The sequence below is a fragment of the Pandoraea vervacti genome, from assembly GCF_000934605.2.
Lineage (GTDB): Bacteria > Pseudomonadota > Gammaproteobacteria > Burkholderiales > Burkholderiaceae > Pandoraea > Pandoraea vervacti.
The window spans coordinates 2,877,224-2,992,566 of sequence record NZ_CP010897.2 but is presented as its reverse complement, the minus strand read 5'-3'; the positions used below and the strand labels follow the sequence as shown (position 1 = coordinate 2,992,566).

Genomic DNA, 115,343 nt, shown 5'->3' with positions numbered 1-115,343 from the left:
CTGGGCGTGTTCTTTATCGCGATGGTGCCGACACGCCACTACCTGCGTCGCCGCGAGTGGCGCCTGTCGTTGTGGCAGTTGGCACTCGTGGGCGCTCTCATCGGTTTTCTGACCGGCATCGTGCTCTCGACCGGGCCGCTGAGCGTACCCGCTTTCGCGGCGTATGGCCTGTCGGGCGGGGCGTTCCTCGGCGCGGAGTCCGCGAGTTCGGTTTTCATCTACGTCGCCAAGGTCGCGATGTTTTCGGGACTAGGCGCACTGCCGCCACAGGCGTGGGCCAATGGCCTGATCGTCGGCATGACGCTCATGTTGGGCACGATGCTCGGCAAGCGCTTCGTGCTCGGCATGCGCCCGAGCGTCTTTCAGCGCTTGCTCGACACGATGCTGATCGTCTCGGGTGGTGTCATGCTGAGTGCGGCGTGGCGATGATGCCGACGCACCCGATGCCACCGATGCCACCGGCGCACGCTCAGTTCGCTGGCGCTTCATTCCCGTGCGCCTGGCCCAGCAGCCACTCGGCAAACACCCGAATTGGCCCCTGACTCAGTGTCATGGGCTCGGGCAGTACGAGGCAGAAGTTTTTCGACACCGCCGTATCTTCCGGCCATGGCGCGACCAGCCGACCGTCCTGCAGTTCCGTGCCGACGTAAAGGCGCGGCACGAGCGCGACCCCCAGTCCGGCCAGTGCCGCTTCGATCAGCATGCCGTGAAGGTCATACCGCGCACCGATAGCCGAATTGGTCAGCGCGATACCGACGGCCTGCGCATAGGTCTGCCAGGCGTCCGGGTTTTGGCGCCGGTGCAGGCGCGGCAGATCGTCCAGAGACGGGTTCGTCCCGGCCTGCGCCAATAGCGACGGACTACAGACGGGAATCAGGACTTCTTCGAGCAACGGATGCAAATGCATGCCTGTCCATGCCGGGTGCTCGAAATGAATGGCCGCGTCGAACCCGCTTCCCGCCAGCAGGAACGGTTCCATGCACTGCGCGATATGCACCGTGATATTCGGATGCCGGTCCTGAAAGTGCTTCAGGCGCGGAATCAGCCAGCGCGTGGCGAACGTCGGCGTTGCGGCGATATCGAGGCTGGCGCCCTCGGCGGGTTGCCCCATCAGGTACAGGCTGTCTCGTTCCAGGCGGTCCAGAATCTCTCGGACCTGCACGGCGTATCGCGCGCCGTTGGGCAATAGCCGGACCCGGTTGCCCACCCGTTCGAAAAGCACGACGCCCAGAAATGCCTCAAGTCTGCCGATTTGCCGACTCACGGCCCCTTCGGTGCGGGCCAGTTCATCTGCTGCGCGCGCGAAGCTGCCGTGTCTGGCGGCAGCTTCGAAAGCGAGCAGAGCGGAGTGACTGGGAATCTTGCGTCGTATTGACATAGCGTCGCGCGTGGAGTCCTCCACGTTAGCTTGAGTAAATGTCACTGATGGGTGCCATTTATTCGTTATGAAGGCGGAAATTCGAAGATTAGCATTACGTTACTGCAATGAAAACGCGAATGCGCATCTCCTGAGAACGACGAATGCCAATGATCTACACCGTGGAATGCAGCTTTGCCGACCCTGCGAGCGAAGCGCAATGGAACGACTTCTACAGCCTTGAAAAGCTGCCGGCCCTGATTTCCGTGACGGGTTTTTACACATCGCAACGCTTTCGGGCTGTCACGCGAGGGTGTCCTGAGTATCTGGCGATCCATACGATCGAGGCACTGGCGGTGCTGACTGGGGACGAATATCGCCGCAAGGGCGGTGGCAACTTCGCCCGGTGGCAGCAACACATCACGGACTGGCATCGGAATCTTTACAGCGATATCGGCCTTGCCCCGGCAGTCCGTGCCGGGGAGCGGCTCGCGCTGTGTTCCGAAGGCCCCGAACCGCTCGTCGAGATGGGGCTGGCGCCCATTGCCATGCAGGCGGTCGCGTTGGAGAAGTCTCCGGAACAGCGGTGGCTGGCGGTGCTGCCCGAGCGCGATGTCCACCGGTTTGCGCATCCGCCGCAAGGCGTTCATTGCTATGCGCCGATGGGCGAGCAACTGACTAACGCCATCGTCCGACATGTCGGTGTCACGGCGCGTATCCGGTGTTTCGGTTACGACGCGTCGCATATTTACGCGCGTCACTAGCGGCAACGCATCAGGAGTTGGACGGTGTCAGAACTTAAGTTTCCTACGCGGCAAGTCGGCGACTTCACGGTCACGGCAATCAGCGATGGCTATCTCGCGGCCAGCCTCGACCTGTTGTCGAACATCGACACGGCCGACGCCGATCGCATGCAGCGCAGCGCCGGCGAACACACGCCGGCCGCCATTCACATCAATTGCTATGTGCTGCAAGGCGGGGGCCGCACGATACTCATCGATAGCGGTGCGGGCGGTATCCGGCAATGGGGCGGACACCTGCGCGCCAATCTGGCGCTCGCCGGTATTGCGCCGCAGACCGTCGATACCGTGTTGCTCACGCACGCGCATCCCGATCACGTCGGCGGGTTGATGACGCCTCAGGGGGAGGCGGCCTTTCCGAATGCCGAGCTTGTCGTCGATCAGCGCGAATTACGCTTCTGGCGGGACGATGCGAATCTGGCGCGTGCGAGCGAACGCGCACGTGGCAACTTCCAGATTGCGCGGGCGGCGTTCGACGGTTATCGGGACAAGCTGCGACCGTTCGCGGCGGGCGAGGTGCTGCCCGGCGTTCAAGCCGTTTCGCTGCCTGGGCACACCGAAGGGCACACGGGTTATCTGGTCGAATCGAACGAGTCCGCAGCATCGGGCAACGCGGGTTTGCTCGTCTGGGGCGACATCGTGCATTTTCCTCACATCCAGATTCAGCGGCCGGACGTATCGATTGCCTTCGATCAGGACTCGTCCGTGGCCGCCAACACGCGCGCGCGTTTGCTCGACCGTGTGAGTGCAGACCGGCTGCTGATCGCCGGGATGCATCTGGGCGAGCTCGGATTCGCGAGCATCCGAAAGACGAACGGCGGTTACGGCGTCGAGTACGAGAACAACCGCTGATGTCGGGCGCGGTCCATGCGCGATGCGACGATGTTCACGCAAAGTGCAATTGCCATGGCTGCGCCGCCCACCATGAACAGCAGCGCATAGTTGCCGGACGTGGCGGCAAACAGGAACGGCCGCGCAGGCGCCCGAGTGACAGCACGGCAAGCGTACCCCTAAAGCGGCTTTGCGGCGACAATGGCGTATCCAGGCCCGATGAGCGAAATGCCATGAAAACACTGCTTGCTTCGTTGCTCGCCGTTGCCGCCGCGCTGGCGAGCGCCCCGTTCGCCAACGCTGCCGAAGGCATGGCGCCATTGCCCGGCTCTGCGATCTCGGCGGCGGCGACCGACGGACTCGGCGCGTCGGCCAGTTCGGCGCCCGTCGTGCCCGGTTCGCAGCTCGCCGCGAACAAGCAGGCGGTTCTGGCGTTTTATGAGGCGGGACTCAATCGCAAGGACTTTGCGGCGGCGCGCCAGTATCTGGGCGATAAGTACATTCAGCACAATCCAAACGCCGCCGATGGCATCGAAGGCTTCGGCAAGTTTCTGGACTTTCTGCGCAAGAATCAGCCGGCGTCGCATAGCGAGATCGTGCGCGCTTTCGCGGAGGGTGACTTCGTGATTCTGCATGTGCGCAAGGTGCCGCATCCGGGCGATCTGCCGATCGCCATCGTGGACATCTTCCGGCTGGAGAAGGGCAAGATCGTCGAGCACTGGGATGTGTCTCAGCAGACGCCGACGAAGACCGTCAGCGGCAATTCGATGTTCTGAGCCGCTGGCGGCACGTCGGGGCGTCAGCCCGACGAGCAGCCCGGCGATGTCGTCGATCTTCGCGTGACTTGTCTTGCCGTTGCTCTTGCGCGCCTTGGCTTTGTCGAGGTCGCGTCCGCGAGCGGACCAAGATTGCCGGTGTGGCAGTCGCCGCAAATCCAGATCGCGGGGCCCTGCGGGAGATTGACGTCAGCGTCGTCCGATTCCTGTGAGCGCGGTATGTCGATGACACGGCAACCCATCAGGCGGCAATACGTCAATACGGGGCAGTGACCACCACGAACTGTGTGCCCTGCGGTTGATACCAGGTATTGCCGCAGTGCTGGTACACCATGCCGCGATAGTTCACCGGCACGCAATCCGGCGGCACCGACCGGACGATCGATCCCACGACGGCGCTCGTCACCGCCACGGTGGCCGTCACTGCGGCGGCGGTCGCCACCGGATGGTAATCGTTGTCCCATCCGCCGTAATACCCGCCGTGGTTGTCGACGTTGACGTTCACGTTGCGGTTCACATTGACGTTGCGATTCACGTTGACGTTATTCACGTTGTTGACATTGTTCACGCTGGTATTGCGAACGTTGTTGGTGCGCGCATCCGGCTGGCGATGGTTTGCGTTGGGCGGCGGACGTGTCGCGTTGCGTTGCACGCCACCACCGCCGCTGCCCACGCGGCCGCCGACAGCCTGCGCTGCCGGCGCCGGGACAAGCGTCATCGACAGGATCGCCGCCAGTGCCCATACCGGCGTGCGCGGGGAAAGTCGCTTCGTCATGTCGTCACCCCTTGTTTGCCGGAAGTTGAACGGCTTCGATCTTTTTCGCGCCATCGGGTGGCCGGAAATCGAATGTCGATGCCTTGAACGACGCGTCGGGGCGCCATGTCAGGATCGATACCGACTGCGGACGCGCCTCGTCATCCGTGCGCGTGACCACGATCTTGCGGGGCAGCGGTTTGCCTGAACCGGCAATCCAGATCTGCCAGTCGATCCCCGCCTGACGGTAGGCGTAGTGATCGCAAAGATCGTTGCCGATGTAGTCCTGTCCCGCGTACATCGCCGATTCGAATTGCTGCGTCTGCGCCTGCGGCGTTCCCCAGACGAATAGGTCGGCCAGCGGCAGATCCACGCCGTAGCGTGCGCGCAGTTCATCCACCAGTTGTGACAGCGTGCCGGTGTAGGGAACGGTGGCGTAGTACTTCTGTGCCGGGGAGTACAGCGTTGCGGTCTTGCCGTTGTAGATGATTTCACGCTCACTGCGCGCGCTCGTCATGACTGCCCGAATGTGATACGGGCGATCGATGTCGAGCACCGCACGTGCGTTGTGCTGGAGCTTCTGACCATCGCTTAGCACGCGCTCGCCGGTGACGTCGGTCGTCACCTGAAACCGCTTGAGGGATTGCAGATAGGCGCCCATCGTTTGCAATGCCTGCACGGCTTCGGGATCTACCGGCTGGGCCTGTGGGGCGGCGGGCGGACTTGCGGGGGCGGCAGGCGTCGTCTGCGCCCATCCGGGGGACACCGCAACCGTGGTGAGCAGCGTCAGGAATGCCATTGCCTGTCTTCTCATGGCTGTGCCTCGATTCGGGAGATGTGCGTGGCAGTCGGGCGCGCCGGTGCCCGTTGGCGGAGGTTCGCCTTCGGGGGCCGGCATCCTGACGTCAATGTAGTGTGCCCGACTATCCATGCCTAGACGGTTGCCCGAAATTGCCCCATGGGGCAATGTTATTGCCCGAAATGCCGATGGCGATGGCAATCGTTTTCTGCTAAGAATGTCGGATCCCGAACCTGCTCGGCTTAACACGACGTCAAGGATGCGCATCGCGATTCGGAAAATTCGACGCCGTGCCGCGAACGTGCCTCATGGGCACCTCGGCCACCCCGGCCACGCCGACCATTCCGGCCTTCCCAGCCTTCCCGGTCATCCCGCCCATTCGCGTCGTCGCGGCCGCCTTGCCGCCTTGCTCGTTGTCGGCGCCTGCCTCGCCGGCGGGGCATCGTCCGTGCACGCGCAGCAGGCGCCGTTGCGTGTCGGCACCAACGTCAGAAGTCATGCCAACAGTGTGCTGGCCGTCATGAGCTACACGACGGTACCGGACGTGACGACAAGCTCGCTGTCCATCAACAATGGCACGACGGGCGATCCTGGCTTCTGGCAGACGCAGCTCGGCGGTGGTTTTACGTTGAGCCGGTCGTTTCCGCTCTACCTCGAAGGCACGCTGGCCTACAGCCGCTACGATCCAACGTTCGTCGCGTCCGATGGCACCGAATCGCGCACGCTTCCCGTGCGCTGGAACACGCTGAGTACGACGCTTGGCGTGGGTTGGGACTTCCGGCTGGGCGACGAACTGGTGCTGCGGCCGATTCTGAACGGCAGTCTCGGGCGTGTCGTCAGCGATCTTCGCGCCGGGCAAACGCTCGTCAACCATGTGGCCGATCTCGATCTCGATTTTCTCAAGAACGGCGCGCTCAACGCCTATGGGGTCGGCGGTTCACTGATGCTCGATTTCGAGCACTATCGGGAAAGCTACGAAATCGATGTCGAACTGCGCGCGACCGACATCCACTTGCGCAGCTTCGGCAGCACGTCGGCGGGCATGCAGGGTAGCGCGAACGCCCAGCAACTGAGCCTGTGGTCGCGCTGGCGTGCGCCGACGGGTTGGCGCGCGCTCGCCAGACCCGTGCGCTACGTGCTCGAAGCGGCGTACTCGCAGTATTTCGGCGACAGCGCAGGCGTACTGGGATTCAACAATCTGACGTCGCTGGGCGTAGGGCTCGAACTCGACAGCAGCAAGTATCCGGTCGTGGTGACCCGTACGCGTTTGATGGCACGGTATGTCTTCGGGCGCGACGTGCAGGGGGTGTCGTTCGGCTTTGCCATGAGTTTCTGAGGGGCAATGCGCGCGAGTGCCGTGCGCCGCGGCAATAGCAGAAATAACGGTAATGGCGCTATGCGGCGTCGACGCACACGTCTGCAATCTGCGCTCGCAACCACCGGTGTGCCGGGTCCACTTCGCGTCGTGCATGCCAGGCGGCCTGAAATTTGAACGGCGGTATCGGAAATGGCGGGGCGAACTGGCGTAGCTGCGGTTCGTGGCGCAACTGACGCATATGGCGTGAATGCAATAGCGAACGTTGCGCGACGGTCAGCACGAGGTCGGTGCCCCTCACCAATTCCGGTGCAATGCTCCAGTGCGGCAATGTGACGGCAACGCGTCGTGTGTGACCCAACTCGGCGAGCGCACGATCGATCTCGTTGTCGGCGCCGGGCCGCATTGCGACCAGCAAGTGAGGCCGCGCGAGCCAGTCCGCCATCGTCAAACCACCGCGTGCGGGCAAGGTTGCCCGATCGGCCACGCACACGAACGACTCCTCGAAGAGCGTCTGCGTCTCCAACTCGCCCGGAAATTCGGGAAACACGCCCAGCGCGAGATCGATTTCACCATCGAGCAGCTGCGTGAGCATCGCTTCACGGCTGGCTTGCGTGGCGGCGAGGTCGATGCCCGGCGCGTGCTCGCGAAGTCGGCGAGTCAGCGCGGGCAGGACCACGCGCGACCCGTAATCCGATAACGCAACGCGAAACGTACGCCTTGCCCGCCCCGGGTCGAATGTCGGGGCGTGCAACAACCCCTGCAACTGATCCAGCGCGTCTTCGAGCGGACGCTGCAATTCCAGCGCTCGCGCCGTCAACGCGAGCGCGCCATCGCGACGCACAAGCAGCGGATCGTCGAAGAGCCTGCGAAGCTGCGCCAGCGCGTGACTCACTGCCGGCTGGCTGCGGTGCAGACGCAAGGCAGCGCGCGAGACATGACGCTCCGCGAGCAGCGCGTGCAGGGTCAGCAACAGATTCAGATCGATTCGGCGCAAATCATCCATATGGCGAATACTTCGTGTGATGAATTCGAATTTCCATTATTGAAATGGATGGTGGATGCTGGTGGCAAGCGATATTTCCGAATGAGAGGTCACCTCATGAATGCATCCCTAAGTCCCCAAATGTCGGCTTCCGTGCTGTTGCCGTTGTTCATCGCGATGGTCGCCGGCGCGGCCGTACCGTTTCAGGCGGGCAGTAATGCGGCACTCGGGCGAACGCTCGGCCATCCTTTATGGGCGACGGTGGCGTCGTTGCTGGTAAGCCTGATCGTCGTCGTGCCGGTGCTGGTCGGTATGCGCGCCGGATGGCCGAACCTTGCGGCGGCCGCGCGCGGGCCGTGGTGGCTGTGGATCGGTGGCGTTGCAGGCGTGGCGTACATGACGGCGGCGCTGGTGCTCACGCCGAGATTGGGCGCGGCAAGCTTCATCGTCTGCGTGATCGCCGGACAAGTCGTCGCGTCGCTGATCATCGACCACTTTGGTCTGATGGGCCTGATGACGAAGCCCGTGAACCTCACGCGTGTGGCGGGCGTGGCGCTTATCGTCGCGGGCATGCTGGTCGTGCAATGGGGGACGAAGGCCGCGGCCACTAGTGCTGCGGCGGCGCGCGCCGTGGGCACCTGAACGTCGCTCGCCTGTGGGTCGGCAGTGTCTTATCGCCGACACCCTGTCGGCATTGCGCTCAACGTCGATGCAATGCTGTCGCTGATATACGTAATTTGTGTCGCTCCAGGTGGGAAGCGGCAGGCCTGCCCATCGGTGGAAGGCCTTGTCCGGTGGGCGTTAGCGCGCAGGTGAGCGATTTTGTCGTCGTGAAGCTCAAGTTTTCGTCGAAAGGACTCGTTAAGTCTCGTCAGAGGGACCGAGAGACAGTCGCCTGTGCCGTACGCGGGCGCAGGTCGAACCGAACGGGGGTGGCTTGCAAGACGCATCGTTCACCCACCGCATAACGATTACTTAAAGCGCGCAAGGCAATGTTCAAGAATCTGAGTATCAGCAAGCGGCTGGCCGCCGCCTTTTCCATCAATGTGATCATGCTGCTGGTCGTGGCCGTGGTTGCCGTGACCAAGATGGCGACGATGGACGCGAACACCCAACTCATCGTCTCCGATCTGAACAACAAGATTCTCGAGTTTCACAACCTGAAGGACCGCGCAGCCCATGTGGCCGTGCTCATGCGCGACATCGCCATGTCGGAAGACGCCTCGCAGCTAGACGCGCGTCTGTCGAAGATCGACGAACTGCGTCAGGCGAATCTCAAGGGCATCGAGGGCATGGCGACGATGTTCTATACGGAAAAGGGCAAGGCGCTATATGCCACGCTCGTGCAGGCGAGCGCCGAATACGGCAAGCAACTCGATGCCTTCAAACCGCTTGTGCGTAGCGGCAACTATGCGCAGGCCAGGACCGAACTGCTCGGACCGCTGCAAAAGGCGCAACTGGCGCTTTTTTCACCGCTCGACGATCTGATGCTGGTGGGCAAGGCGGTGAGCGCCAAGGAGGCGGACGAAGCCAATGCCGCTTATCTGTCTGCACGCCTTTGGCTGCTCGTGGCCCTGCTGGTGTCGATCGTCGTGTCGGTTGTGTCCGGCGTGGCGATCGTGCGCTCGGTGACGCGACCGGTGCGGGCCACGGCCGAGGGCGCCGCAGCGCTGGCGAGCGGCGATCTGACGCATCGCGTGCATGTCGACTCGACGGATGAAATCGGCAAGATGGCCAGCGCGCTCGATAGCGCCATCGATCAGCTGTCCCATCTCGTTCGCAATATCCAGAGCGCGTCGGGCGCGATCGATACGGCAGCGCGCGAGATTGCGCAGGGCAATACCGATCTGTCGCAGCGCACCGAGGAACAGGCGGCATCGCTGGAGCAGACGGCAGCGTCGATGGAGGAGCTGACCTCGACCGTGCGTCAGAACGTGGAGCATGCGCTGGAAGCGAAGCGCCTGTCGCAAGAAGCCACCGGTGTGGCCGACGCCGGCGCGCACAGCGTTCGCGCCGTTGTCGAGACCATGCAGGCAATGGCCAGCGCTTCGGCGCGCATGAGCGAGATGATTTCCGCCATCGAAGGGATCGCATTCCAAACCAACATTCTGGCGCTCAATGCAGCGGTCGAAGCCGCGCGTGCGGGCGAGCAGGGCCGCGGCTTTGCCGTGGTGGCAGGGGAAGTCCGCACGCTGGCGCAACGTTCGGCAGGCACGGCAAAGGACATTCGCGAGCTGATCGCAACGTCGGTGCAGCAGGTGCAGGACGGCTCGTCTCGCGTGGAAGTCGCCGGACGCACGATGGACCAGATCGTGATCTCCGTGCGCCGTGTCAGCGAACTCATCACCGAAATCGCGGCGGCCAGCGATGAGCAGGCGCGCGGTATCGAGCAGGTCAACCAGGCCGTCACCCAGATGGATCAGGTCACGCAGCAGAACGCCGCGCTCGTCGAAGAAGCGGCTGCCGCGGCCGAGCATATGCGTGCGCAGGCCGCGGATCTGGTGAGCGAAGCGTCGAAGTTCCGCGTCAATCGCGACGCAATCGGTGGTTTCGACGGTGGCGCACAAGCGCGCATCGCTTCGGGCGCGTCGTTTGCCACCTCGGCGCTGCGGGCCGCGGCGCCAGACGACGCGCCGCTGCGCGCCGTCGCCTGACGCGCGACACGTCGACAATTAGGCGATTAGGCGATTAGGCGATTGCGGCCGAGGCGGCCCGTCGGTCAGGCCGCTTTTTCGACGTCTGTCGCCTCGGCCGCGCGGGTAGCCTTTGTCCCCTTTGCTCCGTGCGAGGACGCGGCGCAGAACGCGGCGTCGATCGCTGCCACGGCGTCGACCAGCTGCTGCGCCAGCGCGGGCGATGCGCTCGTCATCGGCGCGCGCAGCACGTCTTCGAGCAAGCCTTCACGGGCAAGCCAGGCCTTCAGCGGTCCGGGGTTCGGCTCCGCGAAGAGCCGCTTCACCACCGGCATGACGGCGTGGAACAAGACGCGCGCCACCTCCAGCTGCTGCGATTGCACGGCGCGATAGAGCGCCGCGAAATGTGCCGGTCGGCAGTGCGACGACGCGATGATGGCGCCATGGCCGCCCATCGCCAGTGTCGGCAGTAGTTGATGATCTTCTCCCGCGAGCACCGAAAGACGCCCGTCGGCGATCAGCGCCTGCGTCGTGTGGGCATTGCCGCCGCAGTCCTTGATGCCGCGAATGTTGGCGTGCTCCGCGAGCGTGAGCAACGTCTCGAGCGTGAGCGTCGCGCCCGTGCGGTAGGGAATGTCGTAAAGCACGAGCGGTGCGGCCGAGCCATCCGCCAACGTCCGGAACCAATCCACCAGCCCTGCCTGCGAAGGGCGGATGTAATACGGCGCCGGCGCGAGAACACCCGCGAGCGGCAAGGTGTTGAAGGTCTCCAGACGCGCGAGCGTGTGGCCGAGGTGGTTGCCCGCAAGCCCGGCGATCACCGGCAGGCCGTCCGCGTGCGCGAGTACGGTCTCCAGCACGGCGCGCTGTTCGGCATCGTCCAGCGCTGCCGCCTCGCCCGTGGTACCGCAGATCACGAAGCCTGCGATGCCCGAATGACGGTAATGTGCCACGAGCTTTCGCAGGGCGGCATGGTCCACGGGCGCCTGCGCGCCGTGGCGTGTGAACGGCGTGACGAGCGGCAACCAGATGCCGCGAAATGCCGGTGCAGTGCTCGAGGTCGGCGAACGTGAAGCGTGCGAAGTCATGTGCGTGGGTGCGTCTTGCATGGCGTCTCCCTGGACGATACGAATGCGATGAACGTGGGGTGACCTTTACGGAAACCGTTCAGCAGGGCGACGCAGAGATCGAGACGCGTGGGAGAGTGCGGGGCAGTCTGGCCGGTATTGCTGGGATGCTACCAGGGGGTTACTGGTGTGCGCGAGGCACGAAGCGGGACTGCCGGGTCCACGTGGCTATTCCGTCGCTCAACTGACGGAACAGCACGCTCCGGTCAGTTGAGCGACTGTTTTTTGCTTTTGACGAACGCACCCGTCTGCCCCTTGAGGACAGCGCGCAAAGCCTGCGAGTGGTGAGTGCGGAAATTCGTCATGAAGCGACTGTAAACGCTGCGCTCGGGTTACGTCAAGCGCGTCGACGCGAAACGTGTCGCCGAACCTACCGGGCGTGTCGCGCTGCCGAGCGTGTCACGTGACGGCGCGTGATGGTGCCCGACGGTACGTGAGCATTGCGTGAGCGTTGTTACGTCCGGAGTCCGACCACCGACGGCGCGAACTTGCCAGAATTGGAAAATTCTCCTCGTCGGCCGACCGGCCGATCAAAGGACGGCGCCGACATCGCGGAGGTCGGCGGGTGGCACGTGACTTGCACGTCATATCGTCTGGTGCCGATGCGGCTGCACAGACGCCGTTGCTTCTGGGCCGATGGCACCGCTTAACAGGAGAACCATCATGCAACGACGATACGCAACGCGTGATCCTGAACGTAACGAACGGCAATTCCAGGGCGGCGGGCAGCGCGGCCAATACCGTCGCGATGACGACGACGAGGCGATGCAGCGCGACATCTCGGCATACGGTCAGGACGACGAATACGGCTCGCAGCCGTCGCGCGAGCGTGGACAATGGCGGGCCGACTGGAGCGAGGCGGGGCGCCCGCGCGGCGACGAATCGCCTTATGCGCGTCATGCGGGTCATGCGCCTTACGAGCGGCACGAGCGGTACGGTAGTGACCGTGATCTACGTGATGCCGCTGACCGCTCGCGGGGCGGCGGAAACCGCGATGCCTACGGGGCCCGCAGTGGCATGAGCGGGATGCGTGGCGAATGGGGTGAACGCGATGCAGGCGGCTCGGCCAACCGCAAGGGCAGTTACGCGCAGCGGTACGGCAACGATTACGGCAACGACTACGGTCGCGATTACGAGGATCATTACTTCGGCGACTTTGGCGGTGATTTCGGTGGCGCATACGGTACTTACGGCGCTTACGGCGGTGATTACGGGGGTGGCTACGGCGGCGATCTCGGACCGGTATATGGCCGCGACTATGGACGTGACGACATGCGTGACTATGACCGGGACTATGGCAGCCGGGTCCGAGGCGCCGGGCAGACGTACGGCTACGCAGGCGGCCGTCGCGAGCAGGGACAAGGCCGTGGGCCAGGCCGCCAGAGCACGAACCCGGGCGGGTACGGGAACCAGACGACGGACATGCGTCATCGCCAGGGGCCGAAGGGCTACAGCCGCACCGACGAGCGCATTCGGGAGGACGTCTGCGAACGACTTTGCATGGCGCACGAGCTTGAGGTGAAGGACGTGAGCGTACAAGTCAGGGACGGACGTGTCGAATTGCAAGGCAGCGTGCCGCAGCGGTGGATGAAACACGCCATCGAGGACGTTGCCGATCAATGTTTCGGCGTACAGGATGTAGAGAACCGCATTCATACGCAGTCGCAGTACGCGCAGGGCGAGCCTTCGCGTGGCGGCACCGGCGTCGGCACGGGATCGTCACCGCGCGCATCGCAACCGACCGGCACCGTGGGCACCGCAGGTTCGAACACGGTCTCCAGCGCCGCAGGCTCGACCGGGTCATCGTCAGGGATGTCGGGCGCATCGGGCACATCGGGTTCTGTCGGCGATGGCGGTAAGCATCACTGAGCGCGGAGCCGTCGCGCTGCCTGAGGCGGCCTAACGTTCCCCGATGGGTTCCCCAATGGTTCCCCAATGCTCCCAATGCGGTCGCCGCGCGGAACGCACCTCGCGCAGGCGGCCGCGCGTACGACGCGCTCAGCACGCCTAGCGTTAGGTCGGCGTTGTCGTCGACAAGAAACAGCGTGCCGCCATGCGCGGCTTCGAAATACCCACGACGCCGCTCGACCGCGCCCGTGAAACTGCCTCGTTCATGTCCGAACCATTGTGATTCGGCGAGGTCCATGGGCATCGCCCCGCAGGGCACCGCAACGAATATCCCCGCGAAGCGCGATTTCGACATTGAGATTCTGTAAGCGATAAGGACTACGCATAGGAAGTTTCGATGACGTTGCGCCGAACGGCATCGCAGATCGCGTAGTCGAACGGGCATCTGCCGTCGTCTGGAGGATACATGTCTACCCGTTCGGACGTGTTGCAACATGGGCGCCACGGGCACCACGGATGCGACCGGTCGCCCATTTTGCTGGTTGGTGCGGACGCTGTAACGCGCATCGCGCCGCAGGTGCTCGGTGCACTGCGCAAACATGATTGGCCAGGCAACGTTCGCGAGTTGCGCAACTTCGTGCAGCGCGCGCGAATCCTCAGTCGCACCGCCGTCATCGACGCGCTGCCCGCGCCGATCTTCGACGCCCTTGCGCAATTTCCGGTGCGCGACGACCGGATGACCATCGCACTGGATGCGCCGCTCGCCGAGCTCGATCGCCAGGTCATCCTGAGCGCGCTGGCGCAGTGTGGCGGCGTCAAGGCACGTGCCGCGCGCCAGCTCGGCATCAGTCTGAAAACACTGTATGCCCGACTGGCGCAAATGTCGCGGACATCGAAAACGTCGACGCACAGAACCGGGTAGTCGAGACAGCGAGCGTCGGTCGCATTGCGCAGACGACAGGCTTTTCATCCAATACCAATGCACATTCCGGGAGGGCAATATGCATACACCAATCGTTTCCGTGCGCAGCATGGGCGCGCTGTGCGCGGCATTGCTTGTCGCGCCGTGGACCCTTGCGCAAGAGTTACCGAAAGGGGTGCCGGGCCAGGGCGGCGGCACGGACCAGGCCACGATTTCCGCCGGTGAAGATGTGACGCGCGCAGGGCCGAAGGCGGTCCGAACAGCGCAGCCCACCGCGGGTATCGACGTGGAGTTCGTGGACAAAGCCCAGAAGGCAGGCAAAGCGGAAGTGCAAGCCAGCCAACTGGCGGTCCAGCGCTCGAACAATCCATCCGTCAAACGGTTTGCACAGCAAATGGTCGCCGACCACAGCAAAGCCAATGAAGCCTTGCGTCAGTTGGCGGCGAAGAAGGGCGTGGCCGTGCCCAACGATCCCGGGGTGAACCCGGACGTCGAGGCGCTCAAAGGCAAGAAGGGGCGAGAGTTCGACGTTGCCTATCTGAACCTTGCCGGGCCCGACGCGCACGAGCAGGCGGTCACACTTTTCCAGACCGAGGCAGAGAAGGGCCAGGACCCGGATCTGAAAGCCTTTGCGCAGCGCACGCTGCCGACCTTGCGACATCATCTGAGCGAAGCGCGTGAAGTCTCCGCCAAGGTCGAGATGGGGAAGTAAGTGCGGGATCCCGGATCGGGGCATGTACCGGATAACGTACTGGATAACGAATCCGAGAACGTGCCCGAGCAGACAGCGACGCTGCTCAAGGAGGGACGGAACTGCTGGCGGATCGCGCCCGCGGCGCGCATGCGCATGCTGGTGGACGGCGACGCATACTTCAGTGCACTTCGCGAAGCCTTGCGCTCGGCACGCCATACCGTGTTCATCCTGGGCTGGGACATCGACAGCCGCATGCGGCTCACGCCCAACGGCCCGGACGACGGTTTGCCGCCCGGTCTGCGCGATTTTCTCGATGCGCTGGTCCGACGCCGCAAAACGCTGCGGATCTACTGCCTGAGCTGGGACTTCGCGATGCTCTACGCACTCGAGCGCGAATGGTTGCCCTCGGTGAAGCTCGACTGGAAGACGCACCGGCGCCTGTGTTTCCGGCTCGATGGCCGTCATCCGACCGGGGCGTCTCATCATCAGAAGGTTGTTGTCATCGATCAGCGGCTGGCGTTCGTGGGAGGGCTTGATCTCACGCGCAACCGCTGGGACACATCGGCCCACGCCCCCGATGAGCCCGCGCGACGCGACCCCTCGGGGCATGTCTACGCGCCATTCCACGACGTGCAGGCCCTGGTCGACGGCCAGGCTGCGCAGGCGCTGGCTGAAATGGCCGAGGACCGTTGGCATCGCGCGACGGGCATGCATGTCGCCCTGCGCCTGCGCAGCGAGCGCGACGCGCCTTACGCGCCGCTGGACCCCTGGCCCGTTTCGGTTGCCCCCGATATGACGGACATCGACGTGGCCATTTCGCGTACCGCGCCGGCATTCGAAGGGCGCCCGGCGGTGCAGGAAATCGAGGCGCTTTACCTCGACGCGATTGCCAGCGCCCGCCACCGGCTCTATTTCGAAAATCAGTACTTCACTGCCAAGTGCATTGGCGACGCGCTGGCCCAGCGCCTGACGTCACAGGATTGCCCGGATATCGCCGTGGTGTCGCGTCGCGCGGAGTCCGGCTGGTTGCAGGAGCAGAGCATGGGGGTGCTGCGCGCGCGGCTATATCGTCGCTTGCGCGAAGTGGACCCGCGCGCGCGCTTCCGACTGTACTGCCCGGAAGTGCCGGGCGTGGCGCCCGCTTGCGTGAACGTCCACAGCAAGGTGATGGTCGTGGACGATGCCTTGCTCGTCATCGGTTCGGCGAACCTCAACAATCGCTCGATGGCGCTCGATACCGAGTGCAACCTCGCCGTTGCCGCGAACGGCGACGCGCGCATCGCGGCGGGTATCGCCCGCGCTCGCAACCGCTTGCTGGCGGAGCATCTCGACGTGACCGATGCGGCTGTCGCGTCGGCGTTGTCGCGCGACATGGGGCTGCATGACGCGATCGGCACATTGCGCCGCGACGGCGAGAGAACCCTCACTGCCTTCACCCCGGAGCTCAAGGACGCGGATGACGCTGCGTCGCCCGGCGCCGTGGTGCTCGACCCGATGGAGCCGATCGATTTCGAGAACGTGATGGGAACGTTCATCGAGACGGAAGCGCGACCGCTTCTGGCCGGACGCATTATCGCGCTCGTGTCGTTGCTCCTCGTTCTGGCAGGGATGGCGCTGGCATGGCGTTACACGCCGCTGCGCGAGTGGGCCGACTTGCCTCGTGTTATGCGCGCCGTCGAGCGCATTCGGCTGATGCCGCTCGCGCCGCTGATGATCATGGCGGTGTATGTGGCGGGAACGCTGGTCATGGTGCCGGTAACGGTGCTGATCGTTGTCACTGTTGTGGTGTTCGGTCCCGTCGCGGGCGCCGCCTATGCGCTGGCGGGCACGTCGCTTGGCGCGATCACGGGCTATGGCGTTGGGCGAACCCTGGGGCGCGACGCGGTGCAGCGTTTCGGCGGGCAACGGCTCAATGCCCTGAGCCGGCAGATCGGCAACCACGGCTTGCTTGCGATGATCGTGTTGCGCCTGATGCCCATTGCGCCATTCACGCTGGTGAATCTTGTCGTGGGCGCGTCACGCATTCGTTTGCGGGACTGCCTGCTGGGCACGTTCATCGGCATGTTGCCCGGCATTCTGATTGCCGCCGCGCTGGTGGACCGGGTCGCGGCGCTCGCGCAGCGGCCGAGCGGATTGACCGTAGCACTGCTGGGCGCCGTGCTCGTGTTGCCGGGCATGGGCGTGGTCGCATTGCGACGCCGGATACGACGCATGGACGACGAGGATGCTTCACGCGATTCATCGAAAGGGCAGGCGCCGGCAGACGCTGTCATGACGCATGAGGAAGTCGTCAGCCGTGAGCTCACGGTTGCCAGTTACAACGTGCATGGTTGCGTCGGGACGGATGGCCAGCATTCGCCGGATCGCATTGCGCGCGTGCTGGACGAGATCGACGCCGATATCGTCGCTTTGCAGGAAATCGAAGCGAGCGATGCGGACGTCGGCACGCTTGCCCGAATGGCGACGGCGCGCGACATGCACTTCATTCCGGGGCCCACGCTCAAACGCGGCGACGTCGATTACGGCAACGCCATCATGACGCGTTTTGCGCCGGTGGCGTTGCGTCATATCGACCTGAGCGTGCCGGGTCGCGAGCCCCGTGCGGCCATCGATGCGACACTCGCATGGCAGGACGCCCATGGCCGCGACGTGCAGTTGCGGGTGATCGCAACGCATCTGGGGCTGCGTCCCCGAGAGCGGCGTGAGCAGGTGCAACGCCTGCTGGAGTGTCTGGCGAATCAACCGGGTGCGGCCACGGTGTTGATGGGCGACGTCAACGAGTGGTGTTTGTGGGGCCGCCCGCTGCGCTGGCTGCATCGATTCTTCGAGCGGGCGCCGCATGTGGCGACGTTCCCATCGCGCTGGCCGCTGTTGGCGCTCGACCGGATCTGGACTTCGCCCAGAGCGCACCTCGGTACAGTGCGTGCGCACGCGACGCCGCTGGCGCGACGCGCGTCCGACCATCTGCCGCTGGTCTCGGTGCTGCGCACGACGGTGCCGGTACAGCGCGCGTCAGGCACCGCGGGCAACCCCGTCAGCGCTTCGAGCGATAAGGAAGCGGTGGCGCCAGGGCGTTGCGTCGACCGTCTCGGATAACGGCGTCGGTATTAACCGGCCGCGGCGCGATCCAGCGCGGCGATGTCGATCTTGCGCATCGTCATCATGGCTTCCATGACGCGACGCGCTCGGGCGACGTCGGGGTCGGCCATGAGGTCGAGCAAGCGCTTCGGCGTGATCTGCCAGGAAAAGCCCCACCGGTCCTTGCACCAGCCGCAGGCGGATTCTTTGCCGCCGTTGCCGAGAATCGCGTTCCAGTAGCGGTCCGTTTCTTCCTGATCCTTCGTCACCACCATAAAGCTCACGGCTTCGTTGGGCTGAAATTCGGGACCGCCGTTAAGTCCCACGAACGGTTGACCGAGCACCGTGAACTCGACCGTCAGTTCCTCGCCCGCACCCACGCCCGGAATCGGCGAGACGTGGCGGGCCTGAACATGACTGTCGGGGAAGGTTGCTGCATAGAACTCGGCGGCCTGGCGGGCGTCGCCGTTGAACCAGACGCAGGTGACTAGCTGGGTCATGAGGGTCTCCTGGAGGGTGAGTCGCCCGCCGCGAGGGCGAGTGCTCCAGATTACTACACCTGCTCGTTGCGAAAGTCCGGCAACCGATTTCCGACGTAAAGCGGCGATGCTGCCCGCGAGTACGCCGACGCCAGCTGGAATGCGGTGAGATCGTCCAGCGTATTGGCGATGATCTGCATGCCGATCGGCATGTGGCCGGGCCCCAGACCGGCAGGCACGCTGACGACCGGGTAGAGCCCCAGCATGTTCCATACCCACGTCAGCGCGAACTTCAGGCCGGTGACCTGTTGGTCGCCGATCTTGGCCGAGTCGATGTCTGGCTGCATGCCGTGTTCGGCGGGAACGAGCGGCGTGCCCAACGTCGGCGTGAGCAGCGCCCGATAGCCTTTGAGGAAGACGGTTTCCTGCACCCGGCGCTGATATTCGTTGAGCAATTCCTCGGTGTGCACCAGCGCTTCCGGCCCCGCTTTGCCCTGCATTTTTTCGAATACGGCCCGCGTGTACGGCATGAGTTGCTCGGGGTGCTTCATCGCCTCGGTCATCATGCCGCCCATGCTTGTCGACATCAGGCCGGCCATGTAGGTGTCGAGGTCGTCGGCATTGAAGCCGACATCCACGGTGTCGACCGTCACACCGGCCTGTCGCAGCGCGGCAATCGCCTGCGCCATTGCGCGGGTGACGGTAGGGTCGAGCGCCGTCATATGCGGCATCGGGTCGTAGGCAACCTTCCAGCCCGACACGCTTTCGTATCGCGCCGGATAACGCAGGCGAGGGCGCACCGAACTATGCACGAGCGGGTGCGGGCCGACCATGACATCGGTGAGCAGATTCATGTCGTCGAAGGTGCGCGCCATCGGCCCGTCTGTCTCATAGGGCACTTCGCTCGTCGGGATTCTGCCAAAGGGCGGCTTGAAGCCGTAAAGGCCGCATTGCGACGCCGGCACGCGGATCGATCCCCCCATGTCGGAGCCGAGCGCCAGCGTCGTGAATCCCGCTGCCAGCGCCGCGCCCGAGCCGCCGGAAGAGCCGCCCGGCGTGTACGCCAGATTCCATGGGTTGCGCGTCACACCCCACAGCCGGGTGGCGGTCGTCATCCATACGTAGAATTCCGGCACCGTGGTCTGAATGTGGAAGATCGCGCCGGCGGCGCGCAGCCGCGCGGCGATCGGCCCGTCGTCCTGGGCGGGCGGCACGTCCTTGAGCAAGGTCGAGCCCATGGTCGTGCGCCAGCCGTTCACCGCATATTCGTCCTTGACGGCCACCGTGAGCCCTTCGAGCGGGCGGGCGTTGCCGCGGCGATAACGCGCCGCCGCGTCATGGGCTGCCGCGCGTGCGTCTTCGTAGTGCTTCACCGTGATGCAGTTGACTTTGTCGTTCAATGTCTCGATACGCCGGATCTGGGCGTCGAGCACGTCGACGGGCGAGAGCTGCCCGCGACGGAATTGAGCGACCAGTGCCGTCGCGCTCAGATAGGACGGATCGGCCGCCGCATGCGCACGAAGCGCTGTGCCGGTCAGCATCGCCGTGCCTGCGAGGTGTCCGGAAATTCGAAGAAATTCTCGTCGGTCGACCATGAATCGTTCTCCTGAATGTCAGGCATTGCGTTGAGCGACAACTATATCCCAATCACTCGTACCTATTGACGAATCATTTGCTTAGTTATCCGATGTAACGTGCGTAATAAAAAAACCTTCACGTACTCCGGCGCACGGAGATAAGCGCGTTGCCAGATCAATGCGAAAACCAGCGAGAAACTCGCGAAAACCAGCGAAAAGCGGCAAAATCCAACAAAATTCGACGAAAACGACGGGGCGATCCGGCGAAGGCATCACATGGCGATATCCCCGTGGCGTGCCCGCCACGCAAGCGTTTCGGCGGTTGCTTATTTGAATTTCCCAAGTGACAATCGTCAAAACCCGGCGCGTGGAGCGAGCGGCGCGCGGGGCCGGCAAAAACGACTATCGATCGGGACAAGATGGCTGCCAAAGTGGTGAAGTATTCGCGCGATGGCGTAATTTATTACGAAATTCGGGGCGCTTTGCCCGACGGCACGCGATACGTCGATCGGGTGGGATTTAGCGAACGTGAGTTGGCATTCCGCCATCTCGTTGCGGCGCGAATCAAGTTGCTGCGGCACGAGTACGAGCAGGTGTGCCGTCGCGCTCGTGCGGAATGCGTCGCCGGGATCGCTGCGCCGCACTGCGTAAAACATCTGATTTTCTAGACGGCAACTTTGGCGCATGCCGTCCACGCCCGGCGCGCCAAAGCTGGCCGACGCGACGTGCCAACGCGCGCGGTGAGTGCCGCAATGCAAAGCGTTGCGTTGTCATAGCGGTGAAATATTCACATCTTGAGATGGTTTTATACGGGCTGAGCGCTTGATGGCCGTTCGAAATCAATGGAATTCGTAACAAAAGAGGTCCTGGCCAGTTGCATGGAGTTGCTGCTGGACGCCGTATTTCTCGTCAATCGGGGCGGCACGCTTGTGTATGTGAGTCCGGCCTGTGAGGCGATTCTCGGGTATTCGTCGCAAGAGTTGATGGGCCGCTCGATGATCGATTTCGTGGCGAAGGAAGACCGAGAACGCACCATCGAAGAATCGAAGCTCGTCATGGCGGGGCGCGCTCGAATCGGCTTTGAGAACCGATACATCCACAAGGACGGGCACTACGTCCATATCATGTGGTCGGCCCGCTGGTCCGAGGAGCACGGCCTGCGTATCGGCGTCGCGCGCGACGTCTCGGCCCGAAAACGCGCCGAAGCGCTCCAGCGCGCCACTTATTCCATCTCCGAAGCGGCACACGACGCTGCCGACATCCGCTCGCTTTGCAAGGCCGTTCACGATACGTTGGGTTCGCTGTTTCCCATCGAGGCCATCGTCGTGGCGACGTGCGATGCCGATGTGCGGGCCTGGGACAAGGCATATCAGTATCGCGAGAGTGCCGAGGTGCCGTTGGTCGACTGGGCGCAGGCAGCACAACTGTCGACGCAGGCCACGGATGCACAGGTGCCGCTCTGGCGCTTGATCGACACCGTGCCGGGCGACACCTCGGCGAACGCGCCTGCACGCATACATGCGGTGCCGCTTTCGCTGGACGGTCACGTCGAGGCGGCAAGGCATGCGCTTGCCATATTGCCGATGCACACCGCGCGGCGTGCCGTGGGCACGCTCATGATCTACGGTCCGGTCAGGGCATTGCAGGCCGAGGCCGCGCAACGGTTGCTGGCGTTCGTGTGCGATCAGACCGCGCTGGCCATCGAGCGCAAGCAACTGATCGACGACCTCTACAACGCGGCCCGTTTCGATGAGCTCACGGGATTGCCGAATCGCCGCACCTTCAGCGAATATGCGGGCGACGTCGTGCGTCGCGCACAGCGCACCAATGGCAAGCTGGCCTTGCTCTTTGCCGACGTCGACGGCTTCAAGGACGTGAACGACAGTCTGGGACACGCCGCCGGCGACATGGTGCTCAAGGAAATCGGACGTCGGATGCAGGTCGGTGTGACCGACTGCGGTTTTGCGGCGCGCCACGCCGGCGACGAATTCGTCGCCATCGTTCAGGACGCGGAGATGGTCGATCGGATCGACTTTGCGCTCACGCGTCTTCGCGCGGAAATCGAGCAAGTCATCGCCGTCGACGGCGCTCAGGTGGCCGTGCGAGTGAGTTTCGGTGTGGCGGTGTTTCCGGACGACGGCGAATCGATGAGTGAGCTCATTCGCGTTGCCGATCAACGCATGTACGCTAACAAGGCCGCGCGCAAGTCCGGTGGCGCGAGCTTTCTGGAGCGACTTCTGTAACGCGCACTTCGCGGAGGATGCAGAGTACGCGGCGTCCCCGCGGCGTTCAGCCCAGCGTCTGCGTCGGCCAGACCATTTCGATTTCCACGGCAATCGAGCGCGCCAGTCCGTCGAGATCGGGGAACAGCGAAGCATTCGTGACGTTCATCCGGTAAAGCCATTTCATGGCATCGGCGCGCAGCGCGACCGGCAGGACGATTTTGCGCAGCAACGGTTCATCGCTCTCGTAGCCGTCGAGAATCCGATGCATTGGCCGGTCGATAACGCCGGGCACAACGAACGTCCCCGATTGTGCGATCAGGCGACCGTCCATTTCTTCGGGCTCGCCAAACCACACCACCTCGTTGTCGTTGCCGAGGAAGTACTTTTCCATATTTCCCTTGACCCGCGGATCGATCGTATCGCGCGTGAGCCATGGGGCATGACGCGGCCGCGCGCGGTCGTCGTAGAGCGCCGGGGTGTTGAGCGCGAAGATGGCGGAGTCGGACGTGGCGCGTTCCAGAGCGAAGAACGCGGCGACGAAAGGCGACTTCGTGAAGTCGAGCAACCGTGTCGGGGCGCCGTGGTGCTGCATCAGTCCGAGACAACGCAGGTCGTCATGCAGCAATTTGGGCCAGGGCACGTGGTTGTGAGCCTTGCGCCGAAAAATGCGGATCGCGCGCGCTTCGCGGCTGCGCCACTGGTCCTTGTCGGACACGTAGGCGTGAAGGTAGCGCGACAGGGAGCTTTGGAGATGCCAACGGGCATCCTGCTGCCCGCGAAAGGCCCAACCTTCGAAGCGAGAGGACAATTCCATGAAATCCTTCCAGCTCTCGACGACGGTGGTGTCCATAGTGGGCGAAATCCTTGATTTTATGAGGACGCCACGGCGCGGCAATCACGCGATGGCGTCGGCCACTATAGTACGGCGTCCGTGACAGCTCAAGCGCGCCGCGCAGGATTAGGCAGTGCGTCGTGCCATTCACCGGGCCATTCACCGGTCAATCGGCAGCGCAATTCCCACAGCGATCCGCAGCGCATTTCGCCGAACAAGGCGCGAAGACACGGCGGCTGCGCGTTATCCGTTTGTCGACATGACGAGAGCGCGTACGAGCCACGCGCCGGCGTACAGGCCGACACCGAACACGCTGTGCGTCATCAGACTGCGCAGTCTTGCCTGTGTCGGATTCGGCGTTCTTGACGCGGCAACGCCTGCGCCGAGGGCGGGCTGCATGACGAAGAACGGCATCACGACGGTGACGACACCGAAGGCGAGCGCCGGCAGAAGTGTCGGCGATGCCAGCCACGCCGGACCGGCGAGTCCGACCCAACCGGCGGCGAAGGCCACCCCGATCGCGTAGTGGGCGAACCATCCAAGGGCGCGCTCGCCGCGCACCGGGGTTGCGCGCCCGATGCCAGCGTGAGTGAAGCGCCCGGCAGGCATGTGCCCGAGCCAGCGTCCGACCATGGCGAAGTCGAGCGGCACGATGCCGAAGACACGGCGCAGCAGGACGGCCCAGACGTCCATCGCAACGGTGGCCAATACGCCGATGGCCAGAATGTGTGCCACAAGACCGAGCGCTCCCATTTCCCTCTCCTGAATCTGCAAAGTCGTCAATGTTGTCAACGTTCTCGAAAGGGTCACGACGTGACGCCATGACCGCGATTGGGGCACTATACGAATTCAAGTCAACTTGAGGTCAAGCGGGGGCGACATGGCATTGGACATTGGCGAAGTGGTGGCACGGGCGGGCGTGCCGCCGTCCACGTTGCGGTATTACGAGCAAAAGGGATTGATTGCCGCGACGGGGCGACGCGGTTTGCGTCGTCAGTTCGACGACTCGGTGTTGCAGACGTTGTCGCTGATCGCGCTGGGACGCACTGCCGGCTTCTCGCTCGACGACATTGCCGGCATGCTGCTTCCGCGTGGGAAGGCAAACATCGACCGTGCGCGTCTGGCAGCAAGGGCCGACGACATCGACAAGACGATCCGCCAGCTCAGCGCGCTACGCGACGGGCTTCGTCACGCGGCGGTGTGTCCCGCACCGGAACACCTGGCGTGCCCGCAGTTTCAGCGGTTGATGCGGCTTGCGAGTGCGAAGCACGCCAGGGCGTCGGTGCGCGATACGCCGTCGCTTCGTGTGGGGACCGCCAGGGCGAAGCCGCGCACGGCGGCGTAGCGCGGCGGTTCAGGCCGCGCGAGCCGGGAAGAGACGGGCCGTGAGGCTGGAAAGCGCTTCATCGGTCGTGAGGTCGGACGTGTCGAGCGTCATATCGGCCAGACGGTAGAGGGACTCGCGAGCGTCGAGCATCCGGTGAATGTGTTCGAGCGCTTCGCCGCGCAACGCTTCGGTGGCAATGCGCGCGTCGTTCTGCTGCATCACCCGCTGAAAGTGGACGTCGGGCCGGGCGCGCAGCCACACGGTACGGAAGGCGCGAAGCACCCGTTCGTAAGTCGCTGCCTCCGATACGATACCGCCGCCCGTCGCCAGCACGACATTCTCATGCTCGGCAATGATTCGCTCGATGCACTGCCGCTCGATGCGGCGCATGGCCGCCTGTCCGTAGAGCGTAATGACTTCGCCGATGGCGATGCCGGCTTCACGCTCGACTTCCTTGTCCAGTTCGATGAACGGCGCACCAATGGCCTGCGCCAGACGTGGGCCGAGCGTCGACTTGCCCGCGCCGCGAAGCCCGATCAGCGCAATGCGTTGCCCGGTATGGCGGCCCTGCGTTGCGTTGGCGACCACGATCTGGCGGCGCAGGCGGGACAGCACATCGGCGGGCTGCTGACGGAGGTACTCGATCAGAATGAGCAGATCGCCGTTGTCCGCCGTGCGCTCGGCCACCAATGTCTCGACCCCTACGTTAAGGGCCTCGGCCAGCTTGTGCAGCACGGCAAGCGATACGTTGCCGGCGCCTGCCTCCACGCGTGCGAGATAGGGCAGTGAAACGCCCGACTGCGCGGCCAACTGCTTGCGTGTCATGCCTCGCTGCGCGCGCAATGTTCGGACCTGACGCGCCAGCGACGCCAGACGCGACGATATGCCGACGTGATCAATCCGGTCGGCGATCCGGTCATCGGACGGGTCGGCGGGGTCGTCCAGGTCGTCGGGGATGTCGGCGGGCGGCTGCGTCATGAGTCAGCGAATTCGTCGGGATGAGCGGTAAATATACTATGAGATATCACCTCGTCACCACGCGTGCGCGGCGCATTCCGATCTTTGTGGCTTAAACATGCACTAAAGTGCATTTACGCAAAATCATCCCTGTTAACCCTGAACTGCATTGCACAACGCCCTCAGCGTGAAAAATATCTTATAAGATACTTTTCACGATTTGGAGCGAATGCAGATAATGACCTATCCCCACTTGCGCGTACGCGTCGAAGACGCCATCGCTTTCGTGACCCTCGAGCGCGCCGAGAAGCGCAACGCGTTGTGCGATGCGGCCATCGACTCGCTCGAAGCGGTGTTCCGTGATTTCGACGATAGCGTGCGCGCTGTCGTCCTGAGCGGCGCCGGCGAGCACTTCTGCGCGGGGCTCGATCTCGCCGAGAACAGCACGCGCGATCCGATCGATGTGCTGCGCGTCTCCCAGCGCTGGCACAAGGTCTTCCATGACATTCAGTTTGGCGGGCGGCCCGTCGTTGCGGTCTTGCAGGGCGCCGTCATCGGCGGAGGCCTTGAACTGGCGCTGGCGGCGCATGTGCGAGTGATCGAGCGCAATGCGTTCTTTCAACTGCCCGAGGGCAAGCGCGGCATCTTTGTCGGGGGCGGCGCATCGGTACGCGTGGCGCGCATTCTCGGCCCGGATCGCATGACCGAGATGATGCTCACGGGCCGACGTTACGACGCCATCGAAGGCGAGCGTCTTGGCCTGGGCCACTACCTGAGCGACGTCGGCGAGGGGCTTGCGCTCGCGACAAAGTTGGCGCGCGATACGGCAGCGAACAGTCCGCTCTCGAACTGGGCCACGATCCACGCGCTGTCCCGCATTCACGATATGTCGATGGCCGACGGCCTGTTCACCGAATCGGTGACGAGCGCGCTGATGCTGGCCACGCCCGAAGCGCGCGAGCGCATGGACAGTTTTCTCGGCCGAACGACACGCTGAGCCGCCAGGGCGCCGCGCGTGCAGGCCTTCTCCACGGAGACGAACGTGAAATACGACAACATCGAACAAATTGCGGTCATCGGCACGGGCGTCATCGGTGCGAGCTGGGCCGCGTACTTCCTCGCGCGTGGTCTGCGTGTGCGCGCGTGGGACCCGGCGCCGGGCGCGCGCGAACGCCTGCGTGACGCCGTCGACGCGCACTGGCCGACACTCGTGCGCATTGGCCTCACGCCGGGTGCGACACGCGAGTCGCTGACGTTCCACGACACCCTTGACGCGGCGCTCGAAGGCGCGGACTTCGTACAGGAGAACGGCCCCGAGCGCGAAGATCTGAAGCAGGACCTGTTTCGCAAGATGGACGCCGCGCTCGCGCCGTCCGTGGTCATCGCGTCGAGCTCGTCGGGTCTGCTCATGAGCCGAGTGCAGTCCGTGTGCACCCATCCGGCGCGCGTGGTGCTGGGCCATCCGTTCAATCCGCCGCATTTGATACCGCTGGTCGAAGTTATCGGCGGGGAGCAAACCTCGCAAGCCGCGATCGACACGGCAATGCAGTTCTATCGCGCCATCGGCAAGCGCGCGATTCACGTCAGAAAGGAAGTGAAGGGCCATATCGCGAATCGTCTGCAAGCGGCGTTGTGGCGCGAGGCCATCCACCTCGTCGACGCGGGCGTGGCGTCTGTTGAAGACATCGACGATGCCATCGCCTATGGACCCGGTCTTCGCTGGGCGGCGCTCGGCCCGTTCCTGAACCTGCATCTGTCCGGCGGCGCGGGCGGCATTGCGCATCTGCTCGATCATCTCGGCGCGCCCATCGAGTCGTGGTGGGCCGATCTCGGCGAGCCGGCGCTGACCGACGAACTCAAGGCGCGTATCACGGCCGGTGTCGAAGCGGAACTGGCCGGGCGTGGCAACGCACGCCTCGAGGCCCAGCGCGACGCCGTCATTCTCGGGATTCTCGCGAGCAAGTCGTAGCGATCTCGACGTGCGCCGACCCGCCGCGGATCGACTCGACGGCGAGTTGGCGACGACCCAACACCGAAACACCGATCAAAACAAGGAGACACGCATGAGCAAGCCCAAAGTCATCGTCACCATCGCGCCGACCGGCGGTATGGCCCACAAGTCGCAGAACCCGCACTTGCCTACGCAGCCGGACGAGATTGCGCGCGACGTCTACGACTGCTACAACGCCGGCGCCAGCGTGGTGGCGATTCATGCGCGCCGTCCGGGCGATGACGGCGCCACGTGCGACCCGGCGATCTACCGCGACATCAATCGCCGTATTCGCGACAAATGCGACATCGTCATCAACAACTCGACCGGCGGGGGCGTGCACGGCGACATGATCGGGCAGACGTCCGAGAACGGTTACTGGGAAATCCTCTGGGAGGAGCGCATCAAGGGCATGGACGCGGGGGCCGAAATGTGCACGCTCGATGCCACCACGATCATCGCAAGCTTCGGTGGCAAGGAACTGCTGATGCACACGTCGCCGGAGCGGTGCAGGCAACTGGCCGTCGAGATGAAAAAGCGTGGCATCAAGCCGGAGTGGGAAGTCTTCAGTCCGACGCACATCGTGCAGGACCTCGCCACGCTCACCGCAGCCGGTTTCGACGATGAGCCGTTCTTCGTCAACCTGGTGCTCGGTGTGCATCGCGGCTTTCAGAACGCCATGCCGTACACGCCGCGCGTGTTGCAGCAGATGGTCGACATGTTGCCCAAGGGCAGCATTTTCTGCGTGTCGGGCATCGGTCCGGCGCAACTGCCGTCCGCCATGAACTCGCTGCTGCTCGGCGGTCACGTGCGAACCGGCCTCGAAGACAACCTTTACTACGAGCATGGCGTGCTCGCAACCAACCAGCAGTTGACCGAGCGCATCGTGCGCATGGTGCGCGACATGGGGTACGAACCGGCCACGCCGGCCGAGGCGCGCGACATCATGGGCCTGCCGCGCAATCGCGAAGTGCTGCCGGAGTTTGCCGTGCGTTGATTCACCGGTGGGCGTTGCAAGCTGTCCGGCTTCAATAACGAGAATATTCCAGGAGACATGACCCATGGCGGCAAACAGGTTCACACGCAAATTCGCTTTCCTGCACGCTGGCTCGCGCACTTTCTCGCTGCCGGTGCTTTCGCTGTGCGTCGCGGCGTTGTGCGCGACGCCACAGGCGAACGCGCAACCGGCAGGCGTGACCGTCGGCGTCACGCTCTCGAGCACGGGCCCCGGCGCATCGCTGGGCATCCCGGAGAAACAGGCCATCGGCATGCTGCCGCAGACCCTCGGCGGAGTGCCCGCGCGCTATATCGTGCTCGACGATGCCACCGACCCGACCACCGCGACGAAAAATGCACGTCGTCTGGCAACGGAGGACAAGGTCGACGCCATCATCGGCTCGTCCACCACGCCCGCCTGTCTGGCCGTCGCCGCCGTGGCGGCCGACACGCGCACGCCGCAACTCGGACTGTGCCCGTTCGTGCCCAGCGCGGCGCAGATGCGTTATGTCTTCTCGCTGCCGCAATCGGTCGCGGTCATGGCCGACGCCGTGCTCGACGACATGAAGGCACACAAGGTGAAGACGCTTGGTTTTATCGGCTTTAGCGACTCGTATGGCGAAGCGTGGCTCAAAGACATTCAGGCGCGTGCGACGGCGCGCCAGATTCAGGTCGCGCCGATCGAGCGTTACGCACGCAACGATCAGTCCGTCACGGCACAGGTGCTCAAGGTGATGTCGTCGAATGTGGACGCCGTCATCATCGCTGCGAGCGGCACGCCAGGCGCGTTGCCGATGAGCACGCTGCGCGAGCGCGGCTACCGGGGGCGCATCTATCAGACGCACGGCGTGGCCAACAACGACTTCCTGCGCGTCGCAGGCAAGAGCGCCGAGGGCGTGATCCTGCCGGTGGGCAATATCCTCGTGGCCGAACAGTTGCCCGCGAATCACCCGGGCAAGGCTGTCGCGACGGATTTCGTCAAACGTTACGAAGCCCAGTACGGCGCGGGCTCGCGCAATCTGTTCGCGGGCTACGCCTACGACGCCTATCTGGTGCTCGACCGTGCCGTTGCCGTGGCGGCCAAACAGGCGCAACCGGGCACGCAGGCGTTTCGCGACGCGCTCGTCACCGCCATCGAACAAACCCGCGGCCTTGCGGCGACGCACGGCATGATTAACGTCAACGCACAGGACCACTCGGCTTATGGCGAAGACGGTCGCGTGCTCGTTACCGTGAAGGGCGGCAAGTGGACGATCGAGTGAACACGTCAGGCGCGCCGAGCGTGACGCAGGCCGCGGCGCATGCGACGAGGCCGGGTACGCGCCGTCTCGCCAAACCGGACATCGAGCGCGAGGTGCGCGCGGACGGAAGTTTCGTCATCCGCTCGCGCACCCGGCTGGGCGAGTTCGCGCGTAGCCCGGCCGACTGGCTCGTGCGGTGGGCGACGCGTACGCCGCATGCGGTATTCGTCGCCGAGCGCCAACCGCCGGGGCAACGTGCATCGTCCTCCGATCTCTGGCGGCGGGTGACGTATGGCGATGCCCTGAGCATGGCGCGCGGTATCGGCCAGGCCTTGCTCGATCTCGACGTGCCGCGCGAGCGGCCGGTGGTGATCCTCTCGGACAACAGCGTGAATCACGCGCTGCTCGTGCTCGGCGCGATGATGGCGGGGCGTCAGACGGCCATCGTGTCGTCGGCGTATTCGCGCATCGCCAAGGACATGAGCAAGCTGCACGGCATTCTCGCGCGACTCGACCCGGCGCTGGTTTATGTGGAAGACGGCGACGCCTATGCGCACGCGCTGGCGGGGGCGCCGGTGCGCTGTCCCATCGTGGCCACCCGTCATGCACGTGTCGGCTGGCTGACGTTCGACGCGTTGGCGCGCACCCCGGCGTCTGCGGCGCTCGATGCGGCCTTCGCACAGGTCCAGCCGGAAGATACGGCCAAGCTGTTGCTCACGTCCGGGTCGACGGGAAAGCCGAAGATCGTCGTCAACACGCATCGGATGCTCGCGGCGAACCAGCAGATGATCGCGCAGTGCTGGCATTTCCTCGACGAGGCGCCGCCCGTGGTCGTCGACTGGCTGCCCTGGAGTCACACCTTTGGCGCGAATCACAACTTTCACATGGCATTGCGCAACGGCGGATCGTTCTATGTCGACGATGGCCGTCCGGTGCCCGAGTTGATCGGGCGCACCGTCGAAGCGCTGCGCGACGTCTGCCCGACATTGCACTTCAATGTGCCGAAGGGGTTCGAAGCGCTGGCGCCGTTTCTGGAAGAGGACGACGCCTTCGCCGCACGCTTTTTCGGCCGGCTTCAAGTGCTGTTCTACGCCGCGGCGAGTCTGCCGCCTGCGGTATGGCAGCGCTTCGAGCGGCTCGCGTCGCGCCACTGCGACACCCTGCCGTTCTTCACCTCGGCGTGGGGGGCGACGGAGACCTCGCCGCTCATCACCAGCGTGCACTTTCCGATTCCGGGGGCAGGCAATATCGGTGTGCCTGCGCCGGGCAACGAACTGAAGTTCGTGCCCAACGGCGACAAGCTGGAGATGCGCGTGCGTGGGCCGTCGGTATTTCGCCGCTACGCGGGCGACCCGGTGGCCACGGCGGAAGCCTTCGACGAAGAAGGCTTTTATCGGACGGGCGATGCGGGGCGACTCTCGGACGTCAACGATCCGGGCGCGGGTGTCATTTTCGATGGCCGCGTGTCGGAGGACTTCAAGCTGACGAGCGGCACGTGGGTTTCGGTCGGGGCGTTGCGTCTGCGCGCGGTCACGGCGCTCGCGCCTTATGCGTCGGACGTCGTCATTGCCGGTCATGACCGCGACGAAATCGGGTTGCTGATCTTTCCGAGTCCGGCCATGCGAGCCAGAGCGTTGCCGGTCGATCCTGGCGCGTCGGCGCATGCAGGCAAGGCGATGGCCATGCACGACGATGTTCGTGCTGTCGTCGCCCAGGCGCTCGCGCAACTCGCGCAGGACGCCGGCAGCTCGCAACGCGCGGCACGCGCCGCGATCCTGAGCTCGCCGCCATCGCTGGAGCAAGGCGAGATTACGGACAAGGGATACGTCAACCAGCGTGCGGTGCTCACGCTGCGCGCGGATGACGTGGTACGGCTTTACTCGGACTGCCCGTCGGTCATTCACTTGTCCCAGTCTTAGGGCAGGGGCGACAGCTCAAGAGGCAGGGGAAGTGAGAGCGACGGCGCGCCGGTGGTGGTGAATACCATCGGCGCGCGAAGTCGCCACGTTCGATGTTGGCCTGATGTGCCCGATCAGGCGAGCGCTTCGCCGTGACTTTCCGGCAGGAACCAGTAGACGATGATCGCCGCGAGCAGGAAGAAGCCGGCGGTCGCGCCCAACGCCACGCTGACGTTCTCGCCGCGAGAGAGCAGGCCCACGGCTGCCGGCGCAAGGGCGCTCGCGGCGCGCCCGGTGTTGTAGATGAAGCCCTGCGCGGTGGCGCGCACCTGCGTCGGGAACATCTCGGCGAACGTCGGGGCGAAGCCGCTGTAGAACCCCGTGCCGAAAAACGCCACCACCGGGCCGAATGCGAGCAGCAGCATCGGTTCGCGGATCACCACGTAAAGCGGCACTGTAATGGCCGACACGATGAAGAACAGCAGGAACGACTTGCGGCACCCGATACGGTCGGCAATGTAGCCGAAGCACACGAAACCTGCTGCTGCACCGATCTGCATGATGACGATCCACGTCGTCGAGCGAATCAGGTCGAATCCCGGACCGCCTTGTTCGACCGGCGTCGAAAGATAGGCGGGAATCCAGGTGAACAGGCCCCAGTATCCGCACATCGCCGCCGCCGTGAAGGCCAGCCCGACAATCGTGCTGCGTGCGTACGGGCCGAACAGCATACCCAGCGTCTGACCCAGCGTGAGGCGCACGCGCTGCTCGCGCCAGATCGCCGGCTCTTCCACGTGGCGGCGCACCCAGAACGCGAGCACCGTCGGCACCAGCCCGAAGGCAAACACCCAGCGCCAGCCGAAGTGCGGCAGGATCACGGCCGCGACAATGGCCGCCACCGCGTAGCCGACGGCAAATGCGCTCTGCACCCAGGCCATGACCTTGGCGCGATGCTCCGCCGGCCATGTTTCGGTAATGAGCGCGGCCCCCGCCGACCACTCTCCGCCAATACCGAGGCCGAGCAGGAAGCGGAAGATGAGCAGCGACGTGACCGAGTCGGCGAAGCCGCACAGAGCGGTGCCGATGGAGTAGCAGAAGATCGAGAGGATCATCGATTTCGTACGACCGATGCGATCGGCGAGAAAACCGAAGAACAAGCCGCCGAAGGCGGTGGCCAGCAGCGTGAGCGACGCAATGATGCCCGCGACGCCTTTGTCGAAATGCAAGTCGGCGCTGATGTAGCGAATCACCATCGCAAACAACATCAGATCCATGATGTCGAGCATCCAGCCAATGTAGGCCGAACCAAATGCGCGCCATTGCGCGGGGCTCGCGCCGCGATACCACGGCCGGCGTGCCGCGCCCGCCGATTTCAGGGCGGTCGTGCCAGTGTCCATTCTTGTCTCCTTCATGGAACTCTTCCTAGTGTCAAACCTCGAGTATCGATAACCGATACGCATGGGAATGATTTCGTTTGAATATTAACAGGACATTTCCATGTTGCGTCTCGTGGTAAACCATAAATAGTGCTTTACGTATCGATAGTCGATACTAAATGCGAAAGTTGTCTCGACGGTCGGGGCAATGAACTCGTCACAGGAGATCGAGAAGTGAAGCCGTTTCAATTGCGTTTGTTCGAAGATGTCATCGCGCCTGGCCATCCGCCGGTGTATCTGCCGTCGGCACGCCGGGCGATTTATGTCGTGCAGGGCGATGTTGCGATCGAGTTCGATACGGGGGCGCAACACCATCCGGCGCAGAGCGCATGGCTTGGCGAAGACAGCGTGGCGCTCAATGCCGGTAGTGAGGGCGCGACCTTGTGGCGTTGGGAGTTGATGTCGGGCAGTGAGCCGACGCCGGGGGAAATCGCGTCGGCACCGGGCGCTTCGTCCACCCTGAAGCTCGCCGCGCCGATCGAACTGGACCCGCGCCAGCAGTGGCTCATGCGTTGCGACAAGGTACAATTCCCCCCCGGCGGCGTGGCGCATACGCACGTGCATCAAGGGCCCGGCGTGCGTTGCACGCTCGAAGGCGAGATCACGATCGAGACGCTGGGCGCGTCGCATACCCACGGGCCGGGACAGGCCTGGCTCGAACTCGGTCACGCACCGGTGCTCGCACCGACGACCGAAGCGCGCGATACGACGTTCATCCGCTGCTTCATCCTGCCGCGGGCATGTCGCAATCGCAGCTCGATTCGATACGTGCGGCCCGAGGACGTGAACAAGAACAAGCCGCAGCGCTATCACGTGTTCGGCGAGCGGTTCATCTCGCTCGACGCACAGTAAGCGGCGCGCGCGCGGCGACAGTGACAAAGGACAATCAGTGAAACGATCGAAGGACACTCCGCGCGACCTCATCCGCAACGCCAGCGCCGTGAGCGAGGCGCGTGCCGAACATGCTGAGGGGGGCGAGCGGTCCGACGCCTCGGGCGGGGACGAACTCAACACGTCCTCCACGTCGGTCATTTCGCTGCGCATTCTGGAGTTGCTCGCCGAGCGCAACGCCGAATGCGGCGTCACGCATCTGGCGGAGGCGCTCGGCGTGCCCAAGGCGCGGGTTCACCGGCATCTCACCGCGCTGCGTCAGGAAGGGTATGTGGTGCAGAATCCGCGCACGAGCCGCTATCGCATCGGCTGGCGTTTGTTCCTGTTGGGGCAGAAGCTGGTCAAGCAGTTCGACGTGGTGGGATTGGCCCGACCGGTGATGGAGGAACTCCGAGATGCTGTCGGACAGACCATCGTCATCAGTTCGTTTACCGAAACGGATGTCGTCGTGCTTGACGTGATGCGCGGGCGCAGTCCGCTGGAGATCCTGCTGCACCCCGGCACGCAATTCAAACTGCACAGCGTAGCGCAGGGCAAGATTGCGCTCGCGTTCGGCGCTCAGGAGCGTCGCGACGCCGTGCTCGCCGGTCCGCTCGACGCCTGCACGCCGCACACCATCACGGATGCCATGCGTTTGTCCCACGAACTCGCGCTGGTGCGCGAGCGCGGCTGGGCGGATGCCCCGGAAGAGGTGTTCCTCGGGGTGAACGCGTTGGCGGCGCCCATCATTCAGGACGACGGATCGCTATTCGGCACGCTGGCCATCGTCGGCTCGATCCATTACCTGCCCGCACACCCGAACCCGCAGACGGTCGCCGCGCTCACCGACGCGGCGCGGCGCATCTCGCGTCTACTCGGCGGCGCCCGGGGCGACTGAGGTGGCTGACGCGGCTGAGCGTTACGATATCCGTTCGACTGCCTGGGCGGAGGATGTGCCCGGCAGGCATCCGAGACACCGAGGAATGCCCACGCAGCATCTTGTGATATACAATATATCAATAATATCAACGATCACGAGACAATCACTGCGCCATGTTCGACCCTTCATTGTTCGGACGGATGTCGCCGGACGTCATCGCGTCCAGCCCGATCTCCCCATCTGCGTCGGCCGTAGCGCCTGCGTTCGCGTCGGCTGACGTTGCGGCGCCTTCGTGTGTCGCGGCGTTTGCCCCCGGTCGCAACGCGTTGGGCCTGAGCGAAACACGCGACGCGGTTCTTTACGTTCCCGCTGGTCTGCCGACCGATCGCCCGGTGCCGCTATTCGTGATGTTCCATGGCGCGGGTGGTTTTCCGCAGAAGGTGTTGCCCTTCATCGAGCCTCACGCGGACCGGCACAAGTTTCTCGTGCTGGCGCCGCATTCGACCTTCCCGACGTGGGATATCGTGATTGGCGGCAATGGGCCCGATCTGGAGCGTTTGCAAGCGGCACTGCGTCAGGTGAGCGCACGTTATGCCATTGATCCGGGGCGAGTAGCGTTCGCCGGATTTTCGGACGGCGCCAGCTATGCGCTGTCCATCGGTGTGACGAATGGCGACATCGCGAGCCATGTGATTGCGTTCTCGGGCGGCTTCATGTCCATCTTCGTCCAGGAAGGTCAGCCGCAAATCTTCATTGCACACGGCCTCATCGACGAGCAATTGCCGATTGCGACCAGCGGTCGGCAAAACGCAAACAAGCTCAAAGCGGCGGGCTACGATGTCCGGTACGTCGAATTCGACGGGCTGCATATCATCGAGCCGGGCGTCGTGGCGCAAGCCATCGACTTTTTCCTCGCCTGACACAAGCGTCGCTGCGCACGTGCATGACGCGCAGCGCGAGTTTGTCACATGCCTCACTTGCTCACACGCCATACGGGGGAGTGTCGTCCATGGATTTCGAAATTCCCGAATCACTGATTCATCCGCTGATGCAACTGATCGGCGCCGACTCGCCGCTGGGCAAACACTTGACGGCCTACGGCGTGTGCCGGGGCAATATGCTCGTCTCCAGCGAGTGGTTCGACGCGAAGTCGCTCAACACGCTGTACGTGCTGAGCAAGTCGCAGAACGAACGTGCGCTGATGTTCCAGATGCTCGCGCTCGACAACGTCTACAACGCGCCGCAGGCCCGTGTGATCCCGAGTCTGGACAAACTCGTGCCGGGCCTGGTGGCGTATCTCGCGCGTGACGTCATCGACGGCTGGTTGTATCAGCGGCACCGCGACGGAGCCCTGCTGCCGTGGCTCGTGCGCCGCCTGCGATACGTTGAACCGGATCAGGGGGCGCCCTACGTCGTCGTGGACATGCTCGCGAACACGATGCAGTCGGCGAACCTCAGTCCGACGGAGCATCGACCGCGCCGCTCGGGCATGACCACGTCGCTGGTATTCACGCGTGACGACATCGTCAATCGCACGATTCCGGAGTTGCTCGCGGAGTTCGGGTTCTACAAGGAGTGTGCCGAGTTCAAGGCCGAGTACGAGCAGCATGCGCAGCGCTTCCTGCGCGTACAGCGGGCGTTCGGTGCACAGTTCGTATTGCGCCGGGCGGCCTTTTCCGTTGACTCGAAGGGGGTGACGGAACTGATCCGGGTCGGCGAGGGCGTGACGGCCAAATGCGTCAACGACGAAGCGCGGCTGGAGCGCAATTTCGAAATGGCGTGCGACGCGGATTTCTGGCGCAATGCCGAAATCGCGCAGGCCTTCGAGACGATCCCGCTGCACTGCTACGTGCACGTCTTCCATCTGGACTGGCATCGCAACCTCTGGGTGCACGTGCAGAACATGACCGAATACGAATACCAGCCGGGTCTGCGCGACAAACTGGTGCTGCCCGCACATCACCATGATCTGATCGACATTCTGACGTCGAACATGGACGTGATGATGCCTGACTTCGTGCCGGGCAAATCGGGTGGGGCGACGATTCTTTGCCAGGGTGCGCCGGGCCTGGGCAAGACGCTGACGGCGGAGATTTATTCGGAGGTGGTCGGCAAGCCGCTGTACCGGGTGCACTCGGGGCAACTGGGGACGACGGCGGCGTCCGTGGGCGCGACGCTCATGAGCATTTTGCGGCGCGCCATGCGCTGGAACGCGATTCTGTTGCTCGACGAAGCGGACGTCTACATCCGGCGGCGGGACAACGACCTGGAGCACAACGCCATCGTGGCGGAGTTCCTGCGCTCACTGGAGTACTTCCATGGTCTGCTGTTCATGACGACCAACCGCATCGGCGACGTGGACGACGCGATTCTCTCGCGCTGCATCGCCACGATCCACTACGAAGTCCCGTCCGCGGCAGATGCGCGCAGGCTATGGCGCATGCAGGCGGAGCAGGTCGGGGCGTACCTCGACGACGCGCTCATCGAGACGCTTGCCGCCCGTTATCCGAAAGCGAGCGGACGCGACATCAAGGAGTTGATGAAGCTCGCCAGCCGTTATTGCAAAGTCAGGAACATACCCTACACGGAAGACGTTTTCCGCTTGTGCGGCCTGTTCCGCGGCTATGACGGGTGACGGGTTCCATCCATTTTTCAAGTCGGTGAAGTTTGCTGATCGGCCCTGTCGGTCAGACGTATCGATCGGACGGGCGTCGGCGGCCATCACGAAAATTCATGACACGTCGCAGCATGCCGATATGCGGGAAAACTAGAGGCGCGCGCCAACACCGGTCTGGCTATATTGGTGGCGGATCGGCGCCGACATCTCCGCGCACCGCTGGCAAGCCACGTGCCCTGTCCGCGAGCCTCTGACTGTGTGGCGCCGCGCCATTTCATCGGCAAGGCAAGGAGACGCAGTGGAGACGCATGGCGAACTGCACCGGGCGATTCTGAATAACATCCCGGATCAGGCGTGGCTCAAGGACACCGAGTCGCGCTACATCCTCGTCAACGAGGCCTTCATGGCTGCGTGTGGGCGCACCGAGGCCGACATTATCGGCAGCACGCCGGACAAGGTCTGGTCGTCCGAATGGGGACGCATCTATCTCGCCACGGACAAGGCCGTCGTCGCGAGCGGCGTGCGGCGCCGCTACGAAGAAAGTCGTCCCGGCGCGGACGGCGCACCGCGTTGGTTCGACACCGTCAAGATGCCCGTGCGCGACGAACGCGGCCACATCGTGGGTACGGTGGGCATCTCGCGCGACATCACCGACCGCAAGCGCTCCGAAATGGCCTTGCTCGATTCGCGCGCGCAACTGCGCCAGCTCTCGGCGTATCTGCAAACCGTGCGCGAGGCTGAGCGCACGCGCCTGTCTCGCGAACTTCACGACGAACTGGGCCAGTGGCTCGGTGGATTGCGGCTTGGTCTCAACTATCTGGAGACGCAACCCGACATGCCGCAGGCGGATCGGTCCGCACACATCCAGATGCTCAAGGAACTGGTCGACGAGACCCTCGACGCCGTGCATCGCATCGCGACCGACCTGCGCCCGGCGGTGCTCGATGAACTCGGTCTGCATGCGGCGCTGGAGTGGCTCACGGAGTCGTTCGCGCAGCGTCATGGGTTGCAGTGCGACCTTCTCATGCCGGAAGCCGTCACCGCATGCCTCGACAGCGAATGCAGCACGGCCATCTTTCGCATCGTGCAGGAGTCGCTCACCAACGCGAGCCGTCACGGTCAGCCCACGCACGTTCGCGTGTCGCTGGCGCTGCGCGACGGGCATTGTCACGTGAGCATTGCCGACGACGGTCGCGGTATGGACACGACTCGCGCCGGCCACGGTCAGCGGCTCGGGTTGATGGGCATGCGCGAGCGTGCGCTGATGTTGGGCGGCGCCTTCGAGATCGAGAGCGCACCGGGGCAGGGCACGCGCGTCAATGTCCGGATTCCGGCACGCACGGCGGCCGGCGGCATGACGAGCGCCGACACATTGGATGGATCGGACGCACTGGGCGGCGCCGATACGACACACGAAGCGGGGTGGTCATGCGGGTCATGATTGCGGACGACCACGCGATCATTCGCGACGGCCTGAAAAAGATTATCGCGATGGCGCCGGACATGTCGGTCGTGTCCGAAGCCGTGGATGGCGACGATGTCCTCAAGCGCCTGCGCCTCACAACCGTGGACGTGCTGCTGCTCGACATGTCGATGCCCGGCAAGAGCGGCATCGCCCTGATTTCGCAGATCAAGGCGACGTACCCTGCGCTGCCGGTGCTGGTCCTGAGCATGTATCGCGAATCGCAGTACGCGGTGCAGGCGATTCGTGCAGGGGCGGCAGGGTATCTGACAAAGAACGCCGAGTCCGAACAGTTAATGAGCGCGATCCGACGCGTGGCGCGCGGCGGCACGGTCGTCTCGCCGCTGGTCGCCGAGAAGCTCGTGCGTCAATTGCAACAACTCACCGAGGCGCTGCCGCATACGCGCCTTACGGCCCGGGAATTTCAGATATTCCAGATGCTCGTCGAGGGTAACGGGATCAACGACATCGCGCGCTGCCTGTCGCTCTCGGCCAAGACGGTCAGCACGCACAAGGCCAACATTCTGGCCAAGATGGACATTCCGTCAACCGCCGGTCTCGTTCACTACGCCATCGAACACGGTCTGATCGTGGCCGAGACCGATGCGTGACGGTTCCCATCCCGTCTTCCCAATGGTGCGCCGCGTCGACAGGATTCCGAAGACGGTCGCCGGTTTCATAAAGGAGTGCGCGCTATAGGTGACAAACTGGAATCTCCCTTCACTGGATGGAGATCCATCATGAACACGATTGCCCCGTCGACTACCGTGCCATTTGTCACGGTGACGCTGGCCCCGCCTTCGACCGGCGCCGCAAAACACGCCCTCGGCACTCAGTTGAACCACGCGCGGCAGTTCCGTCCGGATGGCGCCTGGGTTGGCGCCGGGACGTCCTGTCACACGGTCCACGCGACGATCACGCTGAGCGCCAACTCGCAAGTTTCGATTAATGTCCGCTCGGCCGCTGAGAGCGTTCGACCGGGCGACAGGCGCTCCGGCGTCGTGGGTGACAAGGGTGACAAGGGCGACAAGGGCGACGATTGGCGGCAAAACGTTTACACGGGGGCGATGCAGCGCTGCGCCGTCGTAGGCGATAGGGAAGACGACGCGCGGCAAGCGGTTGATGGCGGGGCAGCGCAGCGCTCAGGCGTCGTGAACGACGAAGACGACGAATCGCTGCGGGAGGCATATTCGGGAGCAGCAAAGCGCTCAGGCTTCGCGAGCGACGACGAAGACGAATCGCTGCGCGAGGTTTATTCGGGGGCAGTGAGGCGCTCAAGCTATGGGAGCGACAACGAACGATCTGAGGAAACCCGTTCGGCGGCGGACGCGCGTCGCACGCGCTATTACGCCCCGCAGACGGACATCATCGGCGATGAAGAATAAGACGTAAGTCCTCAGCGGTCGGGTTCCGTCGTGCACGGGGCCCGGCCATTCCCCGCCGAAGCGCATCTGACGCGCTTTGCATGCTGCACCGCGTCTAGGGAAATTCTTAGACGAAAACCAGCAAATCCCGATGCCTTCTTCGCAGGCGCTCCTCTACTCTTGGCTCAGGCCTTTGCCAGCCCGGCCGGCAGCAGTCGCCGACACCTGCCATCCCTTGACCCTCATCGACTTCGTGACGTAAGGAGACCGCACCATGCATGTGGACCTGCTGATCAACAACGTGTGCGTGCGCGACGATGCGCCGCTCGTGGACATCGCCATCAAGGGCGGGCGCATCGCCGCGATCGAGCCGGGCATCGACGCCAGCGCAGATGAGCGGATCGACGCGCAGGGACGTGCCGCGATCCCCGGTCTCGTCGAGGCGCACCTGCACCTGGACAAGGCGCTGCTGCATCGTCGTCTGCCGGCGCGCTTCGGCACGCTCGACGAAGCCATTCGCGTCACGGGCATTCTCAAGAGCAAGCAGGAGCGCGAAGACGTGCTCGACCGCTCGCGTCAGGTGCTCGACATGGCGGTGAAGAACGGCACGGTGGCCGTGCGCGCGCACCCCGACGTCGACCTGATTCAGGGCCTCATCGGCGTGGAAACGTTGCTCGCGCTCAAGGACGAATACGACAGCCTGCTCGATCTGCAAATCGTCGCGTTCCCGCAAGAAGGCATCCTGAAGTCGAAGGGCACCTACGAACTGATGATTGACGCGTTGCGCATGGGCGCGGACGTCGTGGGCGGTTGTCCCTACAACGAGCTGAACTGGGACGACACGAAGCGTCACATCGACATCGTGTTCGAACTCGCACAGCGCTTCGACGCCCCGGTCGACATGCATGCCGACTTCGCGGATGACACGGCGGACCAGCGCTTTGCCGCCATCTCCTACATTGCACAGAGAACCATCGACACCGGGTATCAGGGACGTGTGTCGCTCGGGCACGTCACGAGCCTCGGTGCGCTCGATAACGACGCGCTCGCCCCCGTCATCGAACAGATTCGGCTCGCAGGTATCAGCATTGTGACGTTGCCTGCGACCGACTTGTATTTGGGCGGACGTAAGGACACGCAGAACCCGCGACGCGGACTCACGCCGGTCAAGGCGCTGCACACCGCCGGCGTGAACGTCGCGTACTCGTCCAACAACGTGCGCAATGCCTTCACACCGTTCGGCAAGGCCGACATGTTGCAGATCGGCAATCTGCTCGCCCACGTCGCACAGTTCGGCGTGCCCGAGCATCAGCAGGCGATTCTCGACATGGGCACGCACAACGCCGCGCGCGCCATCGGCCTGTCGCATGACTACGGCATCGCGGTGGGCAAGCAGGCCGATCTCATCATCCTCGATACGTTCCGGGTGGCCGACGCGCTGCTCGACATCCCGCCACGCCTGTGGGTCATCAAACGCGGTCGCATCACGGTCGTGACGCAGCATCACTGCGAAATTCACCGGCATTCATGTTGTTGTGCGCAATGAAGTACCCATAAAACTCAAGGAGACAATCATGAAGAAGCTGCCTGCGGAAGTCGTTGCCTCACTGCTTGCCGTCACCACCATCCCGATTGCGATGCTGCCGTTGCACCTGCCGCCGTGGGCGATTTTCATCAGTTGGGCCGCGACCTTCGCGATGGGTGGCCCGACGCTGGTGAACCTCAAACGCATCTGGGCGACGCTGCCCGTAGGATCGTGCTTTGCGTTTCTGATCGTGCTCGGATTCAAACAGGCCGCCACGCAGTTCAGCGGCAACACGCTGATACTGGCCGAGATGGTGATTCTCTTCGCCGGTAACGGGTCGATGATGGCGCTCGCCCGCGTCTTCCCGGGACTGAACTTCATTCCCGGCATGTTCTTCGGCTTCGCGACGTACTTCGCCACACTGTTCGGCGGCTTTGGGCCGGTGCCGCAGGATCCGTTCGCGGCGCTTGCCGCCGCTGTGGCCATGAACGCGCTGGGTCCGGTCTACGCGTGGGTGAAGGAGCGCTATTCGGCGCCGGAGGTAACGCATCAGCGCAACTGGAAGGGTTGGAAAGCGGAAGTCTGATCCGACGATTCGATGCGTCGTTGATGTGCGGACGAAGCGTTGCCGGTGTCGGGCACGCTTCGTCGTTCGATGAGATACCAAAAGATCCCAAGAAAGGGGGAGACGGCATGACGTTCGAGCAAACCATGGCCGAAGGGCCGATGACGACACAACCGGCCACGACTGGCGACGCGGCCAATCTTGCGGCGCGTCGGAGTTTTCTGATGGGCACGGCAGCGCTGGCAGGAAGCGCCGTGCTGCCGCTCTCGACGGCATCAGCGGCATCAGCGGCATCCGCTGTATCAGGCGCCGCCGTCGCCGATGCCGTGGTTTCGCCACCCGCGACGCAGGCAAAGACCGGCACGAACGACCCGCGTCTCGCACGATCCACGCGGGGCATGGTCACCAGCCCGCATGCACTGGCGAGCGACGCGGGACTGGAAGTGCTGCGCGCGGGCGGCAACGCGATCGAGGCGGCGATCGCCATTGGCGCGGTGTTGAGCGTGACTTATCCGCATTTCACGGGTTTGGGGGGCGACGCCTTTATGGTCATCAGCGACCGCGACGGCAATGTGCGCACGTTATCCGGCATCGGACAGGCCGCTGCGCAACCGCCGGCGTATGCCGGCGCAATTCCCGTGCGGGGGGCGGGGGCGACGCTCACCACGGCGGCGACCGTCGCCATCTGGGACAAGGCATACGACATCAGCCGCAAGCAGTGGAACGGGCAGCAAGCCTGGTCATCGCTGTTCTCGCGCGCCACGGAATATGCGGCGAACGGCTTTCCGATCACGCCGTCACAGCACTTCTGGCAGACGTTCCGCGCCGGCGATCTGCCCAACTGGGACGGCTTTTCGTCCGTCTTCATGCCGAACGGCCGTATCCCGCAGGTCGGTGAGCGTTTTCATCAACCGGCGCTCGCCAGAAGTCTCGACAGCATCGCGACCCATGGCGGACGCGAATTTTACGAGGGCGATCTCGCTGCACGCATTGCGGCCGGACTCAAGCGAGTCGGCTCTCCGCTGCGCGCGAGCGACCTGTCGCGTGCGCAGGCGCGTGAAGAGACGCCGTTGCGTGTGGCTTATCGTGATGGCGAGTTGCTGGGACTGCGCCCGCCGACGCAAGGGGTGACCACACTGGAGATCATGGGCATTCTCAACCGCTTCGACCTCAAGTCGATGCCCGAGGGCAGCCCGGACTATTACCACGCGCTCGTCGAAGCGGTGAAGCTCGCGTTCATCGACCGCAACCGGTATGTGGCCGATCCCGACTTCGTCGACGTGCCCGTGGAGCGTCTGCTCTCGAGTGCGAATCTCGATGCGCACGCCCGCAGCATTCGCATGGATCGCGCCATGCCCTGGCCGCATGTCTTCAGGACCGGGGATACCGTTTATATCGGCGCGGCCGACGCTCAGGGCAACTGCGTGAGCATGTTGCAGACGGTGTATTTCGACTGGGGCAGCGGCGTTGTGCTCGGCGACACCGGTGTGTTGTGGCATAACCGCGGCGCGTCGTTCAGTCTCGACCCGTCGAGTGCGAACGTGCTCGCCGGCGGCAAGCGACCGTTCCATACGCTCAATCCGGGAATGTATCTGAAGCAGGGACGCCCGCAACTGCTCTATGGCACGCAAGGCGCAGACGGTCAGCCGCAGACGCTCGCGGCCGTGCTCACACGCCTCATCGATTACGACATGGATCCGCTCACGGCGCTCAGGCGTCCGCGCTTTTTGCTGGGCAAGACGTTCTCCGATTCGCGCGACAGCCTCAAGCTCGAACAGGACGCGGGGGCCGATGTCTTTACGGCCCTGGCGGCACGTGGGCACGAGATGAGCCCGCTGCCACCGCAAAGCCAGTTGGCGGGGCATCCGGGAGCGATTCGCATCGGTGCGCAGGGGCAGATGAGCGGCGCCCACGATCCGCGCAGCGACGGTCGGGCATTGGGCCTATAGCGACCGCCACGATCGTGCGCGGCGCGTTGCCCTTGTCGGGACTGTTCCAATCGGGCGGATAGCCCCGAAAACCCCAGTTGTCGGACGTTCGCCGCGCGTGATAAAAGGTCAGCCATTCATCGACAAAATAAATACCCGATATGGCTGGCAGTGCAAAATCGAATCGACCGCCAAATCGTCTCAATCGTCCCAATCGTCCCCTGTTCGATCTGGACTTGCTGCGCTCGATCATCATGGTGGCCGATTGCGGCAGCTTCACCACGGCCGCCGCGCGCCTGCATTCGACACAGTCCACCGTCAGTCAAAAGGTGCGTCGTCTTGAAGACATGGTCGGGCACAGACTGCTCGAGCGTGGCAACCGCGAAGTGCACGCGACAGATGCAGGAGAACTGCTGCTGGGTTACGCGCGTCAGATGCTCGCTCTCAACGATCAGATGTTCGAGGCGCTCTCGGGCGCCGTGGTGGCTGTAACCGTGCGGCTAGGCGTGCCGGAGGATTTTGCGACGGGCGCCACCACTCAGGTGCTCGCGCGCTTCAATCGTCAGTATCCGCAGGTCAAACTGGAGGTCACGAGCGGGCTGAGTCGCGATTTGCTTGGCAGCTACGATCATGGCGAACTGGATCTCGTGCTGGTCAAGCAGCGTCGCAATAGTCGCGAGTCGGTAGCAAGCCGCCCGGAAAAGCTGGCGTGGATCGACAGTGCGAAGCATCCGTCGTTCGGGCTCGATCCGGTGCCGTTGGTGACGTTCCCGACGCGCGGGCTCTATCGCGACGACATGATCAATGCGCTCGAGTCGATGGGCCGCAACTGGCGCATCAGCTTCACCAGTTCGAGTCTGAGCGGCATTCAGGGCGCCGTGGCCGACGGGATGGGGATCAGTCTGGTACCGCCGCGCGCCGTGCTGCCGGGGCATGCGGTGCTGGGCCGGGCGCAAGGGCTGCCGACCATCGACACGTTCGAGCTGGCGATCTTTCATCGCCCGACGGCCGACCCGATGGTCGGGGCGCTGGCCAAGGTGCTGGTGGGGCTGTTGGAATCGAAGCCGCGCGCATCGAAGTGACCGATACGACTGGACGACGCGCGCGGCTGAGAAGGACAGTGCCGGGGATGCTTATTTCGGCTGCGCGCCCAGCGTCAGCGTCATGTGACGGTTGACGTCCTTGTACAGCAGATAGCGGAACGGACCGGGGCCGCCCGCATAGCAGGCCTGCGGGCAGAACGCACGCAACCACATGAAGTCGCCGGCTTCGACTTCCACCCAGTCCTGGTTCAGACGGTAGACGGCCTTGCCTTCGAGCACGTACAGGCCGTGCTCCATGACGTGCGTTTCCGCGAACGGGATTACGCCACCGGGCTGGAACGTCACGATGTTGACGTGCATGTCGTGACGCATGTCCTGAATGTCGACGAAGCGCGTCGTCACCCAGCGGCCATCGGTGCCCGGCATCGGAATCGGTTCGACGTCCTGCTCGTTCTTCACGAACGGCTCCGGATACGGCAGGCCTTCCACGGCCTGGTAGTGCTTGCGAATCCAGTGAAAGCGCGCCGTGTTCAGGCTGTTGTTGCGCAGTTGCCAGTCGGTCGCGGGCGGAATGAACGCGTAACCGCCCGGCGTGAGCGTATTCGCCTTGCCCTGGATCGTTACCGTGATTTCGCCTTCGACGACGAACAGCACGCCTTCGGCCTTCTCGTCCTGCTCCGGTTTATCGCTGCCGCCGCCCGCACCGACTTCCATGATGTATTGCGCGAACGTCTCGGCAAAGCCCGAGAGCGGGCGTGCAAGCACCCACAGGCGCGTGTTGTCCCAGAACGGCAGATGACTCGTGACGATGTCGCGCATCACACCCTTCGGAATGACGGCGTATGCCTCGGTAAACATCGCGCGGTCGGTGAGCAGTTCGGTTTGACCCGGATGCCCGCCATGCGGCGCGTAATACGTAGTCTTCGACATGTTGGTTGGCTCCTGATGCATTCTGATTTTTTTCCCCATGGTCCATCGCCGGGCCCCTTGGTCGCGTCTGCGCGCTTTGGGGGCGCGCACAGATCGCTTCACCTCGGTGCGACGAACGCATGCGATGTCGTCGCGGGGCGCACGGCATCGCGCATGACAGTCAGGTCGGGGTGGACCCTGCTGTGTCCTTGAGCAGGGCAGGGTCCAGCGCGAGTTGCGCCGGGCCGCCCCAATAACGCCCGTGGCGGATGACCGCGCGCGCGGCCGGCGCGGCGGCGACGGCGGCCGCTGCATTCGGCGCGTCGACGACGACGAAGCTCGCCTCGCAGCCCGGCTGCAGCCCGTAATCCGCTTTGCCGATGACGCGCGCGGCGGCGCTCGTGGCCATCTCCAGCGCAACGCGCAGATCGTCGTCCGTGTAGAAACCCGAGCGGTAACCGATGAGCATCGCCCGTTGCAGCATGTCGCCGTTGCCGTACGGCCACCAACTGTCCTGAATATTGTCGTTGCCCGTGAATACGCATACGCCCGCTTCGCGCAAGCGCAGGATCGGCGGGAAAGCGCGGTCGCCCGGGGCGTTGGTCATGATCGAAACGTCGGCGTCCGCCAGCGCGCGGGCAATCGTGTCGAGCGCGTCCGGGCCAATGTCGCCCAGCCCGTACGCGTGGCTCACGCTCACTCGGCCCTGCAAGCCGGCGGCCTGTGTGCGTGAGGCGATGCGATGCAACTGAGCCAGTCCGATATCGCCGGGCTCATGCAGATGGATATCGATTTTCGTACCGTATTTCTCCGCGATGCCGAAGATCACATTCAGTTGACCATGCGGGTCGCCGTCGAGCGTCGTCGGGTCGATGCCGCCAATCACCTGAACGCCCGCACGCACGGCGTCTTCGAGCACCTGCGCGGTGCCGGGACAACTCATCACCCCGGCCTGCGGGAACGCGACGAGTTCGATGTCCAGCCATTCGCGCCATTTCTCACGCACGGCCATGATTTCGTTCAGATGGGTGAGGCCCGTGCTGGCGTCGACGTCGACATGGCAGCGCATGGCGATGGTGCCAAAGGACACTGCTTGTCGCATCAGGGCGTCGGCGCGTCGCGCCATCGGGGCGGCGGCAGCGATGTCCTGCTTCTCGGCGGCGAGACGCTCGCGCAGGGTGGCCGCGGGACGATGGGGCCGCCAGCGGTCGCCGACAAAGCTCTTGTCGAGATGGATGTGGCCATCGACGAAACCGGGCAACACCAGCTTGCCTTGCAGATCGATGACCTGTGCGCCGCTGGCGCCCGGCACATCCGCCGTAGGGGCGCCGACGTAAGTCAAGCGACCGTCGCACGTGGCGAGGGTCATCGGGGCGCCGTCGGCATCGACAGCGCCCTTGAAAATGCGGTGGTGACCGGAGGAACTCATGGAACGACCTCTGTGCTGCCCGGGCCCTCGCTGGCGCTGCGTTCGTGTCGGTGGGCGCCGCCGCGCCGCGGGGTCTCTTGGGGAGTGAAACGGGGGGTAAGACTTACAAGATAGCGAACCGGTCGCACATCGACAAATTAAATATTGGAATGCATGGCATTCGATTTTCAAATAGTTGGCGTCGATGTGTCGGCGTCCCGCATATGCCCCTGTCGGCTGTGGTGGATACGCCGCGCCATGGTCGGCGATGGGCTCACGGCACGGCGATGCGCACTGTCCAGCCGAAGCGCCCCAGTAGGGTGGCGTCGCGGTCCGTGACGATCGCCTCGACGGTAAGCGTCGCCTTGCCGCTGGCGACGACCTGCGCCTGCCAGAACGCGTCCGGTGCAGGACGTGCGACGGCATCTCCCGGCGTGCCGGGCTGCGGCGCATACCGAACGGCGTTGTCGTCGACATGGAGCTGCAAATTGCCAAGCACCGCTTCGTCGGCCAGCGAGAGGTGCAACAACACGGCATGCTCGCCGCGCATGGCGAGGGGTGTCCAGCGCAGCCGTAGTCGAGCGCCCGGACGAACGTCTAGCGACCAGGTCGTCGTGTTGACGCCCGCCAACGCGTCGGCGCCGGATGAAAGGCAAAAGCAGGCGCTGCCGTCGACGGCGGTCGTCTGTGCGTCGCCCACCGGCGAATCGTGCGGATGATCGAGCAGTGTCGCCGTATCGATGGCGAGCAGCACGTTGGCTGCGCTTTCGTCATGAAGGGCGCCGCAGGTCGATGGGTCGGACATGGAGGCTCCTTGCTGCAAGAAATGCGCGCCCTCCCGCGCCCGGCATGCGTGGTGCGCCGTGGTGTGCCCTGGTGTGTGGCGTGGCGCGGGAGGGCAGCGCTGATGGCTCAATGGTTGCGGATGGTGATGAACGGGTCCCACTGATAGCAGCCGCAGAGGTTGCCGCCGCGATCGAGCACCATGAACTGGAAGTGGTAGGTCACGCGTCCGGTCTTGAGTGTCTCGCAAGACCAGAAATAGTTCGAACATTGCTGCTTCTTCGGCTTGGTCGGATCGGGCGGATTCGGCACCGGGATGATCACCTCGGCTTCGCGCGGCGACGGAGGCGAGATCAGCTCATTGCCTTGATTGCCCACGAATTTATAGAAAATGCACGACTGCTCGAAGCCCAGCGAAAGGGAGCATTCGCGCCACCGGATGACGTCGCCGACCGTGGCTGCGACATCCAGTTCGCCGCCCGCCTGGCCACTGACCACGTTGCCTTGCGTCACGATCATGAAAACGTGCTTGAAGTCGATGATCGGCGGGTTCGCCATGCTGGCGTTCTTGCCGTACCGGTCGACGATCGTCTTGGTGTCGATGCTGACCAGCACATCGGTGATTTGGGACATGTGTGTCTCCACGAAAGGCTCAGGGAATGCCGTCGATCCGTGAGGGCGACGGGCCGCAAACGCGAAGCGAGTCGGCATCCGTGCCCGCCCGAGAACCTGGGCGAGCGCAGGCATGCCGTGCGCTGCGTTTCATCGGTGGAGCCTAGGAAGCGCGCGAGCGTTGGACAACCTCTTACGGGCGGCTCACTTTGCGTGACATAGGGGCGTGAGGCCGCGCGGGGGTAGGGGCTGGCGCTATTGCGCCTCGCTCCCCAATCGATAGATTGGAAGGGAATCACTCAAATGGCTGGCGAACCACGCCTGCTTGATGGCGTGAGGGCGGGCGCATAGGTATGCCCCCGCGCGCGAGCCAACGCGGGCGGGCGGCAGGGAAGCGGAAGCGGAAGCGGAAGCGAAAGCGAAAGCGAAGCGAAAGGGGGAGGAGCCGGGAAGGGGCCCGGGCGCACGGCGGCGTGGCCCGGCCCTGTGTGGCTACGACAGCTTGCGGCTGTGTTGCAGGCGTTCGAGAACGTGGATGCTCAGGCGTGCCGTGTGGCTGCGCATGGCGTTGTAGGCAGCTTCGGCGTCCGCCGCCAGAACGGCCTCGACGACACGTTCATGCTCATCGAAGGACACCGTGAAACGCTCCTCGACGTCGGATTGCGCTGCCCGGAACGGCGCGAGACGCTCCCGATGACTGTCGATGAGGGCCATGAGCGTCTTGTTCTGCGTGCCCGCGCTCAGCAACTGATGGAATTCGCGGTTGAGCGCAAGGTAGCCCGCTTCGTCGCCCGCATCCATGCACTGCTTGCTCTGGACGTGAATCATTTCCAGTTGTTTTTTCTGCATGGCGCTCATGCGCTGGGCGCTCAGACGGCAGCAAAGGGCATCGAGTTCGCACATGGCTTCGAGCATGTCGGACAGATCGTCGACGCTGATGCTCGCCACCACACCGCCCTTGTGCGGCGTCAGCTCGATGAGACCGCGGGCGTTGAGTTCGCGCAGCGCTTCGCGAATCGGTGTGCGCGAGGCCTTGAAGCGTTCGGCCAGTGCGACTTCTTCCAGCTTCTGTCCCGGCGGCAGGCGTCCGTCGATGATCTCGCCCGTCAACACCCGGCAGATTCGTGCGGCAATGGTTTCGGCCATGCTTGTCTATCTCGCTCCGTGGATGCGTCGTTTTGGTTGGATTGTATACATGCGGATTATACGAGTATTTCTTTCCTTTCATTGGACCGGACGCCGTACGTCGCCTGATTGGGCAATGATTCAGGCCGATTGTGAGGGTCTTGCTGCATTCAAAAATACGTTTTTGAATGCAAAGTGCTGAGATAGTATACATAAGCCATCTGCCGGACATTTCCGGCCGGGCTTACTACCTCAATGCGAAGGAGACATACATCATGGCCAAACTGCGTCACATTGCGCTGTCCGTTCCCGATCCCTGGAAGGCTGCGGAGTTTTACATGCAGGCGTTCGATTTCAAGAAAGTCGGCGAGACGGATTCCTCGCTCGCGCGGGGTGTGTACCTCTCGGACGGCGTCATCAACCTGGCGCTGCTCAACTACAAGAACGACGAAGCCGCAGGCGAGCGCGGGCGCGAGTTTGTCGGCCTGCATCACATCGGCATCTGGGTCGAGGACGTCGAAGCCACGCGCTCGAAGATCGAACAGGCGGGCGGGCGGTACTACATGGGCGAGGTGCCGGTGAAGAGCAACATTTTCTACGAAGTGAAGTTCTTCGATCCTAACGGCGTGATCTTCGACGTGACGGCCCACGGCTGGGGCGGTGCATCGAAAGACGGCACGGGCGCCGACAATGCGCCGAAGCTGCGACACGAAGGATTGCAGGCGGATCGCTCTGGCATCTGATTGCCGCGGGCCGCCTCGCGCTGCATTGCGCGGCAACCCCGCCGGACAGGTTGGCCGGCGGCGGTTCGGGCGCATCGACATTGACGTGAGTGTCGGTCGTCAGGGGTAACCCGCTATAACAAAATCGGTCGTTTGTATAAATAAATAGCAGTAGAAATTCAATTTCCTTGATATGTATAATCGTTCGAAAGATTGTATACATACAACAGGCGGGCGGCTGACATCCTGACAAGCAACGAGGGGGCGCCGCGACAAAAACGAGAACTATCAGGAGACAGCATGAAGAAGCGAGTGTTGTGTGCATTGCTGCTGGGGGCAATGCAGGGTGGTGCGTATGCGCAATCTTCCGGGGGGGTATCGCTCTCGGGTTTCATTGACCTGAATCTCGAGCAACTGTGGGGATCGGGGGCGAACGGCGGCAAGGTCACGAGAATGTCCAGCGGCGGGCTGAACAACTCTCGCTTCAATCTGAGCGGTTACGAAGAACTGGGCGGCGGCAACCGCGCCTTCTTCACCTACGAGCCGATGTTTACGGCGACCAATGGCGTGCAGTCCGCACAGGCGCGGCAATCGTTTGTCGGCATCAAGGGGCCGTGGGGCGATCTGTCGCTGGGGCGCCAGTTCACGCCATCGTACTGGATCGCAGGTTACGCCGATCCGAGCTGGGCGGCCGACTTCAGTATGGTCAACAACATGGAGTTCTTCTACGCGTCGTATCGCGTCGATAACGCCATTCAATACAAGACCCCCAGCTGGTACGGCCTGAACGCGCGTTTCATGGCGACGACCGGTCTGGGCGACGGGACCCGCGCCGGCCGCTTCTATTCCGCCGCCCTCGAATATCGCAGCGGCGACATCTTTCTCGGCGCGGTGAGCGAGCTGCAGTACACCCGCGACATTTATTCGGCGAGCCAGATCCATTCGTCGCGCGACAACTATTTCGCAGCGACGTACAAGTTCGGCAGCGTCGAGCCGACGCTGATCTATCACACGTACAACGGCTATTACGCGTATCCGCCGTACGTGGCGTTCAACGTGCGCGGCTGGGACATTCAGGCGGGCGTGCGTTATGCGCTCACGGATCGCCACCGCTTCTATGCGAGCTTCGTGCACCGTCAGGACGACGACAACAAGGCGCTTTCGAACGCCAACGGTTTTGTCGTCGGCTACATGTACGGGATGTCTAAGCGCACCACACTTTACGCCACCTACGCTCGTGTCCAGCACAGCAACGACACGCTGGTCCATTACCCCGTGACGTTCCAGGTCACCCCGACCGGCTCACAAAATCCGTCGGGCGTGCAGTTGGGCATTCGTCACGCGTTCTGAGCGCACATTCCGGCTTTTCCGCATCACGCCTCCTGCACGGGCGATCCCACGATCCGTGCGCTGGAGAGAAGATTTTTGAGACGAAGGAGGAAGACATGTTTCGCAAGCACACCCTGAGCGTTTCGTTGACCGCGACCGCAGTGCTCGCCGCGCTCACGATGGCGCTCGCCGCGCGTGCCTCGGCGCCCGAGAGTGCGCCGGCGGCGCAGGCCGCGCCGCTCGACACACAACCCGCTGGCACGCCCGGCACGCCGAATGTCAAAGATCCGTATCTGGCCGGATGGCTGCGTCTCACGCCGGATCGTGAGCCCAAGCCGCTCAAGCCCGGTGTGGATTACGGTATGGACCCGGCCACGGGCAAGTTCATCTGGCCGAAGGCGACGCCCGAAGTGCACACCGGACAGCGCTTTCCCGGCGAGTTGACGTTCTGGGACAAGAAGAGCTACGCCAAGAACGTGAAGGTGCTCGCGTTCTATCCCGGCGTCGATTCGCCGTTCCACGCGTGGAACAACATCGCCGACTTCAACGGCAAGCGTTATCTCTACATCCATGACCGCGACTATCTGCGCATCATGGACGTGACCGATCCGGCCAACGGCAAAGTGGTCTATTCGAAGGGCGGCGTGTGGGGCCCGAAGGGGTCGAGCGAGAAGTTCGACGCCGATAACATCCAGGACTATCTCGGCGGCGCCACCATCGTGTGGAACAAGAAGCTGGGCAAGCCGATCCTCGTCGCGTCCTTCGAAATCGGACGCTACGGGCTGATGCGCGACAAGTCGAAGCAGCCCGACAAGGTCGCGGCGCAGCGCAACTACAACTCGCTCAAGGGTTTCAAGGTGTTTGTGATGGACGGCCCGTTGCCGTCCGACTGGAAGCTGATCGCCACACGCACCACCGACTACAAGCATCCGGACGCGCCAGTCGGACAGCAGCAAGGCTCCGGCTCGCTGGATTCGCCCGAGTTCTACGGCGGCAAGTACATGATTCTCTCGTCGGCGCCCGACGATAGCTACGCGCTCACCGAATACCCCAACTATCTGTATTCGCCGGGCTATCAGGTATGGGACATGTCGGATCCGGCCAATCCGAAGTTCGTCTCGCAGATCTCGGTGCCCGGTCAGATCCTCGGCAACACGGAGCATGAGCAGGCGTATTTGCAGAACCCGCGCGCGGGTAATCGAACGTCGTGGATGGGCTCGCGTATGCCGATCTTCCTGCCGAAACCGCTTGAGCAGGGCGGCAAGGTGGGTTTCGGCGCGATGGGCGGTCTGGGACTGTGGTCGTTCGACCTGTCCGATCCCGCGCATCCGAAGGTCATGGGCAACGTGAACACCGCGCCGAGTTTCGCCGGCACGGAGTACGACAACGCCGACGTGAGCCAGTACGAGCGCACCGGCTACGTGTTCACCAGCGGGTATCCGATGAACCGCGACTGCTACGAGCCGTTCAAGGACATCTTCGTGGTGGACGCCCGCAACCCCGCGAAGATGAAGGTCGCTGCCAAGTTGCCGGAACCGGAAGTGCCTGCCGGTGCGCCGTTCACGAGCTTCTGCCAGCGCGGCGGCAATTATGGTCCGAAGCGCTCGAATTCGATCGGACAGTCGGGGACCTGGCGCCAGGGCATCGTGCCGTACTCCTACTACAACGCAGGCGTGCAGATCTTCGACGTGAAGGATCCCGCCAAACCGCACATTGCCGGCTACTTCGTGCCCGGGCTGGCCGACGAGACGGAACTGCCGGTCTACACGCTGGGCAAGGGGGTCTTCGCGATGTACACCGAGTACGACCGCAACATCATGTGGGCCTTCACCGAGAACGGCGCCTACGCATTGTCGAGCCCGCTGCTGGGCGAGCCGGTGATGGGCGCGCCGGCGAAGCCCTGGCCTGCGCGGTAATCGGTCGGAAGAGGTATCAGAAAGGGCATCAGAAAGGGCATCAGGCAAGGCATCAGGGCGGTACCGCCGGAGGGCGGCGCCGTCTCCGCCGTCGACTTCACAGGGCCTCCAAAGCGTGAAGTGTTGAAGCGGGCAACCTCCGATGGTCTCCCGGTTGCCCGCTTCCTTTTTATCTCAGCGCTTTGCGACCCGTCCTCGCTACTGTCGCCAATGTCGGTTTGACGGGCGTTGGCAGTGGCTGGCCTGCCAGGTGGGCGCGCACGTTGGCCAGCAGCGAGTCGATCTGGGCTTGCAATGCGGCCGGCGAGCGGCCGGAGACGTGAGGCGTAAGCACCACGTTTTCGAGCATGCGCAGCGCGGAAGGCACATCGGGTTCGGTCTCGAAGACATCGAGGGCGGCGCCGGCGATGATGCCGTCGCACAGTGCTTCGATCAGCGCCTCGGTGTCGACGACGCTGCCGCGCGCCACGTTCACGAGAAAGCCGCCGGCGCCGAGCCGCGCGAGGACGTCTGCGTTGACCAAATGGTGGGTCGAAGGACCACCGGGGCAGGCGAGTACGAGGAAATCGCTCGCGTCGGCCAGTTCCCCGACGGTCGCGAAGTACTGCCAGCGTCGATCGTCGTGCGGTGTGCGCGTGTGATAGCCGACGGACATGCCGAAGCCTTCGGCACGCCTTGCGATGGCCTGACCGATGTTGCCCAGGCCGATCACGCCGAGTCGTGCGCCGTGCAGGGTGGGGCGCGGTGCACGATGTTTGGCCCAGCCCCCGGCCTTGACCGCGCGGTCGAGCGTCACCAGTGCGCGCGAGACCGCGAGCATCAGCGCGAGCGCGTGGTCGGCCACCGTTTCGCCATTCGTGTTGGGGGCATGCGCGACGGCGATGCCGCGTTGGGCTGCCGCTGCGATATCGATGCGCTCGTAGCCTGCGCCGAAGGCGCACACGAGTTCGAGTTGCGGTAGCAAGTCCATCTGTGCGGCGTCAAGGCCAGTGGTGCCGTTGGTCAGAAGCAACCGGGCGCGCGATGTCAGGCCGGAGATGTCGGACGTACCGGACGTACCGGACATTCCGCGTCCAGCGAAGCCGCTGGCGGTGACGTCGACGTCCTGAATATGCAGTCCTGCGGCGAGCAATTGCGCGCGGGCAAGGGGTTCGAGCGGGATGAGATTGAGTAGCAGTGGAGCGTCGGGCATGGACGTTAATCGCCTCGTTCGGATGGATTGAAAAATAAAATACAAATCAGTTGCTATGTATACATATGCTATGTATTGTGTTTCAACATAGCAATCAAAAAGACAACCGATGCGTAAGTACGACATCGGTTCCCCGATGGAAGACAAGGAGACGTGTGTGAGCTGGTTTGGAATCGCAACTTATGAATCGCAAGTCCCGGGCGCCGTCGCAGCGCGCCGTACGGCGTTGGTGCAACACGGGCGTCTGTACGATCTGGAAGCCGTACTGAGTCACGCAGGCGCGGGACTGGACGATGGTCGTGCGAGCTCGCCGGACCTCACGGTGCTGCTTTCGAACTGGTATGTGCATGGCGAGGCGGTCTGCGCGGCCGTACGTCGCGCCATCGACGCCGGCGTGCCGGCCAGGGTCGGCGCACTGGCGAGCGACACCTATCGCCTGTGCGCGCCGTATCAGCCGGGCCGGATCTTTGCCACGGCGTCCAACTTCTACGAGCACGCGGCCGAAATGGGCACCCAGCTCGCGCCGCGCAGCGAAAGCTCGCCGTACATCTTCATGAAAGCGGAGACGAGCGTGACCGCGACCGGCACGGATGTCGTGCTGCCGCCGCATGCCGAGCGCGTGGACTGGGAGGTCGAGCTGGCCGTGGTGATCGGCCGTCCGGGGCGTCATATCGCCGTGGAAAACGCGCACGAGTGGATCGCCGGTTACACGGTCATCAACGACGTGAGCGCGCGTGATCTGAACCGTCGCACCGACTATCCGTTCACGCACGACTGGTTTCGCGGCAAGAGTTTCGATACCTTCGCTCCTCTGGGGCCGTGGTTTGTGCCGCGCGACGTCATTCGCGATCCCCAGAACCTGCGCATGACGCTGTCCGTGAACGGCGAAATGATGCAGAACGACACGACGGCGGGAATGATCTTCAACGTGGCGGAGCAGATCGCCTATCTGTCCGAAATCCTGACGCTCAAGCCCGGCGATCTGATCGCGACCGGCACGCCGACTGGCGTGGGCATGGGGCGTGGCGTGTATCTCAAGGCGGGTGACGTGATGGTGGCGGGCATCGAGGGCATTGGCGCTATCGAGAACCGTGTCGTGGCACAGCGCAAATAACAAGGACCGCTCGAGTCGCGGTCAGGAGGAGGCAGCAATGCAACAGTGGCAGTGGACCAGGCGCTGGTGGACGGCGCTCGTGTGTGCCGGCACGCTCGGCACCGTGGGGGCGAGCGCGTTGTGGGCGAGTCCTGTCGCCGCACAGGACAAGGTCAGGTTCAACCTCTCATGGCTGCCGCAGGGCAGTACCGGCGGCGTGCTCGTCGCGATCCACAAGGGCTATTACCGGGAGGCCGGGCTCGACGTGTCGGCTGTCGTCGGGCATGGCGGCCAACGCACCGTCAATGAAGTCGATCAGGGCCTGTTCGAGTTCGGCTACGGCGATCCGATCAGCGTGATGCTCAATCGTGCGCAGGGCGGCACGACGAAGATGGTCGGCTCGATCAATGCCGTGTGGCCCGGGGCCATCTGCTATCTCGCCAAACCCGGTCGGACCATCGCAAAGCCTGCCGATCTCAAGGGCTTGTCGATGGGCGGCGGCGGCGCGTCTCCATTGCAGAACATCGTGCCCGCATGGCTGAAGGCCAACGGCTTGCCGCCGACGTCGGTCAAACTGCTGCGCCTTGACCCGTCGACGATCAATCCGTCGTTCCTGCAAGGCCGCGTCGATCTGACCGAGTGCTGGGAGGGCGCCAACCTGCCGGTGCTCAAGGCGCTTGCTGCGAAACAGGGGCGCGAAATCGGTTCGCTGCGCTATCGCGATTTCGGGCTGGACATGGTGGGCAACGGCATCGTCACCACGCAAAAGATGATCGAGCAGAAGCCCGACGTGGTGCGCCGGTTCGTGCAGGCGACCTATCGCGGCTATGCGTGGATGCGTGAGCACCCGGAGGCGTCGGCCGGCGTGATCGTCTCTCAATATCCGATGCTCGACAAGGCGGTCATGGTCGAACAGATTCGCCAGATCGGCGCGCTCGAGAGCGACCGGGAGACGAAGGGACACAAGCCAGGCTGGTTGCCCGTGCCGCGTATGGAATCGACCGCGCAGTTCGTGCGCGAGGCCTTCCAGCTCGCGCCTACGCTCAAAGCGACCGACATCTATACCAATCAGTTCGTCGAGTGAGCAGCGAGCGCTCAACGAGACGCGAACCGACGCTATACAAGGAGTGGAGATGACAAGCCCCAACCTCAACCTCGCCCCCAAACCCAAGCTCAACCCGAAGCGACTCGGCCATCTGGTGCTGGTCGTGCGCGATATCCAGAAGTCGGTGAAGTTCTATACCGAAGTCCTGGGCCTGAGCGTTTCCGACTGGATCGACGACCAGATGGTGTTCCTGCGTGCCGGCACCGACCACCACGATCTCGCGCTCTCTCAGATACCCCTGAACTCGCCCGACATCGACGACCTGCCGCGATACAGCCGTCCCGGCATGGAGCACTTCTCCTATCTCGTGGACAGCGTCGAGGAAATGGAAAAGGCCGTCGACGTACTGCGTGCGCACGATGTCGAGATCGTGCGCGGTATCGGACGTCATGGCCCCGGCGCGAACTACTTCCTCGTGTTCAAGGATCCGGACGGCAACAACGTCGAGCTGTATTGCGAGATGACGCAGATCGACGCCGCACATCCTTACGAGGCGAAGGTGTGGGAGCGCAATATCGAGAGCTTCGACCGTTTCCGGTTCGAGCGCTTTGTCGTGCCGCCCCCGCCGGGCATGGTCAAGGAAAAGTCGGGCGGCAAGGCGTAGGTCCGCCGCCGATCAGCCAACCAACAAATCAACAACAAGCCAACAGACCCCTGGCCGATCCCTGCATCGGCAACCGGAGGAGACATTCGAATGAAACGCATCGCACAGACGATCGTGTTCTGGGGCGTGTTGCTCGCGCTGTGGGAGATGGCCGTGACGTACTTCAAGGTGCAGTCGTACCTGATGCCGCCGCCGTCGGCCATTTTTCGTGCCGCCTGGGAAGTCCATCCGCAGATGATGGCCGACACCTGGGTGACGACCGTCGAAGTGCTGACGGGCTTCGTTGCGGCGGTCGCGGGCGGCCTCGTGATCGGCGTGGTCATCAGCTACAGCGCGTTGGCACGCCGCACGCTGTACCCCCTCGTCACCGCGCTGCAAAGCATGCCGAAGATCGCGCTCGCGCCGCTCATGATCGTGTGGTTCGGGTATGGCTTCGCTTCGAAGCTGGCGTCCACGTTCCTGTTTGCGTTCTTCCCCGTCGTGGTGGCGACGATGGGCGGACTCGCCTCGGTCGCGCGCAATCTCGACGAACACTTCCGCGCGCTGGGCGCCAGTCCGTGGGACACCTTCTGGCGGCTTTATCTGCCCGCGGCGCTGCCGGCGTTCGCCGACGGTCTGAAGATCGCCATGCCGCTGGCCGTCATCGGTGCGATCGTCGGTGAGTTCATCGGGTCGGAAGAGGGGCTGGGACACCTGATCGTGTTCGCGTCGGCGGCAGCACGCACCGATGTCATGTTCGCCGCCATTCTCATGGTGACGCTGCTGGCCGTGGCGCTGTACTGGATCATCGAGCGCCTGGCGCGCTTCGTCTGGTGGCGGGGGATCAACGTATGAGCCATCCGAAAGCGAACACTGTGACGCCATTCCCGACTTCCCCTCTGCCCTCTGTTGCGCAGGGCGGCGACACGCCCGACATCGGTGCGAAGCCGGGCGACGTCATGATCGAGGTGAGTCACGTCGACAAGACCTTCGCCGCCAAGCAACGCAAGGGCGCGCCCGTCAGGATTCTCGACGACGTCTCGCTGTCGATCGCCGATCGCGAGTTCGTGTCGATTCTGGGCGCGAGCGGTTGCGGCAAGAGCACGTTGCTGCGCATCGTGGCGGGCCTCGTGCCGCATGACGGCGGAGAGGTGCGTGTCGGCGGGCAGCGCGTGTCGCGTCCCGTGCCAGAGATCGGCGTAGTCTTCCAGACGAGCAACATGCTGCCGTGGCTCACGGTGCGACAGAACCTGATGCTGGGCACCCGGCTGCGCAAGATTCCGAAAGACAAAAGCGCGCCACGTGTGCAGGCGCTGCTGGAAATGCTCGGACTCGCGCAGTTCGCCGAGCATCACCCGCATGAGCTCTCCGGCGGCATGCGCCAGCGCGCGTCCATCGGACAGATTCTGGCGCTCGAACCCAAGGTGCTGCTCATGGACGAGCCGTTCGGCGCACTCGACGCGCTCACGCGAGACAACCTGAACGTCGAATTGTTGCGCATCTGGCAGGAGCACCGGCAGACGGTGTTGCTGGTCACGCACAGCATCGAGGAGGCGGTGTTCCTGTCGGATCGCGTGATCGTGATGTCGGCGCGCCCGGGCAAGGTCGAGCAGGAGGTGGTGATCGACCTGCCGCGTCCACGCTCTCCCCAGACGATCAAGCAGCATCCCCGGTACGCCGGGTACATTGCGCAGCTCTCGCAACTGATGGGAGTCTATTGATGGACACGCAGACGTTTGCCGCGTCGGCGCCCCGCGATTGGGAATCCGCGCGCGCGCTGATGCGTGCGCTGGGCCCGCGCTGGAAGAACGACATCGCGGCGGGCCGCCGCGCGGTGCTCGACGTCTATACGCCGTTGCTGGCAATGGCGTCGACCGAGGACTTCACTGTCGTTCGCGACCTGGCATACGGTCCGCACGCGCGGCACCGGCTGGACGTGTATCGTCCGGTCGCGCCGGTGCGCGGCGGGGCGCCGGTCGTTGTCTTCGTGCATGGCGGGGGCTTCGTGCGGGGCGACATGAACGCCAACGCGCAGATCTATGGCAACGTGCCGCGATACTTCGCGCGGCACGGCTGCGTGGCCGTGAACGTGGAGTATCGCCTTGCCCCGGAGGCGTCGTTCCCCGGCGGTGCGCGGGATGTCGCGCTGGCCATTCGATGGCTTCGCGAGCATATCGGCGCGTACGCTGGCGGGAGCGATGTCGACCTGTCGCGCATGTTGCTGATCGGCCATTCGGCGGGCGGATCGCATGTGGCGAGTTATCTGTGCGATCCGCGCGTACGTCCGGCAGCGCCCGAGGTCGCCGGCGCCGTGCTCATCAGTGCGCGTCTGCGCGCCGATATTCTGCCGGACAATCCGAACGCTCCCGGGGTGCTCGCGTACTACGGCGACGATGCGGCGCGTTACGAACCCGATGCGCCGATGGCGCACGCCGAGGCCATGCCGGTGCCGGTCCTGACCGTCATCGCGCAGTTCGAGAATCCCCATCTCGACACTTATGCGCTGGAGTTCTGCCATCGTCTGGCGCAGCGCGACGCGCGCGCGCCGCGCTTCGTTCAGGTGCGCGATCACAACCACACCTCGGTCGTCGCCCATCTGGACACCGGCGACGATTCGCTCGGTCGCGAAATTCTGCAATTTCTGCACGAACTCAACCCGTCTCCCTGACGGGCTTCGCGCCCGCCTGAGTCGGCAGATCGTCAGGTCACGAATTCGGTGATCTGCCGCGTGCGGCACCGGCAGGGCCGAACCTCTCTTTCTCCCTTTTAGGAACTGTCATGGTCGATCACGAATTGACCGGGGCGTTTGCGCCCGTCGTCACGCCGTTTCACGCGGATCTGACGCCGGATGCCCCCCGTTTTGTCTCGCATTGCGCCTGGTTGCTTTCACATGGCGTGGGTCTTGCGCCGTTCGGCACCAACAGCGAAGCGAATTCGCTCGGACTTGCCGAGCGCATGACGTTGCTCGATGTGCTGGTCGACAACGGCCTCGATCCGCGCCGCATGATGCCCGGCACGGGCTGCTGCTCGTTGCCCGAAACCGTCGCGCTCACGCGGCATGCCGTCGAGCGCGGCTGCGCCGGGGTGCTGATGCTGCCGCCGTTCTTCTACAAGGGGCTTTCGGACGACGGACTGTATGCGTACTACGCGCGCGTCATCGAGCAAGTGGCCGATGCCCGCCTGCGGCTGTACCTGTATCACATCCCGGCGCTCTCGGGCGTGCCCATTACGCTGTCCGTCATCGAGCGGCTGGTGCGAGACTTCCCACGCACTGTCGTGGGCATCAAGGACAGCTCGGGCGACTGGAACCACCTGAGCGTAATGCTCGACGCCTTTCCCGGCTTCGGCATTTTTCCGGCCTCGGAATCGCTGGTCTCGCGCGCGTCGGCGAAGGGGGCGAGGGGATGCATCTCCGCCACCGTCAATATCAATCCGGAGCGCATCGCACGCCTGTGCCGCGAGTGGGCTGAGGACACCGGCCCCGCGCTGCAGGCACAGGCCGACACCGTGCGGGCCATCGTTCAGTCGTTCCCCATGATTGCGGCGCTCAAGGCCGTGCTGGCGACGTATCGCGAAGACAGCGCATGGTCGCACGTGCGCCCGCCGCTCTCGCGGCTGTCCGACGAGCAGCACGGGCGGCTGCACGCGCAGTTGGCCGCGTGCGGCTTCACGTTGCCGGGCTGACGGACCATGCGCGGCGCGTTGCGGTATCTGGAGCCATGCCGGGGATCGTCTGACCATGCGCGTCGTGTGCAGGGGGTGCCGCGTGCGCAACATGCAGTGGTGCGCCTATGTGCGCGCATGCCGGGCACGGTGCTGGCGATGGCGGTTGGCATGGGGGTTTGCGAGGTGTCTCAGGCGCAAGTGCAGATCTATGGCCATCTCACGCCGATGACGGACTGGGTCAGCGTGAGCGAGCGTCAAACGCCGGCATCGGCGCCGCGTCCGACACAAGCCCCTGCGGGCGCGATCCGGTCCCCCGAGATGAGCGGCACGCGCATGCTCTCGAGCATTTCGTATTTCGGCATGCGTGGCAAAGAGGACCTGGGCGATGGCTACGCCGCCATCTGGCAGATCGAGACGCCGGTGTCCATCGACGGCAAGGCAACCGGCGCCATTGGCGCACGCAATTCGAACGTCGGGGTGAAGGGGCCGTTCGGCACCGTGTTCATGGGCAACTGGGACACGCCGTATCAGTGGTCGACGCTCTCCGTCGGTTCGCCCGTTCGCAATCCGTACACCGGCGATCTGAGCACGATCCTGAGCAATCCCGGCTTCAACGTACCGAACACCACAACGCAGTCGGGCCGCGTCAATAACGCATCGGACGCCACGTTCAACCGGCGGCAGGGCAACACGATTCAGTACTGGACGCCTGAGTGGGCGGGACTCCAATTGCAGTTCTCCTACTCGCTCTCGAACGGCACGGTCACGACACCCGCCGGCGACATCGCGCCGCAGGTCTTCGGGGCGGGGCTGGAATACCTGAACGGCCCGTTGCGCGTGCGCTATGCGTACGAGCTGCACAAGGACTACTTCGGTCTCGCGTGGTTGGGCGCGCCGGCCAGCGCCAACCCGTCCAACGTTGGTTCGCGCGCCACCGGTTCGAGCGACGACGCGCACAAGGTCCTCATCGTCTTCACCTACGCACAGACGAAGTGGGTGGCGGGCTGGGACAGGCTGACGTATCGGACCGATGACGGCACGTCCGGCAATCTCAATCGCTACCGGCGAGATGCGTTCTACGCCATGGTGCAGCACTTTTTCGGCGGCGCACGCCACTCCGTCTGGCTCGGCGGGGGCTACGCGACGAACGGCGCCTGTTCGCGCGTGGGCGGGGCGACCTGCAACACGGACGATCTCGGCGCGACGCAGCTCAACCTCGGCTATCGCTATGACTTTTCCAAACGCACTGACGTGTACGTCGCCTACTACCAGGTCATCAATCGGGCCTGGGGCAGCTATGGCTTTTCGCCGCGCCCCAACTTTTCCGGCGGCAACGCGCCCCCGGGCGTGCATTACCGAGGCGTCGGCGTCGGCATCGAACACACGTTCTGACCACGAATTTCCATTACCTCAGATTCACAGGAGACGATCTTGAGTACCACACAACCAGGCTTCGACAGCATTGTCGAGCGAGAAAAAGGACTGCACCGGGGATTGAGCAGCGCTCAGTTATCGATGATCGCCATTGGCGGCGCTATTGGCACCGGCCTGTTTTTGGGCAGTGCGTTCGCCATCGGCTTTGCGGGACCGAGCGTGCTGCTGAGCTACGCGATCGGCGGCGCCATCGCGCTGCTGCTCATGGGCTGTCTCGCCGAAATGACGGTCGCTCATCCGACCTCGGGGTCGTTCGGCGCGTACGCCGAGCACTACATCGGTCCGTTGGCCGGATTTCTGGTGCGCTACGGCTATTGGTCATCGATCGTGTTCGCCGTCGGCACCGAGGTCACGGCCATCGCCGTCTATATGAAGTACTGGTTTCCGGCAGTGCCGGGCTGGTACTGGATCGTTGGCTTCTCGGCAGGCCTGATCGCGATCAACGCGGCCAGCGTCAAGGTTTTCGGGGCGGTCGAGTATGCGTTTTCGATGCTCAAGATCGTGGCCATCGTCGCTTTCCTGATTCTGGGCGCGTACATCGTCTTTCGTGCGCCGCAAGGCAGCGGGATCGGTCTGGCGAACTACACGTTGCATGGCGGATTTTTCCCGAAAGGCGCGTGGGGCATGTGGGTTGCGGTCATCGTCTCGATCTTCAGCTATCTGAGCATCGAGATGATCGCGGTCGCCGCCGGCGAGGCGCAGGATCCGCAGCGCGCGATCACGCGGGCCTTCCGGGCAACGATGTTTCGTCTGGTGTTCTTCTACCTGCTGACGTTGGCCCTGACGCTCGCCATCGTGCCGTGGAGCGCGGCGGGCGAAGACGGCAGTCCGTTCGTCAAGGTCATGGCCGCCACGCACATTCCCGGTGCGGCAGGCGTCATCAATCTGGTGATTCTGGTGGCGGCGCTCTCCGCGATGAACAGCCAGCTTTACATCACCACACGCATGATGTTCTCGCTCTCGCGTGCGGGCTATGCCCCGCGCCGGTTCGGCGAAGTGAGTCGCAACGGTGTGCCCGTGGCCGCGCTCATGCTCTCGACCATCGGGATTGCGCTGGCGGTTGCGCTCAACGTGATGGCGCCGCAGGCGTCGTTCACGCTGATGATGTCCGTCTCGATGTTCGGCGCGATGTTCACCTGGCTGATGATCTTCGTCACGCATCTCTTCTTCCGTCGCGCTCACGACGCGAAGTCGTTGCGCTTTCGGATGTGGGGCTATCCGTATGCGAGCCTGACGGGGGCATTGCTGATGGTTGCAACGCTCGTGACGACCTGCTTGACGGACGAATTCCGCATGACGCTGGTCTACGGCCTGCCGTTCATCGTCGCGTTGTCGCTCGTCTATGCCATGTGGTATCGCAGGCGCGATGGCGTGGTCGTGGCGCGCGCGCGGGGTCAGGGCAACTGAGGTACCGGCTCGTTCAGGGTGGTCGTTTAGCGACCTCGTTCAGCGAGCGCGTTCAGCGAGAGTCGCGCCGTGTCGAGCGCAACGACAGCGGCGCGGCCACCGATTCGAGTGAACGGCGTTCCGCCGCGATCCCCCAGCGCGCGGCCACGGCGGCGGCAACGACCATCAGCCCCGCGCCGATCAGGTAACCGATCGACACGTCGGCACGGCGCTGCGTGTCGATCAGCCAGCCGAAGAGCGCCGGACCCGCCACGCCGCCAAGCAATGTGCCGATGGCATAGAACACGGCGATGGCGAGGGCGCGGATTTCCAGCGGGAAATTCTCGCTGACCGTCAGATACGCCGAACTGGCCGCCGCCGAGGCGAAGAAGAAGATGACGGACCATGCGAGGGTTTGCGTGACCGTGCTCAGCCACCCTTGCGCGAATGCCCAGCCGCTCAGGGCCAGCAGTACGCCCGAAATCGCGTACGTCGCGCTGATCATCACGCGTCTGCCGAACACGTCGAACCCGTGGCCGAGCACGATGGGCCCGAGCACATTGCCCGCAGCGAACGGCAGCAGATACCAGCCGACATTCGCGGCCGGCACATCGTAAAAATCGGTGAGCACCAACGCGTATGTGAAGAAGATGGCGTTGTAACAGAACGCCTGCGCGATCATCAGCGTGAGGCCGACGAGCGAGCGGCGGCGGTAAGTGTGCACGAGGGTGTGCCACACCTCGCGCAATGGGGTGGCGTGTCGGGTGCGCAACTGGAGTCGCGACACAGGCGCATCGGCGATGGTTTGCCCGCGCTCGCGCAGCGACCGCTCGATGCCCTCGACGATGGCTTCGGCTTCACGCGTCCGTCCACGAAGGATGAGCCAGCGGGGGCTCTCGGGCACCCACATTCGCATGAACAGGACGCCAAGTCCAAGCGCGGCGCCGATGAAGAAGCACACGCGCCAGCCCCAGTCCGGGGGCAGCACGCCAGGATCGAGCAAAACGAGCGAGCCTGCAGCGCCGAGCGCCGCACCTGCCCAGAAGGTGCCGTTGATGACGAGGTCCGTCCAGCCACGCACACGTGCCGGTGTGAATTCCTGAATCGTCGAATTGATGGCGGTGTACTCGCCGCCGATGCCCGCACCCGTGAGAAATCGGAACACGACGAAGCTGGCGAAACTCCACGACAGGCCGGTAGCCGCCGTTGCCGCAACATACAGCAGCAGGGTGATGAAGAAGAGCCTGCGACGCCCGAGACGGTCGGTCAGCCAGCCGAAACCGAGGGCGCCAAGCACGGCGCCCGCGATGTAGGCGCTGCCGGCGAGGCCGACCTGCGCGTTGGCGAGCGCAAGTGTCGGACTCGATTTGAGCGCACCGGCAACGGCGCCGGCCAGCGTGACCTCGAGACCGTCGAGCAACCACGTGATGCCCAGCGCGACGACGATCAGGGTATGGAACCGCCCCCACGGCAGACGGTCGAGACGGCCGGGCAAGTCGGTGTCGACAAGCGACGTCGCCGTGCTTTGTGAGAGGGAAGGAGGGTTTGGACTGTCTGCTGTCTCTGTCATCAGGCTATCGAGAACGCCGGATATCCCCGTGGTTCGTCAATATTTGACTGATATCTTACCCCGCGACGAGACCAGAGCGGCGCGGCGCGGGGTGGAGACTTGCAGAGCTGGTAGCCGACGCCGCGGCCGCTGCCCTGGTCCATGCCGTGGGCCCCGTCGTGCGCGATTGGGGGGATTATTGCGAAGCGGCGTTCAAACGTGTCGGGTCCACGTCGAGCGCGGTGCGGCGCCGTACATCTGCCACGTCCGGGTCGTCGTCGACGGTGCGACTGCCGGATGATCTGGCGTCGCGCGCCGCATCGTTTTGCATGATGGACTGGAGCAGGGCCATCAGGTTGCTGCTGGTCGACGACGACACCGGCGTCGTCACATCGCTCACCAGTCTGGCCATTTCGTAGCGCTGCACCTGCGTCGTCTGGCTAGCCGATCGGGTGGCCTTCGCGCGAACGAGCAGGCCGTCACGATAGCCCACGTCCGCCGAGCTTTTCGCCGAGTCCTGAATCTTCACGTACTCGTAGTTCTGTGACTTCGGGTCGTCTTTCAGGACGAGGGGCACGCCGGGCCAGAGCGAGCGGTGGTAGCTCGCGCTGAGCGTGGCCTGCGACTGCTGCGAAATCGTGCGGTTCAGACGGTCCGGCCCGCCGATCTGCGTGCTCTGCGAGATCTGGTAGTCAAAACCATCGACTTCCGAGGCGCGCATGGGGTTCGGCGACGTTTGCGTCTGGGAAATCGACGCGCTGAAGTCCGCCAGCCCGCTCAGCACCGACTTGTCGGCATGGCTCAGCGCAATGCGCGGCAGTGTAGTGGCCGGCGGATAGTTCGCGTTCAGACCGCTGAACGCTGCCTTGAACATGTCCATGAGCGCGGCATCGCCATTGCCGCGGGTTTTCGCTGTGTCGAAGCGATCGAGCCACGCGTCGAGCGCAGCCTTCTGCGCCTTCGGGCTGCCGATGGCTTGCACGTTCTTCAGGTCGACATTGACGTCGAACTTGCCGCTTGCACCGTCCACATGCATCGAGCGCTGCGCCGCATCCGCATGGAACGTGAAGGTTTGCGGCGTGGCGCCATTCGCGTTGCGCGTGGCCGACAGGTCGACGGACGTCAGCACGGAGGCATCGAACCCGGTCAGTGCACCGAAGTCGACGACGGGCGGCTGTTTAGCCAGACCATTGACGGCCTTCTGGAAAGCGTCGCCCAGTTTGCCGAGCGAATCGCGCTCGGCGTCGGTGAGCGTGCCTTTCGTCACGGAGAATTCGAGGGACAGGCCATCGACGTCGCCACCACCGGCGCCGCTGCTGGCGATGCGCACCGTGACCTGCGCGCCGCTTGCCGTCGTCACCGACAGGGCGAACCGCTCGTCTGCACCCGACTGCAACGTTGTCTGTTGCGCGGCCAAATCCGCGCCCGCCGCAGCGCCGGTCTCCGGTGCTGCAGAACGCGAGCGGAGCACCGTCTGCGAGAACGACGTCGCGCCCGAGGCAATCGCGGACATCATGGTCGACCCAAGCTGATCGAGCCGATTGCCCAGCGACGACGTCGACATGTTGCCGTACATCAGCAGCGACAAGGGGTCGGACGGGACTTGCTGCCAGTTCAGCACCGCGCCGCCCGCGACCGGCTGCGCGTAGGTTGGCCAGTTCGCGACAGGCGGCGTTTGCGTAAGCGTGACACGTGTCGCGCTCGTCAGTGCGGCAACATCGGCGCTCGACAGGTTGCCCTGACGCGCCCCATCGGCACGGCCGGCGGCGGCGACTTGAGACGCCATGTCGGCGTTCGCCAGCGAAAGAAGAAGGGAAGCGGTATGGATAGACGTCATCGGGGGGCGTGTCGTCCAGTGACTGTTGTAAGCCCCGGTAAGGCACCGGGGGCGATCAAGAGCATTAACGACCACCGTACGCCAATATTTAGCGACCCCCTCAATTTTGGCGGGGACTGGCGAGCGTCGGATGCCCTGCGGCCGACGCCTGTGAAATCAGCACCTTGCACGCCGCGCAGGGGGCATGGCATGATGAAACATCAAACGTTACAATAGTGAGGGCGAATCCATGCCGCAGGACACCATCGCCATGTTCGATGAGCACGCCGCGACCTACGATCAGACCTGGCGCGCGATGGCGCCGTTGCGCGACGCGTTGCAACTGGTGGTCGACAACGTGTTCGCACCGCTGCCCGACACCGCGAACGTGCTGTGTATCGGGGCGGGTACCGGTGCGGAGATTCTGTATCTGGCCGAGCGCCATGCGCAGTGGCGCTTCACGGCCGTGGAGCCCTCCGGGCCCATGTTGGATGTTTTTCGCGGGAAGGCTGAAACGCGGGGCATCGCATCACGTTGCGTCTTCCATCACGGTTTTCTGGATTCGCTGCCTACGGACACGCCATTCGACGCCGCAACGTCCATTCTCGTGTCGCAATTCGTGACCGATCCGGCTGAGCGCCGGGCGTTCTTTCGCGGCATCGCGGACCGGTTGGCGCCGGGCGGTCTGCTCGCGAGCGCCGATCTGGCCTGCGACATGACCTCGGCCGCCGGGAAGCGTTTGCTCGAACTATGGTTCGACATGATGTCCGTCTCGCCACAGGCGCGCGAGCGCGCCAGCGCCATCTACGGCTCTCAGGTGGCGGTCGTGCCTCCCGAGGCGATGGACGACATCCTCCGGGAGGGCGGATTCGACCAGCCGGTGCGGTGCTTCCAAAGCGGCTTGATTCACGCGTGGTTTGCGCGTCAGGCGCGCCAGGGTTGACCGCGGATCGGGGCGCTCGGAGGAATCAGGGAAATATGGGAGCCAGATGAGAAGCGACAGCAGACTTTCACGGATGTTGCACGTGCTGCTGCACATGGCGCGGCACGACGCCCCGTTCACGTCCGAACAACTGGCGCAGATGCTGCGCACGAATCCGGTGGTCGTTCGCCGCACCATGGCGGGCTTGCGCGACGCGGGTTATGTGCGTTCCGACAAGGGCCACGGGGGGGGATGGACGCTCGCTTGCGATTTGGGCAACGTCACGTTGCTCGACATCCATCACGCAGTCGGCGGGCCGAACATCTTCGCGATCGGCGTGCAGAGCGACAACCCGCAATGCGCCGTCGAACGTGCCGTGAATGCCGCGCTCGACGGTGCATTGCGTGAGGCACAGGCTATCCTCATCGCGCGACTTGGCGCGATTTCGCTGGCTGATCTGGCGCAGAACTTCGACACGTTGTGCACTCAGCACGCGGCGCCGCGACACGCTGAGCGCCACGACGCGGCTCGTTGACACCCTTTGTGACGTTCGGTCATCCGGTCCAGGGTTCGTAGACATCCAATCGGGTGAGCGCGGCATCGAACTCGAAAAGGTTCGTCGGCGCGGCGTCGCCGCCACAGGGCGGATTGGGCAGCGCGAACAGGGTCGTGCACAACCGTTCGCGACGCGAGTCATCGCACGCCTCGTTCACCCCCTTCAACATCGTTGCGGCGCCTTCGAGGAAAAGGGTTCGCCCGAAGGGCCCGCAGTCGTATGCGGCGGCCGCGAGCGACGGGAGCACACTGTTGAAGGTGCGTGTGCTCGGTGCGGCTTCGCCCGATTCGAGCAGGACCAGATGGGGCAGTTGCAGGGATTCGAAGACCACACCGGCAAGATGGGTGGTAATCGAGGGCCTGCCGGGGCCGAGGCAGTTGTCGACAACTTCGTAGAGCAAGACGACATCCGGATCGGCGATGTCGAACGCAGGCAACGCGGACCGTAATGTGGCTCGGTACACGTTCGCCTCGGCCTCAGTCAATCCACGGGCATCGCTGGCGATTTCGGCGAGCGTGTCCCACGCGATTTGGTCGGGCATCCACGCCTGGTCAGGCGCGGGGCGGTCGCCGACGGCGTTGCGCAGGCGTTGGCCAAGCACACCGATGTCGGTATTCGTGTGCATGGGACAAGTCACGGTGGGCGTAGCACCGGCCGGATACAGCGCGTTTGGCATCAGAGTCTCCTACGAAATGTGGCGATCCATCGAACGGGAATGTCTCGCCATCACCGGTTCGCCGCTTTTAGGAATCGCTCTTGCGTTTCGCGAGATCCGTCAGGTCCACACGATTACGGTTAAGGCGCTGCCAACTGCGCCTTGATCGCCGCCTCGGTCTTGTCGTAGTCCCCCTCGCCGAAATGCGTGTAGACGATCTTGCCGGACTTGTCGACGAGATAGAACGCTGGCCAATAGAGGTTGTCGTAGGCCTTCCACGTGGCGTAACGGTTATCTTGCGCCACAGGGTATTGAATGCCCGCGCGGCGCACGGCCTCCCGCACGTTCTTGTTGTCTCGCTCGTACGCGTACTCGGGCGTATGCACACCCACCACGACCAGTCCCTGATCCTTGTATTTGTCGTACCACTGCTTCACGTAAGGCGTGGTGTGGATGCAGTTGATGCAGGAGTACGTCCAGAAATCGACCAGCACCACCTTGCCCTTGAGTTGTTGCATCGTCAGCGGCTGGCTGTTGATCCATTGATCGATGCCAGTGAATTCCGGGGCGGCAACGCCGGTAATCGGGCGCGCCTGAGACGGGGCACAAGCGGCGAGGCCGGTGAGGGCGAGGGCGACGAAAGCGCTTCTGAGCAAGGGCAGCATTGGGTATCTCCTGTGAGCCATGCAACGGGTTGGGTGAGTCGGTAGCCGTATTTCACCGTCCGCGCGTATCTGCTGTGTGTGCGTCGTGCCGCATTTCGGCAACGTCGTGTATCGCAGCGGGCGCCAGATACACAGTGATACAAACGGGGGGCGGCCTCGGCACGGAGGTCGTGCACCCGCTCCAATGCGATCTGGTCCCGGCGAGTCGTCGCGTGTTGCCCGAAGCGGAGCGCTTGCGGCGTCGTACCTATCCGGCTCGGTCCCGCGACGGGGATGGCGGCGACCTTGCGCCGCAACGCGCATCGCTATAATCGTTCGCATGGAAAAAATCGATCATGTGCTGATCGTCGACGACGATCGTGGCATTCGGGAACTCCTCGCCGGCTATCTCGAAAAGAACGGCATGCGCGTGAGCACGGCCGCCAACGGGCGCGAAATGCGCGCGGTGCTCGCCGACGGCGCGCCCGACCTCGTGGTGCTCGACCTGATGCTGCCCGGCGATGACGGTCTCGTGCTGTGCCGGGAGCTTCGCGCGGGCAAGTTCCGGGCGGTACCCGTGCTGATGCTGACCGCACGCAGCGAGGAGACTGACCGGATCGTCGGCCTGGAGATGGGGGCGGACGACTATCTCGCCAAGCCATTCGCCGTGCGCGAATTGCTCGCCCGCATCAAATCGGTGCTGCGCCGCACTCGCATGCTGCCCCCGGGCATGCAGATCACCGAGACAGCCGAAGTGCTTGCCTTCGGTGACTGGCGGCTCGATACCACCGCGCGCCATTTGCTCGATACCGACGGCACGCAAGTCGCGCTCAGTGGTGCGGAGTATCGTCTGCTACGCGTGCTGCTCGACCATCCGCAACGGGTGCTCACGCGCGATCAGTTGCTCAATCTCACGCAGGGCAGACAGGCCGACGCCTTCGACCGGTCCATCGATCTGCTCATCAGCCGGTTGCGCCAGCGACTGCGCGACGGCGCGCGTGAGCCTCGCTACATCAAGACGTTGCGCAACGAAGGCTACGTGTTTTGCGCGACCGTCACCGTGGTTTCCGCCCCCGAATGACCTCGACGCCGACGCCGCCCCCGCGGCAGCCGTGGCGCTGGCCGCGCTCGCTTTTCGCGCGGCTTGCCCTCATCCTCTTCGTTGGACTGGCGCTCACGCAAACGCTCTCGTTCTGGCTGACGATGACCGAGCGCAACCGCGTGACGTCGAACATGATGAGCATCTACATCGAGAGCGAAGTCGCCAGTTCCGTCGCCTTGCTCGACCATTTGCCCGCGAACGAGCGGCCCCAGTGGTTGCCGCGTCTGGCCAGGCGTAGTTATCGCTTCGAACTCGGCCCCGGAGCCAGTGGCGGAAAGCCCGATGCGGGTGCGGCGGCGCAGGTGGCGCGCGTGATCGAGGAGGCCATCGGGGTGTCGTATCCCGTAACGGTCAACAGCGTGCCGGGCGATCCCGACCGTCTTCAGGCGCACCTGCGGCTAAGCGACGGCTCGCCACTCACCATCGATGTCTTCCCGACGCCGACGCTGCCGCTGTCCGGCTGGCTACCTGCCATGCTGGCGCTTGAACTGGTGCTGATCGCAGCCTGTTGCTGGCTCGCGGTGCGCATGGCGACGCGTCCGCTCGACGCGCTGGCGGAGGCGGCCGACACGCTCGGGCCCGACTTGCGTGCCGAGCGTCTGAGCGAAGATGGACCCTCGGAAGTGGCGCGCGCGGCGCGGGCATTCAATGCGATGCAGGACCGTATCGGCGGCTACATGACCGAGCGCATGCAGATTCTGGCTGCCATCTCGCACGATCTGCAGACACCCATCACCCGCATGCGTCTGCGCGTGGACACGATGGACGACGAGATGGTGGCCGTGCGTCTGCAACAGGATCTCAAGGAGATGGAGTCGCTGGTCAGGGAAGGGGTAACGTATGCGCGCACCCTGCACGGCGCATCGGAAGCGCCGTGCAAGGTCGATGTCGACGCGCTGCTCGACAGCCTCGTGTACGACTATGTCGACGCTGGCTCGCCGGTCACGCTGGCAGGGCAGGTCGGTCGTCCGATCGTGACCCGACCGCAGGCACTACGTCGCATCGTGGGGAACCTCGTCGACAACGCGCTCAAGTATGGCGATGAAGCGCATCTCGAAGTCGTGGGTCGTGACGCGGGCATCGACGTCATCGTGACCGACCGGGGGCCGGGCATTCCGGAAGACATGCTCGAAGCGGTCTTCGCACCGTTCGTGCGGTTGGAGACGTCGCGCAACCGTCACACCGGCGGCACGGGCTTGGGGTTGGCCATCGCGCGTCAGCTCGCGCAGGCGATGGACGCCACGTTGACGTTGCGCAATCGTGCCGAGGGTGGACTTGAAGCGCGTCTTTCGGTGAGGGCGTAGATCCCTCAGCCATGCCGACGCGATGCCTCGCAGCGATACCCGGCTCCGTCCATCTGGCTTAGCGCTCCCGCCCCGCCCGATGCTTCTGATACTGAATGGCCGAGACGATGGCAACACGCCGGATCGGCTCGGGCGGCAGCCATGTCGGACGCTCGAATCCCAGCGCATCGCTCAGTTCGGGCGATGCAACGCCGCAGGCCATCTCGCCGAGCAGCTTGCCGAACATGCTGCCTTTGAGCACGCCGGCGCCGTTGCATCCGAGCGAGGCGAACAACCCCTTGCGGATCTCGCCGAAGTACAGGGCGCCGTTGCGTGTGAGCGCCGTCACTCCGCCCCAGACGTGTTCGAACCGATGCGAGGCCATGGCCGGATAGCGGCGACGATAGGCGTCGCTCAGCATGGCGTTGATGTCCGCCATGGGGCGCTCCTTTTCGTACGAGTAGGCGCTGCGCACCACGAAGCGGCCGCCGAGCGTCTTGCGCAGGGTCGTGCCCAGACGGTTCGCCGGAATCACGCCCCATTCGCGCGCCGGGCCCAGTTTGGCCAGTTCGTCGGCGGCCAGTGCGGGCGTCATGGCCGCATAGGTGTAGATCGTGAAGACGCGATCCCGAGCCAGGCCCAACTGACGGGCGAAGCCATTGTTCGCGACGACGACCTGGGCCGCGCGCAACTGCGACGACGCCGTGCTCACCGTGAACGGACCGGCGCCCTCAAGCCCCACGACCGGTTCGTTCTCCCACAACCGGACATTGGCGGGCAGACTGTCTGCGAGACCACGAACGAGGGCGGCGGGTTGCACGAAGACATTGTTGTCCGAGTGATAACCGTAGCCGTAGTAGTCGGTGCCGATTTCGTGGCGCAGCGCGTCGCGAGAGAGCTCCCGGTAAGTCACGCCCCAGTCGCGGTATTGCGCCAGCGTGTCGCGCAAGCGTCGCTCACCGTCGGCCGTGGCCGCGGCGTGGTACTTGCCGACCGGATGCCATCCGCAATCGATGTCGTTTGCGGTGACCAGATCGTGGAGCCACTTCAGTCCGATGTCGTACAGCCGGATCTGCTTGCGGGCGACTTCTGCCGGGCTGCCGTGTCCACCCATGCCCGTGTTGTGCGGCAAGTTGATGAGAAAGCCCGAGTTGCGTCCCGCCGAGCCGTTGCCGACGGTGGTGGCGTCGACGACCAGCACCGAGGCCTCGGGGCGAAGCTCGGCCACGCGACGCGCCGCCGCCAGCCCGGTGAAGCCCGCACCGATGACGATGACGTCGAAACTGCGCTCGGTTGGCGCTTGCGTGTGCGGCGCGCGCGCCGGGAGCAGGGCGTTCCAGCCGGCGCCCGCCTGATAGGCGGGGAAAGTGTCCCGCACCGGGCGGGAAGTGTTGACTTGATTGGACATGACGATAGAAATGCAGGGGCTTACCGGCGGATGATGCGCTGAGACGACCTTATGCGGCCTGACTCTCGAGACTGCGCATCACTTCGGTCTGTACGGTGTTCCAGATTTGCGACTTGAGTTCGTTGTAGCGCGCGGAGAGCTGGACTTGCGCATCGCGTGGCATCGGCAGATCGTTCGGCAGGTCGCACGCCACCCGGCCCGGGCGAGCGCTCATGATCACCATGCGGGTCGAGAGCATCAACGCCTCGTCGATGGAGTGCGTAATGAAGACGATGGTCTTGCCGCTCTTCTGATAGATCTGAAGCAATTCCTCTTGCAGCACCTGGCGCGTCATCGCGTCAAGTGCGGCAAACGGTTCGTCGAGCAGGATGACATCCGGATCGTTGGCCAGCACCCGCGCAATCGACACGCGCTGGCGCATGCCGCCGGAGAGCGCTTTCGGATAGCGGTCCTCGAAGCCCTTGAGGCCGACCATCTCGATGTAGCGCCGTGCCGTGGCGTAGCGGGTCGTCTTGTGGATGCCTTTCATCTTCAGGCCGAAGGCAACGTTATCGAGCACGCTCAGCCAGGGAAAGAGCGCGTACTGCTGGAAGACCATGCCGCAGTGCGGGTCGATGCCTCGGACCTCGCGGCCATTCACACGGATCACGCCGGTCGTCGGTTCGTCGAACCCGGTGATCAGATTGAGCAGCGTGGACTTGCCGCAACCGGACGCCCCCAACAACACCACGAACTCACCGCGGGCAATGTTCATGTCCACGCGCTCCAGTGCCTGGAAGTTGCCGTAACGCTTGGACACGCCGTCGATCGCGATCATCGTGTCGGTGCTACCGGCATGCGCGGTTCCTGGGGCGCCTGCCGGGGCCTTCGCGGTCCGTGCGGTCGGCTCGTCAGCGTGGGAATCGATACGATCGTTCATGCTTGCCACCTCAATACTTTGCGCTCGATGGCGCGAAATACGATATCCGTCACCAGTACTGTGACGCTGATCATCACCATGCCGAGCACGACGACTTCCGTCTGGAAGAATTCCTTGCCGTTCATGATGAGAAAGCCCAGTCCCTCGCGCGCGGCGACCAGCTCCGCCGAGATCACGCACGTCCAGGACAGGCCGAGAATGATCTTCAGGCCGGACAGGATCTGCGGCAGGCTGGCGGGCAAGATCACTTCACGCATCACCTGCCAGTTGCTTGCCCCGAGATTCTTCGCCGCACGGATCAGCAGGGGATCGACGTTGCGCGTGGCTTCGATCACGTAGACGAGGGCCGGGGCGAACGTGCCCATGAATACGATGCTGTACTTCTGTGTCTCGGAAATCCCGAACCACAGCAGCGAGAGCGGAATCCAGCTCATCGACGGCAGCGGGCGCAGGAACGACAGAATGGGATCGAACGCCGCGCGGGCATAGCTCGACGTGCCCAGCATGATCCCCAGCGGGATGGCCACGACCGTGGCGGCGATGAAGCCCGTCATCACGCGTCGGGTGGACGCGAGGACGTTGGCGAGCAACGTGCCGTCGGCCATCATGGCGACGATTTTCTCCGCGACGGCGGATGGCGGCGGCAGAAACAGGGGATCGATGATGCCGGTACGGCAGGCCCCTTCCCAGGCCAGCAGGAACACGACCACGGAAGCGAATCCCACGCTCAGCAAGGTGGCGCGGGACGGTTGGCGATGATTCACAATCAGACTCCTCAGGCGTATGCCGGTACGGGATCGAACGTTGGGCGGGCGTACCGGCGCACGAAGGCTTACAGGTACGACGTGTTGATCCACTGGCGCACGGCCGGCGCCTTGTCGATCTGCTTGTAGGTCACGAGCATTTCGGCCAGCCGTTGCAGACCGTCGACGTAGCTGCCGGGCGACTTCAGCAGTTGTGTCTGCTGCGCGAGGCTGTACCAGTCGGCGCCCTTGATCGTTTCGATCTGGTCGAGGGCGGACATGCCCGTGAGGGCGATCAGCGAGCGTGCGGCCTCATCCGGCTTGTCGCGCAGCGTCTGGCAGGCGTCGAAGTAAACCTTCAGGTACTTGCGCACGGCATCGCCGTTCTTCTCCGCCCACGCGTTGCGCACGATGAGCACGTCGGGACCCGGCGTCACGTTGTACTTCTTGTAGAGCGAGAACTGGGTGTCGTCTGCCAGCAGCTTCATCCCCGTCATGGCGCGAATGCGGTTGAATTGCGGCGTCCACGCCGCAGCGGCGTCGATCTGACCGGACTGAATGGCCCCCGGGAGTTCGGGTGCGGGAACGTTGAGCACCGTGACGTCGTTCGACAGGCCGGCGCTGCCCAGCAGGTCCAGCGCGAGCAAATGTGCGCTCGACGCGAACGTCACGCCCAGCTTTTTGCCTTTGAGGTCTTGCAGGGAGTTCACACCGTCGCGCACGAACAGCCCTTCGACCTTGCCGAAGCTCTCCGGCACCGCCACGATCGAGAAGTGCTTCGAGCCGCGCGCCATGAGGGCGAGCGCCGACACGATGCCCGTGCAGGCGATGTCGATTCCTCCCGAGAGCACGGCGCTCATGCGCGCCGACGACGTGCCGAACGATTGCCACTGCTGGTCGATGCCAGCGGCGGCGAGGGCTCCCGACTTCATGGCGAGATAGGCCGGATAGTGGCCAAGCCAGGCCGAGCCGCCGTACTGAATCGTCGTGGCGTCTGCGGCGCGTGCCATACCCGCGAAGGACGAAGCGCCCGCGGCTGCGAGCGCCGACATGGCGGCGCTGGAATGGAGGAATTTGCGTCGTGAGAGGTTCATGTGTGTCTCCTGTGTAGGTTTTGTGTGGTTCGCGTTGAACGGTGGGCGCGCTTCAGGTGAGAGTCATCTGGCCCGGCGCCCCGGGCGGTGGATCAGCAAAGCGCCAGACGCTCGCCCACCCAGGGCATGAGGCGACGCAGCTCCGGGAAGGCTTCTTGCGCGAGCGCGAGTCGACCGGCCAGGAAACACTGCGACGCCATCTCCGAGACCTCGCCCTCGCGCGATACCTGATAAATCGTGCGTGAGAGGGCGGGGCCGGGCAGCGGGAGCGCGGCAACCTGTGGCAGCGACGCGCGTCCCTGCAACAGACAAAGCGGCGTGGCGATGGTGAACCCCAGGTCGGCGGCAACCATCGACATCACCACGTCAGACGTATCGATTTCGAGGTGCATGCGCGGCGAGTGCCCAGTACGACGCAGGTGGCGTTCGATGACGGCGCCGAAATGCGAGCGGCCGGAAAAGCGGATCAGGGGCAATGCGCGAATCAGTTCGCTCAGATCGGCGTTCGCGAGGTCGGCTTCTCGGGACTTCGGAACGACGACGATGAACGGCTCGGTGAAAATCGGACGACGCACCAGGCGCTCCATGTCGTGCATCGGATCACTGGTGACAATGAGATCGAGCTGGCGGGCAAGCAGCGCCTGCGCGTGGCCGTTGGCCAGGCCGGACCAGAGCAGCAGTTCGCTGGTGCTGCCCGACATCTGGCGAACGATCGAGGGCCCGACCGTGGCGGCAAACGAGTCGATCATGCCGACACGAACGGCGGCGCGGCTGGCAACGTCGGCGTCCTGCACCTGCGCGATGAGGCGATCCATGTCGTCCACGATCTGGCGCGCATGGCGCGAAAGGGCGAGACCGGCAGGCGTGAGTTTGAGCGGACGGCGCGAGCGGTCGAGGACCCGGGTGCCGACCGTCTGTTCGATTTGCGCGATGGCCTGCGAGATGGCCGACTGCGTGACGCCAAGCGTTTCAGCAGCGCCGGAAAGGCTGCCGGCCGAGGCGACGGCCTCGAAGATCCGCAACGATCTGACGTCGAGGTCTGCGCGTTTCTTCATCGGCATGTCTCCAGAACGTGCGTCGCGTCTACAGTGGGCAAGGACATGATGCGGTCCTTGCCGACACACAGCGACACATCGGTATAAGCATTTCTGGAGATTGTAGGGTCGCGAGGCCCTAAAACAAAACCATGTTAAGAAAAACTAATACTTTGTATTAGGGGGCGGGAAATTGGGAGGTTCAGAGCAACCGATAGGCGAGACGGGCGGCGACCCGGGCCGCCGCGCCCTGAGCGTCGAATCGCGGGTTGTACTCGGCCAGATCGGCCACACGCAGCTTGCCCGAGCGTCGCACGTGCGTGACGATGGCCTCGATAACCGACAGGGGCACGCCATACGCGGCCGGGGCGGAGACCCCGGGCATGACCGGCGCGGGCAGCACGTCCAGATCGATGGTCAGGTAGACGTGTGAGACATCGGCGATCAGCGCATCGATCTGCGCAAGACGTGCTTCCAGGTGGCGGTCCTGCATCTCCGTGTCTTCGGTGTACGTCACCTTCAACGCTTTGGCCCGTTCGAACAACGAGGCCGTGTTGCTCAGGCGGCTCACGCCCAGACAGGCGTAATCGAACGGCAATCCGGCCGTCTCGCAGGCCTGCGCGATCTGATCGAACGGCGTACCCGAGGTGCCCGGGCGCGCCGTACGAAGATCGAAGTGTGCGTCCAGATTGAGAATGAGCACGCGGGAGCGGTCGCTCCGGGCATCGAGATGCGCCCGCAGACCTTGCCATGTTCCCCATGCCATTTCGTGCCCCCCGCCGAGGATTACCGGATGCGCGCCCGCATCGAGTTGACGGCGAACGGCGTCTGCCAGCGCCTGCTGAGCCGCTTCGAGAGCGTCGCCATCGCACGTGACATCGCCCGCGTCATACAGGCAGGTCATGTCATGCGCCGGCAGATTGGCCAACGCGCGACGGATCGCTTGCGGCCCTTCGGCGGCGCCGACACGCCCCTGATTGCGCCGGACGCCCGCATCGCAGGCGAAGCCGAGCAGTACCGGGGCACCGACGCCCGGCGCCTCGGCTTGCACATCGATCTCGCGCACGATGTTGAAGAGACGCCGCGTATCGCCGCGCTCACCCGCGTCCGTCCGTCCGTGCCAGATTGGCGTGTCGCCTGCCACCGGCTGCGCCGGGTGCACAGGCTGCACAGGCTGTGATTGCGTCGCCATGCAAAGTCTCCTGATCGTCGCTGACTCAAACGGATGCGAGATCGCGCCACACGCCGTGACGCACGGTGCGTGAGGGCAACTCCCCGCCAAGCCAGTACGCCAGCTCCGCCGGTCGCTCGATCTCCCACGCGACGAAGTCGGCCGTTTTTCCGGCTTCGATCGTGCCGTGCGTGTCGAGCATGCCGAGCGCCTTGGCAGCGTTGCGCGTGACACCGGCGAGGGCTTCCTCCGGCGTCAGACCGAACAGCGTGCAGGCCATGTTGAGCATGAGACGCAACGACAGCGCCGGCGACGTGCCCGGGTTCAGGTCGGAGGCCACCGCGATATCCACACCGTGCCGACGCAAGAGATCGACCGGCGGGCGACGCGTCTCCTGCAGCATGTGGAACGCGCCGGGAAGCAAGACTGCTACCGTACCGGCTCGGCCCATGGCCGCCGCGTCCTCCGGCGTCATGTACTCCAGATGGTCTGCCGACAGTGCGCCCAGTTCCGCCGCCATGCTCGACCCGCCAAGCGGCGAGAGTTGCTCGGCATGCAGCTTGATGGGCAGCTTCAGCTTCTGGGCGCGCAGCAACACACGCATGACTTGTGCTGGCGAGAACGCGATGGTCTCGCAAAAGGCATCGACCGCGTCCACCAGGCGTTCCTCGGCGAGCGTCGGCAGAATTTCCGAGCAGACGTAATTGACATACTCGTCAGCCTTGCCCGCAAACTCGGACGGCACGGTGTGCGCGGCCAGACACGTGGTCTTCACCGTTACCGGCAACGTTTCGCCCAGGCGTCGCGCCACGCGCAACATCTTGCGCTCGCTGTTCAGATCGAGCCCGTATCCGGACTTGATTTCCACGGTGGTCACGCCGTCGCGCATGAGCGCGAGCAGGCGTTTGCGGGCCGACGCGAAGAGGGCGTCCTCGGTCGCGTCGCGGGTGTGGCGCACGGTGTGCTTGATGCCACCGCCCGCTGCCGAGATTTCGGCGTAGCTCACGCCTTGCAAGCGCTGCTCGAACTCGAGACTGCGGTTGCCGCCGAAGACCAGATGCGTATGGCAATCGATCAGACCGGGCGTGACCCACGCCCCGTTCAGATCGATGCATTCTTCCGCGCCAGAAGCCGAGCGCTCGCCGCGCGGGCCAACCCACTCGATCTGTTTGCCGTGCGTGACGATCACGGCGTCTTCGATCGCGTGATATCGGCCGTCGCGCATGGTCGCGACATGGCAGTGCTTCCAGTAGGTACGTTTCATGTGAGGCTCATTCCGGGCGCATTTGCGTGCGCAGTTGCACTTCCTTGGGTTTGACACCCAACTGATACGCCATCGACATCAGGACGATCCAGCCCGCCCCGACATAGAGCGCGATGCGCGTGTCTTGCGTGTACCCGAGCACACCGATCACGAAGAGCATGAAGGCGATGGCGAGCGCCGGACCCACCGGCCACAGTGGCACCTTGAACTTCAACGCGGCGACTTCCTCGCTCGACAAGCGACGCCGCATGGCAACCTGCGAGAGCAGAATCATGAGCCACACCCACACCGTGGCGAACGTTGCGATGGACGCGATAATCAGGAACACGCCCTCCGGTATCAGGTAATTCAGCACCACGCCGCCGAGCAGCGCCGCAGTCATCACCAGTACCGTGACCCAGGGCACGCCGTGCCGCGAGGTCGCAGTGAAAATCGCCGGCGCCTGCCCATGCTCGGCCATGCCGAACATCATGCGACCCGCACCGAAGATGTTGCTGTTAATGGCCGAAATCGCTGCGGAAATCACGATCAGGTTCAGGATGGCCGCAGCGGATTCGATGCCCAGCCCCGAGAAAATCTGCACGAACGGGCTGCCCTGGCGACCGATTCCGGTCCACGGGAAGATCGCCATGAGCACACACATGGTGAGCACGTAGAACAGGAGAATGCGGGCTGGTACGGCATTGATGGCACGCGGAATCACCTTCTCGGGATCTTTCGCTTCGCCACCGGTAATGCCGATGATCTCGATGCCGCCGTAGGCGAACATCACCACGGCGAGCGACGCCACCAGACCGCTCCAGCCGTTCGGCAGGAAGCCGCCATGCGACCAGAGGTTGCTCACCGCCGGCGCATGCTCGCTGTGCATCTGCACGCCGGACAAGAGAATGACGCCGCCACCCGCGATCATGGCGACGATGGCGAGAATCTTCACCAGCGCCAGCCAGAATTCCAGTTCGCCATACACCTTGACGTTGCACAGATTCAGGCCGCAGATCAGCATCACGACGCCGAGCACCCAGATCCACTGGGGAACATCGGGGAACCAGAAGCCCATGTAGATACCGAAGGCCGTGACGTCCGCCAGGCAGACGATGACCATTTCGAGAATGTACGTCCAGCCCGTGAGGAAACCGGCGAGCGGACCGAGATTGTCGCGTGCGTAGCGGCCGAACGATCCCGACACCGGCTGACGCACGACCATCTCGCCGAGCGCGCGCATCACCATATAGACGGCGGCGCCGCCGAGGATGTACGCCAGAATGACCGCCGGACCGGCGAGTTGAATGGCCGACGCCGAGCCGTAGAACAGGCCGGTGCCGATCGCTGAGCCGAGCGCCAGAAAGCGGATGTGCCGCGCGCTCAGATTGCGTTGCAGGGTTTTCAAGCTGTCTCCTGAATGCTTGGTGAGCCGACCCGCATGCACGCAGTCACGCTGACACGTAGACGCAGGCGGCAAAGGAAATCGGGCTGTCCGTGCGCCGGCCCCATCAGCGAACTGAGGGACCGGCGAATGAGCGGACAACCCGGTACGCCGCAAAGCCGGAGCGCGAATCACTGTCCGTTTCGCCCCGGCGGGCGATGCTCAGACGTGACTCAAAGGCTCGGCAACGTACCGGCAGGCACGAGCGCGCTCAATGTCCGCTGTGCGATGAGCTCGCTTGCGCCCTCGATATCCGGCGCGAAATAACGATCCTTATCGTAGAACGGAACCGACTGGCGCAGCAGTGCGCGGGCGCGTTCCAGGGCCGGCGTGGTTTTCACGCCTTCCCGGAAGTCCAGGCCCTGAGCGGCGCTCAGCCATTCGATCGCGATAATGCCCTTGACGTTATCGGCCATCTCCCAAAGCCGCTTTCCGGCGTTCGGGGCCATGGAGACGTGGTCCTCCTGGTTGGCCGAGGTCGGCAGACTATCAACGCTGGCCGGATGTGCCAAGGCTTTATTGTCGGAAGCGAGAGCCGCGGCGGTGACCTGCGCGATCATGAAGCCGGAATTCACGCCGCCGTTGGCCACGAGAAAGGCGGGCAACTGCGACATGTGCTTGTCCATCATCAACGAGATGCGGCGCTCGCTCAGCGCACCGATTTCGGCCAGCGCCAACGCCAGATTGTCGGCGGCCATCGCCACCGGTTCGGCGTGGAAGTTACCGCCGGAGATCACGTCGCCCTGTTCCCAGAACACGAGCGGGTTGTCCGACACGGCGTTCGCTTCGACGGCGAGGACGTCGGCCGCCTGACGGATCTGCGTCAGACACGCGCCCATGACCTGCGGCTGGCAACGCAGCGAATAGGGGTCCTGCACCTTCTCGCAATTGGCGTGCGACTGGCCCACTTCGCTTGTCTCGCCCAGCAGGTGGCGAAAGACCGCAGCAGCATCGATCTGGCCGCGCTGTCCGCGTGCGGCGTGAATGCGCGCGTCGAACGGTGCGCGTGAGCCGAGCATGGCTTCGACGGTCATCGCACCGCAGACACTTGCCGCCGCGTACATGTCTTCCGCTTCGAACAGGCCGCGCAACGCGTACGCGGTCGACACCTGCGTGCCATTGAGCAGTGCCAGTCCTTCCTTGGCGGCGAGCGTGAGCGGCGCCAGGCCGGCGACGGCCAGCGCTTCGCGCGCGTTCATCCACTGACCGCGGTGGCGCGCCTGACCCTCACCGAGCAACAGCAGCGACATATGGGCAAGCGGCGCCAGGTCGCCCGAGGCGCCGACCGAGCCCTTGAGCGGGATGCGCGGGTAGACCTCGGCGTTCACGAGCGCGACGAGCGCGTCGATTACCTTGCGACGAATGCCCGAGAAGCCGCGCGCCAGACTGTTGATCTTGAGCACCATGATCAGTCGCACCAGTGCGTCGTCCAGCGGCGCGCCGACACCGGCGGCGTGCGAGAGCACGAGCGAGCGTTGCAGGTTTTCGAGGTCTGCGTGGGCGATGCGCGTCGAGGCGAGCAGGCCGAAGCCGGTGTTGATGCCATAGGCGGTGCGGCCCTCGGCCACGATGCCTTCGACACAGGCGACGCTCTTGTCGATGGCGGCATAAGCCTTCTCGTCGAGCGTAACGAGAGTCGGATGCTGATAGACGTCGCGCAGCTGCGCCAGCGTGAGGGTGCCGGGCGTCACGAACAGTTGGGCCATGGACGGAATTCCTTGATTCGACATAGTCGGGGGTGTCTTGTGTCTGTGAATTGCTTACTTCGCGGTGCCCAGCATGGGCAGGTTCAGACCGTGCTCGCGGGCGCAATCGATCGCAATGTCGTATCCCGCATCGGCATGGCGCATCACGCCGGTGGCCGGATCATTGTTGAGCACGCGGGCGATACGCGCGGCGGCGGCGTCGGTGCCGTCGCACACGATCACCACACCCGAGTGCTGCGAGAAGCCCATGCCGACGCCGCCACCGTGGTGCAGCGAGACCCACGTCGCGCCGCTGGCGGTATTGAGCAGCGCGTTGAGCAGCGGCCAGTCGGACACGGCATCTGAGCCATCGCGCATGGCTTCCGTTTCGCGGTTCGGGCTCGCCACCGAGCCGGAATCCAGATGGTCGCGACCGATGACGACCGGCGCCGAGAGTTCTCCCGAGCGTACCATTTCGTTGAACGCCAGTCCGAGCTTGGCGCGCAGACCGAGGCCGACCCAGCAAATGCGAGCCGGCAGGCCCTGGAAGCTGATGCGCTCGCGGGCCATGTCGAGCCAGCGGTGCAAGTGGGCGTCGTCCGGAATCAGTTCCTTGACCTTCGCGTCGGTCTTGTAGATGTCTTGCGGATCGCCCGAGAGGGCCGCCCACCGGAACGGACCGACGCCACGGCAGAACAGCGGGCGGATATACGCCGGCACGAAACCGGGGAAATCGAACGCGTTCTGCACGCCTTCTTCCTTGGCCATCTGCCGGATGTTGTTGCCGTAATCGAACGTCGGCACGCCCATCGCCTTGAAGTCCAGCATGGCCTTGACGTGGACGGCCATCGACTGCTTGGCGGCCTTCACGACTTCGGCCGGCGTCGAGCGGGCACGCTCGCGATACTCGTCCCAAGTCCAGCCGATCGGCAGATAACCGTTGAGTGGATCGTGCGCGCTGGTCTGGTCCGTGACCATGTCGGGGCGCACGCCACGGCGCACGAGCGCCGGCAGGATCTCGGCGGCGTTGCCGCACAGCGCGATGGAGACGGCCTGACCCTCGGCGGTGTATCGGGCGATGCGGGCGAGGGCGTCGTCGAGATCCTTGGCCTGTTCGTCGACGTAGCGCGTGCGCAAACGGAAGTCGATGCTGGTCTGCTGGCATTCGATGTTCAGGGAGCAGGCGCCGGCGAGCGTGGCGGCGAGCGGTTGCGCGCCACCCATGCCGCCCAGACCGGCGGTGAGCACCCAACGTCCCTTCAGGTTGCCGCCGTAATGCTGGCGGCCGGCTTCCACGAACGTCTCGTAGGTGCCTTGCACGATGCCCTGGCTACCGATGTAGATCCACGAACCCGCGGTCATCTGGCCATACATGGCCAGCCCCTTGGCGTCGAGTTCGTTGAAGTGTTCCCACGTCGCCCAGTGCGGGACGAGATTCGAGTTGGCGATCAGCACGCGCGGCGCGTCGGCATGGGTCTTGAACACGCCGACCGGTTTGCCGGATTGCACCAGCAGCGTCTCGTCGTCGTTCAGGGTCTTGAGCGTCTCGACAATCTTGTCGAAGCATTCCCAGTTGCGCGCGGCGCGACCGATGCCGCCGTAGACCACGAGGGCGTTCGGATTCTCGGCGACGTCCGGATCGAGGTTGTTCATCAGCATGCGAAGCGGGGCTTCGGTCAGCCAGCTTTTGGCGTTGAGTTGCGTGCCGCGGGGGGCGCGCAGGGTGACGTCGCGATATCGGGTGAATTGGCTCACTGTGATTCCCTTGGTTCTAAGCGTTGAATGGCTTGTACAGTATTGTATATACAACTAGCCGTGAACTAGGGTTTTCACGAGGAGCGGCTGGACGCCCGAACCGACTCGCCGAGTCTGTTACTCGGTATCGCCGAAACGACCTTCGAGGCGGTGGCGTGAGCCGGGGTGCAGCAAACGGGCTACGGAAACGATCCGCTTACCGGACCACGTGCGTCGTCGAATCAGCAGGCAAGGCTCGGTGCGCTGGATCTGGAGCATCTGCGCTTCGTCCGGCGTGGCGGTCACGGCTTCGACGACATGCTCGCCGGAGCTGAGCGGTGAGGTGCGCTGCAGATAGGCGTTCGGCGTGAGCTTGGTGAAATCCTGCTCGAGGTAGTTCGGTGCGAGTGCCGGGTTCACGAAGCGGTCTTCGATCTGCACCGGAATGTTGTCCTGATAGTGCACGATCACGGAATGGAACAGCTTCTCGCGTTCCTGCAATCCCATGGCGAGCGCGCGTTCCGGGCCGGCGAGTTCTTCGCGCAGCAGTTTCACTTCGGCGCGATGCCGATGCCCGTGCTCGGAGATTTCGTCGGCGATATTGTTCACGGCAAGCAGCGGCGAGTGCGATTTCGGCTCTGCGACGAAGGTGCCCACGCCTTGCATGCGTACGAGCCGCCCTTCGGCCGTAAGCTCGCGCAACGCGCGATTGACCGTCATCCGGCTCACACCGGACTGCTCGACGAGTTCGTTTTCCGACGGCACGCGATGATGCGGCGGCCACGCGCCGGTGTCGATCTGACGGCAGATGAACTGCTTTAGCTGCAAGTAGCGCGGCGCAGGCCCTTGATCGGTAAGCGTTTCGACAGTCGGCTGGGCGGTTTGACGTGGCACCTTGTTGGCCTCTCCGGTCACGTATGTGCGGGTGGGAAAGCCTGAAGGATAAGCCAATCGTCTGCCGCACAGGAAAAAAACGGCACGCCGGCGCACGGCACGGCTTGAGGCAAGGCCGTGCGAGGGGTGCGAAAGCGTGCCCAAGGGTGAGCCGGTCCGTCACGCAACGCCACACCATGTCCACAACGTTGCGTGCCGAACCGGATCTCGCGAAGTCCCCGAAGTGCAACTCGGGTCCCCCCGCCGTGGGGCGGCGCAGGGCCGTCCAGTGTGACCCTACGACATCAACCGTTCCACGCGCATGCGCGCAGACGCTCAGAACGTCTGACGCACGCCCACGCGCACAAACGTCTGCGTCGCCGTGGCGGAAGAGATGCCGTTGCCCACGTCGCCGACCGACGCCGTGGCCGCGACGACGTTGCCGAACGTGTCGAGCGTGCTGCCCGACGCCTTCTGGTAGCCGACCAGACCGTACAGCGACGTGCGCTTCGACAGCGAGTAGTACGACGCGAAGTTCACCGTGTGATACTTCGGACCGCCTGCGCCCTTGACGTCGCTGCCTTGCGTGTAGTTGTACGCACCGGCCAGTCGCAGGGCCGGGGTGACCTGATAGGCCACGGTCGCGCCGACCGTATTGAACGTGAAGCTGCTGGCGAATGTGGAGAGCGAGCCCGGCGTGTACTGCACGTTGCCGTACTGGATGCCGACCTGCGTGGCGCCGAACGTGTAGGTGCCGGCTGCGGAGATGATGCGCTGGCTGGCCGCCGAGGCGAAGCCTTCGTTGATCGACGAGGAGAACGTGCCGTCGTACGAGCCGGTCCACGTCCCTGCCGCACCGTAGGCGTTCGTGGCTTGCAGGTAGCCTGCGCCGATGGCGAACGGACCGCTGGCGTACTGACCGCCAAAGCCCCAGGTGTTCTGGTTCTTCACGCTGCCGGGCTGACCGCCGAAGCCGTAGATCGCGCCGAACTGGAAGCCGGCGTAAACCGGACTTGCCCACTTCACTGAGTTGTTCACGCGCGACTGGTTGTCCTGGTTGTCGATATCGCCCGGGTGTGCACCCATGCCGGTGACGAACGTGCCTGCGCTCAGCGAGCCGACATAATCGACGATCGGATCGTACTGACGACCGAACGTGAGCTTGCCCAGCGTGGCGCTTTGCAGACCCATCCACGACTGACGGCCGAACTGTCGGCCACCCTGGCTCGCCGTGCCGTTGCCGATGTTGAAGCCGTTTTCCAGCTGGAAGATGGCCGAGTTGCCGCCGCCCAGGTCTTCCGAGCCCTTCAGACCCCACCGGTCGCCAGACCACGTGCCGCTGGCAAAACCCCAGACCGATCCGTTGGTGTAGTTGATCGGTGCGCCGACGCCACCCTTGGAGTTGGCCGTGCGCTGACCGCTCGCGTAGCCCACGCCGGCATCGACGATGCCGTACAGGGTCACGCTGCTTTGTGCGTAGACGGGAGCCATGAATCCGGCCATACCGCCCAGGCCGAGTGCAGCGAGAAGAATGCGTTTCATAATATTAGTGGTCCTAAATTTATATTGCAGGAACGTCACGAAAACGCACCGGCAGTTCCCCGGTGTGGGTCGGTTTTTGTGGAACTGCCGGTGTCACTTGCCGGGGGTGTCACCTCCGGGAAGTCCGGCGACGGCGAGCCATGTGGCCACGGCCACGACCAGCGCGTCGATATCGTCGAAGCGTTCGGTGCCCGGCACGGCAGGGGCATCGAGGACGGTAAAAACCGGTTTGCGCCACTGCAGGCCCAGCGCGATTTCCGAGAGTGTGCCCAGCCCCCCGCCGATGGCGACGAGGCAGACCGAGGCGCGCGCGATCAGGGCGTTGCGCGTAATGCCCAGCCCGGTCGGCAGGGCAACGCTCAGATGCGGGTTGGCGTCGGCAGCGTGGTCCTCGGGCAGCAGACCGATCACGATGCCCCCGGCGGCGCTTGCCCCGGCCGACGCCGCTTCCATCACGCCGCCTTTGCCGCCGCATACCAGCGCGACGCCTGCCGCGGCCAGCGCGTGGCCGATGCATTGCGCGGCATATCGCTGAGCGGGCGTGGCTTCGCGCGGACCGATCAGGCCGACGGGCGTGACGTGACGCGACGCGCCCGACTGCCGGGCCGCCAGTTGAGCGAGGGCGTGGCGGGCCGCAGCCGACCACTCATTCGGGATGACGCCGTACAAGACACTCTCCAAGAGCGAGTACACCGCTGCACACGGCCATCAGCAAGAGCGACAGTGCGGCAGCTTGCGGGAAATCCGTTTGCCCGTCCGACATCTTCAGGAACATGAGCAACGGCAGGATGTTGATTTGTGTGCCCGCCAACGCGAGCGCCGTGCCGTACGTCCCCAGCGCAATCGCGGTGACGAGGCACCACGCGGCCGCGAGCGTGGGCCAGAGTTCGCGCAGAGCGATGTCCACGATCGCACGCAGCGGCGTCGCACCCAGCGTGAGCGCCGCTTCGATGGGGCGGCGGTCGAGGTTGGCGATGGCGGGGTAGACCATCAGCGCCACGCGCGGAATCAGGTAGTACGCGTACGCCGCGACAAGACCCGGCGCCGTGTAGATCAGGGCGCCGAAGCGCACCGGATCGGCACCGAGCGAGGCGAGGGTCATCGTGACGAAGCCCGAGCGTCCAAACGCCAGGATGAAACCGTAGGCGATCACCAGCCCGGAGAAGGCAAGCGGCACGCCCATGGCGGCGAGCCAGAGACGGCGGCGGCGTGGCGTCTGACGCGCCAGCGTGATCGCGATGAATGCACCCACGACCAGCGAAGCGGTGCCTGCACCCACGGCCAATGCCATTGAATTGACGAAGGCGTCACGTACCAGCGGATCGAGTGCGATGGCGCGAAATGCGGTGCCATGCCGCTCGAATGCGGCGACCAGCAGCGCGGCCAGCGGCAAGCCGAAGCCGAGCGTGAGCACCACCGCCGCAGGTAAACCGCCGAAGCGACGAACCCAGCCGCGGGGCGCGGCGCCGGGCCGGCGGGTGGCCGGCGGTTCGTTCGATCCGCCGATCCGGGGCGTGTCGACCCGAGCGTTCGATGCGTGCACAGAAGTCATGGTGCCTGAGGTGCGCCGGCTCACTTGGCAAGCGCGGCTGCGGCCCACAGGCGATCGACTTCCGCCTTCTGCGCCGCCGCGCGGGCGACGTCGAGCGGGTGGACCTGCGGGGCGTCCGGCATACGGGCGCGCATTTCGGCGCTCAGCGGCGTGCCGGGCACGGCCGGACGCACGTAGCCTTGCGCGAACAGCGATTGACCGACCGGACTCATGATGAGGTTCAGCCAAAGCTTGGCGGCTTCCGGATTCGGGCCGTGCTTGACCAGACTGATGGCGTAGGGTGCCGAGACGGTGGCTTCCTTCGGAATCACGACCTGTGCCGCGTCGCCCATGCCGTCGGTGTACTTCGCCTTCAACCCATCGTTCTCGTAGCCGATGAGAATCGGGATCTCGCCTTTGAGGAACTTGGCGTAGGGCGTGGTGCCCTCCACGCGCAGCACGTTCCCGGCGTCGCGCAACTTACCGAAAAACGCCGCGCCCGGCTTCGGATTGTCGACGCTACCGCCAAACGCATAGGCGGCGGCAAACACGGCGACCTGGCCCTGACCGGTCGAGCGTGGGTCCAGGTAGACCACCGAGTTCTTGTATTCCGGCTTGAGCAGATCCGCCCACGTCTGCGGAACGTGCCTGACCAGCTTCGTGTTCACGAGAAACGCGATGTTGAGCGAGTGAATCGTGAACCAGCGCCCGTCGTTGTCGCGGAAGACCTTGGGCAGCGTGTCGAAGTTGACCGGCTTGAACGGGGCGACGACGTCCTTCTGCACGGCGTCCAGCGCCGAGCCGGCGAAGTAATAGGCGGTGTCGGCCTGCGGACGACGGCGCGACTTGTCGAGCGCGGTGACGGTCGCGGCCGAGCCGATGTCGTTATAGGTGATTTCGACCTTCGGATAGCGCTTTCGGAATTCGGCGAACAGGGCTTTCCAGTTGGCCCATTCCGGCCCGGTGTCGAACGACACGACCAGACCTTCCTCGGCGGCCTTGGCGTACAGCTCGGCTTCGCCCGCGTAGAGCGGCGCGCCAGCGCTGGGCTGTGCGTTGGCTTGCGCGCCGGACTGGGCGAGGGCGAAGGAGGCGGTGCCGCTAAGCAGCGCGACAGAGGCAGTGAGCGTGGCGAGTGCCGACACGGCGCGCGCAGGCAAGGCGGATGCAGGGTGAATCATCGACGTGGCTCCGTGAGGGGCGTCAGGGTAAGAAGTTCGGTGAAACAAGCAGAACAAGGGTTAAGCACCGGACGGCGGCAGCACCCGCAAGTGCGCGGGGTCGAGCGAGATGGCGAACGAAGCGGGTGTGCGGCTCTCGCCCAGTAACGGTGCGCTTGCGCCATCGGGCAGAAAATCGAAGCGGCAAGTCGCGCCGAAGAAGCGCACTGCGCCGGGGCGTCCGTCCAGCCGATTGATCGTGCCCACTGGCGGATCGCTCCGAACGTGTTCGGGCCGCACCAGCAGCGAGACGGCGGCGCCCGCGCGCCACGCACCGGTATCCGCGTGCAGCTCGGCAAAACCGGTGTCGACGACGCCGGGGCTTGCCACCCGGGCGGGCAATACCGTCGACAAGCCCGTGAAGCTGGCCACCGTCGCGCAGGCCGGCGCGTCGTACAGGCGTTGCGGCGTATCGATTTGCAGCAGGCGTCCGTTATCGATGACGGCGACGCGGTCCGCAAGACTCAGGGCTTCGTCGCGGTCGTGGGTGACGATGAGCGTCGTGGCCCCGCTGGCCTGTTGTAGTGCGCGAATTTCGTCACGCAACTGCTGGCGAATACCCGCGTCGAGCGCGGCCAGCGGCTCGTCGAGCAACAGCACGCGCGGCGACACCGCCAGCGCGCGAGCGAGCGCCACGCGTTGCTGCTGACCGCCGGAGAGCGAGGCGGGACGGCGCGACGCGAATGCCTCCAGCCCGACACGGGCGAGCATGGCGAGCGCGGCCTGTTGTCGCTGCGCCGGGCGCACGCCTTGCATGCGTAATCCGTACGCGACGTTATCGAGCACGCTCAAATGCGGGAACAACGCGTATTGCTGAAAGACCATGCCCACGTGACGGCGCCATACGGGCACGCCGCCGACGTCTTCACCGCCGATGGCGATGCGACCCCGATAGCCGTCGAGCAGCCCGGCAACGAGGCGCAGCACGGTCGATTTGCCGGAGCCGCTGCGGCCCATGATGGCCAACAATTCGCCCTGACGCGCTTGCAGGCTGACGTCATCGAGGCCGTGGGCGGCGCCGGCATACCGGAAGCTGACGTTTTCTAGCGTGAGGCTCATGAACTGACCTTCTGGCGAGAGGCGGCAATGATCGACACGCCGGTGGCCGCGAGCGCGAGCACGAGCAGCACGACGGTGGCCGCGCAGGCGAAGCCGGTGGCGCCGTAGAACGCCTGCAGCAACACGACCGGATAGTTGCGATAGCGGAAGCCCGCGATGAGGTTGGAGATCTGGAACTCGCCGATCGACAGTGCCGCGACCATGACGAGACCTGCGACCAGGCTATGGCCGAGATTCGGCACCGCGATGCTAAGGAACTGATGCAGCGGCGAGGCGCCCAGCGTCGCGGCGCAATCTTCCAGTTTTGCGATGTCGAGATGGCGCAGGTCGGCGAGCAGCGTCTGGGTAAGGTACGGCAGCGTGAGCACGACGTGCGCGAGCACCAGCAACCAGAGCGAGCCTAGCCACGGCAGCGTGTCGCCGCTGAACACGGCGATGTAACCGAAGCCGAGCGTGAGCGCCGGTACGGCCACCGGCAGCAGGGTCACCAGACGTGCGATCGTCCCCCGGCCGCTGCGCGCACGGTGATGCAACGTGTAGGCGAGGGGAAGGCCGACGGCAGCCGTCATCGCACAGCAGCTCACCGCAACGATGAGGCTCGTGGCGAATGCCCGGCGGAACGACGGATCGCCGAGGAGCTCGACAAACCATCGTCCGGTAACACCGGTCGGCAAGAGGGTATTTGTCCAGGTCTGACCGAAGGCGCCCACGAGCAGCAGGAGTACCGGCAGGCAAAGATAAATCAGGAACAGCGCGGCAACCGCGCGCACGATCCAGATCAGGACGCCGGTGCGTCGACGAGACCGTGAATGCCCGTTGACGGCGCCGTGCGCAGGCGCCGGGCTGTGCTGCAATGGCACAGATGGGGCGAAACGGTCGGCGTGATCGGCGTGATCAGCGTGAGCGTGGGACATCCGGGAAACCTGAACGGCATACGGTGAAAAATTTGCTTCGGTCGACCCGATTTCTTGCTATCCCTTACGGCACAACGCAGGCGACCAAGTCGACGTTGGGCGAGAGTTTCGAGGGCCGACATGTCATCGTCATGAAGAAAACACACAAATCGGGCATCGTTCTGTGCGAAAACGGAACAGTTGGCGCCGCGTCCAAAGCGATGCGCGAGATCGCCGTCGACCGACAACCCACGCCCGTCCTGCTTTCTCCAATGCGACACTGCTATCCCAACATCGCCGAGTTGCTCGCCTTTGCCAGTGCGGCAAGACACTTGAATTTTACTCGTGCCGCCCGTGAACTGGGGCTCACGCCGAGCGCGGTCAGCCGTCAGATCGGGGCGCTGGAGGACCTGGTGGGCACGGCGCTGTTCGTGCGCGAAGGTCGTCACCTGGCGATGACCGAGGCCGGTCGTCGCTATCATGACCGGGTGGCGGCGCCGCTTCGCGAGATCGGCAACGCGTCGCTGGAATTGATGACCTCGCGTGGTGAGAGCGATTTGCTGACGATTGCCAGCGTGCCGACGTTTACGACCAAATGGCTGATTCCTCGTCTGCCGGATTTTCTGGCGAGCACGCCGGGGGTGACGCTCAGCTTCAGCCGCCATCTCTCGCACGGCGATGCATTTCCCTTCACGCTCGACGCTGCGGTGAGATACGGCGACGGCACCTGGGAGGGCGTGGTGAGCGAGTATCTGGACGGACGACGTTTCGTGCCGGTGTGTGCGCCGTCGTTCCTCGCGCGGCATCCTCTGGCGCGCGAGGCGGACATTGCACGCGCGCCGAGGTTGGTGCACAACCAGGCGGAAGAGGTGTGGGGCACGTGGGCGGCTTGCTACGACGCCGCGCCACACGCCCAGCGCCCCGGGCCGCGATTCGAGCAGTATTCGGTGCTGCTGCAGGCTGCGGAGGCGGGGATGGGCGTCGGCCTGGTGCCGGCGTTTCTCGCGCGTGAGGCGGTAGCGGCGGGGCGTCTGGTGGTGCCCGTGGATGCCGGCGTGGACGTGCCGCGTCACGGCCACTACCTGTGCTATCCGCGAGAGCGCCTGCAACAGCGCGCTGCGCTCCGGCAGTTCCGCGAGTGGATGCTGCGTCAGGCGTCGCAGGGGTGACGTGGACGCAACCCGTTATGAAAGTCAGCGAACATCGAGGGGCAGCATGCAAGACAAGCGCGGCGGTTCGTCGTTGCTTCCCCTTGCCGCGTTTGCCGTCGCGATGACGCTGCAGATCCGTGCCGTCGCCGAAGCAACCTCGGCGACGGCGGCCTGTCGCAGGCTCAGCGCGAGGCGCTTTGACGTGTTGCCTGTCCCTTTGCCTCAAGCACCGGCGCAAACGACGTGTCGACGATCTTGCTGACATCGAAGCGAGTCGGCAGAGCGCCCGTTTGCGTGAGGAAGTCGCTCGTGCCTTGATAGTCGGCGACGGCTTGCTTGTCGACGGGGTCGATCGTCATCCCCGCCTGACCGATCCAGTGACGCGCCACGTCGCGGTCCAGTCCGGCTTTCTTCGCCCACTGATCGGCATACGCGTCCTTATGCGTTTCGACCCACGCGCGGGCTTTTTGCAGTCGCACGAGGAAGTCGGAGATCGCGGCATGCTTCGCGTTGACCGACGGCGCGTACGCGGCCACGCTGCTCACGCCCGGCATCAGATTGCGTGCGGTGATGATCGGGCGTGCGCCGTTATGCACGACCTGCTGCGAAATATACGGCTCCCACACCGGGAATGCGTCGATGGCGCCATTGGGCAGCGCGACGGCGGCATCGACCGGCATGAGCTTGACGAACTGTACGTAGTCCGTCGGCAAACCGGCCTTTTCCAGCGCGCGCAATGTCAGTTGCTGGCTCCATGCGCCGGGCCAGTAGGCGACCTTTTTGCCCTTGAGGTCCTGAATGGACTTCACGGGGGAGTCTTTCGGCACCAGCAGCGCAATCGTGTCCGGGTTCTGGCGCGAGACGGCGATCAGCTTGACGGGCGCGCCTTTCGCGGCAAGGAAAAGAAAGCCGGAGTCACCGAGAAACCCGAGATCCAGTGCGCCGGCGTTCAGGCCTTCGGCCACGGGCGCCGCCGACTGGAAGTGTTTCCATTCGACCTGATAGTTGGCACCTTCGAGCGCGCCGGAGGCTTCCATCGACGCTCGCACGTTGTAGTAGTTCTGATCCCCCACGCGTAGCGTTACGCCTTGCGCATTGGCCGCGCCGGCATGGAGCGCGCCAAGCGCAGAAATGGCGGTGAAGGCAGTGAAAGCCCGGAAGGAAAGGGGAACGGAAAAGGAAAGGGCGGGGACGGCAAAGCGGGCGCGACGAATCCAGCGCAGCAACATCATGACACCTGTCTAAAAAGCGATTGAAGAGTCGTTTGAGAGAAACGGACGGAAGGGACGAATCAATTGGCCAGATGGCTCGACGAGGTCTTCAGGCCGCCCGGGGCGTGCGTTGACGATCGAGTTCCGCCACATGACGACGGATCGCGGGAATCAGCGTCTCGCCGTAGCGAATGGTGTCGCCCAGTGGGTCGAAGCCGCGAATGAGGAACGTGTCGACACCGAGTTGGTAATAGCGCCCCAGTGCCCGCGCGACTTGTTCCGGGGTGCCGACCAGGGAGGTCGAGTTCCAGCGCGCGCCTGTTGCTTTGGCCACGCCCATCCAGAGTCGCTCGTCGAGCACATCGCCACGTTGGGCAGCGGCAAGCAAGCGCTGCGAACCCACGTTCTCCGGCGCTTCGGCGCGCAGCCCGAGGCTCGCACGCGTGGCCTTGACCTGACGCAGCACGTCGTCGGCGCACTCCCATGCCTGTGCTTCGGTGTCGGCGACGATGGGGCGAAATGAAATCGAGAAGCGGGGTTTGCGACCATGACGCTGCGCCGCCGCGCGCACGCGCGTGACGAGCGACTCGACAGCGTCGAGCGGTTCGCCCCACAGCATGTACGTGTCGGCGTGACGCGCCGCGACGTCGATGGCGGCATCGGACGCGCCGCTGAAATAGATAGGGATATGGGGTTTTTGCCAGGTCGGCACGGCAGGTGACGCCTGCTCGAAACGATAGTGCTCGCCGTGGAAGTCGACCGGCGCGTCGGCGGTCCAGATGCTTTTGAGGGCGTCGAGATATTCGTCGGTGCGCGTGTAGCGCGCATCATGATCGAGGAAGTCGCCATCGCGCCGCAGGTCGGCATCGTTGCCGCCGGAAACGACGTTCAGCGCGAGGCGTCCGCGAGAGAACTGGTCGAGTGTGGCGAGTTGCCGCGCGGCGAGCGGTGCAGCGATGACGCCGGGACGATAGGCGAGCAGGATGCCGAGCCGTTGCGTCGCAGCAGCGACATGGCTGCTCACGAGGCTGCCCTCCGGGCCGTTCGAAAAGTAGCCGATCAGGGCGCGGTCGAAGCCCGCCGTCTCATGAGCCTGCGCCATGCGCGTGATGAATATCGGATCGACGGCCGCGCCGGTGGGTTGATCGACTTCGGATCCCGGGGCTGCCGTGATCATCCCGATGATTTCTACGCTCATGATTGCACTCCAATACAGGCAAAGCGCGAGCGTAGCGGGCGCGTGGCCCGCCGTGAACGAAGTAAATCGGGATACGTTATGTGATGCCTCGGCATAAGCATCGCAAGCGTCGCACGCCGGCGATGCAACGTCCCGCGTTCGATTGCCTCGGCTGACGCGCTGGCTTACCAGCCGTGCAGTCGCGGCCAGGTCGCGAGACCCCGCTCCGGATCGATGGCGTGATACTCGGGAAATTGCGCCCCGGTGGCGCAGGCATGGTTCGGCAGAATTCGCAGCAGCGTGCCGATGGGAAAGCGCGCCACGATGTCCGGGTCCGGCTCGCCCTCGCGCGAGAGAATGCCGTGCTCCTGATTGGCGCCGCTCAACACGTAGCCCGGCACGAGGCTTCCGTCGACGCGACAAATCTGCCCGTAGCCAAAGTCGCGCTTTTGCTTTTGCGTGCCCCGATCGCGGCTCATCGCCATCCAGCCGGCGTCGACGATCGCCCAGCCTTTTTCCGCCTGATGCCCGATCACTGTCGTGAGCACGCTCAGCGCGAGTTCGTCCGTGGCGCATACGCCCACGTTATGCATGACGAGATCGAAGAACACATAGACGCCCGCGCGCACTTCCGTCACCCCTTCGAGGTGTTTGGCGGCAAGCGCCGTTGGCGTCGAACCGACGCTCACGACAGCACACGGCAGACCGGCGTCGCGCAGCCGCGTGGCGGCGAGCACGCACCCCGCGCGCTCCTGCTCGGCGATGGCGGCAAGCGCTTCAGGGGTGTCGAAGTCGTAGCTCGAACCCGCGTGTGTCATGACACCGCCGAGCCGGGCGCCGCCGTCGTGCAGCACGCGGGCGACGTCAAGCAGAGCGTCTTCCTCAGGGCGGATGCCGGAGCGATGCCCGTCGGTATCGATCTCGATCCACACGTCGAACGTCTCCCCGTACTCGGCGCCGAACGCCACGATGGCCTGCGCCGATGCCACGCTATCCGTGATGATCTTCAGATCGCAGCCGCGACGGCGCAGCGCCAGTGCTGCGGGCAGCTTGCTCGCCACCATGCCCACGGCATAGAGGATGTCGGTCACCCCGTCGTCGAAAAAGCGCGCGGCTTCCTTGAGCGTGGAGACGGTGACGCCCGTGGCGCCTGCCGCAATCTGCGCGTGCGCGACTTCCACGCACTTGCTGGTTTTCACGTGAGGGCGAAAACGCACGCCGAGCGCGTCCATGCGCGACTGCATGCGCGCAATGTTGTGCTGCATGCGCGGCACATCGATGATGGCAGCAGGGGTGTCCAGCGTCTGCAACGAGGCGCGCGTGAGGTTGTGGGTTGCGTTCATGGGGGTGAATCTCAGGCGTGAGTGCGGAAATGACGAAGCCAGTCGAGCGCGGGCGCGAGGGTCGGCGCCTCGCAGTCGGGGGCGGGGGCGCCCTCCGGACGCGCCAGGCCGACCCGGTTGTGCCAGAACGTGCGCAGCCCGAGCGCCGACGTGCCGAACAGGTCGTAACCGGAGCCGGCGACGAAGGCTACCTCGGCCACCTCGGCCGCCTTGGTTGACGATATGCCGAGCCTGTCGAGCGCCATGCGGTACGGACGCGGATCCGGCTTGTAGAAGCCCGCTTCCTCGGAGGTGACGACGACATCCCACTCGACGCCGAGCAACGACGCCGCTTGATGTCCGAGTGCCTTGGAGCAATTGGTGACGACCGCGAGCTTGCAGTGCGGACGCAACGCCTGAAGCAGTTCGCGGGCGCCGTCCCATGCCGGTAGCGTCAGCCATTCGGCTTCGAGGGCTTGCGGCGCTGATGCTGGCAGCCCCACATGCTCGGCAGCTTCGCGCACCAACTGTTCATAGCTGACATACGCGCCGCAACCGTAGGTGCGACGCAAATACTCGGCACGCCATGTGCGCCCGGCCGTCTCGCTGCCGGCGGCGCGGTTCCATACGGTCCACGAGTCGAGCAGGGCGGTCAGAAGATCGAAGAGTACGGCGCGCGGCCAGGCGTCGCGTGAAGCGGCAGTATCGGACATGGTGGCTTTGTCGGTGGGTTGTTGGGTGACGTGACAGATCGCAGTTTAGGAAGAACGGCGTGAGCCGTGGTTAAATGAGTGCACATCAAACATTAAGCCCAGGTGAATGATCCAGATCGAAGATCTGCGCCTGATCGAGGCGCTTTCGCTATCGCCATCGCTCAGCGCCGCTGCGCGCATGCTCAACGTGACGCCGCCTGCGCTCTCGGCCCGCTTGCGCAAGCTCGAGGCCACGTTGGGGCTGGCGCTGGCCACGCGCACCTCCCGGCAACTCAGCCTCACGGCCGAGGGCGAGCGGCTGGCGCGCGAAGGCTCGGCATTGCTCGCGCAACTCGATGCGCTACCTGAGTCGTTCCGACGCGAAGACAACCGTCTGACGGGTTCCCTGCGAATTGCCGCGCCGTTCGGCTATGGCCGGCATCATGTGGCGCCGGTGCTGGCGCGCTTCGGTCTACTGCATCCGGCGCTGAACCTTCAACTGGACCTGCGCGAGACGCCCTGGCCGGACAAACACGATTCGGATGCCGTCATTCACGTGGGTGCGGTCAGAGACTCGTCGTGGATCGCACGGCCATTGGCGCCGAACGATCGCTGGCTGTGCGCCAGTCCCGCCTACTTGCAGCGACACGGCGTGCCCGCCGATCCGCACGCGCTGTTGCAGCACCGCTGTATTTGCATTCGGGAGAACGACGAAGACGCATCGTTGTGGCGATTCCGGCGGCGCGCAAAGGCAAGCGCAGCAGCAGGCAAACGGACGATAACGCGCGACAGCGTGCGTGTCGTCGCGGCCTACACGACGAACGACGGCAGTGTGGCGCGCGAGTGGGCCGAGCAGGGACTGGGTCTGGTGTTGCGCTCCGAATGGGACACCCGAGAGGCCGTGGCCGCAGGCCGACTCGTACGCGTGCTGGCCGATTGGGATTTCGACAGCGCCCCGGTCACGTTGCTGGTGCCCACGCGGCGCGGTCGTACTGCGCGGCTGCAAGCGCTGATGGCGTTCGTGGAAGACGCGCTGGCTGCTTCGCCGCCGGCGCGTCGCGCGCGCGCTCAGGTAGGCTGAATGGGTCGAGGGTCGAGCCGAGCGCTGACGATGCGGGCGCGGTTCGCGAGCACGCTGCACAGGATCAGGAGGATGGACGTCATGAAGAAGACGGCCGGCAGGCCGAACATCACGGCGACCTGACCGCCGATGATGGGCCCAATGACTTGCCCACTGAACTGCGCCGACTGGAGATAGCCGAGCAGCTTGCCGGTGCTGCGCTCATGAACGGCATGCCGCGCCAGCTTGCCGATGGCAGGCAGCAGGCCGGCCAGCGTCATGCCCATCAATACGCGCAATGCTGCCAACTGCCACCATTCGGTCACGAACGCTTGCGGCGCCATCACCAACGCCGTTGCGATCAGACAACCGACGATCACGCGCCAACTGCCGATGCGATCGGCCAGCGCACCCAACTTCGCCGCGCTCAGCATGCTGCCCAGCGCGGAACTCGCCATGACCACACCCGCCACGCGCGTGAGATGGGGGCCATCGACGCCCAACTGGCTGATGTAGACGGTAATGATCGGCTCGATGGACATGTTGGCGAGCAGCACCATCATGCCGGTGAACAATATCGCCGCAATGATGCCGGCCCGTGCCTTCGGCATGCGCGCGTCGCCGTTTGTCGCAGTGCGACGTTTGCCGTCGCGTGCGCGGTCGAATGCTTCGCGCACACCGAAAATCGTCAGCAGGGCGGTGATCGAGATCATGCCGGCACAGGCGAAGAAGGTGCCGCGAATGCCGATCAACGGCGGAAGCAGGCCACCGATCAGTGGTCCAGTCAGATTGCCTGCGAGGGCGCCGGTCGACAACACGCCCAGCGCCCATCCCGCGCGCTCGCGCGGTGCTTGCGTGCCGATCATGACGGTCGAGGCCGAGGCGTAACCGCCGATCAGGCCGGTGAGCAGACGCAGCGCCACGAGCTGATAGACATTGTGGGCAATGCCGATGAGCGACGTCACGATCACCATGCCCACGGCGGCCCGGATGAGCATCGGGCGACGCCCGAAGCGGTCGGCCAGATGACCCCAGATTGGCGCAGTCGCGGCGGTGCCGAGAAACGTTGCGCTGAAGGCTACCCCCGACCACTGAATGACGGCCGACTCGGGCGCGACCCCCAACTGTTTGACGTAAAGCGGCAGGAACGGCAGCAACATGCTCAGGCCCGCCAGCGTGGTGAACGAACCGAATACGCAGATCGCAAGATTGCGCTGCCAGTACGGACGGTTGCGCTCGGCATAGCCGACAGTCGTGTCGCCGGCACCGGTGCCGGCGTCTGAGGGAGACGGTGGGCTCACAAAAACCTCTGATTCGCGGGAAGTGCGCGGCGCGATGCCGCAGCAACCGCCAGTCCAGCCCGGTCGCCGTCTGACGGGTACGGTCGCGGCGCGTACGTCACTCTTACGCGTGTCAGACGAATACGCAAGTGTCTCTATCAAAAAATCGACGAAAACGCGTGCACGCGACGGCAGCGTCTTGCCGTGCGGGAATAGGAGACTCACCGGGCGGGAACGTCCCGCATGGTCGGGACGGACTTCGACGAGGCGCCCGGCGGTCAGCCGCGAAACGCGAAACGCGAAACGTGACGGGTGACGGGTGACGGCTCAGGCGAGCGGCTGGCGCAGCGTGGCGTCGGCCACGCGAATCTGTTTCGGAATCAGTCGCAGTTGCAGGAACGTATCTGCGATTTTCTGTTGGGCGGCCAGCACGGGCTCCGACACGGGCTTGTAGATATGCGCGTAGTGGCGCAGGCCTTTCTCGATGATCTTCGCATCGAGACCCTGAATGGGGGCGAGCTGCGCCGCTGCCGCCGCGTAGTTCGCGCGGATTTGCTGCCCGGTCTGGCCCAGCGATTCGAGCGTGGCCTTCACGACGTCCCCCCGTTTTTCCGCGAACGCGCGCTGGCTCAGGAAGAACTGATGATGGTCGGCGGCCCCCTCGGCGTTCGCGAGCAGGCGCACAGGACTTTGTTCCAGGACGGCGGTGAGGAACGGCTCCCAGATCGCCCATGCGTCGACCGCCCCCCGTTCAAGCGCGGCGCGTGCGTCGGCCGGCGCGAGGAACACGGGGCTGATGTCGCCGTAATCCAGCCCGTGTTTGCGCAGCAATGCAACGAGGAACCAATGGACGTCTGAGCCCTTGTTGAAGGCAACGCGCTTGCCCCGCAGGTCGGCGACCGTGTGGATGGCCGACTGCTTTGCCACGACGACGCCCTCGGCGAGCGGCGTCGGAATTTCGTAGGCGCTGTAGACGAAGTCGGCACCGGCGGCTTGCGCGAACACGGGGGGCGCTTCGCCCACGTAGCCGAAGTCGATGGCGCCGACATTGAGCGCTTCGAGCAATTGCGGCCCGGCGGCAAACTCGGCCCATGTGAGTTCGACGCCGAGTGGGCGCAGGCGGGCTTCGAGCGAGCCGTTTGCCTTGGCGAGTACCAGCGTGCTTGCGGCCTTCTGATAGCCGATGCGGAATTTGCCCGGCTCGTATGCCGCCCTGGCAGACAGCGAGGGCAGCGCGACCGAAGCGGCGCCTGCGCCGAGCGCGCCGAGGAAGTGACGACGTGAGCGTGAGTTGAGCGGTTTCATGGACGTTGCCCCGATAAATTGGCCGAATGAGTCAACGGACTCGATTGACGTCGATTATCCGGGCCGGTCTGAACGGGGCAACGAAGCGATTGTGCTTTAGATATTCAGCGTTGCGGTGCGATGTATGCGACGCAAAGTGCAATGGGCGATGTGCCGCCGTGATAGGCAAATGGCACGGTTTCCTGAGCCTCGATGCTCAGCGTCGGCCACAAAGCCAACGTGCGCGAGAAGTTTGTGTCGCGGCAAGACCGGCCGGGCCGCCCGAGCAGGAGTGCGCCGCGGGCGCGCACCTCGGATTCGTCCAGATCGCGCGTGTAGATGGTCGGGCGCTGCGTTGCCGACCAGCGTGCGAGCAGGCGCGGGTTGCTCGGCGCATAGAAGGTCAGCCAGCTGGCCAGGTGGTCGTGCCCCACGAAAGCCAGCGGCGTCTGGTAGCGTGCCTGCCATCGTTGCTCGAGCGTGACGCTGGCGGCCTTGATGCCGGCAAACTTTTGCCCGGCGTTGCGCAGGTTCATGCTGAGCGCCATGGTGTAACCGACCAGTACCATCAGGCCGACGGCTGGCAGCCAGCGGGAAATTCGCCAGGCGCGCCTGGCCGTCTGCGGGGCGGCGCAGGCGACCAGGAGTGCGGGCAGCGGAACGGCGAACGGTTGCAGCCATTCGGAGATGCGTCCGCCCTCATGGACCGTGAAGTACACGAGGATCGGAAGCAGAGGAGGCAGCACGACGCAGGCCGATAGCCACACGGGCAACGGCGGCGCCTTGAATCGGATGCCGGCCAGATGCATCACGACGGCGAGCGTGATCACCGGATAGAACGCGGCAAGGGCGCCCCGCAGGCCTCGCAGGTTCAGTCGCTGATGGATCTGATCGTCTACCCATCGGAAAGCCGCAAAGTCATGGGACGCCAGCCAAAGCACGTTGGGGGCGACGAGCGCGACGAAGATTGCGACTCCCAGCAGGAAGGCGGGCTGTCGATAGGGGCGGCGCGTGCACGGGGTCCATAACGTAATGATGAGAATCGCCCCGAGCAAGGCGAACGTCGAATACTTGGTCATGGCGGCCAACCCGGCCACGGTCCCGAACGCCGGCCAGAATCGCGGCGAGTCGCACATCGCGCGCACGAACAGCCAGAGCATCCAGGGCCAGAGCATGACCAGCAGGTAATTGTCGTTGTACGGCAGGATGTCGATGTTGATCGCGCCGCTCAGATGCAGGCTCAGCATGGCCAGCCAGGCGAGACGCGTGTTGCCCGAGAGGCGTTGGGCAAGGTGCCACACACCCAGCATGCCGATCGCGACGGCAGCGAAGTGCGATGCGTACCAATAGAGCGCCAGCGTTTCGGGGCGCAGTCCAAGCGCAGGCCACATCGAAAAGCCGACCAGCCATGGGTTCTTCGGCGTTCCCCATTGCGCATTACGCGCCCAGTTGAAGGCCTCGACGGCGTCGAACGGGACGGTGGGGTCGAGCGTCGCGCTCACGAGCGTCCACACGAGCGCGTAGATCGCGACATAGAGCGACGGCGAATATTGAACGGCAGCCGCCGCGCGCAGGAGGATGGCCCGAGCGGAGGTGGGGCGCCGAGTGGTGGCGAAAGCGGGAGCGGAGGAAGCGTCGTGTTTTTGCATGCGCGCTTCGACTGGCCGAAGGCGCGCACGTTCTTCGTATCATTTTGCAATCCAAACCAATTGCATTGGATCGAAAATGATCGCTATCTATTTGTTTTTACGCGGATTTCTGTCTCGTTTCGGGTGGCGAAAGAGGGGCGTGCGGCCACACTCGTTCACAAACGCGAACAAATGAAAACGAATGAAAACGGAAGACAACAATTTTTTCGGCGCGAGCGAGACATTCGTCACGCCGAATCCGGCGGCGCGTCGACGATCAGCGCCGGGTTCACCTGCCGGATTCGCTGATCGACGAAGTAGCCGCCGCCTTCCTGATAGCGAAGGTAGAGGCGCCCGCATTCGCGGCACCGGCAGACGTTCGCCCGGTTGTACGGAAAGTAGCGTGGTGCGATAGGCGCGTCGACATGCCAGTAAGCGGTGCCGTTCGGGTGATATTCGACGAAGGTCGGCTCCTGGCCGTCTTGCAGGTCCCGCGGATCGAGTAACGTGCCGATGACGTCCAGTTGCGTGTCGGGCATCGAGTTGGGCAGCGTCGCCCAGCCGTCGAGCGGCGTCTTCGTGCATTGGCAGTCGGTGGAACGGGCGCGGGCCGACTCGGCAAGGGCGAGGAATGCAGCGTGGTCGAGGTAAGGAAGATCGCTCATGGAGATGATGGGATTGGCGTCGGGCCGCCGTCGCCATGGGTCGGGGGAATCCTGCGGCGCGGCGAGGGCGTCCGACATGGTAGCGCGATGTCTGACATGGGGCACGTCCGGCCACGATAAGCCATTGGATTTCGTAGGGGTGCCGCAACTTGCATACGACGCCGTTGGGCGCGTGTCGGCACTGCCCTGAAGGGGACGCCGATCATGCCGTGCTTTTGTTCTGACCCCTGATATTCGTTGCACCGGAAAGACACTTCAGATGTTAATCTTTCGCGTCCGACGGTTTGCCGCTTTGCTTACCGCGGATGGTACGGATAACAAGACAATGATCTCATCAGGAGGGTATGTGTTCGAAATGTTCCGTCAATACGGTATGGGTCTGACCCGGCAGGTGCCGAAACTGGCCGCTGGGGTCATGGCGGCAGTGGCACTGGCCGGAGCGCCCGCTCACGCCAGCGAGGTGGTGTCGAGCGAGGTCTACAGCAAGAATTTGTCGCGCCCGCTGACCTACAACGTGTATCTCCCGACGGGGTACGAGACCAGCAGCAAGACCACCTATCCGGTGCTGTATCTGCTCCATGGCAACGACGGCGTGAAGAACGACTGGGTGGTCAAGGGACACATGCAGTCCACCATGGACAGGCTGATCGGCCACGGCGACATTCCGCCGGCCATCGTGATCATGCCCGACGCCAATACCAATTGGTACGTCGACCTGAAGGAACGCATGGAAACCGCGTTCTTCAGCGAGCTGATCCCGCATGTCGAGAAAACGTATCGCACGATCAAGACCCGCGACGGGCGTCTGATCGGCGGTCTGTCGATGGGGGGCTACGGCGCGATGCGCTACGCGCTCAAGTATCCGGAAAAGTTCAAGGCAGCGGCGCTGCTCAGCCCCGCCATCTACAATCCGGAACCGCCCAAGGATTCGTCGGCCCGTTTCGTGAAGGTGTTCGCGGAGCCGAATGCTAACGGCGAGTACAGCGCACGTGTCTGGCAGCAGAACAACTATCCGGCGTACTTCGACGAATTCCTGAAAAAGGGCATCAAGGTGCCGATGTACATCAATTCGGGCGACGACGACGATTTCAACATCGAAATGGAAGCGACGCGCTTCTACGAGTTGCTGCGTGCGAACAAGCAACCTGCCGAGTTGCGCATCGTCGACGGCAAGCATGAGTGGTCGGTCTGGTCCAGCACGCTCGCGGACGCGTTGAAGTACATCTTCCGCGACGTTCAGCGCCCGCAGCGAAACGACTGACGTTCGTTAGGGCGTCACTGGCGGCGCCCGTGCGGCCCCGCGATTGCCGACAAGGGCTTTCGCGGGGCCGCCGTCATTTGGCGCACTCATCTGACAGGTTTATCTGACGTATTGGGTCGCAACTACAGCGACCGCTCGATGGCCTGTCCCAGCAACGACAGGCCCAGATCGATTTCCGACTCGCTGACCGTGAGTGGCGGGGCAATGCGGAACACACCGCCCATGCCGGGCAGTTGCACGATGTTCATGCTCAGGCCGAGGTTCATGCATTCGCGCGTGATCCTGGCGCCGAGCGCCTCTGCCGGCGCCTTGGTGCGACGCTCGGTCACGATCTCCATGCCGAGCAGCAAACCGCGTCCGCGCACGTCCCCTACGCATTCGAAGCGCTCCATCAGTCCTAGCAGGCCGTTGCGCAGGCGCTCGCCCATCACGTTCGCGCGCGCGACGAGGTTATCGCGCGCGACGACATCCAGCACGCGCAGGCCGACGGCGGCGGGCAGTGGATCGGAAACGTGCGTGGTGTAGAAGAGATAGCCACGTTCGTGCGCGCGTTCCTCGATTTGCGCCGACGTGACGATGGCGGCCAGCGGTAGCCCGGCACCGAGGGTTTTCGAGAGCGTGAGGATATCGGGCGTCACGCCGTCGCGCTCGAAGGCGAACATCGTGCCGGTGCGCCCGATGCCGGTCTGCGCTTCGTCCAGAATCAGCAGCATGCCGCGCTCCTCGCATTTGCGCTTGAGGGCGGCAAGGTACCCGGGCGGCAGTTCGATGATGCCGCCCGAGCTGAGAATCGGCTCGGCAATGAAGGCGGCCAGATTACCGCTGGACTGCCGATCGATAAGATCGAACGCGTAGTCCAGTTCCGCCAGATAGTCATACTGACCTGCGGGACCGAAACGCGGACGGTACGTGAACGGGGCGGGAATGGCGAAGGATCCGACGGATGCCGGGCCAACGCCCTTGCGCCCGGCGCTGTATGTTGCGGACGCCGCCGCGCCGGTCATGCCGTGCCATGATTGCGCGAAGCCGACGACTTCGTACTTGCCTGTGACGAGCTTGGCCATCCGGATGGCAGCTTCGTTCGACTCGGCCCCCGTGCTCAGCAACATCACTCGATCGAGCCCTTCGGGCGTAACTTCCGCCAGTCGTGTCGCGAGATCCACGACAGGGCGCGAGAGCATGCCGCTAAACAGATGATCGAGCTTGCCGATGGATTCGGTGACGACCGAGACGATCTCGGGGTGGCAATGCCCGAGCACCGCGCTCATCTGACCTGAGGTGAAATCGAGAATCGCACGTCCGTCGGCGTCATATACGAAACTGCCCTGCGCCCGCTCGACGATCATCGGTTCGAAGGTGCCGCCGTAGCGGATCAGATGCTGGCGGGCGTTGCGCCAGAAGTCGGCGTCTTGGTTCTTGGACACAGGCGAATCTCCAAAGGGCGGGGCGAGCGTGAAGGAAGGGGAGGACAACTACCGCTTGCAGTCTAAGCAGCGCTCTGATTTCATAGAAGCGAATAGTGCTAATGAGCGATAGAAGCGGAGCTAATATCTTGGGCTTGTCTCTGGAAATCGATTTGCTGCGCTCGTTCGCGGCGATTGCGCAGGCGGGGTCGTTAAGCCGGGCGGCGCAACGCATTGCCCGAACGCAATCGGCGCTGAGCCAGCAGATGAAGCGTCTGGAAGAGATCGTGGACCAGCCGTTGCTCCAGCGCACCGGGCGTGGGGTAGTGCTGACCGGGCCGGGCGAACGTCTGCTCGGACACGCGCAGCGCATACTGCGCGCGCACGATGAAGCGCTGGCCGACATGTCGGGGCGTGGCCTGGCCGGGACGATCCGGTTCGGCTGCCCGGACGATTACGCGGCGGCGTTTCTTCCTCATCTGCTGCGGGAGTTTGCCGTGGCGCACCCGCAAGCGCTGGTGGAGGTCATTTGCGAGCCGACGCCGCGCCTGCTCGAACAGCTCTCCCGGCATGCCATCGACCTGGCGTTGATCTCTGTGCCGGAAGGGGTGGACGAGCGTAGCGTAATCCGTCGTGAACCGCTCGTGTGGATCGCAAACCCGGGGCTCGACGCTGTGTTGTCCGACGCTGACGAACCGTTGCCGCTCGCGCTCTCGGACCCGGATACGCTGGACCATATCGCCGCCTGCGAGGCCCTGGCGAAAGCGGGACGCGCCTACCGCGTTGCGTATGCGAGCAGCAACCTTGCCGGACTGACGGCCCTGGCCCGTTCCGGTCAGGCGCTGGCCGTGATGACGCAAACGGCAGTGCCGGCGGATTTACGCATTGTTACAGGTGATACCTTGCCGACGTTGCCGTCCGTCGGAATTACGGTAAAGTTCGATCGCGCCCGTCCGGCGCACTTGAGCGTGGCGTTCGCCGAGCATATCCGGCAGACGCTGGCGGTGATCTAGGGCGAGGGGCCGGGACCGGCGAGCCGGAGATGCGCGGACGTTCCCGTCCGAGGGAAATTGAAGCACAATTGCGCGTTGCTTCACGGTGCACGGTCGCGGCCTTCGCGTCGGCGGAGCGTCATCCACAAGAATTCGGGTTTCAGGCTTTGGGGGCAACGATGGCCGAAAACCCGGGGTTATTCAGCTTTTTTGTATCGAGGTCGATATGTTGGCGCGTTTCTTGGCGTTTTTTCTGGTGGTCGGTTCGTTGTTCGCGTTGGCGGGCTGTAATACCGTCGACGGCGTCGGGCAGGACATTTCAGGCGCTGCGCGTACCGTCAAACGCGCACTGTAAGCATGGCAGGTCCGTCGCACGCATGGCGTCGGACGGACCCGGTTCGAATGATTCGCCGGGCGATCGGCGTGTGTCAGGCCAGTGTGTCAGGCCATCATCCGATCGTCGCAATGGCGGCATTGACCTTGACGGGCTTGTCGCCAGGCAACCTGTCCTCATCGACCGTCAGCGACTGCACCACCCCCGGTTCGAACACCAGACAGTAGGTCGAGCCGCCGTATTGGAAGTGTCCCAGCGGATCGCCTTTTCTCACGCGGCGCTCTCGCTGCACCTGAAGCACGCAAGAGGACACGTCTCCCATCCCGACGAACAGGCATCCCAACGTACCGATGGCGGGGTCATCCGCCCGGATGACGACGACGGCGCGTGTCGCGGTTGCCGTCAAATAGCCTTGCGAGTCGTTGAGCCCCGCCTGATCGTCTCCCTCCGATTCCGTTTCCGAAAAGTACGTGCCGGGCAGCCGGTACGCCGCGACGATCGTCCCGTCGATGGGCGCATGCCAGCGGTGGTAGTCGTACGCGCTCAGATACGCCTGATACACCAGTCCCCCTGCGAAGGGCGCCGCCAACGCCTTGTGCGATGCCCCGAACATGTCGATCAGCGAGTAGGGCTGCGCTTTGATCCAGAAGCTGTCACGCATGCGCACGTCGCGCCGGACGTGGTAGGGCGTGCTCTCGCAGGCATTCACGACGACGCGCGTGTCGTGCGGCGCGTCAATCGGGCGGGCGTCCGGCTTGAAGCGTCGAGTGAAGAAGGCGTTCCATGAATCGAAGCCGCCGAACGGCTGTGACAGGTCGACCTCGAACTCGTGGAGCTTCAGACGCGCCTGCGCGGCGGCGCTCAGCCAGCCGTCCGGCGCGCGCGTGTTGAGAAACGTGCGTGACTCGGGGCCGCTCAAGAATTGACACCACTGCGTGAGCACGTCGCGCATGCAGCGGTTGAATTCCGGGTCGCGAAAGAACGCGTAGCCCGACGGCATGCACATCAGCCAGTCGAGCAACGCGTTGACCGGGCAGACGATCAGACTCTTGTGGTCGAACGCCGGCGCCGTGGTCACGACGAAATCGAGGGTGTGGATGAGCGTGTCGATATCCTCGAAGCCGAGTCGATGTCCGTCGTCCAGCGCTTGCTCGATGGCCCGGTTAAGATCCATGCGGCGTACGGGGTCGTCCACGATGCAGGCTCGCAAGCGACCGACAGCGGGACTCAATGGCTCCGTGATGCTGCGGTGGCGGGCGCGTCGAACGAACTCGGCGCGCAGGTCGGCGATGGCCGTTTCGTTTTCGGTAATCCATGCGCCAAGGCGACGACGGGACGACGGCGTTGCAGCGGGATGCGTTGCGGAACGGGCGATTGACGTCATGACGTTGACGTTCCTCTCGGGTAAGGACGTGGGTCCGAAGTCCTATCCCATGCAAATTCCGTGCGCGCGCAGTTCGCCTGTGGTGTTGGCCGGTAGCGTCGGTCTGTTGCGGCGTGCACGGCGTCGTCTGTCGGTCGCAGCGAGTGCGCTTCGTACAAATCGATGTAGTTTTCGCCATCGCCGGCCAGTGGCGACGGCAGCCGGTCGCCGCGTCCCTTTCATCGTCTTTCCAATCGCGTCTGACAGACGCTAATCCCGCACCAGTGTGACGCATTCGGCGCCGATATCCCCCGATATTGCAGGCAATTGCCGGAACAAGCGCCGTGTCGGACGTCCCGTCTCAAGTTTTTTGCGCTCGCGCCGTTGGAGCCGCTAATACTGTCGCACCGGAACGTGTATCGTGCGGGGGCGGTAAGGCGGCTGCCGCTGTCGGTGGCCACCAACAGGAAAGAAAGGCGGAAGCGCAAATGTTGAAAAATTGGACGATTCGTTGGCGACTGCGTATGGCCGTGGCCGGTCTGGCAGGCCTGGTGCTGATCATCGGAGGCCTTGCGCTGCTCGGCCTGAGAGACACGGTCGGGAGTTTGCGCGAGGTATACGACAAGGAACTGGCCAGCACGCGCTTGCTGGGCGAGGCGGAGATTCACATTGGCCGCGCGCGGGCCGTGGTGCTGCGCGCGCCCCAGGCGCCGAGCGAGGACGTGAAGTCCGCCGACGTCAGGAAGGGCACCGAGTACTGGGGCGAATCGGAGAAGGCATGGCAAGCGTATCTGGCGCTGCCGTCGGACGCCGAGGAGCAGCGTCTCGCAGCGCAGGTGACGGCGGCGCGCCAGGCGCTCAGGGAGGCGTTCACGTCGACCCAGAACAGCATTGCTGCCGGACAGACCGATGTGTACTACGCGCAGGCGGCTGTGCTCGGCAAGCGCTACACGTCGTACGTCAACGCCAACGATGCGCTCAAGACGCTCTACGACACGCGCGCCAAATCCAGCTTCGATTCGGCCGTCGCCACCTATGATCGATTGTTCGCGCTCACGCTATGCGCCATCGGGTTTGCGATCATCGCTGCCATTCTCACGGCGCGCTCGTTGAACCGTGCGATTACGCGTCCGCTGGACGATGTCCTCGAACACTTCGAGGAAATTGCCGGCGGGAATCTGCAACGCCCGGTGCATGTGACATCGAGCGACGAGATGGGGCGCCTGCTGGGCGCGCTGGGCAACATGAAGGCGCAACTCAACGACACCGTGGCCAAGGTGCGAAAGAGCGGTGAGGCGATTGCGGCCAGCGCGCGTGAGATCGCCGCGGGCAATCTCGATCTGTCGGCGCGGACCGAACAGCAGGCGGCGTCGCTCGAAGAGACGGCGGCAAGCATGGAGGAGCTCACGAGCACGGTGCGGCAGAACATGGAGCACGCGCGCACGGCGAACCAATTGGCACGCGAGGCGAGCGAGCAGACCGGCGCGGGCGATTCGGCCATGAGCCAAGTGACCGACACGATGCGGGCCATCGATGCCGGCTCCGCCAAGATTCGCGACATCATCGCGCTTATCGACGGGATTGCATTTCAAACCAACATTCTGGCGCTCAACGCGGCGGTGGAAGCCGCGAGGGCGGGCGAGCAGGGGCGTGGTTTCGCTGTTGTCGCCGGCGAGGTTCGCACGCTCGCGCAGCGCTCGGCAAGCGCGGCGCGAGACATCAAGACGCTTATCGAAGCGTCCGCCGAGCGTTCGGCCGCAGGCAGCCGGATCGTGGGAGAGGCGGGCGCTGCGATGCACACGATTGCCGCCAGCGTGCAACGTGTGACGGACATCATGGCGGAAATCTCGGCGGCGTCGGAGGAGCAGACGGCCGGCATCGACCAGGTGGCACGCGCGGTGACGCAGATGGACGAGGTCACACAGCAGAACGCCGCGTTGGTCGAGCAGGCGTCGGCCGCAGCGCAGTCGCTCGCGGAACAGGCCGAGGCGCTCAAGGCCGCCGTCGCAGTGTTTCGTCTGACGCAGGAGAGCGACGACGCGGGACCGATGGCGGGGACTACCGGGATGGCCCGCACTCGGTTGCACGCCGTGACCTCCTGAGCAGTGAAAACTTGTAACCTACGTTCTCACTTCCACGAACGCCGTTTCGGCGCATTTCCTCCATGAGTCAGCAAACGCCTGTCGAATACGCCGCCGCCTCGCCTGAAGTCAAAGCCGTCTTCGATGACATCAAGGCCGCTCGCGGTGTCCCCGACGTCAATAACTTCTGGAAATACATCGCCCAGCATCCCCCGACCCTCGAGCGCACTTGGGGCAGTCTCAAGGACATCATGTCTGCGGGAGCGCTCGATCCCCTCGTGAAGGAGTTGATCTACGTGGCCGTCAGTGTCACCAACAACTGCGGATACTGCGTGGCGAGTCACACGGCAGGCGCGCGGCGGGCCGGAATGACGGACGAAATGTTCGGCGAATTGCTGGCCGTCGTCGGTATGGCCAACGAGACCAATCGGCTCGCCGTCGGCTACCGTGTGCCCATCGATCCCGCTTTCGAATAAGCGAGCGAACAAGCGAGTTCGATGTCTGCATGCCTGCACGTCCCGGGCGTTATTGCCCGTTATTGCGCGTTATTGCGGGACGCTGCGGGCCATCCATTGACGATACCGTCGCGTCTGGCACGCTGCCCCTAACTGCTGGGCGATGAGCGCACGCAAGGGCGACACCTCGGAGTCGGTCGCGCGCCCGGCGCTCAGGCGCTTGAGCTGAAACTTCACGACGGCCATGTTGGCCAACGACCCCAAGGCCTTGTTTTTCCACTGAATCGGCCTGAGTTTCGGGGCTGACGTCTGTCCTGCCTTCCATTGATTCGGCAGGGCGGGTTCGATGGAAAGCGCGGTGGCCATTCCGACCATCGCCGTGCCGCTTGCCACCACCTCCTCGGCCACCGCGCGCCGACGAATGCCGCCGGTCACCATCAACGGCATGCTGGCCACGGCGAGGGTCTCGCGTGCGAACTCCAGAAAGTATGCCTCGCGGGCCAGCGTTCGTCCGTCGCGCGCTTCTCCCTGCATGGCGGGCGCTTCGTAACTCCCGCCAGACAGCTCGACGAGGTCGACGCCGAGTGAGCCGAGCATTTCGACGACGCGACGGGCATCGTCCGGCCCGAATCCGCCACGCTGGAAGTCCGCCGAGTTCAGCTTTACCGCAACGGCAAAGTCCGGCGCGACAACACCGCGCACCGCCCGCACAACGTCCAGCAACAACCGCGCACGATTCTCGAGACTGCCGCCCCAGCGATCGCCTCGCTGGTTCGTCAACGGCGACAGGAATTGGCTGAGCAGATACCCGTGCGCGGCATGGACCTCGACACCGGTGAATCCGCTTAGCTCTGCCAGCCGGGCGCTGCGTGCGAACCGCTCGACGACATCGGCAATGTCTGCCTCGGCCATCTCACGGGGCACGGCGAAGCGCTTGGAGAGCTTGCCGAGGTCGAGGGCGACCGCCGACGGGGCAACGGTTTGTTGCCCCAGCGCCGAGAGCATCTGACGTCCCGGGTGATTCAGTTGCATCCAGACCTGCGCACCGTGTTGCCGTGCGGTTTGCGCCCATTGGCGGAAGCGGGGCAAGTGCTCGGCATTTTCGAGGACAACCCCGCCGGGTCCCGTCATCGCCCGTGCATCGATCATGACGTTGCCCGTGATGATCAACCCTGCGCCGCCCTTGGCCCAGGCGTCATACAGGCGCATCAGTTCATCCGACGGCGCGTGATCGGCATCGGCCATGTTCTCCTCCATCGCCGCCTTGGCAATGCGGTTGGGGATCGACGCGCCGTTGGGCAGCGTGAGCGGTGTGAAGAGGGTTGTTGCCTGGGGGATGGAGGGGGTGGGGGGCATGGAGGTCATGTTCGTGCCTCGAATCTTCCGTTGACGATAACAGGACGATAACCTTAAAGTTAACTTTAATGTCAAGTGGCGGGAGAGGAAAGATGAAGATCGGTGAGTTGGCGCAGGCGAGCGGGTTGGCGGCGTCGCGCATCCGCTTTTACGAGGCGCAGGGATTGCTGCCGAATGCGCAGCGGCAATCCAATGGGTATCGCGAGTACGACGACGACGCGCTGACGCGGCTAGGGTTGATCCGCCGAGCTCAGAGCGCCGGATTTTCGCTCGATGAGATCCGCACGATCCTGCCGCCGGATCTCAAGGCATGGCCGCACGACAAGTTGCTTGACGTGCTGCGCCGCAAGGTCGGCGAAATCGACGCGCTGGAGCGAAATCTGGCGGCATCGAAACGCAGCCTGATCGCGCTGATCGATGCCATCGAACACCGCCAGGAGGGGGAAGACTGCGAGGCAGCGTCGCAGCGCGTGCTCGCGTCGGTGCGAGGCGGGCAAGGCGTTGTATCGCCATGCCCGGGAATTGCAAACGGATGGGCATTGGAAGGGGATTACGTTGCGGCCGGTGAGTCATGACGCCGCGTCCGTCCGACGTCCGACGTAGACGATCACGGCGCCTTTCGTTGGCCACCAGGTTACTGCCGCATTCCGATCGCCAGGCGATTGAACGCGCTCATCAACGCGATGGCGAAGGTGAGATCAGCGATTTCTGCATCTGAAAAGTGTTCGCGCAGCGGGGCGAAATCTTCGTCCGGCGCGTGTGTGCGATCGATGGCGACGACGGACTCCGTCCATTCCAGGGCGGCGCGCTCACGGGCGCTGTAATGCGAACTCACGCGCCAACCGGCTAGGCTGTCGATCTTGCGATCCGGCATGCCGTCGGCGCGAAGCGCCTTCGCATGCATCTCCAGACAAAACGCGCATCCATTGATCTGCGACACGCGCAGATACACCAGTTCCACCAGTGGCTTGCCCAGCGGGCTCTTCTCAAGCGCCTTCTTGGTCGCTGTGAACCCTTGATAGGCCGCATTGGACAACGTCCAATACGATAGACGAAGCGTACTCATCGAATCTCTCCAGAAAGTGAATGGATACAAAGTGCGAATGGCGGGGGCTTGTCGCAACGTCACCAATTTACGAGAATCATGTCCTAGCGCTCAGATGCAAGAATTGACGAAATCAATAGGACATATCGGATGGACCACCCCTATCTGAAGCCCGGCCCGAGTGACGGCGCACCGCTCTATCTCCAGCTTTATCGACGTTACCGGGACGCCATCGCGACGGGAAAGCTCAGGTCGGGCGAGCGCGTTCCGTCGGTGCGAAGCCTGGCGAGCGAACTCAATCTGGCGCGCGGTACGGTCGAGCTCGCCTACCAGATGCTCACGAGCGAGGGCTACTTCGATCCGCGCGGCGCGGCAGGCACGTTCGTGTCCCCGCGCCTGTCACCTGTCGGCGAGACCGCATCTTCCCCGAGCGCACCGGCCCGCCGGGCACGCCCACACCGTGACGCCATGGCAACAGGCGGCACACCGCGTCCATTTCAACTTGGCCTTCCCGCGCTCGACGCGTTCCCCCGCAAGACCTGGGTCCGTCTGGCCGGGCGACGCTTACGCATGATGGATCTCGTGTCGCTGTCCTATCCGGAACCGGCAGGCTACCTGCCGCTGCGGCACGCCATCGCGACGTATCTCGGCATCTCCCGCGGTATCGCGTGCACGGCAGAACAGGTGTTCGTGACCCCCGGCTATCGGGCCGCGCTCGATCTCGTGTGCCGGACATTGATTACGCCGGGCGCGCAAGGTTGGTTCGAGGATCCGGGCTATCCGTACGCGCGACATTTCCTGACGAGCATCGGCATGCGCCTCGCCTCGGTCCCGGTCGATGAGGAAGGTCTCGACGTGGACTACGGCGTGCGGCACGCGCCCGACGCGCAATTTGCCGTCGTCACACCGACGCATCAGAGCCCCATGGGTACGACGTTATCGTTGCCCCGGCGACTGGCGCTGCTGGATTGGGCGGCGAGGCAGCAGTCGTGGATCGTGGAGGACGACTACGACAGCGAATTCCGCTATCACGGCCGTCCATTGCCGGCCCTCAAGAGTCTCGACCACG

General features: G+C 64.3%; 104 protein-coding genes and 2 pseudogenes (2 of these 106 running past the window's edge). 53 read left to right on the top strand and 53 right to left on the bottom strand.

Going from position 1 to position 115,343, the window contains the following annotated elements:
• Nucleotides 1-429, top strand: the 3' portion of a protein-coding gene (locus UC34_RS13195; protein ID WP_052811300.1) for a sulfite exporter TauE/SafE family protein. Its footprint begins 288 nt before the window's first position; only the last 429 of its 717 coding nucleotides appear in the window; the start codon falls outside the window, past its left edge; it ends in the stop codon at nt 427-429.
• 40 nt (nt 430-469) lie between these two features.
• Here UC34_RS13195 and UC34_RS13190 read toward each other — a convergent pair whose 3' ends face one another.
• The gene (locus UC34_RS13190) at nt 470-1,372 is read right to left on the bottom strand and encodes a LysR substrate-binding domain-containing protein (protein ID WP_044458140.1); all 903 of its coding nucleotides are present in this window, start codon (nt 1,370-1,372) and stop codon (nt 470-472) included.
• Between the two features lie 155 nt (nt 1,373-1,527).
• Between UC34_RS13190 and UC34_RS13185 the strand changes: the two genes are divergently transcribed.
• The 3 genes from UC34_RS13185 (at nt 1,528) to UC34_RS13175 (ending at nt 3,764) form a co-directional block, all read left to right on the top strand.
• Nucleotides 1,528-2,121, top strand: coding sequence for a hypothetical protein (locus tag UC34_RS13185; protein ID WP_044455904.1), 594 nt, complete (start codon nt 1,528-1,530; stop codon nt 2,119-2,121).
• A gap of 24 nt (nt 2,122-2,145) precedes the next feature.
• A complete protein-coding gene (locus UC34_RS13180; RefSeq protein WP_044455902.1) occupies nt 2,146-3,009 on the top strand; it encodes an MBL fold metallo-hydrolase in 864 nt (287 codons plus the stop codon).
• 290 nt (nt 3,010-3,299) lie between these two features.
• On the top strand, nt 3,300-3,764 hold the full coding sequence (locus UC34_RS13175) for a nuclear transport factor 2 family protein (RefSeq protein ID WP_044458139.1): 465 nt from the start codon (nt 3,300-3,302) through the stop codon (nt 3,762-3,764).
• Nucleotides 3,765-3,874: 110 nt separating this feature from the next.
• Here UC34_RS13175 and UC34_RS26180 read toward each other — a convergent pair.
• From UC34_RS26180 to UC34_RS13160, 3 genes and pseudogenes are all read right to left on the bottom strand, one after another.
• Nucleotides 3,875-3,946 (bottom strand): annotated as a pseudogene (locus tag UC34_RS26180) (DUF2252 family protein); the annotation flags it as partial.
• 74 nt (nt 3,947-4,020) lie between these two features.
• On the bottom strand, nt 4,021-4,539 hold the full coding sequence (locus UC34_RS13165; RefSeq protein ID WP_044455901.1) for a hypothetical protein: 519 nt from the start codon (nt 4,537-4,539) through the stop codon (nt 4,021-4,023).
• Between the two features lie 4 nt (nt 4,540-4,543).
• Nucleotides 4,544-5,317 (bottom strand): DUF2092 domain-containing protein, encoded by a 774-nt coding sequence (locus UC34_RS13160; protein ID WP_218919544.1) that lies wholly within the window; start codon nt 5,315-5,317, stop codon nt 4,544-4,546.
• A 259-nt stretch (nt 5,318-5,576) separates the two neighbouring features.
• Here UC34_RS13160 and UC34_RS13155 point away from each other — a divergent pair, with 259 nt between their 5' ends.
• Entirely contained in the window at nt 5,577-6,653 is a 1,077-nt protein-coding gene (locus tag UC34_RS13155; protein ID WP_237165104.1) for a hypothetical protein, read from the top strand.
• A gap of 58 nt (nt 6,654-6,711) precedes the next feature.
• Here the strand turns inward: UC34_RS13155 and UC34_RS13150 are convergent, their stop codons facing one another.
• On the bottom strand, nt 6,712-7,638 hold the full coding sequence (locus UC34_RS13150) for a LysR family transcriptional regulator (protein WP_044455899.1): 927 nt from the start codon (nt 7,636-7,638) through the stop codon (nt 6,712-6,714).
• Nucleotides 7,639-7,734: 96 nt separating this feature from the next.
• Between UC34_RS13150 and UC34_RS13145 the strand changes: the two genes are divergently transcribed.
• Together UC34_RS13145 and UC34_RS26050 are read left to right on the top strand one after the other, a co-directional pair.
• A complete protein-coding gene (locus UC34_RS13145; RefSeq protein ID WP_044455898.1) occupies nt 7,735-8,259 on the top strand; it encodes a DMT family transporter in 525 nt (174 codons plus the stop codon).
• A 350-nt stretch (nt 8,260-8,609) separates the two neighbouring features.
• Nucleotides 8,610-10,271, top strand: a complete 1,662-nt coding sequence (locus UC34_RS26050; RefSeq protein ID WP_072617474.1) for a methyl-accepting chemotaxis protein — start codon at nt 8,610-8,612, stop codon at nt 10,269-10,271.
• Nucleotides 10,272-10,336: 65 nt separating this feature from the next.
• Here the strand turns inward: UC34_RS26050 and dapA are convergent, their stop codons facing one another.
• Nucleotides 10,337-11,338 (bottom strand): 4-hydroxy-tetrahydrodipicolinate synthase, encoded by a 1,002-nt coding sequence (gene dapA / locus UC34_RS13135; protein ID WP_157123351.1) that lies wholly within the window; start codon nt 11,336-11,338, stop codon nt 10,337-10,339.
• Between the two features lie 702 nt (nt 11,339-12,040).
• Between dapA and UC34_RS13130 the strand changes: the two genes are divergently transcribed.
• Nucleotides 12,041-13,246 carry a BON domain-containing protein gene (locus UC34_RS13130; protein ID WP_052811037.1) on the top strand — a complete coding sequence of 402 codons (1,206 nt, stop codon included), beginning with the start codon at nt 12,041-12,043 and terminating at the stop codon, nt 13,244-13,246.
• Between the two features lie 145 nt (nt 13,247-13,391).
• On the opposite strand, the pseudogene UC34_RS26175 reads toward UC34_RS13130, so the two are convergent.
• Nucleotides 13,392-13,562, bottom strand: a pseudogene (locus UC34_RS26175) (sigma 54-interacting transcriptional regulator); the annotation flags it as partial.
• A 129-nt stretch (nt 13,563-13,691) separates the two neighbouring features.
• Here UC34_RS26175 and UC34_RS13120 point away from each other — a divergent pair.
• The 3 genes from UC34_RS13120 to UC34_RS13110 all read left to right on the top strand — a co-directional run bounded on the left by UC34_RS13120 (nt 13,692) and on the right by UC34_RS13110 (nt 17,937).
• The gene (locus UC34_RS13120; protein ID WP_084070609.1) at nt 13,692-14,147 is read left to right on the top strand and encodes a helix-turn-helix domain-containing protein; all 456 of its coding nucleotides are present in this window, start codon (nt 13,692-13,694) and stop codon (nt 14,145-14,147) included.
• 79 nt (nt 14,148-14,226) lie between these two features.
• A complete protein-coding gene (locus UC34_RS13115) occupies nt 14,227-14,859 on the top strand; it encodes a DUF4142 domain-containing protein (RefSeq protein WP_044455895.1) in 633 nt (210 codons plus the stop codon).
• On the top strand, nt 14,860-17,937 hold the full coding sequence (locus tag UC34_RS13110) for a VTT domain-containing protein (protein ID WP_157123179.1): 3,078 nt from the start codon (nt 14,860-14,862) through the stop codon (nt 17,935-17,937).
• Nucleotides 17,938-17,948: 11 nt separating this feature from the next.
• Here the strand turns inward: UC34_RS13110 and UC34_RS13105 are convergent, their stop codons facing one another.
• The 3 genes from UC34_RS13105 to UC34_RS25395 all read right to left on the bottom strand — a co-directional run bounded on the left by UC34_RS13105 (nt 17,949) and on the right by UC34_RS25395 (nt 20,631).
• On the bottom strand, nt 17,949-18,419 hold the full coding sequence (locus UC34_RS13105) for a VOC family protein (RefSeq protein ID WP_044455894.1): 471 nt from the start codon (nt 18,417-18,419) through the stop codon (nt 17,949-17,951).
• Between the two features lie 53 nt (nt 18,420-18,472).
• Nucleotides 18,473-19,993, bottom strand: coding sequence for an amidase (locus tag UC34_RS13100; RefSeq protein ID WP_044455891.1), 1,521 nt, complete (start codon nt 19,991-19,993; stop codon nt 18,473-18,475).
• Between the two features lie 335 nt (nt 19,994-20,328).
• The gene (locus UC34_RS25395; protein WP_157123178.1) at nt 20,329-20,631 is read right to left on the bottom strand and encodes a hypothetical protein; all 303 of its coding nucleotides are present in this window, start codon (nt 20,629-20,631) and stop codon (nt 20,329-20,331) included.
• A gap of 186 nt (nt 20,632-20,817) precedes the next feature.
• Here UC34_RS25395 and UC34_RS13090 point away from each other — a divergent pair, with 186 nt between their 5' ends.
• On the top strand, nt 20,818-22,218 hold the full coding sequence (locus tag UC34_RS13090; RefSeq protein ID WP_044455889.1) for a sensor domain-containing protein: 1,401 nt from the start codon (nt 20,818-20,820) through the stop codon (nt 22,216-22,218).
• A 46-nt stretch (nt 22,219-22,264) separates the two neighbouring features.
• On the opposite strand, the gene UC34_RS13085 is transcribed toward UC34_RS13090, so the two are convergent.
• Both UC34_RS13085 and UC34_RS13080 read right to left on the bottom strand, forming a co-directional pair.
• Nucleotides 22,265-23,050 carry an FRG domain-containing protein gene (locus UC34_RS13085; protein ID WP_044455888.1) on the bottom strand — a complete coding sequence of 262 codons (786 nt, stop codon included), beginning with the start codon at nt 23,048-23,050 and terminating at the stop codon, nt 22,265-22,267.
• Nucleotides 23,051-23,275: 225 nt separating this feature from the next.
• Complete coding sequence (locus tag UC34_RS13080; protein ID WP_044455887.1) at nt 23,276-23,785, bottom strand: DUF2938 domain-containing protein; 510 nt, start codon at nt 23,783-23,785, stop codon at nt 23,276-23,278.
• A gap of 127 nt (nt 23,786-23,912) precedes the next feature.
• Between UC34_RS13080 and UC34_RS13075 the strand changes: the two genes are divergently transcribed.
• The gene (locus UC34_RS13075) at nt 23,913-24,377 is read left to right on the top strand and encodes a helix-turn-helix domain-containing protein (protein WP_044455886.1); all 465 of its coding nucleotides are present in this window, start codon (nt 23,913-23,915) and stop codon (nt 24,375-24,377) included.
• 9 nt (nt 24,378-24,386) lie between these two features.
• Here UC34_RS13075 and UC34_RS13070 read toward each other — a convergent pair whose 3' ends face one another.
• Entirely contained in the window at nt 24,387-25,337 is a 951-nt protein-coding gene (locus tag UC34_RS13070) for a helix-turn-helix transcriptional regulator (protein ID WP_044455885.1), read from the bottom strand.
• Between the two features lie 217 nt (nt 25,338-25,554).
• Here UC34_RS13070 and UC34_RS13065 point away from each other — a divergent pair, with 217 nt between their 5' ends.
• From UC34_RS13065 to UC34_RS13045, 5 genes are all read left to right on the top strand, one after another.
• On the top strand, nt 25,555-26,313 hold the full coding sequence (locus tag UC34_RS13065) for a crotonase/enoyl-CoA hydratase family protein (RefSeq protein ID WP_044455884.1): 759 nt from the start codon (nt 25,555-25,557) through the stop codon (nt 26,311-26,313).
• Nucleotides 26,314-26,358: 45 nt separating this feature from the next.
• Nucleotides 26,359-27,285 carry a 3-hydroxyacyl-CoA dehydrogenase NAD-binding domain-containing protein gene (locus tag UC34_RS13060; RefSeq protein ID WP_044458133.1) on the top strand — a complete coding sequence of 309 codons (927 nt, stop codon included), beginning with the start codon at nt 26,359-26,361 and terminating at the stop codon, nt 27,283-27,285.
• A gap of 94 nt (nt 27,286-27,379) precedes the next feature.
• Nucleotides 27,380-28,303, top strand: a complete 924-nt coding sequence (locus tag UC34_RS13055) for a beta-keto acid cleavage family enzyme (RefSeq protein ID WP_044455882.1) — start codon at nt 27,380-27,382, stop codon at nt 28,301-28,303.
• Between the two features lie 64 nt (nt 28,304-28,367).
• Nucleotides 28,368-29,564 carry an ABC transporter substrate-binding protein gene (locus tag UC34_RS13050; protein WP_084070608.1) on the top strand — a complete coding sequence of 399 codons (1,197 nt, stop codon included), beginning with the start codon at nt 28,368-28,370 and terminating at the stop codon, nt 29,562-29,564.
• Complete coding sequence (locus tag UC34_RS13045; RefSeq protein WP_237165103.1) at nt 29,561-31,462, top strand: feruloyl-CoA synthase; 1,902 nt, start codon at nt 29,561-29,563, stop codon at nt 31,460-31,462. Before UC34_RS13050 ends, UC34_RS13045 begins: the two co-directional genes overlap by 4 nt.
• Nucleotides 31,463-31,575: 113 nt before the next feature.
• Here UC34_RS13045 and UC34_RS13040 read toward each other — a convergent pair whose 3' ends face one another.
• Nucleotides 31,576-32,838 carry an MFS transporter gene (locus UC34_RS13040; RefSeq protein WP_044455881.1) on the bottom strand — a complete coding sequence of 421 codons (1,263 nt, stop codon included), beginning with the start codon at nt 32,836-32,838 and terminating at the stop codon, nt 31,576-31,578.
• A gap of 213 nt (nt 32,839-33,051) precedes the next feature.
• Between UC34_RS13040 and UC34_RS13035 the strand changes: the two genes are divergently transcribed.
• From UC34_RS13035 to UC34_RS12985, 11 genes are all read left to right on the top strand, one after another.
• Nucleotides 33,052-33,729: a cupin domain-containing protein gene (locus tag UC34_RS13035; protein ID WP_044455880.1), complete on the top strand. Its 678-nt coding sequence runs from the start codon at nt 33,052-33,054 to the stop codon at nt 33,727-33,729.
• Nucleotides 33,730-33,766: 37 nt separating this feature from the next.
• Nucleotides 33,767-34,645, top strand: a complete 879-nt coding sequence (locus UC34_RS13030; protein WP_052811034.1) for an IclR family transcriptional regulator — start codon at nt 33,767-33,769, stop codon at nt 34,643-34,645.
• Nucleotides 34,646-34,800: 155 nt separating this feature from the next.
• Nucleotides 34,801-35,547: an alpha/beta hydrolase gene (locus UC34_RS13025; protein WP_072617473.1), complete on the top strand. Its 747-nt coding sequence runs from the start codon at nt 34,801-34,803 to the stop codon at nt 35,545-35,547.
• Nucleotides 35,548-35,636: 89 nt separating this feature from the next.
• The gene (locus UC34_RS13020) at nt 35,637-37,262 is read left to right on the top strand and encodes an AAA family ATPase (RefSeq protein ID WP_044455879.1); all 1,626 of its coding nucleotides are present in this window, start codon (nt 35,637-35,639) and stop codon (nt 37,260-37,262) included.
• A gap of 280 nt (nt 37,263-37,542) precedes the next feature.
• Nucleotides 37,543-38,685: a PAS domain-containing sensor histidine kinase gene (locus UC34_RS13015; protein WP_044455878.1), complete on the top strand. Its 1,143-nt coding sequence runs from the start codon at nt 37,543-37,545 to the stop codon at nt 38,683-38,685.
• Nucleotides 38,682-39,317: a response regulator gene (locus UC34_RS13010; protein ID WP_237165102.1), complete on the top strand. Its 636-nt coding sequence runs from the start codon at nt 38,682-38,684 to the stop codon at nt 39,315-39,317. The genes UC34_RS13015 and UC34_RS13010 overlap by 4 nt, the downstream gene beginning before the upstream one ends.
• A gap of 129 nt (nt 39,318-39,446) precedes the next feature.
• On the top strand, nt 39,447-40,091 hold the full coding sequence (locus UC34_RS13005; protein ID WP_044455876.1) for a hypothetical protein: 645 nt from the start codon (nt 39,447-39,449) through the stop codon (nt 40,089-40,091).
• A 253-nt stretch (nt 40,092-40,344) separates the two neighbouring features.
• Nucleotides 40,345-41,616 (top strand): amidohydrolase family protein, encoded by a 1,272-nt coding sequence (locus tag UC34_RS13000; protein ID WP_052811033.1) that lies wholly within the window; start codon nt 40,345-40,347, stop codon nt 41,614-41,616.
• A 28-nt stretch (nt 41,617-41,644) separates the two neighbouring features.
• Nucleotides 41,645-42,181 carry a DUF1097 domain-containing protein gene (locus tag UC34_RS12995; protein WP_044455875.1) on the top strand — a complete coding sequence of 179 codons (537 nt, stop codon included), beginning with the start codon at nt 41,645-41,647 and terminating at the stop codon, nt 42,179-42,181.
• 377 nt (nt 42,182-42,558) lie between these two features.
• Nucleotides 42,559-44,109 (top strand): gamma-glutamyltransferase family protein, encoded by a 1,551-nt coding sequence (locus UC34_RS12990; RefSeq protein ID WP_418303941.1) that lies wholly within the window; start codon nt 42,559-42,561, stop codon nt 44,107-44,109.
• A gap of 140 nt (nt 44,110-44,249) precedes the next feature.
• On the top strand, nt 44,250-45,170 hold the full coding sequence (locus UC34_RS12985) for a LysR substrate-binding domain-containing protein (protein WP_044455874.1): 921 nt from the start codon (nt 44,250-44,252) through the stop codon (nt 45,168-45,170).
• 51 nt (nt 45,171-45,221) lie between these two features.
• Here UC34_RS12985 and UC34_RS12980 read toward each other — a convergent pair whose 3' ends face one another.
• The 5 genes from UC34_RS12980 to UC34_RS12960 form a co-directional block, all read right to left on the bottom strand.
• Nucleotides 45,222-46,061, bottom strand: a complete 840-nt coding sequence (locus tag UC34_RS12980) for a bifunctional allantoicase/(S)-ureidoglycine aminohydrolase (protein ID WP_044458126.1) — start codon at nt 46,059-46,061, stop codon at nt 45,222-45,224.
• Between the two features lie 160 nt (nt 46,062-46,221).
• On the bottom strand, nt 46,222-47,469 hold the full coding sequence (locus UC34_RS12975) for an amidohydrolase family protein (RefSeq protein WP_044455873.1): 1,248 nt from the start codon (nt 47,467-47,469) through the stop codon (nt 46,222-46,224).
• Nucleotides 47,470-47,722: 253 nt separating this feature from the next.
• Nucleotides 47,723-48,253 (bottom strand): AidA/PixA family protein, encoded by a 531-nt coding sequence (locus tag UC34_RS12970; RefSeq protein WP_044455872.1) that lies wholly within the window; start codon nt 48,251-48,253, stop codon nt 47,723-47,725.
• Nucleotides 48,254-48,360: 107 nt separating this feature from the next.
• Nucleotides 48,361-48,864, bottom strand: a complete 504-nt coding sequence (locus UC34_RS12965) for an inclusion body family protein (protein WP_044455871.1) — start codon at nt 48,862-48,864, stop codon at nt 48,361-48,363.
• A 471-nt stretch (nt 48,865-49,335) separates the two neighbouring features.
• Entirely contained in the window at nt 49,336-49,989 is a 654-nt protein-coding gene (locus UC34_RS12960; RefSeq protein ID WP_044455870.1) for a GntR family transcriptional regulator, read from the bottom strand.
• 254 nt (nt 49,990-50,243) lie between these two features.
• Between UC34_RS12960 and UC34_RS12955 the strand changes: the two genes are divergently transcribed.
• The 3 genes from UC34_RS12955 (at nt 50,244) to UC34_RS12945 (ending at nt 53,935) form a co-directional block, all read left to right on the top strand.
• The gene (locus UC34_RS12955; RefSeq protein ID WP_237165101.1) at nt 50,244-50,711 is read left to right on the top strand and encodes a VOC family protein; all 468 of its coding nucleotides are present in this window, start codon (nt 50,244-50,246) and stop codon (nt 50,709-50,711) included.
• Nucleotides 50,712-50,990: 279 nt separating this feature from the next.
• Complete coding sequence (locus UC34_RS12950; protein WP_044455869.1) at nt 50,991-52,040, top strand: porin; 1,050 nt, start codon at nt 50,991-50,993, stop codon at nt 52,038-52,040.
• A gap of 95 nt (nt 52,041-52,135) precedes the next feature.
• Nucleotides 52,136-53,935, top strand: a complete 1,800-nt coding sequence (locus UC34_RS12945) for an LVIVD repeat-containing protein (RefSeq protein ID WP_044455868.1) — start codon at nt 52,136-52,138, stop codon at nt 53,933-53,935.
• A gap of 169 nt (nt 53,936-54,104) precedes the next feature.
• Here UC34_RS12945 and UC34_RS12940 read toward each other — a convergent pair whose 3' ends face one another.
• Nucleotides 54,105-55,127, bottom strand: a complete 1,023-nt coding sequence (locus UC34_RS12940) for a 2-hydroxyacid dehydrogenase (RefSeq protein ID WP_044455867.1) — start codon at nt 55,125-55,127, stop codon at nt 54,105-54,107.
• Between the two features lie 109 nt (nt 55,128-55,236).
• Here UC34_RS12940 and UC34_RS12935 point away from each other — a divergent pair, with 109 nt between their 5' ends.
• The 9 genes from UC34_RS12935 (at nt 55,237) to UC34_RS12895 (ending at nt 64,415) form a co-directional block, all read left to right on the top strand.
• Entirely contained in the window at nt 55,237-56,241 is a 1,005-nt protein-coding gene (locus UC34_RS12935) for a fumarylacetoacetate hydrolase family protein (protein ID WP_237165100.1), read from the top strand.
• A 37-nt stretch (nt 56,242-56,278) separates the two neighbouring features.
• Nucleotides 56,279-57,304, top strand: a complete 1,026-nt coding sequence (locus UC34_RS12930; RefSeq protein ID WP_044455866.1) for an ABC transporter substrate-binding protein — start codon at nt 56,279-56,281, stop codon at nt 57,302-57,304.
• Nucleotides 57,305-57,353: 49 nt separating this feature from the next.
• A complete protein-coding gene (locus UC34_RS12925) occupies nt 57,354-57,929 on the top strand; it encodes a VOC family protein (protein WP_044455865.1) in 576 nt (191 codons plus the stop codon).
• Between the two features lie 90 nt (nt 57,930-58,019).
• Nucleotides 58,020-58,763, top strand: coding sequence for an ABC transporter permease (locus UC34_RS12920; protein WP_052811032.1), 744 nt, complete (start codon nt 58,020-58,022; stop codon nt 58,761-58,763).
• Nucleotides 58,760-59,629, top strand: a complete 870-nt coding sequence (locus tag UC34_RS12915) for an ABC transporter ATP-binding protein (protein ID WP_237165099.1) — start codon at nt 58,760-58,762, stop codon at nt 59,627-59,629. The genes UC34_RS12920 and UC34_RS12915 overlap by 4 nt, the downstream gene beginning before the upstream one ends.
• On the top strand, nt 59,629-60,576 hold the full coding sequence (locus tag UC34_RS12910) for an alpha/beta hydrolase (RefSeq protein ID WP_044455863.1): 948 nt from the start codon (nt 59,629-59,631) through the stop codon (nt 60,574-60,576). Before UC34_RS12915 ends, UC34_RS12910 begins: the two co-directional genes overlap by 1 nt.
• Before the next feature lie 110 nt (nt 60,577-60,686).
• A complete protein-coding gene (locus UC34_RS12905) occupies nt 60,687-61,592 on the top strand; it encodes a dihydrodipicolinate synthase family protein (RefSeq protein WP_044455862.1) in 906 nt (301 codons plus the stop codon).
• A gap of 6 nt (nt 61,593-61,598) precedes the next feature.
• On the top strand, nt 61,599-62,966 hold the full coding sequence (locus tag UC34_RS12900) for a porin (RefSeq protein WP_084070606.1): 1,368 nt from the start codon (nt 61,599-61,601) through the stop codon (nt 62,964-62,966).
• A gap of 39 nt (nt 62,967-63,005) precedes the next feature.
• Nucleotides 63,006-64,415, top strand: a complete 1,410-nt coding sequence (locus UC34_RS12895) for an amino acid permease (RefSeq protein ID WP_044455861.1) — start codon at nt 63,006-63,008, stop codon at nt 64,413-64,415.
• A 52-nt stretch (nt 64,416-64,467) separates the two neighbouring features.
• Here the strand turns inward: UC34_RS12895 and UC34_RS12890 are convergent, their stop codons facing one another.
• A complete protein-coding gene (locus tag UC34_RS12890; protein WP_044455860.1) occupies nt 64,468-65,964 on the bottom strand; it encodes an MFS transporter in 1,497 nt (498 codons plus the stop codon).
• Nucleotides 65,965-66,139: 175 nt separating this feature from the next.
• Nucleotides 66,140-67,729 carry a hypothetical protein gene (locus UC34_RS12885; RefSeq protein ID WP_072617472.1) on the bottom strand — a complete coding sequence of 530 codons (1,590 nt, stop codon included), beginning with the start codon at nt 67,727-67,729 and terminating at the stop codon, nt 66,140-66,142.
• Nucleotides 67,730-68,009: 280 nt separating this feature from the next.
• Here UC34_RS12885 and UC34_RS12880 point away from each other — a divergent pair, with 280 nt between their 5' ends.
• On the top strand, nt 68,010-68,702 hold the full coding sequence (locus UC34_RS12880; protein ID WP_044455859.1) for a class I SAM-dependent methyltransferase: 693 nt from the start codon (nt 68,010-68,012) through the stop codon (nt 68,700-68,702).
• A 46-nt stretch (nt 68,703-68,748) separates the two neighbouring features.
• The gene (locus UC34_RS12875) at nt 68,749-69,216 is read left to right on the top strand and encodes an Rrf2 family transcriptional regulator (protein WP_044455858.1); all 468 of its coding nucleotides are present in this window, start codon (nt 68,749-68,751) and stop codon (nt 69,214-69,216) included.
• Between the two features lie 19 nt (nt 69,217-69,235).
• Here UC34_RS12875 and UC34_RS12870 read toward each other — a convergent pair whose 3' ends face one another.
• Together UC34_RS12870 and UC34_RS12865 are read right to left on the bottom strand one after the other, a co-directional pair.
• Nucleotides 69,236-69,913, bottom strand: a complete 678-nt coding sequence (locus UC34_RS12870; RefSeq protein WP_052811029.1) for a hypothetical protein — start codon at nt 69,911-69,913, stop codon at nt 69,236-69,238.
• Between the two features lie 119 nt (nt 69,914-70,032).
• Nucleotides 70,033-70,557 (bottom strand): thioredoxin family protein, encoded by a 525-nt coding sequence (locus UC34_RS12865; protein ID WP_044455857.1) that lies wholly within the window; start codon nt 70,555-70,557, stop codon nt 70,033-70,035.
• A gap of 319 nt (nt 70,558-70,876) precedes the next feature.
• Here UC34_RS12865 and UC34_RS12860 point away from each other — a divergent pair, with 319 nt between their 5' ends.
• Together UC34_RS12860 and UC34_RS12855 are read left to right on the top strand one after the other, a co-directional pair.
• Nucleotides 70,877-71,617, top strand: a complete 741-nt coding sequence (locus UC34_RS12860) for a response regulator (protein ID WP_044455856.1) — start codon at nt 70,877-70,879, stop codon at nt 71,615-71,617.
• The gene (locus tag UC34_RS12855) at nt 71,614-72,942 is read left to right on the top strand and encodes an ATP-binding protein (protein ID WP_044455855.1); all 1,329 of its coding nucleotides are present in this window, start codon (nt 71,614-71,616) and stop codon (nt 72,940-72,942) included. Before UC34_RS12860 ends, UC34_RS12855 begins: the two co-directional genes overlap by 4 nt.
• A 58-nt stretch (nt 72,943-73,000) precedes the next feature.
• On the opposite strand, the gene UC34_RS12850 is transcribed toward UC34_RS12855, so the two are convergent.
• From UC34_RS12850 to UC34_RS12770, 17 genes are all read right to left on the bottom strand, one after another.
• On the bottom strand, nt 73,001-74,329 hold the full coding sequence (locus UC34_RS12850) for an NAD(P)/FAD-dependent oxidoreductase (protein WP_044455854.1): 1,329 nt from the start codon (nt 74,327-74,329) through the stop codon (nt 73,001-73,003).
• Between the two features lie 49 nt (nt 74,330-74,378).
• On the bottom strand, nt 74,379-75,146 hold the full coding sequence (locus UC34_RS12845) for an ABC transporter ATP-binding protein (RefSeq protein ID WP_044458119.1): 768 nt from the start codon (nt 75,144-75,146) through the stop codon (nt 74,379-74,381).
• Between the two features lie 98 nt (nt 75,147-75,244).
• On the bottom strand, nt 75,245-76,012 hold the full coding sequence (locus UC34_RS12840; protein WP_044455853.1) for an ABC transporter permease: 768 nt from the start codon (nt 76,010-76,012) through the stop codon (nt 75,245-75,247).
• 68 nt (nt 76,013-76,080) lie between these two features.
• Entirely contained in the window at nt 76,081-77,085 is a 1,005-nt protein-coding gene (locus UC34_RS12835; RefSeq protein WP_044455852.1) for an ABC transporter substrate-binding protein, read from the bottom strand.
• Nucleotides 77,086-77,177: 92 nt separating this feature from the next.
• Nucleotides 77,178-78,140: a LysR family transcriptional regulator gene (locus UC34_RS12830; protein WP_044455851.1), complete on the bottom strand. Its 963-nt coding sequence runs from the start codon at nt 78,138-78,140 to the stop codon at nt 77,178-77,180.
• A gap of 181 nt (nt 78,141-78,321) precedes the next feature.
• Complete coding sequence (gene hutG, locus UC34_RS12825) at nt 78,322-79,311, bottom strand: formimidoylglutamase (RefSeq protein WP_084070604.1); 990 nt, start codon at nt 79,309-79,311, stop codon at nt 78,322-78,324.
• Nucleotides 79,312-79,336: 25 nt separating this feature from the next.
• Nucleotides 79,337-80,554 carry an imidazolonepropionase gene (hutI, locus tag UC34_RS12820; RefSeq protein ID WP_044455850.1) on the bottom strand — a complete coding sequence of 406 codons (1,218 nt, stop codon included), beginning with the start codon at nt 80,552-80,554 and terminating at the stop codon, nt 79,337-79,339.
• A 7-nt stretch (nt 80,555-80,561) separates the two neighbouring features.
• Nucleotides 80,562-81,941 (bottom strand): amino acid permease, encoded by a 1,380-nt coding sequence (locus tag UC34_RS12815; RefSeq protein WP_044455849.1) that lies wholly within the window; start codon nt 81,939-81,941, stop codon nt 80,562-80,564.
• Between the two features lie 209 nt (nt 81,942-82,150).
• On the bottom strand, nt 82,151-83,683 hold the full coding sequence (gene hutH / locus UC34_RS12810) for a histidine ammonia-lyase (protein ID WP_044455848.1): 1,533 nt from the start codon (nt 83,681-83,683) through the stop codon (nt 82,151-82,153).
• A 54-nt stretch (nt 83,684-83,737) separates the two neighbouring features.
• A complete protein-coding gene (gene hutU, locus UC34_RS12805; protein ID WP_044455847.1) occupies nt 83,738-85,417 on the bottom strand; it encodes a urocanate hydratase in 1,680 nt (559 codons plus the stop codon).
• Nucleotides 85,418-85,534: 117 nt separating this feature from the next.
• On the bottom strand, nt 85,535-86,290 hold the full coding sequence (hutC, locus tag UC34_RS12800; protein WP_044458117.1) for a histidine utilization repressor: 756 nt from the start codon (nt 86,288-86,290) through the stop codon (nt 85,535-85,537).
• Nucleotides 86,291-86,605: 315 nt separating this feature from the next.
• Nucleotides 86,606-87,811, bottom strand: a complete 1,206-nt coding sequence (locus UC34_RS12795) for a porin (protein ID WP_044455845.1) — start codon at nt 87,809-87,811, stop codon at nt 86,606-86,608.
• 93 nt (nt 87,812-87,904) lie between these two features.
• Nucleotides 87,905-88,480: a TIGR00725 family protein gene (locus tag UC34_RS12790; protein ID WP_044455844.1), complete on the bottom strand. Its 576-nt coding sequence runs from the start codon at nt 88,478-88,480 to the stop codon at nt 87,905-87,907.
• Nucleotides 88,458-89,363 (bottom strand): ABC transporter permease, encoded by a 906-nt coding sequence (locus UC34_RS12785; RefSeq protein ID WP_084070603.1) that lies wholly within the window; start codon nt 89,361-89,363, stop codon nt 88,458-88,460. The genes UC34_RS12790 and UC34_RS12785 overlap by 23 nt, the downstream gene beginning before the upstream one ends.
• Nucleotides 89,364-89,383: 20 nt before the next feature.
• Nucleotides 89,384-90,523 carry an extracellular solute-binding protein gene (locus tag UC34_RS12780; RefSeq protein ID WP_084070601.1) on the bottom strand — a complete coding sequence of 380 codons (1,140 nt, stop codon included), beginning with the start codon at nt 90,521-90,523 and terminating at the stop codon, nt 89,384-89,386.
• Nucleotides 90,524-90,583: 60 nt separating this feature from the next.
• Nucleotides 90,584-91,621 (bottom strand): ABC transporter ATP-binding protein, encoded by a 1,038-nt coding sequence (locus tag UC34_RS12775; protein ID WP_044455842.1) that lies wholly within the window; start codon nt 91,619-91,621, stop codon nt 90,584-90,586.
• Nucleotides 91,618-92,535, bottom strand: a complete 918-nt coding sequence (locus UC34_RS12770; RefSeq protein ID WP_084070600.1) for an ABC transporter permease — start codon at nt 92,533-92,535, stop codon at nt 91,618-91,620. The genes UC34_RS12775 and UC34_RS12770 overlap by 4 nt, the downstream gene beginning before the upstream one ends.
• 251 nt (nt 92,536-92,786) lie before the next feature.
• On the opposite strand from UC34_RS12770, the gene UC34_RS12765 reads away from it, so the two are divergent.
• Nucleotides 92,787-93,683, top strand: a complete 897-nt coding sequence (locus UC34_RS12765; protein WP_044458113.1) for a LysR substrate-binding domain-containing protein — start codon at nt 92,787-92,789, stop codon at nt 93,681-93,683.
• Between the two features lie 164 nt (nt 93,684-93,847).
• Here the strand turns inward: UC34_RS12765 and UC34_RS12760 are convergent, their stop codons facing one another.
• The 4 genes from UC34_RS12760 to UC34_RS12745 form a co-directional block, all read right to left on the bottom strand.
• Nucleotides 93,848-94,897: an ABC transporter substrate-binding protein gene (locus UC34_RS12760; RefSeq protein ID WP_084070599.1), complete on the bottom strand. Its 1,050-nt coding sequence runs from the start codon at nt 94,895-94,897 to the stop codon at nt 93,848-93,850.
• Nucleotides 94,898-94,985: 88 nt separating this feature from the next.
• Nucleotides 94,986-96,074 (bottom strand): LLM class flavin-dependent oxidoreductase, encoded by a 1,089-nt coding sequence (locus UC34_RS12755; protein WP_044455841.1) that lies wholly within the window; start codon nt 96,072-96,074, stop codon nt 94,986-94,988.
• Nucleotides 96,075-96,238: 164 nt separating this feature from the next.
• Nucleotides 96,239-97,396, bottom strand: a complete 1,158-nt coding sequence (locus UC34_RS12750) for a DSD1 family PLP-dependent enzyme (protein WP_044455840.1) — start codon at nt 97,394-97,396, stop codon at nt 96,239-96,241.
• A gap of 11 nt (nt 97,397-97,407) precedes the next feature.
• Nucleotides 97,408-98,088, bottom strand: a complete 681-nt coding sequence (locus UC34_RS12745) for an HAD-IA family hydrolase (protein WP_044455839.1) — start codon at nt 98,086-98,088, stop codon at nt 97,408-97,410.
• A 106-nt stretch (nt 98,089-98,194) separates the two neighbouring features.
• On the opposite strand from UC34_RS12745, the gene UC34_RS12740 reads away from it, so the two are divergent.
• Nucleotides 98,195-99,148 carry a LysR family transcriptional regulator gene (locus UC34_RS12740; protein ID WP_044455838.1) on the top strand — a complete coding sequence of 318 codons (954 nt, stop codon included), beginning with the start codon at nt 98,195-98,197 and terminating at the stop codon, nt 99,146-99,148.
• Here the strand turns inward: UC34_RS12740 and UC34_RS12735 are convergent.
• The 4 genes from UC34_RS12735 to UC34_RS12720 form a co-directional block, all read right to left on the bottom strand.
• The gene (locus UC34_RS12735) at nt 99,136-100,428 is read right to left on the bottom strand and encodes an MFS transporter (protein WP_044455837.1); all 1,293 of its coding nucleotides are present in this window, start codon (nt 100,426-100,428) and stop codon (nt 99,136-99,138) included. The two genes, UC34_RS12740 and UC34_RS12735, sit on opposite strands and share 13 nt — an antisense overlap.
• 306 nt (nt 100,429-100,734) lie before the next feature.
• Nucleotides 100,735-101,712, bottom strand: a complete 978-nt coding sequence (locus UC34_RS12730) for an aliphatic sulfonate ABC transporter substrate-binding protein (protein WP_044455836.1) — start codon at nt 101,710-101,712, stop codon at nt 100,735-100,737.
• 104 nt (nt 101,713-101,816) lie between these two features.
• On the bottom strand, nt 101,817-103,340 hold the full coding sequence (locus tag UC34_RS12725) for a glycosyltransferase family 39 protein (RefSeq protein WP_052811028.1): 1,524 nt from the start codon (nt 103,338-103,340) through the stop codon (nt 101,817-101,819).
• A gap of 227 nt (nt 103,341-103,567) precedes the next feature.
• The gene (locus tag UC34_RS12720; protein WP_044458110.1) at nt 103,568-103,984 is read right to left on the bottom strand and encodes a hypothetical protein; all 417 of its coding nucleotides are present in this window, start codon (nt 103,982-103,984) and stop codon (nt 103,568-103,570) included.
• Nucleotides 103,985-104,309: 325 nt separating this feature from the next.
• Here UC34_RS12720 and UC34_RS12715 point away from each other — a divergent pair, with 325 nt between their 5' ends.
• A complete protein-coding gene (locus UC34_RS12715; RefSeq protein WP_418303902.1) occupies nt 104,310-105,245 on the top strand; it encodes an alpha/beta hydrolase in 936 nt (311 codons plus the stop codon).
• Between the two features lie 122 nt (nt 105,246-105,367).
• On the opposite strand, the gene UC34_RS12710 is transcribed toward UC34_RS12715, so the two are convergent.
• Nucleotides 105,368-106,669, bottom strand: coding sequence for an aspartate aminotransferase family protein (locus UC34_RS12710; protein ID WP_044455835.1), 1,302 nt, complete (start codon nt 106,667-106,669; stop codon nt 105,368-105,370).
• 101 nt (nt 106,670-106,770) lie between these two features.
• Between UC34_RS12710 and UC34_RS12705 the strand changes: the two genes are divergently transcribed.
• On the top strand, nt 106,771-107,661 hold the full coding sequence (locus UC34_RS12705) for a LysR substrate-binding domain-containing protein (protein WP_044455833.1): 891 nt from the start codon (nt 106,771-106,773) through the stop codon (nt 107,659-107,661).
• Between the two features lie 428 nt (nt 107,662-108,089).
• On the opposite strand, the gene UC34_RS12700 is transcribed toward UC34_RS12705, so the two are convergent.
• Entirely contained in the window at nt 108,090-109,358 is a 1,269-nt protein-coding gene (locus tag UC34_RS12700; RefSeq protein ID WP_044455832.1) for a phosphatidylserine decarboxylase family protein, read from the bottom strand.
• A 467-nt stretch (nt 109,359-109,825) separates the two neighbouring features.
• On the opposite strand from UC34_RS12700, the gene UC34_RS26040 reads away from it, so the two are divergent.
• Complete coding sequence (locus UC34_RS26040) at nt 109,826-111,439, top strand: methyl-accepting chemotaxis protein (RefSeq protein WP_052811027.1); 1,614 nt, start codon at nt 109,826-109,828, stop codon at nt 111,437-111,439.
• A 62-nt stretch (nt 111,440-111,501) separates the two neighbouring features.
• Complete coding sequence (locus UC34_RS12690; protein WP_044455831.1) at nt 111,502-111,894, top strand: carboxymuconolactone decarboxylase family protein; 393 nt, start codon at nt 111,502-111,504, stop codon at nt 111,892-111,894.
• A gap of 69 nt (nt 111,895-111,963) precedes the next feature.
• Here UC34_RS12690 and UC34_RS12685 read toward each other — a convergent pair whose 3' ends face one another.
• Nucleotides 111,964-113,229 carry an NADH:flavin oxidoreductase/NADH oxidase family protein gene (locus tag UC34_RS12685; protein WP_044455830.1) on the bottom strand — a complete coding sequence of 422 codons (1,266 nt, stop codon included), beginning with the start codon at nt 113,227-113,229 and terminating at the stop codon, nt 111,964-111,966.
• Between the two features lie 92 nt (nt 113,230-113,321).
• Here UC34_RS12685 and UC34_RS12680 point away from each other — a divergent pair, with 92 nt between their 5' ends.
• Entirely contained in the window at nt 113,322-113,804 is a 483-nt protein-coding gene (locus tag UC34_RS12680) for a MerR family transcriptional regulator (protein WP_052811026.1), read from the top strand.
• 59 nt (nt 113,805-113,863) lie between these two features.
• Here UC34_RS12680 and UC34_RS12675 read toward each other — a convergent pair whose 3' ends face one another.
• Nucleotides 113,864-114,295: a carboxymuconolactone decarboxylase family protein gene (locus tag UC34_RS12675; RefSeq protein ID WP_044455829.1), complete on the bottom strand. Its 432-nt coding sequence runs from the start codon at nt 114,293-114,295 to the stop codon at nt 113,864-113,866.
• 129 nt (nt 114,296-114,424) lie between these two features.
• Between UC34_RS12675 and pdxR the strand changes: the two genes are divergently transcribed.
• Nucleotides 114,425-115,343, top strand: partial view of a MocR-like pyridoxine biosynthesis transcription factor PdxR gene (gene pdxR / locus UC34_RS12670; protein ID WP_044455828.1) — the 5' portion only. Its footprint extends 530 nt past the window's final position; only the first 919 of its 1,449 coding nucleotides appear in the window; its start codon is at nt 114,425-114,427; its stop codon lies beyond the right edge, outside the window.

Bases quoted from the DNA above. Each gene is read 5' to 3' on its own strand.
- UC34_RS13185 (WP_044455904.1), top strand. From the start codon at position 1,528: ATGATCTACACCGTGGAATGCAGCTTTGCCGACCCTGCGAGCGAAGCG.
- UC34_RS13175 (WP_044458139.1), top strand. From the start codon at position 3,300: ATGGCGCCATTGCCCGGCTCTGCGATCTCGGCGGCGGCGACCGACGGA.
- UC34_RS13165 (WP_044455901.1), bottom strand. From the start codon at position 4,539: ATGACGAAGCGACTTTCCCCGCGCACGCCGGTATGGGCACTGGCGGCG.
- UC34_RS13160 (WP_218919544.1), bottom strand. From the start codon at position 5,317: ATGGCATTCCTGACGCTGCTCACCACGGTTGCGGTGTCCCCCGGATGG.
- UC34_RS13155 (WP_237165104.1), top strand. From the start codon at position 5,577: ATGCGCATCGCGATTCGGAAAATTCGACGCCGTGCCGCGAACGTGCCT.
- UC34_RS13150 (WP_044455899.1), bottom strand. From the start codon at position 7,638: ATGGATGATTTGCGCCGAATCGATCTGAATCTGTTGCTGACCCTGCAC.
- UC34_RS13145 (WP_044455898.1), top strand. From the start codon at position 7,735: ATGAATGCATCCCTAAGTCCCCAAATGTCGGCTTCCGTGCTGTTGCCG.
- UC34_RS26050 (WP_072617474.1), top strand. From the start codon at position 8,610: ATGTTCAAGAATCTGAGTATCAGCAAGCGGCTGGCCGCCGCCTTTTCC.
- dapA (WP_157123351.1), bottom strand. From the start codon at position 11,338: ATGACTTCGCACGCTTCACGTTCGCCGACCTCGAGCACTGCACCGGCA.
- UC34_RS13130 (WP_052811037.1), top strand. From the start codon at position 12,041: ATGCAACGACGATACGCAACGCGTGATCCTGAACGTAACGAACGGCAA.
- UC34_RS13120 (WP_084070609.1), top strand. From the start codon at position 13,692: ATGTCTACCCGTTCGGACGTGTTGCAACATGGGCGCCACGGGCACCAC.
- UC34_RS13115 (WP_044455895.1), top strand. From the start codon at position 14,227: ATGCATACACCAATCGTTTCCGTGCGCAGCATGGGCGCGCTGTGCGCG.
- UC34_RS13105 (WP_044455894.1), bottom strand. From the start codon at position 18,419: ATGACCCAGCTAGTCACCTGCGTCTGGTTCAACGGCGACGCCCGCCAG.
- UC34_RS13100 (WP_044455891.1), bottom strand. From the start codon at position 19,993: ATGGTCGACCGACGAGAATTTCTTCGAATTTCCGGACACCTCGCAGGC.
- UC34_RS25395 (WP_157123178.1), bottom strand. From the start codon at position 20,631: ATGTTTTACGCAGTGCGGCGCAGCGATCCCGGCGACGCATTCCGCACG.
- UC34_RS13090 (WP_044455889.1), top strand. From the start codon at position 20,818: ATGGAATTCGTAACAAAAGAGGTCCTGGCCAGTTGCATGGAGTTGCTG.
- UC34_RS13085 (WP_044455888.1), bottom strand. From the start codon at position 23,050: ATGGACACCACCGTCGTCGAGAGCTGGAAGGATTTCATGGAATTGTCC.
- UC34_RS13080 (WP_044455887.1), bottom strand. From the start codon at position 23,785: ATGGGAGCGCTCGGTCTTGTGGCACACATTCTGGCCATCGGCGTATTG.
- UC34_RS13075 (WP_044455886.1), top strand. From the start codon at position 23,913: ATGGCATTGGACATTGGCGAAGTGGTGGCACGGGCGGGCGTGCCGCCG.
- UC34_RS13070 (WP_044455885.1), bottom strand. From the start codon at position 25,337: ATGACGCAGCCGCCCGCCGACATCCCCGACGACCTGGACGACCCCGCC.
- UC34_RS13065 (WP_044455884.1), top strand. From the start codon at position 25,555: ATGACCTATCCCCACTTGCGCGTACGCGTCGAAGACGCCATCGCTTTC.
- UC34_RS13055 (WP_044455882.1), top strand. From the start codon at position 27,380: ATGAGCAAGCCCAAAGTCATCGTCACCATCGCGCCGACCGGCGGTATG.
- UC34_RS13050 (WP_084070608.1), top strand. From the start codon at position 28,368: ATGGCGGCAAACAGGTTCACACGCAAATTCGCTTTCCTGCACGCTGGC.
- UC34_RS13040 (WP_044455881.1), bottom strand. From the start codon at position 32,838: ATGGACACTGGCACGACCGCCCTGAAATCGGCGGGCGCGGCACGCCGG.
- UC34_RS13025 (WP_072617473.1), top strand. From the start codon at position 34,801: ATGTTCGACCCTTCATTGTTCGGACGGATGTCGCCGGACGTCATCGCG.
- UC34_RS13020 (WP_044455879.1), top strand. From the start codon at position 35,637: ATGGATTTCGAAATTCCCGAATCACTGATTCATCCGCTGATGCAACTG.
- UC34_RS13010 (WP_237165102.1), top strand. From the start codon at position 38,682: ATGATTGCGGACGACCACGCGATCATTCGCGACGGCCTGAAAAAGATT.
- UC34_RS13005 (WP_044455876.1), top strand. From the start codon at position 39,447: ATGAACACGATTGCCCCGTCGACTACCGTGCCATTTGTCACGGTGACG.
- UC34_RS13000 (WP_052811033.1), top strand. From the start codon at position 40,345: ATGCATGTGGACCTGCTGATCAACAACGTGTGCGTGCGCGACGATGCG.
- UC34_RS12995 (WP_044455875.1), top strand. From the start codon at position 41,645: ATGAAGAAGCTGCCTGCGGAAGTCGTTGCCTCACTGCTTGCCGTCACC.
- UC34_RS12990 (WP_418303941.1), top strand. From the start codon at position 42,559: ATGGTCACCAGCCCGCATGCACTGGCGAGCGACGCGGGACTGGAAGTG.
- UC34_RS12985 (WP_044455874.1), top strand. From the start codon at position 44,250: ATGGCTGGCAGTGCAAAATCGAATCGACCGCCAAATCGTCTCAATCGT.
- UC34_RS12980 (WP_044458126.1), bottom strand. From the start codon at position 46,061: ATGTCGAAGACTACGTATTACGCGCCGCATGGCGGGCATCCGGGTCAA.
- UC34_RS12975 (WP_044455873.1), bottom strand. From the start codon at position 47,469: ATGAGTTCCTCCGGTCACCACCGCATTTTCAAGGGCGCTGTCGATGCC.
- UC34_RS12970 (WP_044455872.1), bottom strand. From the start codon at position 48,253: ATGTCCGACCCATCGACCTGCGGCGCCCTTCATGACGAAAGCGCAGCC.
- UC34_RS12965 (WP_044455871.1), bottom strand. From the start codon at position 48,864: ATGTCCCAAATCACCGATGTGCTGGTCAGCATCGACACCAAGACGATC.
- UC34_RS12960 (WP_044455870.1), bottom strand. From the start codon at position 49,989: ATGGCCGAAACCATTGCCGCACGAATCTGCCGGGTGTTGACGGGCGAG.
- UC34_RS12955 (WP_237165101.1), top strand. From the start codon at position 50,244: ATGGCCAAACTGCGTCACATTGCGCTGTCCGTTCCCGATCCCTGGAAG.
- UC34_RS12950 (WP_044455869.1), top strand. From the start codon at position 50,991: ATGAAGAAGCGAGTGTTGTGTGCATTGCTGCTGGGGGCAATGCAGGGT.
- UC34_RS12945 (WP_044455868.1), top strand. From the start codon at position 52,136: ATGTTTCGCAAGCACACCCTGAGCGTTTCGTTGACCGCGACCGCAGTG.
- UC34_RS12940 (WP_044455867.1), bottom strand. From the start codon at position 55,127: ATGCCCGACGCTCCACTGCTACTCAATCTCATCCCGCTCGAACCCCTT.
- UC34_RS12935 (WP_237165100.1), top strand. From the start codon at position 55,237: ATGCGTAAGTACGACATCGGTTCCCCGATGGAAGACAAGGAGACGTGT.
- UC34_RS12930 (WP_044455866.1), top strand. From the start codon at position 56,279: ATGCAACAGTGGCAGTGGACCAGGCGCTGGTGGACGGCGCTCGTGTGT.
- UC34_RS12925 (WP_044455865.1), top strand. From the start codon at position 57,354: ATGACAAGCCCCAACCTCAACCTCGCCCCCAAACCCAAGCTCAACCCG.
- UC34_RS12920 (WP_052811032.1), top strand. From the start codon at position 58,020: ATGAAACGCATCGCACAGACGATCGTGTTCTGGGGCGTGTTGCTCGCG.
- UC34_RS12915 (WP_237165099.1), top strand. From the start codon at position 58,760: ATGAGCCATCCGAAAGCGAACACTGTGACGCCATTCCCGACTTCCCCT.
- UC34_RS12910 (WP_044455863.1), top strand. From the start codon at position 59,629: ATGGACACGCAGACGTTTGCCGCGTCGGCGCCCCGCGATTGGGAATCC.
- UC34_RS12905 (WP_044455862.1), top strand. From the start codon at position 60,687: ATGGTCGATCACGAATTGACCGGGGCGTTTGCGCCCGTCGTCACGCCG.
- UC34_RS12900 (WP_084070606.1), top strand. From the start codon at position 61,599: ATGCGCGGCGCGTTGCGGTATCTGGAGCCATGCCGGGGATCGTCTGAC.
- UC34_RS12890 (WP_044455860.1), bottom strand. From the start codon at position 65,964: ATGACAGAGACAGCAGACAGTCCAAACCCTCCTTCCCTCTCACAAAGC.
- UC34_RS12885 (WP_072617472.1), bottom strand. From the start codon at position 67,729: ATGGCGTCTCAAGTCGCCGCCGCCGGCCGTGCCGATGGGGCGCGTCAG.
- UC34_RS12880 (WP_044455859.1), top strand. From the start codon at position 68,010: ATGCCGCAGGACACCATCGCCATGTTCGATGAGCACGCCGCGACCTAC.
- UC34_RS12875 (WP_044455858.1), top strand. From the start codon at position 68,749: ATGAGAAGCGACAGCAGACTTTCACGGATGTTGCACGTGCTGCTGCAC.
- UC34_RS12870 (WP_052811029.1), bottom strand. From the start codon at position 69,913: ATGCCAAACGCGCTGTATCCGGCCGGTGCTACGCCCACCGTGACTTGT.
- UC34_RS12865 (WP_044455857.1), bottom strand. From the start codon at position 70,557: ATGCTGCCCTTGCTCAGAAGCGCTTTCGTCGCCCTCGCCCTCACCGGC.
- UC34_RS12860 (WP_044455856.1), top strand. From the start codon at position 70,877: ATGGAAAAAATCGATCATGTGCTGATCGTCGACGACGATCGTGGCATT.
- UC34_RS12855 (WP_044455855.1), top strand. From the start codon at position 71,614: ATGACCTCGACGCCGACGCCGCCCCCGCGGCAGCCGTGGCGCTGGCCG.
- UC34_RS12850 (WP_044455854.1), bottom strand. From the start codon at position 74,329: ATGTCCAATCAAGTCAACACTTCCCGCCCGGTGCGGGACACTTTCCCC.
- UC34_RS12845 (WP_044458119.1), bottom strand. From the start codon at position 75,146: ATGATCGCGATCGACGGCGTGTCCAAGCGTTACGGCAACTTCCAGGCA.
- UC34_RS12835 (WP_044455852.1), bottom strand. From the start codon at position 77,085: ATGAACCTCTCACGACGCAAATTCCTCCATTCCAGCGCCGCCATGTCG.
- UC34_RS12830 (WP_044455851.1), bottom strand. From the start codon at position 78,140: ATGAAGAAACGCGCAGACCTCGACGTCAGATCGTTGCGGATCTTCGAG.
- hutG (WP_084070604.1), bottom strand. From the start codon at position 79,311: ATGGCGACGCAATCACAGCCTGTGCAGCCTGTGCACCCGGCGCAGCCG.
- hutI (WP_044455850.1), bottom strand. From the start codon at position 80,554: ATGAAACGTACCTACTGGAAGCACTGCCATGTCGCGACCATGCGCGAC.
- hutH (WP_044455848.1), bottom strand. From the start codon at position 83,683: ATGGCCCAACTGTTCGTGACGCCCGGCACCCTCACGCTGGCGCAGCTG.
- UC34_RS12795 (WP_044455845.1), bottom strand. From the start codon at position 87,811: ATGAAACGCATTCTTCTCGCTGCACTCGGCCTGGGCGGTATGGCCGGA.
- UC34_RS12785 (WP_084070603.1), bottom strand. From the start codon at position 89,363: ATGACTTCTGTGCACGCATCGAACGCTCGGGTCGACACGCCCCGGATC.
- UC34_RS12780 (WP_084070601.1), bottom strand. From the start codon at position 90,523: ATGATTCACCCTGCATCCGCCTTGCCTGCGCGCGCCGTGTCGGCACTC.
- UC34_RS12775 (WP_044455842.1), bottom strand. From the start codon at position 91,621: ATGAGCCTCACGCTAGAAAACGTCAGCTTCCGGTATGCCGGCGCCGCC.
- UC34_RS12770 (WP_084070600.1), bottom strand. From the start codon at position 92,535: ATGTCCCACGCTCACGCTGATCACGCCGATCACGCCGACCGTTTCGCC.
- UC34_RS12765 (WP_044458113.1), top strand. From the start codon at position 92,787: ATGCGACACTGCTATCCCAACATCGCCGAGTTGCTCGCCTTTGCCAGT.
- UC34_RS12760 (WP_084070599.1), bottom strand. From the start codon at position 94,897: ATGATGTTGCTGCGCTGGATTCGTCGCGCCCGCTTTGCCGTCCCCGCC.
- UC34_RS12755 (WP_044455841.1), bottom strand. From the start codon at position 96,074: ATGAGCGTAGAAATCATCGGGATGATCACGGCAGCCCCGGGATCCGAA.
- UC34_RS12750 (WP_044455840.1), bottom strand. From the start codon at position 97,396: ATGAACGCAACCCACAACCTCACGCGCGCCTCGTTGCAGACGCTGGAC.
- UC34_RS12745 (WP_044455839.1), bottom strand. From the start codon at position 98,088: ATGTCCGATACTGCCGCTTCACGCGACGCCTGGCCGCGCGCCGTACTC.
- UC34_RS12740 (WP_044455838.1), top strand. From the start codon at position 98,195: ATGATCCAGATCGAAGATCTGCGCCTGATCGAGGCGCTTTCGCTATCG.
- UC34_RS12730 (WP_044455836.1), bottom strand. From the start codon at position 101,712: ATGAAACCGCTCAACTCACGCTCACGTCGTCACTTCCTCGGCGCGCTC.
- UC34_RS12725 (WP_052811028.1), bottom strand. From the start codon at position 103,340: ATGCAAAAACACGACGCTTCCTCCGCTCCCGCTTTCGCCACCACTCGG.
- UC34_RS12720 (WP_044458110.1), bottom strand. From the start codon at position 103,984: ATGAGCGATCTTCCTTACCTCGACCACGCTGCATTCCTCGCCCTTGCC.
- UC34_RS12715 (WP_418303902.1), top strand. From the start codon at position 104,310: ATGATCTCATCAGGAGGGTATGTGTTCGAAATGTTCCGTCAATACGGT.
- UC34_RS12705 (WP_044455833.1), top strand. From the start codon at position 106,771: ATGAGCGATAGAAGCGGAGCTAATATCTTGGGCTTGTCTCTGGAAATC.
- UC34_RS12700 (WP_044455832.1), bottom strand. From the start codon at position 109,358: ATGACGTCAATCGCCCGTTCCGCAACGCATCCCGCTGCAACGCCGTCG.
- UC34_RS26040 (WP_052811027.1), top strand. From the start codon at position 109,826: ATGTTGAAAAATTGGACGATTCGTTGGCGACTGCGTATGGCCGTGGCC.
- UC34_RS12690 (WP_044455831.1), top strand. From the start codon at position 111,502: ATGAGTCAGCAAACGCCTGTCGAATACGCCGCCGCCTCGCCTGAAGTC.
- UC34_RS12685 (WP_044455830.1), bottom strand. From the start codon at position 113,229: ATGCCCCCCACCCCCTCCATCCCCCAGGCAACAACCCTCTTCACACCG.
- UC34_RS12680 (WP_052811026.1), top strand. From the start codon at position 113,322: ATGAAGATCGGTGAGTTGGCGCAGGCGAGCGGGTTGGCGGCGTCGCGC.
- UC34_RS12675 (WP_044455829.1), bottom strand. From the start codon at position 114,295: ATGAGTACGCTTCGTCTATCGTATTGGACGTTGTCCAATGCGGCCTAT.